This is a genomic window from Serratia sp. 22278 (genome assembly GCF_052045405.1).
Taxonomy (GTDB): domain Bacteria; phylum Pseudomonadota; class Gammaproteobacteria; order Enterobacterales; family Enterobacteriaceae; genus Serratia; species Serratia marcescens.
In genome coordinates, this window is the sequence record NZ_JBQEOW010000004.1 from 165,091 (window position 1) to 279,072 (window position 113,982).

General features: G+C 60.3%; 100 protein-coding genes, 1 tRNA gene, 1 other RNA gene, 1 pseudogene and 1 other annotated feature (2 of these 104 cut by a window edge). Of the genes and pseudogenes, 47 read left to right on the plus strand and 56 right to left on the minus strand.

Annotated elements, in window-relative coordinates; genetic code table 11:
• The 6 genes from clpX to ACTJJ6_RS10645 form a co-directional block, all read left to right on the plus strand.
• Positions 1–1,209 carry the 3' portion of an ATP-dependent protease ATP-binding subunit ClpX gene (clpX, locus tag ACTJJ6_RS10620; RefSeq protein ID WP_004940354.1) on the plus strand. Its footprint begins 63 nt before the window's first position, so 1,209 of the gene's 1,272 nt are visible here — the last part of the coding sequence; its start codon lies beyond the left edge, outside the window; its stop codon occupies positions 1,207–1,209.
• A gap of 194 nt (positions 1,210–1,403) precedes the next feature.
• Complete coding sequence (gene lon, locus ACTJJ6_RS10625) at positions 1,404–3,758, plus strand: endopeptidase La (RefSeq protein WP_004940352.1); 2,355 nt, start codon at positions 1,404–1,406, stop codon at positions 3,756–3,758.
• A 216-nt stretch (positions 3,759–3,974) separates the two neighbouring features.
• Positions 3,975–4,247 carry a nucleoid-associated protein HU-beta gene (gene hupB, locus ACTJJ6_RS10630; protein WP_004940351.1) on the plus strand — a complete coding sequence of 91 codons (273 nt, stop codon included), beginning with the start codon at positions 3,975–3,977 and terminating at the stop codon, positions 4,245–4,247.
• A 178-nt stretch (positions 4,248–4,425) separates the two neighbouring features.
• Positions 4,426–6,309: a peptidylprolyl isomerase gene (gene ppiD / locus ACTJJ6_RS10635; RefSeq protein WP_097102654.1), complete on the plus strand. Its 1,884-nt coding sequence runs from the start codon at positions 4,426–4,428 to the stop codon at positions 6,307–6,309.
• A 138-nt stretch (positions 6,310–6,447) separates the two neighbouring features.
• Positions 6,448–6,822, plus strand: coding sequence for a ComEA family DNA-binding protein (locus ACTJJ6_RS10640; RefSeq protein WP_016928856.1), 375 nt, complete (start codon positions 6,448–6,450; stop codon positions 6,820–6,822).
• Between the two features lie 154 nt (positions 6,823–6,976).
• The gene (locus tag ACTJJ6_RS10645) at positions 6,977–7,390 is read left to right on the plus strand and encodes an acyl-CoA thioesterase (protein ID WP_004940344.1); all 414 of its coding nucleotides are present in this window, start codon (positions 6,977–6,979) and stop codon (positions 7,388–7,390) included.
• A gap of 36 nt (positions 7,391–7,426) precedes the next feature.
• Here the strand turns inward: ACTJJ6_RS10645 and queC are convergent, their stop codons facing one another.
• Together queC and ACTJJ6_RS10655 are read right to left on the minus strand one after the other, a co-directional pair.
• Positions 7,427–8,125: a 7-cyano-7-deazaguanine synthase QueC gene (gene queC / locus ACTJJ6_RS10650; RefSeq protein ID WP_016928855.1), complete on the minus strand. Its 699-nt coding sequence runs from the start codon at positions 8,123–8,125 to the stop codon at positions 7,427–7,429.
• A gap of 115 nt (positions 8,126–8,240) precedes the next feature.
• Positions 8,241–9,956 carry an SgrR family transcriptional regulator gene (locus tag ACTJJ6_RS10655; RefSeq protein WP_440801357.1) on the minus strand — a complete coding sequence of 572 codons (1,716 nt, stop codon included), beginning with the start codon at positions 9,954–9,956 and terminating at the stop codon, positions 8,241–8,243.
• A gap of 104 nt (positions 9,957–10,060) precedes the next feature.
• Here ACTJJ6_RS10655 and cof point away from each other — a divergent pair, with 104 nt between their 5' ends.
• Positions 10,061–10,885, plus strand: coding sequence for an HMP-PP phosphatase (cof, locus tag ACTJJ6_RS10660; protein WP_033641140.1), 825 nt, complete (start codon positions 10,061–10,063; stop codon positions 10,883–10,885).
• A 60-nt stretch (positions 10,886–10,945) separates the two neighbouring features.
• On the opposite strand, the gene ACTJJ6_RS10665 is transcribed toward cof, so the two are convergent.
• Complete coding sequence (locus tag ACTJJ6_RS10665) at positions 10,946–11,986, minus strand: PLP-dependent cysteine synthase family protein (protein ID WP_004940335.1); 1,041 nt, start codon at positions 11,984–11,986, stop codon at positions 10,946–10,948.
• A gap of 122 nt (positions 11,987–12,108) precedes the next feature.
• On the opposite strand from ACTJJ6_RS10665, the gene ACTJJ6_RS10670 reads away from it, so the two are divergent.
• The 5 genes from ACTJJ6_RS10670 (at position 12,109) to amtB (ending at position 18,148) form a co-directional block, all read left to right on the plus strand.
• Complete coding sequence (locus ACTJJ6_RS10670; protein WP_004940330.1) at positions 12,109–12,570, plus strand: Lrp/AsnC family transcriptional regulator; 462 nt, start codon at positions 12,109–12,111, stop codon at positions 12,568–12,570.
• Positions 12,571–12,662: 92 nt separating this feature from the next.
• On the plus strand, positions 12,663–14,438 hold the full coding sequence (gene smdA / locus ACTJJ6_RS10675) for a multidrug efflux ABC transporter permease/ATP-binding subunit SmdA (protein WP_440801360.1): 1,776 nt from the start codon (positions 12,663–12,665) through the stop codon (positions 14,436–14,438).
• Positions 14,431–16,209: a multidrug efflux ABC transporter permease/ATP-binding subunit SmdB gene (smdB, locus tag ACTJJ6_RS10680; protein WP_016928850.1), complete on the plus strand. Its 1,779-nt coding sequence runs from the start codon at positions 14,431–14,433 to the stop codon at positions 16,207–16,209. The genes smdA and smdB overlap by 8 nt, the downstream gene beginning before the upstream one ends.
• A gap of 278 nt (positions 16,210–16,487) precedes the next feature.
• Complete coding sequence (gene glnK / locus ACTJJ6_RS10685; RefSeq protein WP_004940327.1) at positions 16,488–16,826, plus strand: P-II family nitrogen regulator; 339 nt, start codon at positions 16,488–16,490, stop codon at positions 16,824–16,826.
• Between the two features lie 35 nt (positions 16,827–16,861).
• Entirely contained in the window at positions 16,862–18,148 is a 1,287-nt protein-coding gene (gene amtB / locus ACTJJ6_RS10690) for an ammonium transporter AmtB (RefSeq protein WP_004940322.1), read from the plus strand.
• A 90-nt stretch (positions 18,149–18,238) separates the two neighbouring features.
• Here the strand turns inward: amtB and tesB are convergent, their stop codons facing one another.
• Complete coding sequence (gene tesB / locus ACTJJ6_RS10695) at positions 18,239–19,102, minus strand: acyl-CoA thioesterase II (protein ID WP_016928847.1); 864 nt, start codon at positions 19,100–19,102, stop codon at positions 18,239–18,241.
• 230 nt (positions 19,103–19,332) lie between these two features.
• On the opposite strand from tesB, the gene ACTJJ6_RS10700 reads away from it, so the two are divergent.
• Positions 19,333–19,824 carry a YbaY family lipoprotein gene (locus ACTJJ6_RS10700; RefSeq protein ID WP_016928846.1) on the plus strand — a complete coding sequence of 164 codons (492 nt, stop codon included), beginning with the start codon at positions 19,333–19,335 and terminating at the stop codon, positions 19,822–19,824.
• A gap of 64 nt (positions 19,825–19,888) precedes the next feature.
• Here the strand turns inward: ACTJJ6_RS10700 and ACTJJ6_RS10705 are convergent, their stop codons facing one another.
• Positions 19,889–20,203 carry an MGMT family protein gene (locus tag ACTJJ6_RS10705; RefSeq protein ID WP_004940317.1) on the minus strand — a complete coding sequence of 105 codons (315 nt, stop codon included), beginning with the start codon at positions 20,201–20,203 and terminating at the stop codon, positions 19,889–19,891.
• A gap of 156 nt (positions 20,204–20,359) precedes the next feature.
• On the opposite strand from ACTJJ6_RS10705, the gene ffs reads away from it, so the two are divergent.
• Positions 20,360–20,456: signal recognition particle sRNA small type (gene ffs / locus ACTJJ6_RS10710), an RNA gene on the plus strand.
• 330 nt (positions 20,457–20,786) lie between these two features.
• Here the strand turns inward: ffs and ACTJJ6_RS10715 are convergent.
• The 3 genes from ACTJJ6_RS10715 to ACTJJ6_RS10725 all read right to left on the minus strand — a co-directional run bounded on the left by ACTJJ6_RS10715 (position 20,787) and on the right by ACTJJ6_RS10725 (position 21,920).
• Positions 20,787–20,990 (minus strand): HHA domain-containing protein, encoded by a 204-nt coding sequence (locus ACTJJ6_RS10715; RefSeq protein WP_004940313.1) that lies wholly within the window; start codon positions 20,988–20,990, stop codon positions 20,787–20,789.
• A 49-nt stretch (positions 20,991–21,039) separates the two neighbouring features.
• The gene (gene tomB, locus ACTJJ6_RS10720) at positions 21,040–21,408 is read right to left on the minus strand and encodes an Hha toxicity modulator TomB (protein ID WP_004940312.1); all 369 of its coding nucleotides are present in this window, start codon (positions 21,406–21,408) and stop codon (positions 21,040–21,042) included.
• A gap of 158 nt (positions 21,409–21,566) precedes the next feature.
• A complete protein-coding gene (locus tag ACTJJ6_RS10725) occupies positions 21,567–21,920 on the minus strand; it encodes a hypothetical protein (RefSeq protein ID WP_016928845.1) in 354 nt (117 codons plus the stop codon).
• A 404-nt stretch (positions 21,921–22,324) separates the two neighbouring features.
• On the opposite strand from ACTJJ6_RS10725, the gene ACTJJ6_RS10730 reads away from it, so the two are divergent.
• Genes ACTJJ6_RS10730 through ACTJJ6_RS10740 form a run of 3 tightly spaced genes read left to right on the plus strand, consistent with a single transcriptional unit; the run spans position 22,325 to position 24,796 of the window.
• Positions 22,325–23,038: a metal ABC transporter ATP-binding protein gene (locus ACTJJ6_RS10730; RefSeq protein ID WP_197783530.1), complete on the plus strand. Its 714-nt coding sequence runs from the start codon at positions 22,325–22,327 to the stop codon at positions 23,036–23,038.
• Positions 23,035–23,892, plus strand: coding sequence for a metal ABC transporter permease (locus ACTJJ6_RS10735; protein ID WP_004940309.1), 858 nt, complete (start codon positions 23,035–23,037; stop codon positions 23,890–23,892). The genes ACTJJ6_RS10730 and ACTJJ6_RS10735 overlap by 4 nt, the downstream gene beginning before the upstream one ends.
• 25 nt (positions 23,893–23,917) lie before the next feature.
• On the plus strand, positions 23,918–24,796 hold the full coding sequence (locus ACTJJ6_RS10740) for a metal ABC transporter substrate-binding protein (protein WP_274985245.1): 879 nt from the start codon (positions 23,918–23,920) through the stop codon (positions 24,794–24,796).
• A gap of 107 nt (positions 24,797–24,903) precedes the next feature.
• On the opposite strand, the gene ykgO is transcribed toward ACTJJ6_RS10740, so the two are convergent.
• From ykgO to sdeX, 4 genes are all read right to left on the minus strand, one after another.
• On the minus strand, positions 24,904–25,044 hold the full coding sequence (gene ykgO, locus ACTJJ6_RS10745) for a type B 50S ribosomal protein L36 (protein ID WP_004940304.1): 141 nt from the start codon (positions 25,042–25,044) through the stop codon (positions 24,904–24,906).
• A 12-nt stretch (positions 25,045–25,056) separates the two neighbouring features.
• On the minus strand, positions 25,057–25,311 hold the full coding sequence (locus ACTJJ6_RS10750) for a type B 50S ribosomal protein L31 (RefSeq protein WP_004940303.1): 255 nt from the start codon (positions 25,309–25,311) through the stop codon (positions 25,057–25,059).
• Between the two features lie 186 nt (positions 25,312–25,497).
• Entirely contained in the window at positions 25,498–28,644 is a 3,147-nt protein-coding gene (sdeY, locus tag ACTJJ6_RS10755; RefSeq protein WP_016928842.1) for a multidrug efflux RND transporter permease subunit SdeY, read from the minus strand.
• Between the two features lie 17 nt (positions 28,645–28,661).
• Positions 28,662–29,849: a multidrug efflux RND transporter periplasmic adaptor subunit SdeX gene (sdeX, locus tag ACTJJ6_RS10760; protein WP_004940290.1), complete on the minus strand. Its 1,188-nt coding sequence runs from the start codon at positions 29,847–29,849 to the stop codon at positions 28,662–28,664.
• Between the two features lie 142 nt (positions 29,850–29,991).
• Between sdeX and acrR the strand changes: the two genes are divergently transcribed.
• The 3 genes from acrR (at position 29,992) to mscK (ending at position 34,533) form a co-directional block, all read left to right on the plus strand.
• Positions 29,992–30,675 (plus strand): multidrug efflux transporter transcriptional repressor AcrR, encoded by a 684-nt coding sequence (acrR, locus tag ACTJJ6_RS10765; protein ID WP_042705619.1) that lies wholly within the window; start codon positions 29,992–29,994, stop codon positions 30,673–30,675.
• An 11-nt stretch (positions 30,676–30,686) separates the two neighbouring features.
• Positions 30,687–31,040: a DsrE/DsrF/TusD sulfur relay family protein gene (locus ACTJJ6_RS10770; RefSeq protein WP_016928839.1), complete on the plus strand. Its 354-nt coding sequence runs from the start codon at positions 30,687–30,689 to the stop codon at positions 31,038–31,040.
• Positions 31,041–31,140: 100 nt separating this feature from the next.
• Positions 31,141–34,533: a mechanosensitive channel MscK gene (gene mscK / locus ACTJJ6_RS10775; RefSeq protein ID WP_049299672.1), complete on the plus strand. Its 3,393-nt coding sequence runs from the start codon at positions 31,141–31,143 to the stop codon at positions 34,531–34,533.
• Positions 34,534–34,564: 31 nt separating this feature from the next.
• Here mscK and rsmS read toward each other — a convergent pair whose 3' ends face one another.
• A complete protein-coding gene (rsmS, locus tag ACTJJ6_RS10780) occupies positions 34,565–34,744 on the minus strand; it encodes a pleiotropic regulatory protein RsmS (protein WP_016928837.1) in 180 nt (59 codons plus the stop codon).
• A 106-nt stretch (positions 34,745–34,850) separates the two neighbouring features.
• Positions 34,851–35,387, minus strand: a complete 537-nt coding sequence (priC, locus tag ACTJJ6_RS10785) for a primosomal replication protein PriC (protein WP_440801370.1) — start codon at positions 35,385–35,387, stop codon at positions 34,851–34,853.
• 134 nt (positions 35,388–35,521) lie between these two features.
• Between priC and ACTJJ6_RS10790 the strand changes: the two genes are divergently transcribed.
• From ACTJJ6_RS10790 to ACTJJ6_RS10845, 12 genes are all read left to right on the plus strand, one after another.
• A complete protein-coding gene (locus ACTJJ6_RS10790) occupies positions 35,522–35,902 on the plus strand; it encodes a DUF454 family protein (protein ID WP_016928835.1) in 381 nt (126 codons plus the stop codon).
• 153 nt (positions 35,903–36,055) lie between these two features.
• Positions 36,056–36,607 carry an adenine phosphoribosyltransferase gene (gene apt, locus ACTJJ6_RS10795; RefSeq protein WP_015376864.1) on the plus strand — a complete coding sequence of 184 codons (552 nt, stop codon included), beginning with the start codon at positions 36,056–36,058 and terminating at the stop codon, positions 36,605–36,607.
• A gap of 92 nt (positions 36,608–36,699) precedes the next feature.
• Positions 36,700–38,658 (plus strand): DNA polymerase III subunit gamma/tau, encoded by a 1,959-nt coding sequence (gene dnaX, locus ACTJJ6_RS10800; protein ID WP_016928834.1) that lies wholly within the window; start codon positions 36,700–36,702, stop codon positions 38,656–38,658.
• Positions 37,991–38,055: a sequence feature (DnaX frameshifting element), on the plus strand. (Overlaps the previous gene by 65 nt.)
• Before the next feature lie 41 nt (positions 38,659–38,699).
• Entirely contained in the window at positions 38,700–39,029 is a 330-nt protein-coding gene (locus ACTJJ6_RS10805; protein ID WP_004940264.1) for a YbaB/EbfC family nucleoid-associated protein, read from the plus strand.
• Complete coding sequence (gene recR / locus ACTJJ6_RS10810) at positions 39,029–39,634, plus strand: recombination mediator RecR (RefSeq protein ID WP_004940263.1); 606 nt, start codon at positions 39,029–39,031, stop codon at positions 39,632–39,634. Before ACTJJ6_RS10805 ends, recR begins: the two co-directional genes overlap by 1 nt.
• A 143-nt stretch (positions 39,635–39,777) precedes the next feature.
• The gene (gene htpG, locus ACTJJ6_RS10815) at positions 39,778–41,643 is read left to right on the plus strand and encodes a molecular chaperone HtpG (protein ID WP_440801375.1); all 1,866 of its coding nucleotides are present in this window, start codon (positions 39,778–39,780) and stop codon (positions 41,641–41,643) included.
• Positions 41,644–41,845: 202 nt separating this feature from the next.
• On the plus strand, positions 41,846–42,490 hold the full coding sequence (gene adk, locus ACTJJ6_RS10820) for an adenylate kinase (protein ID WP_004940261.1): 645 nt from the start codon (positions 41,846–41,848) through the stop codon (positions 42,488–42,490).
• 165 nt (positions 42,491–42,655) lie between these two features.
• Positions 42,656–43,789, plus strand: a complete 1,134-nt coding sequence (locus ACTJJ6_RS10825; RefSeq protein ID WP_016928832.1) for a sugar diacid recognition domain-containing protein — start codon at positions 42,656–42,658, stop codon at positions 43,787–43,789.
• A 119-nt stretch (positions 43,790–43,908) separates the two neighbouring features.
• Complete coding sequence (locus ACTJJ6_RS10830) at positions 43,909–45,174, plus strand: GntP family permease (protein ID WP_033641131.1); 1,266 nt, start codon at positions 43,909–43,911, stop codon at positions 45,172–45,174.
• Positions 45,175–45,183: 9 nt separating this feature from the next.
• A complete protein-coding gene (locus ACTJJ6_RS10835; protein ID WP_079449600.1) occupies positions 45,184–46,347 on the plus strand; it encodes a glycerate kinase in 1,164 nt (387 codons plus the stop codon).
• Between the two features lie 119 nt (positions 46,348–46,466).
• Positions 46,467–47,429 carry a ferrochelatase gene (gene hemH, locus ACTJJ6_RS10840; RefSeq protein WP_004940253.1) on the plus strand — a complete coding sequence of 321 codons (963 nt, stop codon included), beginning with the start codon at positions 46,467–46,469 and terminating at the stop codon, positions 47,427–47,429.
• A gap of 90 nt (positions 47,430–47,519) precedes the next feature.
• Positions 47,520–48,824: an inosine/guanosine kinase gene (locus ACTJJ6_RS10845; RefSeq protein WP_004940249.1), complete on the plus strand. Its 1,305-nt coding sequence runs from the start codon at positions 47,520–47,522 to the stop codon at positions 48,822–48,824.
• A gap of 54 nt (positions 48,825–48,878) precedes the next feature.
• On the opposite strand, the gene ybaL is transcribed toward ACTJJ6_RS10845, so the two are convergent.
• Entirely contained in the window at positions 48,879–50,570 is a 1,692-nt protein-coding gene (ybaL, locus tag ACTJJ6_RS10850) for a YbaL family putative K(+) efflux transporter (protein ID WP_004940247.1), read from the minus strand.
• A gap of 245 nt (positions 50,571–50,815) precedes the next feature.
• On the minus strand, positions 50,816–52,036 hold the full coding sequence (locus ACTJJ6_RS10855; RefSeq protein ID WP_440801380.1) for an MFS transporter: 1,221 nt from the start codon (positions 52,034–52,036) through the stop codon (positions 50,816–50,818).
• A gap of 178 nt (positions 52,037–52,214) precedes the next feature.
• On the opposite strand from ACTJJ6_RS10855, the gene ushA reads away from it, so the two are divergent.
• The gene (gene ushA / locus ACTJJ6_RS10860; RefSeq protein ID WP_033641128.1) at positions 52,215–53,867 is read left to right on the plus strand and encodes a bifunctional UDP-sugar hydrolase/5'-nucleotidase UshA; all 1,653 of its coding nucleotides are present in this window, start codon (positions 52,215–52,217) and stop codon (positions 53,865–53,867) included.
• Positions 53,868–54,015: 148 nt separating this feature from the next.
• Positions 54,016–55,482, plus strand: a complete 1,467-nt coding sequence (gene dacB, locus ACTJJ6_RS10865) for a D-alanyl-D-alanine carboxypeptidase/D-alanyl-D-alanine endopeptidase (RefSeq protein WP_440801383.1) — start codon at positions 54,016–54,018, stop codon at positions 55,480–55,482.
• 10 nt (positions 55,483–55,492) lie between these two features.
• Here the strand turns inward: dacB and ybaK are convergent, their stop codons facing one another.
• The 17 genes from ybaK to ACTJJ6_RS10950 all read right to left on the minus strand — a co-directional run bounded on the left by ybaK (position 55,493) and on the right by ACTJJ6_RS10950 (position 81,021).
• On the minus strand, positions 55,493–55,972 hold the full coding sequence (ybaK, locus tag ACTJJ6_RS10870; RefSeq protein WP_019454152.1) for a Cys-tRNA(Pro)/Cys-tRNA(Cys) deacylase YbaK: 480 nt from the start codon (positions 55,970–55,972) through the stop codon (positions 55,493–55,495).
• Positions 55,973–56,200: 228 nt separating this feature from the next.
• A complete protein-coding gene (locus tag ACTJJ6_RS10875) occupies positions 56,201–57,007 on the minus strand; it encodes a TraB/GumN family protein (RefSeq protein ID WP_016928824.1) in 807 nt (268 codons plus the stop codon).
• A gap of 133 nt (positions 57,008–57,140) precedes the next feature.
• Entirely contained in the window at positions 57,141–59,852 is a 2,712-nt protein-coding gene (copA, locus tag ACTJJ6_RS10880; protein ID WP_440801386.1) for a copper-exporting P-type ATPase CopA, read from the minus strand.
• A 206-nt stretch (positions 59,853–60,058) separates the two neighbouring features.
• Positions 60,059–60,787 (minus strand): DUF1295 domain-containing protein, encoded by a 729-nt coding sequence (locus ACTJJ6_RS10885; RefSeq protein ID WP_016928822.1) that lies wholly within the window; start codon positions 60,785–60,787, stop codon positions 60,059–60,061.
• A gap of 18 nt (positions 60,788–60,805) precedes the next feature.
• Complete coding sequence (locus ACTJJ6_RS10890) at positions 60,806–61,864, minus strand: hypothetical protein (RefSeq protein WP_016928821.1); 1,059 nt, start codon at positions 61,862–61,864, stop codon at positions 60,806–60,808.
• The gene (locus ACTJJ6_RS10895; RefSeq protein WP_049299663.1) at positions 61,861–62,508 is read right to left on the minus strand and encodes a 4'-phosphopantetheinyl transferase family protein; all 648 of its coding nucleotides are present in this window, start codon (positions 62,506–62,508) and stop codon (positions 61,861–61,863) included. The genes ACTJJ6_RS10890 and ACTJJ6_RS10895 overlap by 4 nt, the downstream gene beginning before the upstream one ends.
• Positions 62,492–62,806 carry a RedY-like protein gene (locus tag ACTJJ6_RS10900; protein ID WP_004940233.1) on the minus strand — a complete coding sequence of 105 codons (315 nt, stop codon included), beginning with the start codon at positions 62,804–62,806 and terminating at the stop codon, positions 62,492–62,494. Before ACTJJ6_RS10900 ends, ACTJJ6_RS10895 begins: the two co-directional genes overlap by 17 nt.
• A gap of 13 nt (positions 62,807–62,819) precedes the next feature.
• Positions 62,820–65,108, minus strand: a complete 2,289-nt coding sequence (locus ACTJJ6_RS10905) for a polyketide synthase (protein ID WP_143778563.1) — start codon at positions 65,106–65,108, stop codon at positions 62,820–62,822.
• Positions 65,105–66,580, minus strand: a complete 1,476-nt coding sequence (pigI, locus tag ACTJJ6_RS10910; protein ID WP_028128229.1) for an L-proline--[L-prolyl-carrier protein] ligase PigI — start codon at positions 66,578–66,580, stop codon at positions 65,105–65,107. Before pigI ends, ACTJJ6_RS10905 begins: the two co-directional genes overlap by 4 nt.
• A 4-nt stretch (positions 66,581–66,584) precedes the next feature.
• The gene (locus ACTJJ6_RS10915; RefSeq protein WP_143778562.1) at positions 66,585–68,531 is read right to left on the minus strand and encodes an aminotransferase class I/II-fold pyridoxal phosphate-dependent enzyme; all 1,947 of its coding nucleotides are present in this window, start codon (positions 68,529–68,531) and stop codon (positions 66,585–66,587) included.
• Positions 68,528–68,791, minus strand: coding sequence for an acyl carrier protein (locus ACTJJ6_RS10920; protein ID WP_004940224.1), 264 nt, complete (start codon positions 68,789–68,791; stop codon positions 68,528–68,530). Before ACTJJ6_RS10920 ends, ACTJJ6_RS10915 begins: the two co-directional genes overlap by 4 nt.
• Positions 68,792–68,814: 23 nt before the next feature.
• Positions 68,815–69,831 (minus strand): methyltransferase, encoded by a 1,017-nt coding sequence (locus tag ACTJJ6_RS10925; RefSeq protein WP_440801392.1) that lies wholly within the window; start codon positions 69,829–69,831, stop codon positions 68,815–68,817.
• 10 nt (positions 69,832–69,841) lie between these two features.
• Positions 69,842–72,403 (minus strand): aminotransferase class III-fold pyridoxal phosphate-dependent enzyme, encoded by a 2,562-nt coding sequence (locus tag ACTJJ6_RS10930; protein WP_440801393.1) that lies wholly within the window; start codon positions 72,401–72,403, stop codon positions 69,842–69,844.
• On the minus strand, positions 72,400–75,003 hold the full coding sequence (locus ACTJJ6_RS10935) for a hypothetical protein (RefSeq protein WP_049299658.1): 2,604 nt from the start codon (positions 75,001–75,003) through the stop codon (positions 72,400–72,402). Before ACTJJ6_RS10935 ends, ACTJJ6_RS10930 begins: the two co-directional genes overlap by 4 nt.
• A gap of 170 nt (positions 75,004–75,173) precedes the next feature.
• Complete coding sequence (locus tag ACTJJ6_RS10940) at positions 75,174–77,840, minus strand: PEP/pyruvate-binding domain-containing protein (RefSeq protein WP_440801397.1); 2,667 nt, start codon at positions 77,838–77,840, stop codon at positions 75,174–75,176.
• The gene (locus tag ACTJJ6_RS10945) at positions 77,837–79,852 is read right to left on the minus strand and encodes a DUF6041 domain-containing protein (protein ID WP_440801400.1); all 2,016 of its coding nucleotides are present in this window, start codon (positions 79,850–79,852) and stop codon (positions 77,837–77,839) included. Before ACTJJ6_RS10945 ends, ACTJJ6_RS10940 begins: the two co-directional genes overlap by 4 nt.
• The gene (locus ACTJJ6_RS10950) at positions 79,849–81,021 is read right to left on the minus strand and encodes an acyl-CoA dehydrogenase family protein (RefSeq protein WP_228009804.1); all 1,173 of its coding nucleotides are present in this window, start codon (positions 81,019–81,021) and stop codon (positions 79,849–79,851) included. The genes ACTJJ6_RS10945 and ACTJJ6_RS10950 overlap by 4 nt, the downstream gene beginning before the upstream one ends.
• A gap of 391 nt (positions 81,022–81,412) precedes the next feature.
• Here ACTJJ6_RS10950 and cueR point away from each other — a divergent pair, with 391 nt between their 5' ends.
• Entirely contained in the window at positions 81,413–81,814 is a 402-nt protein-coding gene (gene cueR / locus ACTJJ6_RS10955; protein ID WP_015376888.1) for a Cu(I)-responsive transcriptional regulator, read from the plus strand.
• On the opposite strand, the gene ACTJJ6_RS10960 is transcribed toward cueR, so the two are convergent.
• Positions 81,811–82,272: an NfeD family protein gene (locus tag ACTJJ6_RS10960; protein ID WP_016928811.1), complete on the minus strand. Its 462-nt coding sequence runs from the start codon at positions 82,270–82,272 to the stop codon at positions 81,811–81,813. The genes cueR and ACTJJ6_RS10960 overlap by 4 nt on opposite strands.
• 2 nt (positions 82,273–82,274) lie before the next feature.
• A complete protein-coding gene (locus ACTJJ6_RS10965) occupies positions 82,275–83,180 on the minus strand; it encodes an SPFH domain-containing protein (RefSeq protein ID WP_004940203.1) in 906 nt (301 codons plus the stop codon).
• Between the two features lie 325 nt (positions 83,181–83,505).
• On the opposite strand from ACTJJ6_RS10965, the gene cfa reads away from it, so the two are divergent.
• Entirely contained in the window at positions 83,506–84,657 is a 1,152-nt protein-coding gene (gene cfa / locus ACTJJ6_RS10970) for a cyclopropane fatty acyl phospholipid synthase (protein ID WP_048795093.1), read from the plus strand.
• 114 nt (positions 84,658–84,771) lie between these two features.
• On the opposite strand, the gene ACTJJ6_RS10975 is transcribed toward cfa, so the two are convergent.
• The 3 genes from ACTJJ6_RS10975 to tesA form a co-directional block, all read right to left on the minus strand.
• Positions 84,772–85,626, minus strand: a complete 855-nt coding sequence (locus ACTJJ6_RS10975; protein ID WP_025160052.1) for a co-chaperone YbbN — start codon at positions 85,624–85,626, stop codon at positions 84,772–84,774.
• A 77-nt stretch (positions 85,627–85,703) separates the two neighbouring features.
• Complete coding sequence (locus ACTJJ6_RS10980; RefSeq protein WP_016928808.1) at positions 85,704–86,480, minus strand: SDR family oxidoreductase; 777 nt, start codon at positions 86,478–86,480, stop codon at positions 85,704–85,706.
• A 26-nt stretch (positions 86,481–86,506) separates the two neighbouring features.
• Entirely contained in the window at positions 86,507–87,145 is a 639-nt protein-coding gene (tesA, locus tag ACTJJ6_RS10985; protein ID WP_161545168.1) for a multifunctional acyl-CoA thioesterase I/protease I/lysophospholipase L1, read from the minus strand.
• On the opposite strand from tesA, the gene ybbA reads away from it, so the two are divergent.
• Positions 87,116–87,802: a putative ABC transporter ATP-binding protein YbbA gene (ybbA, locus tag ACTJJ6_RS10990; protein ID WP_004940192.1), complete on the plus strand. Its 687-nt coding sequence runs from the start codon at positions 87,116–87,118 to the stop codon at positions 87,800–87,802. The genes tesA and ybbA overlap by 30 nt on opposite strands.
• Positions 87,799–90,231, plus strand: coding sequence for a putative ABC transporter permease subunit YbbP (ybbP, locus tag ACTJJ6_RS10995; protein WP_440801406.1), 2,433 nt, complete (start codon positions 87,799–87,801; stop codon positions 90,229–90,231). The genes ybbA and ybbP overlap by 4 nt, the downstream gene beginning before the upstream one ends.
• Positions 90,232–90,325: 94 nt before the next feature.
• Here the strand turns inward: ybbP and ACTJJ6_RS11000 are convergent, their stop codons facing one another.
• The 5 genes from ACTJJ6_RS11000 to ppiB all read right to left on the minus strand — a co-directional run bounded on the left by ACTJJ6_RS11000 (position 90,326) and on the right by ppiB (position 95,114).
• Positions 90,326–91,720, minus strand: coding sequence for a hypothetical protein (locus tag ACTJJ6_RS11000; RefSeq protein ID WP_085058557.1), 1,395 nt, complete (start codon positions 91,718–91,720; stop codon positions 90,326–90,328).
• A 428-nt stretch (positions 91,721–92,148) separates the two neighbouring features.
• Positions 92,149–93,216, minus strand: coding sequence for a 5-(carboxyamino)imidazole ribonucleotide synthase (gene purK, locus ACTJJ6_RS11005; RefSeq protein WP_440801408.1), 1,068 nt, complete (start codon positions 93,214–93,216; stop codon positions 92,149–92,151).
• Complete coding sequence (gene purE / locus ACTJJ6_RS11010) at positions 93,213–93,737, minus strand: 5-(carboxyamino)imidazole ribonucleotide mutase (RefSeq protein ID WP_016928802.1); 525 nt, start codon at positions 93,735–93,737, stop codon at positions 93,213–93,215. The genes purK and purE overlap by 4 nt, the downstream gene beginning before the upstream one ends.
• A 149-nt stretch (positions 93,738–93,886) precedes the next feature.
• Positions 93,887–94,609, minus strand: a complete 723-nt coding sequence (locus tag ACTJJ6_RS11015) for a UDP-2,3-diacylglucosamine diphosphatase (protein WP_440801411.1) — start codon at positions 94,607–94,609, stop codon at positions 93,887–93,889.
• A 10-nt stretch (positions 94,610–94,619) separates the two neighbouring features.
• Positions 94,620–95,114, minus strand: a complete 495-nt coding sequence (gene ppiB / locus ACTJJ6_RS11020) for a peptidylprolyl isomerase B (RefSeq protein ID WP_016928800.1) — start codon at positions 95,112–95,114, stop codon at positions 94,620–94,622.
• A 309-nt stretch (positions 95,115–95,423) separates the two neighbouring features.
• Here ppiB and cysS point away from each other — a divergent pair, with 309 nt between their 5' ends.
• Positions 95,424–96,809 (plus strand): cysteine--tRNA ligase, encoded by a 1,386-nt coding sequence (cysS, locus tag ACTJJ6_RS11025; RefSeq protein WP_016928799.1) that lies wholly within the window; start codon positions 95,424–95,426, stop codon positions 96,807–96,809.
• Positions 96,810–96,869: 60 nt separating this feature from the next.
• On the opposite strand, the gene ybcJ is transcribed toward cysS, so the two are convergent.
• Positions 96,870–97,082, minus strand: coding sequence for a ribosome-associated protein YbcJ (gene ybcJ / locus ACTJJ6_RS11030; protein WP_015376914.1), 213 nt, complete (start codon positions 97,080–97,082; stop codon positions 96,870–96,872).
• A 10-nt stretch (positions 97,083–97,092) separates the two neighbouring features.
• Positions 97,093–97,959, minus strand: coding sequence for a bifunctional methylenetetrahydrofolate dehydrogenase/methenyltetrahydrofolate cyclohydrolase FolD (gene folD / locus ACTJJ6_RS11035; protein ID WP_016928798.1), 867 nt, complete (start codon positions 97,957–97,959; stop codon positions 97,093–97,095).
• Between the two features lie 205 nt (positions 97,960–98,164).
• On the opposite strand from folD, the gene ACTJJ6_RS11040 reads away from it, so the two are divergent.
• Positions 98,165–98,374, plus strand: a complete 210-nt coding sequence (locus ACTJJ6_RS11040; protein WP_028128232.1) for a hypothetical protein — start codon at positions 98,165–98,167, stop codon at positions 98,372–98,374.
• A 412-nt stretch (positions 98,375–98,786) separates the two neighbouring features.
• Positions 98,787–98,863: transfer RNA gene (locus ACTJJ6_RS11045), tRNA-Arg, on the plus strand.
• A 24-nt stretch (positions 98,864–98,887) separates the two neighbouring features.
• Here ACTJJ6_RS11045 and ACTJJ6_RS11050 read toward each other — a convergent pair.
• Positions 98,888–99,120, minus strand: a pseudogene (locus ACTJJ6_RS11050) (tyrosine-type recombinase/integrase); the annotation flags it as partial.
• A 188-nt stretch (positions 99,121–99,308) separates the two neighbouring features.
• Positions 99,309–99,620, minus strand: coding sequence for a MoaF-related domain-containing protein (locus tag ACTJJ6_RS11055; RefSeq protein WP_115435688.1), 312 nt, complete (start codon positions 99,618–99,620; stop codon positions 99,309–99,311).
• Positions 99,621–99,976: 356 nt separating this feature from the next.
• Between ACTJJ6_RS11055 and ACTJJ6_RS11060 the strand changes: the two genes are divergently transcribed.
• The 4 genes from ACTJJ6_RS11060 to ACTJJ6_RS11075 all read left to right on the plus strand — a co-directional run bounded on the left by ACTJJ6_RS11060 (position 99,977) and on the right by ACTJJ6_RS11075 (position 104,733).
• Positions 99,977–100,120: a hypothetical protein gene (locus tag ACTJJ6_RS11060; protein WP_185976506.1), complete on the plus strand. Its 144-nt coding sequence runs from the start codon at positions 99,977–99,979 to the stop codon at positions 100,118–100,120.
• A gap of 125 nt (positions 100,121–100,245) precedes the next feature.
• On the plus strand, positions 100,246–101,778 hold the full coding sequence (locus tag ACTJJ6_RS11065; protein ID WP_016928794.1) for a glycosyltransferase family 39 protein: 1,533 nt from the start codon (positions 100,246–100,248) through the stop codon (positions 101,776–101,778).
• A gap of 324 nt (positions 101,779–102,102) precedes the next feature.
• Complete coding sequence (locus ACTJJ6_RS11070; RefSeq protein WP_004940045.1) at positions 102,103–102,654, plus strand: flavodoxin family protein; 552 nt, start codon at positions 102,103–102,105, stop codon at positions 102,652–102,654.
• A gap of 630 nt (positions 102,655–103,284) precedes the next feature.
• On the plus strand, positions 103,285–104,733 hold the full coding sequence (locus tag ACTJJ6_RS11075) for a sensor domain-containing diguanylate cyclase (RefSeq protein WP_033634293.1): 1,449 nt from the start codon (positions 103,285–103,287) through the stop codon (positions 104,731–104,733).
• A 24-nt stretch (positions 104,734–104,757) separates the two neighbouring features.
• Here ACTJJ6_RS11075 and ACTJJ6_RS11080 read toward each other — a convergent pair whose 3' ends face one another.
• Complete coding sequence (locus tag ACTJJ6_RS11080) at positions 104,758–105,237, minus strand: cold-shock protein (RefSeq protein ID WP_016928791.1); 480 nt, start codon at positions 105,235–105,237, stop codon at positions 104,758–104,760.
• A gap of 166 nt (positions 105,238–105,403) precedes the next feature.
• Between ACTJJ6_RS11080 and ACTJJ6_RS11085 the strand changes: the two genes are divergently transcribed.
• Positions 105,404–105,913, plus strand: a complete 510-nt coding sequence (locus tag ACTJJ6_RS11085) for a VOC family protein (RefSeq protein WP_016928790.1) — start codon at positions 105,404–105,406, stop codon at positions 105,911–105,913.
• Positions 105,914–105,949: 36 nt separating this feature from the next.
• On the opposite strand, the gene ACTJJ6_RS11090 is transcribed toward ACTJJ6_RS11085, so the two are convergent.
• The 6 genes from ACTJJ6_RS11090 to ACTJJ6_RS11115 form a co-directional block, all read right to left on the minus strand.
• Positions 105,950–106,777, minus strand: a complete 828-nt coding sequence (locus ACTJJ6_RS11090; RefSeq protein ID WP_015376924.1) for an amino acid ABC transporter ATP-binding protein — start codon at positions 106,775–106,777, stop codon at positions 105,950–105,952.
• Positions 106,778–106,786: 9 nt separating this feature from the next.
• Positions 106,787–107,674 carry an amino acid ABC transporter permease gene (locus tag ACTJJ6_RS11095; protein WP_004940038.1) on the minus strand — a complete coding sequence of 296 codons (888 nt, stop codon included), beginning with the start codon at positions 107,672–107,674 and terminating at the stop codon, positions 106,787–106,789.
• Positions 107,675–107,705: 31 nt separating this feature from the next.
• The gene (locus ACTJJ6_RS11100; protein ID WP_016928789.1) at positions 107,706–108,233 is read right to left on the minus strand and encodes a GNAT family N-acetyltransferase; all 528 of its coding nucleotides are present in this window, start codon (positions 108,231–108,233) and stop codon (positions 107,706–107,708) included.
• Between the two features lie 9 nt (positions 108,234–108,242).
• Positions 108,243–109,163, minus strand: coding sequence for an ABC transporter substrate-binding protein (locus ACTJJ6_RS11105; RefSeq protein WP_004940036.1), 921 nt, complete (start codon positions 109,161–109,163; stop codon positions 108,243–108,245).
• Positions 109,164–109,189: 26 nt separating this feature from the next.
• Positions 109,190–110,515, minus strand: coding sequence for an LLM class flavin-dependent oxidoreductase (locus ACTJJ6_RS11110; RefSeq protein ID WP_440801420.1), 1,326 nt, complete (start codon positions 110,513–110,515; stop codon positions 109,190–109,192).
• A gap of 189 nt (positions 110,516–110,704) precedes the next feature.
• Positions 110,705–111,868 (minus strand): M20 peptidase aminoacylase family protein, encoded by a 1,164-nt coding sequence (locus tag ACTJJ6_RS11115; protein ID WP_033641098.1) that lies wholly within the window; start codon positions 111,866–111,868, stop codon positions 110,705–110,707.
• Positions 111,869–112,214: 346 nt separating this feature from the next.
• Here ACTJJ6_RS11115 and cspE point away from each other — a divergent pair, with 346 nt between their 5' ends.
• Positions 112,215–112,424: a transcription antiterminator/RNA stability regulator CspE gene (cspE, locus tag ACTJJ6_RS11120; RefSeq protein ID WP_004940030.1), complete on the plus strand. Its 210-nt coding sequence runs from the start codon at positions 112,215–112,217 to the stop codon at positions 112,422–112,424.
• A gap of 57 nt (positions 112,425–112,481) precedes the next feature.
• On the opposite strand, the gene ACTJJ6_RS11125 is transcribed toward cspE, so the two are convergent.
• The gene (locus ACTJJ6_RS11125) at positions 112,482–113,672 is read right to left on the minus strand and encodes a multidrug effflux MFS transporter (RefSeq protein ID WP_033641097.1); all 1,191 of its coding nucleotides are present in this window, start codon (positions 113,670–113,672) and stop codon (positions 112,482–112,484) included.
• Positions 113,673–113,678: 6 nt separating this feature from the next.
• Positions 113,679–113,982, minus strand: partial view of a TetR/AcrR family transcriptional regulator gene (locus ACTJJ6_RS11130; protein WP_016928784.1) — the 3' portion only. Its footprint extends 293 nt past the window's final position; 304 of the gene's 597 nt are visible here — the last part of the coding sequence; the start codon falls outside the window, past its right edge; its stop codon occupies positions 113,679–113,681.

A 113,982-nucleotide genomic window follows, 5' to 3' on the forward strand; every position in this document is an offset into this window, starting at 1 on the left:
CAGCATGAAGTGCGTAAGCTGATTGCCGGGCCGTCAGTGTATATCTGCGATGAATGTGTCGATCTGTGTAACGACATTATTCGCGAAGAGATTAAAGAAGTTGCCCCGCATCGTGAGCGCAGTGCGCTGCCGACGCCGCACGAGATCCGCCACCACCTGGATGACTACGTCATCGGCCAGGAGCAGGCGAAGAAAGTGCTGGCGGTTGCGGTGTACAACCACTACAAACGCCTGCGCAACGGCGATACCAGCAACGGTATCGAGTTGGGCAAGAGCAACATCTTGCTGATCGGCCCGACCGGCAGCGGCAAAACTCTGCTGGCGGAAACGCTGGCGCGCTTCCTGGACGTGCCGTTCACCATGGCCGACGCCACCACGCTGACCGAAGCCGGTTATGTGGGCGAGGACGTGGAAAATATTATCCAGAAGCTGTTGCAAAAATGCGACTATGACGTGCAGAAAGCGCAGCGCGGCATCGTTTATATCGATGAAATCGATAAGATTTCCCGTAAGTCCGACAACCCGTCGATCACGCGTGACGTCTCGGGTGAAGGCGTGCAGCAGGCGCTGCTGAAGCTGATTGAAGGCACCATCGCCGCGGTTCCGCCGCAGGGCGGGCGCAAGCATCCGCAACAGGAATTCCTGCAGGTCGATACTTCCAAGATCCTGTTTATCTGCGGCGGCGCATTCGCCGGCCTGGATAAGGTGATCGGTCAACGCGTCAACACCGGCTCCGGCATCGGCTTCGGCGCGACCGTCAAGGGCGAGTCCGAGAAGGCCACCGAAGGCGAACTGCTGCTGCAGGCCGAACCGGAAGATTTGATCAAGTTTGGTCTGATCCCTGAGTTCATCGGCCGTCTGCCGGTGGTGGCGACCCTGAGCGAGCTGAGCGAAGACGCGCTGATTCAGATCCTGAAAGAGCCGAAGAACGCCCTGACCAAGCAGTATCAGGCGCTGTTCAATCTGGAAGGCGTGGAGCTGGAGTTCCGCGACGAAGCGCTGAACGCCATCGCCAAGAAAGCCATGGCGCGCAAAACCGGCGCACGCGGCCTGCGTTCCATCGTGGAAGGCGCGCTGCTCGACACCATGTACGATCTGCCGTCGATGGACAGCGTAGACAAAGTGGTGATCGACGAGTCGGTGATCGCCGGCCAATCCAAACCGCTGCTGATTTACGGCAAGCCTGAAGCCCAGGCGTCTGGCGAATAATTAGCCAGTTAAACCAGCGCGTTATCAGCAAAATGGGGGATTTCATCCCCCATTTCTTTTTCCTGCATTCTTGCCGTTGAATGTAAGAGATTCATCCCCATATACTCATTAACCAGATTTTATGAAACGTTAGATGCTTGCGTCTCATGAGATTCCCCCTCAACCTGGCGGAAATTAAACTAAGAGAGAGCTCTATGAACCCTGAGCGTTCCGAACGCATTGAAATCCCCGTTTTGCCATTGCGCGACGTGGTGGTTTATCCGCACATGGTGATCCCGTTATTTGTTGGCCGGGAAAAATCGATTCGGTGCCTCGAAGCCGCAATGGATCACGATAAGAAGATCATGCTGGTGGCACAGAAAGAGGCCTCAACGGATGAACCTGGCATTAACGACTTGTTCTCGGTCGGCACCGTAGCGTCGATCCTGCAGATGCTGAAGCTGCCGGACGGCACGGTAAAAGTGCTGGTCGAGGGGCTGCAGCGCGCACGCATCACTACGCTGTCCGACAGCGGTGAGCATTTCGCCGCGCAGGCGGAATACCTTGAGTCGCCGGCTATCGACGAGCGCGAGCAGGAAGTGCTGGTGCGCACCGCGATCAATCAGTTTGAAGGCTATATCAAACTGAACAAAAAAATCCCGCCGGAGGTGCTGACTTCACTCAACAGCATCGACGACGCCGCGCGCCTGGCGGACACCATCGCCGCCCATATGCCGCTGAAACTCAGCGATAAGCAGTCGGTGCTCGAGATGTCCGACATCACCGAGCGTCTGGAATACCTGATGGCGATGATGGAATCGGAGATCGACCTGCTGCAGGTTGAGAAACGCATCCGTAACCGCGTCAAGAAGCAGATGGAGAAGAGCCAGCGCGAGTACTATCTGAATGAGCAGATGAAGGCGATTCAGAAAGAACTGGGCGAGATGGACGACGCGCCGGACGAGCACGAAGCGCTGAAGCGCAAGATCGATGCGGCGAAAATGCCGAAAGAGGCGCGCGAAAAAACCGAAGCGGAACTGCAAAAGCTGAAGATGATGTCGCCGATGTCGGCGGAAGCGACCGTGGTGCGCGGCTACATCGACTGGATGCTGCAGGTGCCGTGGAATGCGCGCAGCAAGGTGAAAAAAGACCTGAACAAGGCGCAGGAAGTGCTCGATACCGATCACTACGGCCTGGAGCGCGTCAAGGATCGCATCCTCGAGTACCTCGCGGTGCAGAGTCGCGTCAGCAAAATCAAGGGGCCGATCCTGTGTCTGGTGGGGCCGCCGGGCGTGGGTAAAACCTCGCTGGGGCAGTCGATCGCCAAAGCGACCGGTCGCCAGTACGTGCGCATGGCGCTGGGCGGCGTGCGTGACGAAGCGGAAATCCGCGGTCACCGTCGTACCTACATCGGTTCGATGCCGGGCAAACTGATCCAGAAGATGGCCAAGGTTGGGGTGAAGAACCCGCTGTTCCTGCTGGATGAGATCGACAAGATGTCTTCCGACATGCGCGGCGATCCGGCTTCCGCTCTGCTGGAGGTGCTGGATCCGGAACAGAACGTGGCGTTCAACGACCACTATCTGGAAGTGGATTACGATCTGTCCGACGTGATGTTCGTCGCCACCTCGAACTCGATGAACATTCCTGCGCCGCTGCTGGACCGTATGGAAGTGATCCGCCTGTCGGGTTATACCGAGGACGAGAAGCTCAACATCGCCAAACAGCACCTGCTGCCGAAGCAGCTTGAGCGCAATGCGCTGAAAAAAGGCGAACTGACGGTCGACGACAGCGCCATCATCGGCATCATTCGCTTCTACACCCGCGAAGCCGGGGTGCGTAGCCTGGAGCGTGAAATCTCCAAGCTGTGCCGTAAAGCGGTGAAAACGTTGCTGATGGACAAGAAGCGCAAGCATATCGAGATCAACGGCGACAACCTGAAGGATTACCTGGGCGTGCAGCGCGTCGATTACGGCCGTGCGGATACCGAAAACCGCGTGGGCGAAGTCACCGGGCTGGCGTGGACGGAAGTGGGCGGCGATCTGCTGACCATCGAAACCGCCTGCGTGCCGGGCAAAGGCAAGCTGACCTACACCGGTTCTCTGGGTGAAGTGATGCAGGAATCGATTCAGGCGGCGCTGACCGTGGTGCGCGCGCGCGCGGAGAAATTGGGCATCAACGCCGATTTCTACGAGAAACGCGACATCCACGTGCACGTGCCGGAAGGGGCGACGCCGAAAGACGGCCCGAGCGCCGGTATCGCGATGTGCACCGCGCTGGTCTCCTGCCTGACCGGCAACCCGGTACGCGCCGATGTGGCGATGACCGGCGAGATCACGCTGCGTGGTCAGGTGTTGCCGATCGGCGGCCTGAAAGAGAAACTGTTGGCGGCGCATCGTGGCGGCATCAAAACCGTGCTGATCCCTTACGAGAACAAGCGCGATCTGGAAGAGATTCCGGACAATGTTATCGCCGATCTGGAGATTCATCCGGTGCAGCGAATCGATGAAGTTTTGAACATTGCGTTGCAAAACCCGGCCTTCGGCGCACTGCCGGTAGCGGCAAAATAGTGACGAATCGCAAAAACCATTGATAAAACTTATACTGGCAAGCCATTTCGGACTTGCCAGTATTTTTTTGTACCGCTAAGTTAGATCTCTGTCGGCCCGCGTTTTGTCACCCAGTCGGTGGCTTGCCAAGGTTCGATGGGATTGATATAACAGCTGCGCTGTCGCAACCGTAGGGATTTTTCGGTGCGACGATAGAATTCTAGAGGGGATGATAGAGTGAATAAGTCACAACTGATCGACAAGATTGCCGCAGGTGCTGATATTTCCAAAGCGGCAGCGGGACGTGCTTTAGACGCAGTAATCGCTTCCGTTACCGACTCCCTGAAAGCAGGGGATGACGTGGCTCTGGTAGGTTTCGGTTCCTTTACCGTGCGTGAACGTTCGGCCCGTACCGGCCGCAACCCGCAGACCGGTAAAGAGATCAAGATCGCGGCAGCCAAAGTACCTGCCTTCCGTGCAGGGAAAGCGCTGAAAGACGCTGTAAACTGATTTAGCGTCTAACCGTTTAGCGTAACAGGGTTTTGTAATAAACAATCACCTGACGCAGCGGTGCTGGTAAGGTAAGATACAAGGCGCATCGGACTGATGCGCTTTTTTTATTTTTGTCGCAGGGAACGCGCCTGCGCAAGGGTTGTTAATCCACATCACAGCGGAGTGTTGTCACACTATGATGGACAATTTACGCGCGGCTGCCAATCACGTCGTGCTCAAAATCATCCTGGCCCTGATCATCCTGTCATTCGTTCTGACCGGGGTGGGTAACTACCTGATCGGCGGCTCCGGCGATTATGCTGCGAAAGTAAATGGTCAGACGATCGAACGCGCTCAGCTGGAACAGGCTTTCCAAAGCGAGCGCAGCCGCATGCAGCAGCAGCTGGGTGACCAGTTCTCTGCGCTGGCCGGCAACGAAGGCTACATGCAGCAGATGCGCCGTCAGGTGTTGTCCCAGTTGATCGACAACATGCTGCTCGACCAGTATGCCAAAAAGCTGGGCCTGGCGGTCAGCGACGATCAGATCAAGGACGCCATCCGCAAGGCGCCTTACTTCCAGACCAACGGCCAGTTCGATAACGCCAAATATCTCGATCTGATCGGCCGCATGGGTTACACCGCCGACAACTTCGCGCAGTCGATGCGTCAGCAGTTGGTCAATCAGCAGGTGATCCAGGCCTTCGGCGAGTCCGGTTTCGTGCTGCCGTCTGAATCGCAAGCCATGGCGGCGCTGGTGCTGCAGGAGCGCGACGTGCGCCTGGCGACCATCGATTTGAAAGCGCTGCAGGCGAAACAAAGCGCCGGCGACGACGAACTGAAGGCGTATTACGATCAGAACAAGAACAGCTTCATCGCCCCGGAGCAGGTGAAGGTGAGCTATATCCCGCTGGACGCCGCGTCCATGCAGGACAAGGTGAAAGTGAGCGAAGAGGACATCAGCGCTTACTACGACCAGCACAAGAGCAGCTACGGCCAGCCTGAGCGTAAAAACTACAGCGTGATCCAGTTGAAAACCGAGGCGGAAGCCAACGCGGCGCTGGACGAGCTGAAGAAGGGCGCCGATTTCGCCACGCTGGCGAAAGAGAAATCCACCGACATCATCTCGCGCCGCACCGGCGGCGAACTGGGGTGGCTGGAGCCGGAAACCACCGCCGATGAGCTGAAGCAGGCTAACCTGACCGAGAAAGGGCAGCTGTCCGGCGTGGTGAAATCCTCTGTCGGCTTCCTGATCGTGCGTTTGAACGACATCGAACCTGAGAAACTGAAACCGCTGAGCGACGTGCATGACGCTATCGCCAAGCAGGTGCAGCAGGAGAAAGCGGTAGACGCGTATTACGCGCTGCAGCAGAAGGTGAGCGAAGCGGCGACCAGCGACAACGAATCTCTGGCCTCGGCTGAAGAAGCGGCCGGCGTGAAAGCGGCGCAAAGCGACTGGTTCACCCGTGACAACATTCCTGCCGCGCTGAACTTCAAGCCGGTGGTGCAGGCGATCTTCGACGGCTCGCTGATCGGCGAGAACGGCGCGCCGGGCAGCAACTCCGACGTGATCACCGTAGACGGCGACCGCGCCTTCGTGGTGCGCGTGAGCGGCCACAAGCCGGAAGGCATCGAACCGTTAGACCAGGTAAAAGACCGCGTGGCGGAACTGGTGAAACGCAACAAGGCGCTGCAGGCAGCGAAGCTGCAGGGCGAGAAGCTGTTGGTTGAGCTGAAGCAGGGCAAGGGCGACGAAGCGATGAAAGCCGCCGGCCTGAGCTTTGGCGCCGTGCAGAAGATGGCGCGCGCGCCGGAAGACAGCCAGCTGGTGGAGAGCGTGTTCGCGCTGCCGCACCCGCAGGACGGCAAACCGGTGTACGGCATGTCGCAGGATCGCCAGGACAACGTGGTGCTGATTGCGCTTGATGCGGTGAAGCCGGGCACGCTGCCGGAAGACGAAATGAAAACCTTCGTCGGCAAGATGGAAGAGGGCGCGACCGGCGTCTCCTTCGATTCGCTGCTGGCGAGCCTGCGTAAAGAAGCCAAGATCAAAATGGGCGCCGCTGAGCAACAGCCTCAGTAATCGCCGCATTTTTCTGCAACGCAGTGCAACAAACAAAGGCCGCTTTCGCGGCCTTTTCCATATCTGACATCCGTCGATTGCTGAATATCCGCCGCCGCGGCAAGGTAGCCGTGCTGTCACACACAAGGAGGATACAGCATGCAATATTCAGAGAAAAAAGCGTTTTTCGGTTACCGTCGTCACGTTAACGCCGCGCTGACCGCGCTGTTGTTATGCCTGGCCGGGCCGGCCGCCGCGGTGGAAAAAAACGAGGCGCCCATGCTCTCAACACCAGTGGGCAATGGCGGGCAATCGGTGATGACCAAGGCAACCGAAGAGGCGGCGGTCAGCATCAATCAGGCCACCGCCGAACAGCTGGCCGCCGCCTTGAGCGGCGTCGGTCTGAAGAAGGCGGAAGGCATCGTGCGCTATCGCGAACAGAACGGGCCGTTCACCCAGGTTGAGCAGTTGCAGGAGGTGCCGGGCATCGGGCCGGCGCTGTTTGAGAAGAACCGCACCCGGCTGAAAATGTGATCCCGGTCGCGGCTGCGTGGCAAAATGCCGCTGAGGCCGTGACTCCTCTGCTACATTTTACAGGTCTTACCAGTTTGGCGCGTTGACCAAACGGGCGAGGGAGCCAGCGTGGCTCCCTCTTTCTGTAATCACCAGGCAGGAGCGATCGTTCCCTATGCAAACCTTTATCAAAGTTCGCGGTTATCACCTTGATGTTTACCAGCACGTTAACAACGCCCGCTATCTGGAGTTTCTGGAAGAGGCGCGTTGGGAGTGGTTGGAGAACGAAGCCGGGTTCCGCTGGATGACGGAAAACAACATCGCTTTCATCGTGGTGAACATCAATATCAATTACCGCAGCCCGGCGGTATTGGGGGATAAGCTGCGTATCGACAGCCAGATGGTGCAGCTCAACGGCAAGAGCGGGGTGCTGAGCCAAAAGGTGACGCAGGATCCGGCGGGGACGCCGGTGGCAGACGCGCTGCTGACTTTCGTGTGCGTCGATCTGAAAACGCAGCGGGCGCTGCCGATCGAAGGCGAATTGCGCGAGCACCTGGAGGCGCTCACGCTGAAGGATAATCCGCAGTAAGCTCACGGGCGGCAGAGGCTGCCGCCGTCACTGCCCTCAGGCCAGGCCGGCTTTCTGTTTCAACGCCGCCATCACTTCTGCCTGGTTGGCCCGGTACTGCGTCAGGCCATTGGCGCGCAGGTTGCAGGCGGCGCACTCGCCGCAGCCGTCACCCTTGATGCCGTTGTAGCAGGTCAGCGTATCCTGGCGTACGCGATCCAGCTGGTGGTAATAATCCGCCAGCGCCCAGGTCTCGGCCTTGTTCAGCCACATCAGCGGCGTTTCGAAGCGGATATCGCGGGCGATACCCAGCGTCACCGCCTTGTTCAGCGCTTTAACGAACTCGTCGCGGCAATCCGGGTAGCCGGAGAAATCGGTTTCACACACGCCGGTGATCACCGCTTCCGCTTCGACCTGGTAGGCGTAGATCGCCGCCAGCGTCAGGAACAGGATGTTGCGGCCCGGCACGAAGGTGCTCGGCAGCGCATTTTTCTGGTTGGGATCGTAGGCGGGAACCGGAATATTGTCGCGCGTCAGGCTGCTGACGGCCAGCTCATTGAGCAGCGTCACGTCCAGCACCTTGTGCGCCTTGGCGCCGAGGGCTACCGACAGCGCTTGAGCCACTTCAATCTCGGCACGATGGCGCTGGCCGTAATCGAACGTGACGCAGTGAACTTCGTCATACTGTTGCAATGCCTGGATCAAGCAGGTCGTGGAGTCTTGTCCACCGCTGAAAACGACAACCGCGCGCTTCATAAAATCACCTTTTTGGGCTTTGGCCTCTCCCGATACACATTCGGGCGGCAGGATAAAAATTGCGTTGCGGCGACAATAGTAGCAGAAAGGGCCGCCAGGCGCAGGGCGGTTCGGCTCAGGCCGGTGCGTCATCCACCGGCGGCGGCAGCCACGCCTGGCAAAAATCGAACCAGCCGTGCGCGGTCAGCGTCACGCCATGCATGCGCGGCGGTGCGCTGATCTGATACTGGTAGTGAAACAGCGGCGTGATGATGGCGGCGGCCATCAGCTGTTGATAATAGGCCTGCAGTTGTTCGAAGCGCGGTTGCTGCGCCTGCAGCTGCTGGATCTGCCGCAGCATATCCTGTTGCTGCTGCCAGCGGTTTTCCGTGAGGATGCCGCGCCACAGCGTATCCTGACGCAGCCAGCTCTCCAGCGTCGCCTCCGGCGCCTCGCCGATCAAGTTGTCCGCCAGCAGCAGGTCGGCCTGGGCGATCTGTTCCTCGCTTTGCCAGCGCTTGCCGGCGTAGTAGCGCACTTCCAGCTCGCAGCCGTGCTGCGCGAGCAACCGCTGTAGCGCGGCCGTCACCGTTTCCAGCTCGACCGGCGGCCGATACAGCAGCGTCAGCCGGGCGGGCAGGGCGACGTCCTCTTCGACCTGTTGGTGCGGGATGCGCCAGCCGGGCAGCATTTCATGGCTGGGGGTGATCACGCTGTTGGGGATCGGCAGATGGTTCAGCAGGCCGGACTGCTGGATCAGCATCAGCAGCTTTTGCCCCTGGGCTTCGCTCAGCACGCCGTGGCGCAGGTTCAGCGCCAAATAACACCAGCCCAGGCTCATGCTGCGCTGCACCGGCCGGGCCTGCGCTAAATCGTCTTGCTGGCCTATGGTGATGCGCACCGGATGCTGGCAACTGGCGTCGGCGCCGGCGGTAGGTAAATCGGGGGTGATCCAGTATTCGATGGTATCCAGATACGGATGCTGCAGATGATAACCGGCGTGCTGTTCCAGCCGTACCAGTTGCGGCTCATTCAGTGTCAGCTTAAACGGGCCGGCGCCGATGGCCGGCAGCTCCGGGTGCGTCATCAGGCAAGGCAGCTCCGCCAGCCGGTGGGCCAGCCAGTAGTCCGGCAGGTGCAGATCGAACTGAATGCACAGCGAATGCGGCAGGCTGATGCGCGCGACGTTAGCCAGGCTCGGTTGGCTGCGCGGATGGCGCTGCAGTTTTTCCAGCGTTTGCAGCAGCTGGTGGCCGGTCAACGGTTCGCCGTTGTGCCAGCGCAGCTGGCTGCGTAGAAAGAAGCGCCAGCGCAGGCCGCGATCGCTAATCTGCCAATGGTGCGCCAGATCGGGTTGCGGTTCCGGGTTACCGGTCATCAGGCGCGTCAGTCCGGCGTGCAGGGTCGACACCAGATGTTGCTCGGCGCGGCCGGTCAGCGTGAGCGGGTCGAGCGCTTCCAGCGTGCGGTAATAGGGAATGCGCAGCGTCGGGCTGCCGGCCTGCCATTGCCCGCCGAGGTGCGGGCTGAGCAGATCCTGCAGGTGCTGCGGATCGAGCTGCGCCATCTCCAGCGCCCCCTGATGATTGCCCTGTTGCAACAGCTGCTGCAACAGCTGCGCGCGCAGCTCATCCGGGGTTTTCAGGCAGTGCAGGCTGGCGCGTTTGCCGCGGCCGGGCTGCGAATGCCAGCTCAGCCAGCCCTGATCCTGCAACTGCTGCACCAGTGTGCGGGCATGGCGTTCGCTGCAGTAGAACATCGCCGCCAGCTCGCCGATGGTCACGGCGACCGGCGCGCTGCCGAGCTGATGGTACAGGCGTTGATATTGGCTGAGACGGTGAACCAGGCGCATGGGCAGAAATCCGGAACAGTTTTTTCAAATTGTTCACTATTACTTCCGCAAATGCCATCCCATACTGCAGTGATTGTAATCGCGTTCACATTCAAGAGGTCTTTATGTATCGCCTGGCGGCTTTCGATATGGACGGCACGCTGTTGATGCCGGATCACCGGGTTGGTCCGGAAACGCTGGCGGTGCTGAACCAGCTGGTGGAGCGGGAGATGGTGGTGACGTTCGCCACCGGGCGGCACTACCTCGATGCGCAACCGATCATGGCGCAACTGGGGCTGCAGGGTTACCTGATCACCGGCAACGGCACGCGGGTATATGACAACCGCGGCCAACAGCTGCACGCCACCGACCTGCCGGCGGAGATTGCCGAAGAGGTGCTGCATCATCATTGGCGCACCCGTGCCAGCATGCATGTATTCCGCGACGAAGGTTGGCTGACCGAGTTTCCCGTGCCGGAAGAGATGCTGCGGGCGCACCACCTGAGCGGCTTTCGTTTTCAACTGGCCGATGTGCGCCGTCTGCCGGCGTTCGGCAACAGCAAGGTGTGCTTTGTCGCGCCGCATGAAGAGTTGCTGGCGTTGCAGGTGCAGCTGCGGGCGCAGTTGGGCGACGAGGCAGACCTGTGCTTTTCCGCCTACGACTGTCTGGAGGTGCTGCCGCTCGGTTGCAACAAAGGCACGGCGCTGGAGCGGTTGAGCCGTCATCTGGGGCTGACGATGGCCGACTGCATGGCGTTCGGCGACGCGATGAACGACAAAGAGATGCTGGGAGCGGTGGGGCACGGCGTGGTGATGGGCAACGCCCTGCCGCAGCTGAAATCCCTGCTGCCGCAGCTACCGGTTATCGGCCATTGCCAACAACAGGCGGTGGCCCACTATTTACAACATTGGCTGCGTTCACCTTGCCTCACCTATTCCCCCGAAGAATGAGGTTCTCCTTACAGCCGGCCGGGTATGACTACCCGGCTTTTTTTTACCCGAAGCCTGGCGTTACAAATCCGCCAGCTGCGCGAGATACGGCTGCAGATCGCCGATGTTGTTGCTGACCCATTCCGGGTTGTAATAGGTATCCAGATAACGCTCGCCGCTGTCGCACAGCAGGGTGACGATCGCCCCTTGCTCGCCGTTTTCCCGCATCTGCTTCGCCAACTGCAGCGCACCCCAAACGTTGGTGCCGGTAGAGGCGCCAACCTTGCGGCCCAGCACGCCTTCCAGCCAGTGAATGGTGGCGACGCTGGCGGCATCCGGCACGCGCAGCATGTTGTCGACCACCGACGGGATGAACGACGGCTCGGCGCGCGGGCGGCCGATGCCTTCGATACGGCTGCCGCAGCTGCCGATCAGGGTGCGATCGCCGTGGTGGAAGCAGTCATAGAACACCGAGTTTTCCGGATCGACCACCGTCAATTGGGTGTCGTGCCCCTGATAGCGGATATAGCGCCCCAGCGTGGCGGAGGTGCCGCCGGTGCCGGCGCTCATCACGATGTGTTTCGGCACCGGGAAGGGTTCGCGCGCCATCTGGCGGAAGATGCTGTCGGCGATGTTGTTATTGCCGCGCCAGTCGGTGGCGCGCTCGGCGTAGGTGAACTGATCCATATAGTGGCCGTTCAGCTCTTTCGCCAGCTGTTCGGAGGCGGCGTAGATCTGGGCGGCGTGATCGACGAAGTGACAGCGGCCGCCATAGAAGGCGATCTGCTCCACCTTGCGGCGCGCGGTGCAGGACGGCATCACCGCGATGAACGGCAGGCCGATCAGACGGGCGAAGTAGGCTTCGGACACCGCGGTGCTGCCCGAAGAGGCCTCGATGATGGTGGTGTTCTCGGTGATCCAGCCGTTGCACAGGCCATAAAGGAACAGCGAGCGCGCCAGGCGGTGTTTCAGGCTGCCGGTCGGGTGGGTGCTCTCATCTTTCAGGTACAGGCAGATGCCGGGAAACGCCGGCAGGTTCAGGCGAATCAGATGCGTATCGGCGGAGCGCTGAAAATCCGCTTCTATTTCACCGATAGCATATTTTACCCAAGAGTTTGTCATGATTTGGCCTCAGAATAGGGGGCTGGTTTATGGCGTAGCATAGCCTGTCGGCGGGAAAAAAGGATTGCCATTTTCCCTGTTTAATCGCCTAATGAGAGAAAATTTTTCTCCTGGTGGCCGCTATGTTAGATAAAACAGACCGTAAGCTGCTGTGCATGCTGCAGCAAGATTGCACCCAGTCGCTGCAGGCGCTGGCCGATGCGGTCAATTTGACCTCGACGCCGTGCTGGAAACGGCTGAAGCGCCTGGAGGACGAGGGCTATATTCGCGGCCGAGTGGCCTTGCTGGATAATGAAAAGCTCGGCCTGGGGTTGACGGCGTTCGTGCTGATCAAGACCCAGCAGCACAGCAGCGAGTGGTATCAGGCGTTTGTGCAGTTGACCAGCCAAATGCCCGAGGTGCTGGCGTTCTACCGGATGGCGGGGGAGTACGACTACCTGATGCAGGTCGAAGTGGCGGACATGAAAAGCTACGACGGCTTTTATAAGCGCCTGGTGAACGGCGTACCGGGCCTTATTGACGTCACCTCGAGCTTTGCCATGGAAAAAATCAAATACACCACCGCGCTGCCGGTGCCGGAGTGAAAAGTTCACCGGACGGGCGGCTCAACGATGGTATCCTGCTCTGCTGAAGCAGAAAAAGAGACAAATCCCATAAAATCCTGGAATCAAACTGCGTGAGATTATTTGCACAAATCGGCTGGTACTTCCGCCGGGAGTGGCGCCGCTACCTCGGGGCGGTGGTGCTGCTGATCGTCATCGCCATCCTGCAACTGTTGCCGCCTAAGCTGGTCGGCATCATCGTGGACGGCGTCACCGAAAAACAGATGTCCACCGGCGTGCTGATGGCCTGGCTCGGGCTGATGATCGGCACCGCGATCGTCGTTTACCTGCTGCGCTATGTGTGGCGGGTATTGCTGTTCGGCGCCTCCTACCAGCTGGCGGTCGAACTGCGCGAAAACTTTTACCGCCAGCTCAGCCGACAAAACCCGGCGTTCTACCTGCGCCACCGCACCGGCGACCTGATGGCGCGCGCCACCAACGATGTGGATCGCGTGGTGTTCGCCGCCGGTGAAGGCGTGCTGACGTTGGTGGATTCGCTCGTGATGGGGGTGGTGGTGCTGGTGGTGATGAGCACCCAAATCAGCTGGCAGCTGACGGTGTTGGCGTTAATCCCGATGCCGCTGATGGCGATCGCCATCAAATATTATGGCGACCAGCTGCACCAGCGCTTTAAATCGGCGCAGGCGGCGTTTTCCAGCCTGAACGATCAGGCGCAGGAAAGCATGACCAGCATACGCATGATCAAGGCCTTTGGGCTGGAAGATCACCAATCGAACCGCTTCGCCGATGTCGCGGCGCAGACCGGGGCCAAGAACATGCACGTGGCGCGGGTGGATGCGCGCTTCGATCCGACCATTTATATCGCCATCGGCGCGTCTAACCTGTTGGCCATCGGCGGCGGCAGCTGGATGGTGGTGAACGGTTCACTGACGCTCGGGCAACTGACCAGCTTTGTGATGTACCTCGGCCTGATGATCTGGCCGATGCTGGCGCTGGCCTGGATGTTCAATATCGTCGAGCGCGGCAGCGCGGCCTACAGCCGCATCCGCAGCCTGCTCGATGAGGCGCCGGCGGTGCAGGATGGCCCGCAGGCGTTGCCGGCCGGGCGCGGCGTGCTGGACGTGGATATCCGCGCGTTCCACTACCCGGACAACCCACATCCGGCGCTGCACAATGTGGCGCTGACGTTGAAGCCGGGGCAGATGCTGGGGCTGTGCGGGCCGACCGGGGCCGGTAAGTCGACATTACTGTCGCTGATCCAGCGCCAGTTCGACGTCGACCAAGGGCAGATCCGCTATCACGGCCTGCCGTTGCCGCAGGTCAAACTTGACGACTGGCGTTCGCGATTGTCGGTGGTGAGCCAAACGCCGTTCCTGTTCTCCGATACCGTGGCGAACAACATCGCGCTGGGCCATCCGGGGGCGACGCAGGCGCAGATCGAACAGGCGGCGCGGTTGGCCAGCGTCCATGAGGACATTCTGCGGCTGCCGCAGGGCTATGACACCGAGGTGGGCGAACGCGGCGTGATGCTGTCGGGCGGGCAGAAACAGCGCATCTCTATTGCACGAGCGCTGCTGCTGGATGCGGAAATCCTGATCCTCGACGATGCGCTGTCGGCGGTGGATGGCCGTACCGAACACCAGATCCTGCACAACCTGCGCAGCTGGGGGCAAGATCGCACGGTGATCATCAGCGCGCACCGGCTGTCGGCATTGACCGAAGCCAGCGAGATCCTGGTGATGCAGCACGGCGGCGTGGCGCAGCGCGGCGATCCGGCGGCGTTGGCGGCGCAGCCGGGCTGGTATCGCGATATGTACCGTTATCAGCAGTTGGAAGCGGCGCTGGACGAAGCGCCGGAAAACGGCGAGGAGGCGTTGGCCGATGAATAAAGTGCAAAAGCTGTGGCCGACGCTGAAGCGGCTGCTGGCCTACGGCTCGCCGTACCGCAAACCGCTGGGGCTGGCGGTGCTGATGCTGTGGATCGCGGCGGCGGCGGAAGTCGCCGGGCCGATCCTGGTGAGCTATTTTATCGATAATTACGTCGCCAAAGGGCAACTACCGCTGATGATCGTCGGCGGGCTGGCGGCGGCCTACATTCTGCTGGAGCTGCTGGCGGCGGCGCTGCACTACTTCCAGGCGCTGCTGTTCAACCAGGCGGCGGTGGGGGTGGTGCAGCGGCTGCGCACCGACGTGATGGACGCCGCGCTGCGCCAGCCGCTCAGCGCCTTCGACACGCAACCGGTCGGGCAATTGATCTCGCGCGTTACCAACGACACCGAAGTGATCAAGGATCTGTACGTGATGGTGGTCTCCACGGTGCTGAAAAGCGCCGCGCTGATCGGCGCCATGCTGGTGGCGATGTTCAGCCTCGACTGGCGCATGGCGCTGGTGGCCATCTGCATCTTCCCGGCTGTGTTCGTGGTGATGGGCATTTATCAATATTACAGCACGCCGATCGTGCGCCGGGTGCGCAGTTATCTGGCGGACATCAACGACGGTTTCAACGAAGTGATCAACGGCATGGGCGTGATCCAGCAATTCCGCCAGCAGGTGCGCTTCGGCGAGCGCATGAGCGCCGCCAGCCAGTCGCACTATCTCGCGCGCATGCAGACCCTGCGGCTCGACGGTTTCCTGCTGCGGCCGCTGCTCAGCCTGTTTTCGGCGCTGGTGCTGTGCGGTTTGCTGATGTTGTTCGGCTTCAGCGGCGAAGGCGTGATTGGCGTCGGCGTGCTCTATGCCTTCATCAACTACCTGGGGCGTTTGAACGAACCGCTGATCGAGCTGACGTCACAACAGTCGATCCTGCAGCAGGCGGTGGTGGCCGGCGAACGTATTTTCGAACTGATGGATCGCAGCCAGCAGAGCTACGGCGCCGACGATAGTCCGTTGGCCGGCGGCCGCATCGACATCACCGATCTGAGCTTCGCTTACCGCGCGGACAAAAAGGTGCTGCAGCATATTTCGCTGTCGGTGCCGTCGCGCGGCTTCGTGGCGCTGGTCGGGCACACCGGCAGCGGCAAGAGCACCTTGGCTAACCTGCTGATGGGTTATTACCCGGTCAGCGAGGGGGAAGTGCGTCTCGATGGCCGCCCGATCTCCAGCTTGTCACACCGCACGCTGCGCCAGGGCGTGGCGATGGTGCAGCAGGATCCGGTGGTGATCGCCGATTCGGTGCTGGCCAACGTCACGTTGGGGCGCAATATCGAGGAAGACGCCGTTTGGCGGGCGCTGGAAACGGTGCAGCTGGCGGATCTGGTGCGCGGCTTCCCGCAGGGTATCCACACCCGCCTGGGGGAGCAGGGCAATAACCTGTCGGTCGGGCAGAAACAGCTGCTGGCGATGGCGCGGGTCTTGGTGCAGGCGCCGCAAATCCTGATCCTCGACGAGGCGACCGCCAATATCGACTCGGGCACCGAACAGGCTATCCAGCGCGCGCTGCGTGCGATCCGCGAGCACACCACGCTGGTGGTGATCGCCCACCGGCTGTCGACCATCGTCGATGCCGATTCCATTTTGGTGCTGCATCGCGGCCAGGCGGTGGAGCAGGGCAACCATCAGCAGCTGCTGGCGCAGCAGGGGCGTTACTACCAGATGTACCAGCTGCAGTTGGCGGGCGAACAACTGGCGGAAGCGGTGCGCGAGGAGAGCCAACCCGCCTGAACATGGGCCGCGCTCGCGGCCCTTCTTTCTTTCCAACGCACCATAAGCAGGCAAACCATCTGGGCCACGCCCCCTTTCTGCACTTTTTCGACGCGATGCGCACCAAATCGGTGCGCATTATTTAACCTATCCAAGGTATTGGTGCCGTGCTGCCTCGCGGCTGCGCCCGCGTGCCCGCTAATCCGCTGAATCGCCCTGCAAAATTAAATTTGGCACAGCCCTTGCTACATATGACGCGTACCAGGGGTGAGTTTGGGCTTAATTCGTGGAGGGGCAATATGAAGCTGGTGACCGTGGTAATCAAACCGTTCAAGCTGGAGGACGTGCGCGAGGCCTTGTCCTCCGTGGGTATTCAGGGGTTGACCGTAACCGAAGTGAAGGGCTTTGGCCGCCAGAAGGGGCACGCCGAGCTGTATCGCGGCGCCGAATATAACGTCAACTTCCTGCCCAAGGTCAAAATCGATATCGCCATCGCCGACGATCAGTTGGATGAAGTGGTTGATGTGATTAGCAAAGCCGCCTACACCGGCAAAATCGGCGACGGCAAAATTTTCGTTGCCGAATTGCAACGCGTGATCCGCATTCGCACCGGCGAAACCGACGAATCGGCACTGTAACCGCGAACTCAGTTAAGTGATGGGGATGATTGATAATGAAAAGACTGTTATCCATGTTGGGCCTGAGTTCGGTAACCCTGGTTCCTTCTTTGGCCCTGGCCGCCCCGGCGGTCGCCGATAAGGCCGACAACGCCTTTATGATGATCTGCACCGCGTTGGTGCTGTTCATGACGCTGCCGGGCATCGCGCTGTTTTACGGCGGTCTGCTGCGCGGTAAAAATGTGCTGTCGATGCTGACGCAGGTCACCGTCACCTTCGCGTTGGTCTGCGTGCTGTGGGTGCTGTATGGCTACAGCCTGGCGTTCAGCGAAGGCAATGCGGTGTTCGGCGGATTCGAGACGGCGATGCTGAAAGGCATCGGCATCGACAGCGTCACCGGCAGCATCAGCCAGATGATCCACGTCGCTTTCCAGGCCTCCTTCGCCTGTATCACCGTGGCGTTGGTGGTGGGTGGCTTCGCCGAACGCATTCGTTTCTCGGCGGTGCTGATCTTCGCGATCCTGTGGTTCACGCTGTCTTATCTGCCGATCGCGCACATGGTGTGGGGCGGAGGCTACCTGGCCGCCGACGGCGCATTGGACTTCGCCGGCGGCACCGTGGTGCACATCAACGCCGCCAGCGCCGGGTTGATCGGCGCCTACCTGATTGGCAAACGCGCCGGCTTCGGTAAAGAGGCCTTCAAACCGCACAACCTGCCGATGGTGTTTACCGGGGCGTCCATCCTGTATATCGGCTGGTTCGGCTTCAATGCCGGTTCCGCCAGTGCGGCCAACGGCATTGCGGCCTTGGCATTCCTCAATACCGTGGTTGCCACTGCGGGCGCCATTCTCTCCTGGACCTTCGCCGAGTGGGTGCTGCGCGGCAAGCCTTCATTGCTGGGCGCCTGCTCCGGCATGATCGCCGGGCTGGTTGCAGTGACGCCGGCGGCGGGCACCGTGGGGGTGGGCGGGGCGTTGATCATCGGCCTGGTGGGCGGCGTCGCCGGCCTGTGGGGCGTCGTGACGCTGAAAAAATGGCTGAAAGTGGACGACACCTGTGACGTGTTCGGTGTGCACGGGGTGTGCGGCATCGTCGGCTGCCTGTTGACCGGGGTGTTCACCGCCTCTTCACTGGGCGGCACCGGTTACGCCGAAGGGGTGACGATGGGCCATCAGGTCTGGATCCAACTGGTGAGCGTGCTGATCACGCTGGTGTGGTCGAGCGTCGCCGCCTTTATCGCCTTCAAGATCGCGGGCGCCATGGTTGGATTGAGAGTGCCGGAGGAGCAGGAACGCGAGGGGCTGGACGTCAACAGCCACGGCGAGAGCGCCTACAACCAGTAAGGCTCAAAGCAGGGCAGTGCGCTAAAGACTAAAATAATGATGAAGCCAAAAGGGGCGATGGAAACATCGCCCCTTTCTTTATGCTGCGGATCAGGCGTCGCGTTGGCGAATCACCCCTTCCTGCACGGTGGTGGCGACCAGTACGCCGTCGCGGGTATAAATCTGGCCGCGCACAAAGCCCCGTGCGCCGGAGGCGGAGGAGCTCTCCACCGCGTACAGCAGCCAGTCATCCATGCGGAACGGGCGGTGGAACCACATTGAGTGGTCAATGGTGGCCACCTGCATGCCCGGCTCGAGGAAACCGACGCCGTGCGGCTGCAGCGCCGTCGGCAGGAAATTAAAGTCCGACGCGTAGCCCAGCAGATATTGGTGGATGCGCTGATCGTCCGGCATGCTGCCGTTGGCGCGGAACCACACATAGCGATGCGGTTCTTCCACGCTGCCTTTCAGCGGGTTATGGAATTTCACCGGGCGCATTTCGATCGGCTTCTGGCCGATAAATTTTTCGCGCACTTTTTCCGGCAGCATATGCGCCAGCTTCTGGGCGATCTCTGATTCAGACAGCAGCCCTTCCGGCGGCGGCACGTCCGGCATCAGGTTCTGATGCTCGAAGCCCGTTTCCGGACTTTGGAAGGAGGCGGTCATATAGAAGATAGGTTTGCCGTGCTGGATGGCGCTGACGCGGCGCGCGCTGAAGCTGTTGCCGTCGCGCAGGGTTTCCACGTCGTAAACGATAGGTTTGCTGCTGTCGCCCGGGCGCAGGAAGTAGCTGTGGAACGAATGCACGCTGCGCTCGTCCGGCACCGTTTGTTTGGCGGCGTACAACGCCTGGCCGACCACCTGCCCGCCGAACACCTGGCGCAGCCCCAGATCTTCACTCTGACCGCGGAACAATCCTTCTTCGATTTTCTCCAGATCCAGCAGATCGAGGAGGTTTTGCAATGCCTGGCTCATAAAGTTGTTACCTTTCTAATAATCATTTTGCGCAGTGTGCGGAATATCACGGCGCGGCGTCAACATTTTGCGTTAAGGGCCGATGAGAATGCTCTTAATCATGGACGCCTTGGGCTGTTTAAGTGATTAATAGACGGGGTAAAGTGGATTTATCAGTGTTTTGTGCTAGGTTTAATAGGTGAGGTGGTGAAAGCCACCAACATGTTGATAATAAAAAAGGAGACCGATCCATGAAACTCTGGCAAATCGTAGGCGGTGCCGCGGCACTGACGATCACGCTGGCAGGATGCGCGCAAAAGAGTGCCGATGTGCCTACACAGGCGGCCGGTAACCCGGCGGCTGCGCAAACGCAGATTCAGGGCCCGGCGGTGACAGGTTCGGTTAATATACGTCAGCGCATTGCGCTGCCGCCGGACGCCGTACTGACGGTCACCCTCTCTGACGCTTCGCTGGCAGATGCGCCGTCCAAAGTGATTGCACAGCGCGCGGTACGTACTGAAGGGCAGCAGGCGCCATTCAGCTTTACGCTGCCGTACAACCCGTCCGACATCCAACCGAATGCGCGCATCATTCTGAGCGCGGCGGTGACGGTCAACGGGCGCCTGATGTTCATTACCGACACCATCCAGGAAGTGGTTAACCGCAACGGCACCCGCGCCGATCTGCTGCTGGTTCCGGTTCAGGGTGTGCCGATTCAGGCTGCGCCAACCGCCATGCAGTAAACTTACTGCGGTACAGGAAGATGAAATCAACAGCCTTTGCGCTTCGGCCAAAGGCTGTTTTGTTTTACCAGCGCCAGCCGTAGCGTTCGAAATCGACCGTGCTGTGCGGGCCGAAAATTATCCCCTCCGCCAGCAGTGCCTGCCGTTGCCGTTGAAAATCCTCCCCCTGCTGCGAGATCTGTCCGTGCCGGTTGATCACCCGGTGCCAGGGCAGCGTGCTGCCTTCGGGCAAACGCCGCAGCACGCCGCCAACCTGACGCGCGGCGCGCGGCGAGCCGGCCAGCCGGGCGACTTCACCGTAAGTGGTGACTTTGCCGAACGGGATGGCGGCCACGATATGGAAAACCCGCTGGCTGAAAGAGGCGTCTTCTGGTTGCATATTGCTGTTCCTGCACGAGTCAAAACCCAGGCGAAGAGTGTGCCACAGCGCAGGTGGGTAAGAAAACAGCGGTTGGCCCCGGTTGGCTTGCTATTTGGTGGGGCATCGCCGATAATGCCCACCGCTTCAGAGTACAGAAGCCGTCAATGGGGGCCCTGTTGGTTCTCCCGCAACACTAACTTGTGAACTCGGTCAGGTCCGGAAGGAAGCAGCCGCAGCAGGTGACGTGTGTGCCGGGATGTAGCTGGCAGGGTCCCCACCCATTTGGGCTTCGCCAATCCGCGCTTTTGTCACCTCTCTTCCACGTATCTATTATCCATTTCTGTCATCAGGCAGAGCGACACGCATTTCTTTTCTTCCCGCCCTCAATTCTTTTGGATAATGAATTAGCTGTGCTGGGGGCAGGCATAGTAAGGCGGGCGATGAGGTAACCTGTCTCGATTAAAAAAGAAAATTGTTTCCGGACAATATTATTATCGAAAGAGGGAACGTAAATGAAGTTTTACTGTCAATAGGAAAAGTACGTATTTAACTTGAACATTGAGGCCGATAAAAGCATCGGCTCAACGCGTTGGGGGGCTGATTATCTGACATATTTCCAAACGGAGGTGGGGATTTTGTCATACAGTTTGTTCATGGTGAGCTCTGCCAGACGGTGATCGGCCGCTGAGTAAAACAGCTCCAGTTCATCATCGGAAAGCTCGTACTTATTTTTCTCAATAACACGTTCGAGAGTATCAATCGTGGTGCATTTACGTAAACGCATCAGATAGTCGGTTTTAGTCATGGTGGCCTTTAGTTTAATAACCGTAAAATAGCTTGGGAATAATTATCCCCTAAGTTTTCATTGTCGTACAGATGTCCTCTCCTGAGAACATTCTGAATAATCTCGCCTTGGTTTTTTGCCAGCGGCGCAGGTCGGAATCATTGATACCATAGCTGCTGAACAGCGTATAGGTATCGTCGAGATATTCTTCGACTAACTCCGACAGGTCAGATTCGTCCATGTATTTAATTTTATAACTCATCACAAACGAAGCGATATGTTCGATCAACTCATTAAGCTGCAGGTTGACGGAGGACGTCGGATCGTTGACCCACCCATGATGACTGTCTCCCAGGGTAGCGATACCTTCATCATACAAATTTTCGCACAAGAATTTGAGCTGAGCAATGTCGTGCCGCTTAGGCGAATACTCATCCATATCATCCCCTCCGTAAGTCTTAATTGCGGTGTGATAACACTATGTGAGTAAGCTGATTTACATCATGAACGGAGGCAGCTTAACGGTGGTTAAATAAACTTCCCGTAAAATGAATATAAATCATTTTTTCGCGTTTGGCCTGTAGTTATTACGTAAACTTACAATTCATCCGCAGTTGATGGGCGTGAGTTATCAATGATGTCGAAGATTAAACCCCGTGACGTCACTTGAAACCGGACGCTGTCGTTGATGATATCTTCGCTGTTGATATCCAGGCAGGCATTAAAAATGCCCCACTTATAACGATAACTCATTGAATAATCGCCGCCACCTTGCTGCACTATATCAAGTATTTCTAATGAATCTTCGGCATAGCGTGCGCTTTCAGAATAAAAGCTGAGTCCGCTGGTCAGCGCCGGCACTAACTCCGCGCTATTGTCATTAATCACTTTCTTTAATTTTTTAACAGAAAGTGCGTTGACTTCCAGGTTACAGGCAAGGGTAACAAGCATTAATCTCGGCCAACAACAATGTTATCTGCTTATCTTACTCCTTTTCCGCCCTCGTCGGTAAATTTTTCGATTTACCGCTGTTCTTTACCTTACGCCAACATTCCAACCGAATGGAAATAGCCCTGAGTTTTGTAAGGGGGACGGGGGAAGATCCGCTGTGCGAGGGATTGTTACGTTCCGTTGCATTATTGTCGCGCCATAGCTTGAGATACGGTAGTTGTTGTGATGTTATATTATAACCATTAACCCGTCATTTTGGTCACCACATTGATTCCCACTTCGCAACATGGCGCCGCGTCGTCACTGAATTCGTTGTTCACCACCTCCGCTGCCGCGCGTTGTGCGGGTGCCGCTGTGCTGCTGGCTCTGCTGTGGCTCGGCATCTTTTGGGCGGTATCGCTGCCATGATCACCCTGCGCCAGTTGGTGCTGGGCTATGGCACCACGCCGCTTTTTCCGCCGCTGAGCGGGCAGTTTACCGCCGGCTCGTTGACCGCGGTGGTGGGCGTCAATGGGGCCGGAAAATCGACATTGCTGAAAACGCTCGCCGGTTTGCTGCCGCCGATGAGCGGCAGCCTGAATTTTAGCGGCGGAAAGCCGCCGCGCAGAGCTTATTTGCCGCAGCAGGCGGAATTGGATCGGCAATTCCCGATCGCGGTGAGCGATCTGGTGGCGATGGGCTGTTGGCCGCAAAGCGGCATGTTCGGAGGCATGAACAAGCGTGCGGCGAGCCAGGTCAATGAGGCGTTGGCGAGCGTTGGCATGAGCGCGCTGGTGCGCAACCCGGTGGGCGAGCTGTCCGGCGGTCAGCTGCAGCGGGTGTTGTTTGCGCGCCTGCTGGTCCAACAAGCGCCGCTGATTTTGCTGGATGAACCTTTCACCGGTATCGACAGCGCCACCACGCAGATCCTGCTGCAGGCGATCGCGCAACTGCACCGGCAGGGGAAAACGGTGATCGCCGTGCTGCACGATATGTCGATGGTCGCCGAGCATTTTCCGCAGGCGCTGTTGCTGACGCCGCAGGCTTGCCACTGGGGCGCGGCCGAGCAAGTGCTGGAGCAGGTGCCGAGGCATCACGCCGCCGAACGGCAGCCGGATCTGCGGGCGGTGGCGCCATGATGCTGTTGCATGGGCTTATCGATCCTTTTCTCTCTTTCGGTTTTATGCGTCGCGCGCTGATGGCTTGCCTGGCGTTGTCGCTCAGCGCCGCCCCGCTGGGCGTGTTTCTGCTGCTGCGCCGCATGAGTCTGGTCGGGGATGCCTTGTCCCACGCGGTGTTGCCGGGCGCGGCGATCGGCTATCTGATCTCCGGCATGTCGCTGGTGGCGATGGGCGTAGGCGGCTTTATCGCCGGGCTGGCGGTGGCGATGTTGTCCGGCCTGGTGAGCCGCCGCACGCCGCTGAAAGAGGACGCCAGCTTCGCCGGATTCTATCTGGGTTCACTGGCGCTGGGGGTCACGCTGGTCTCGCTGCGCGGTTCCAGCGTGGATCTGCTGCACGTGTTGTTCGGTTCGATCCTGGCGGTGGATGCGCAGGCGATGCTGATGGTCGGTGCGATCGCCTCGGTTTCGCTGCTGGCGCTGGCGGCGCTGTACCGCGCGCTGGTGATCGAATCCTTCGACGTCACTTTCCTGCGCGTTAACGCGCCGCGCCGGTTGGCGCTGATCCACGGCCTGTTTTTGGCGCTGGTGGTGGTCAATCTGGTGGCGGGATTCCAGATCCTCGGCACCCTGATGTCGGTTGGGTTAATGATGTTGCCCGCCGCCAGCGCGCGCTTCTGGGCGCGCAATCTGCCGCAGACGCTGGCGACGGCGATGGGCATCGGCGCGCTTTCCAGTCTGATTGGGCTGGTGTGGTCCTATCACGCTTCGCTGCCCGCCGGCCCGGCGATCGTGCTCAGCGCCAGTATCCTCTTTTTTGTCTCAATCCTGTTTGGAACGCGCGGAGGCATTTACGCCTTTGCGCGCCGTTGAGAAGTGCCATTTGCAAGGAGAAAGTATGAAACGTTTACCTATATCGCTGGCGGTTGCTGCTCTGCTGGCCAGCCCATTGGCGATGGCGAAGACCGTCGACGCCGTCGCCAGCTTTTCCATTCTGGGAGATATCGTCAAGCAGGTGGGCGGCGCTCACGTCAAGGTCAGCACGCTGGTGGGGCCGGATGGCGATCCGCACAGTTTCGAGCCTTCGCCGCAGGACGGCAAGAAGCTGGCTCAGGCTGATGTGGTCTTCGTCAGCGGCCTGGGGCTGGAAGGGTGGATCGATCGCCTGGTCAGCGCTTCGGGTTATAAAGGGCAGGTGATCACCGCTTCACAGGGCATCAACACCCGCCAGATGGAAGAGGATGGCAAACAGATTACCGATCCTCACGCCTGGAACAGCATGAAAAACGGCGTGCAGTACGCCACCAACGTGATGAACGCCCTGATCGCCGCCGATCCTGAGGATGCCAACTATTTTCGCCAGCGCGGCACCGACTACATTCAGCAGCTGCAAAAGTTGGATCTGTGGGCCAAAACCCAGTTCGCCGCAGTGCCGCCGCAGAAACGTAAGGTGCTGACCAGCCATGATGCTTTTGGCTACTTTGGGCAAGAGTATGGCGTCACCTTCCTTGCCCCGGTCGGATTTTCCACCGAAGCGGAAGCCAGCGCCAGCGACGTGGCGAACCTGATTAAGCAGATTAAACAGGAGAAGGTTAACGCTTACTTTATCGAAAACCAGACCGATCCGCGGCTGGTGAAACAGATTGCCGCCGCCACCGGCGCCAAGGCGGGCGGCGAGCTGTACCCTGAAGCGCTCTCCCGCGCCGGCGGCCCGGCGGCCACCTATGAGCAGGCGTTCAAACACAATGTCGACACGCTGCTGAGCAGCATGAAGTAATCTCTGCCCCCCGCCCGCGGGTGGGGGACAGCTTGCAGGCACTTTCTCGCCATAAAAAAAGCCCCGTTGAGCAGCAACGGGGCTTTGCGACAGATGACACTTGGGAGTTAACGCTTTTTCTTACGTCCCTGTACCGCTTTGAATCGCGGATTGCTTTTACAGATCACATAGATGCGGCCACGACGACGCACGACTTTGCAATCCGGGTGGCGGTTTTTCGCCGAACGCAATGAACTCAATACCTGCATGGGGTTTCCTTGTTACTTATTGCCGATAAAGCGGCCAAAGCGCTGCTGGAAGCGCGCCGTGCTGCCTTCTTTGGAATAGTCTTTCTGCTTGCCGGTGTAATACGGATGCGAAGCGGAAGAGACGTCGAGGGTGACATACGGCCAGCTTTCGCCGTCCAGTTCGATAGTGCGATCGGTTTTGATGGTCGATCCCACTTTGAAGTAGGCATTGGCGCTGACGTCGTGGAACACCACGGTGCGGTAATCGGGGTGGATGCCGGGTTTCATAATGGCCCTCTCATGTAATGTTATACTATAACAATAATTATGCGCCGACCTGGCATCGCGATCAAGCGCAAATTGCACACAAAAGTGAATTAATGAGAATGGTTTGCATTAAGTAACTGAAACAAAATAAAAAGGCCGCATGCGCGGCCTTTTCGATTATCAGGTGGAGCTCACATCACTGAGCGATCAGTGGTGCTCTACCGGATGGCTGTGTTCCAGGTCTTCGTTCTTCTTGCTGAAGCGGCGGCGAACCACCACGAAGAACACCGGTACGAAGAAGATCGCCAAGACGGTAGCGGTGATCATCCCGCCCATTACGCCGGTACCAACCGCGTTCTGTGCGCCGGAGCCCGCACCGCTGCTGATAACCAGCGGCAGAACCCCGAGGATGAAGGCCAGGGACGTCATCAGGATTGGACGCAGACGCATACGCACCGCTTCCAATGTCGCTTCGATCAGGCCTTTGCCTTCTTTTTCCATCAGGTCTTTGGCGAATTCCACGATCAGGATGGCGTTCTTCGCCGATAGACCGATGGTGGTCAGCAGCCCCACCTGGAAGTACACGTCGTTGTTCATGCCGCGCATCGTCGCGGCCAACAACGCACCGATAACCCCCAGCGGCAATACCAGCATGACCGAGAACGGCACGGACCAGCTTTCATACAGCGCCGCCAGACACAGGAACACCACCAGAATCGAGATGGCGTACAGCGCCGGCGCCTGGTTGCCCGACAGACGTTCCTGATAGGACATGCCGGTCCAGTCGTAACCGATGCCGCTTGGCAGTTTGGACGCCAGTTGCTCCATCAGGTTCATCGCTTCACCGGTACTCTTGCCCGGTGCGGCCTGGCCCAGAATTTCCATCGACGGCAAGCCGTTATAGCGTTCCAGACGCGGTGAGCCGTATTCCCACTTAGCCGAAGAGAAGGCGGAGAATGGCACCATCTGGCCGCTGGTACCGCGCACGTACCACTTGTTGATGTCTTCCGGCAGCATGCGGAACGGCGCTTCGGCCTGTACGTACACCTTCTTCACACGACCGCGGTCGATGAAGTCGTTGACGTACGAACCACCCAGTGCAGTGCTCAGCGTGCTGTTGATGGTGGTGATGCTCACGCCCAGCGCCTTGGCTTTCTCCTGATCGACGATCAGTTTGAACTGCGGCGTATCTTCCAGGCCGTTCGGGCGCACGCCCACCAGCACGTCCGGATGCTGAGCAACCATGCCCAACAGCTGGTTACGCGCTTCGGTCAGTTTTTCGTGCCCCAGGCCGCCCTGGTCAATCAGCTCGAAGTCGAAGCCGGTTGCGGTACCGAGTTCGATGATCGCCGGCAGGTTGAACGGGAACACCAGGCCTTCTTTAATCTGCGAGAAGGCGCCCATGGCGCGACCCGCGATCGCTTCGACCTTGTTCCCGGCCCCCGGACGCTCGCCCCAGTCTTTCAGGCTGACGAATGCCAGGCCGTTGTTCTGGCCGTTACCGTTGAAGCCGAAGCCCGCGACGGTAAACACCGAAACCACGTTGTCCTTTTCCTTGTTCAGGAAGTAGTCGGAGACTTCTTCCAGCACTTTGTTGGTGCGGGACTCGGTGGCACCGGCAGGCAACTGCACCATGGTCAACAGGATGCCCTGATCTTCGTCCGGCAGGAACGAGGAAGGCAGGCGCAGGAACAGCAGGCCCATGCCAACCACGATCAGCAGGTAGATGATCAGATAGCGGCCGGTGCTGCGCAGGATGTTGCCCACGCTGTCGGTATAGTGATGCGTGCTCTTCTCGAACATGCGGTTAAACCAGCCGAAGAAGCCTGTTTTAACCCCGTGATCGCCTTTCGGGATCGGTTTGAGCATGGTGGCGCACAGCGCCGGCGTCAGGATCAAGGCCACCAGCACCGACAGCGCCATCGCGGACACGATGGTGATCGAGAACTGGCGATAGATGGCGCCGGTTGAGCCGCCAAAGAACGCCATCGGCACGAATACCGCCGACAGCACCATGGCGATGCCCACCAGCGCGCCCTGGATCTGGCCCATCGATTTACGGGTGGCTTCTTTCGGCGGCAGCCCTTCTTCGGACATGACGCGCTCGACGTTTTCCACCACTACGATGGCGTCATCCACCAGCAGGCCGATCGCCAACACCATGCCGAACATCGTCAGGGTGTTTATCGAGAAGCCGAATGCCGCGAGTATCGCAAAGGTCCCCAGCAGTACTACCGGCACCGCGATGGTTGGGATCAGCGTCGCGCGGAAATTCTGCAGGAACAGATACATCACCAGGAACACCAGGATGATGGCTTCGATCAGCGTTTTCACCACTTCGTTGATGGAGATTTTAACGAACGGGGTGGTGTCGTACGGATAAACCACTTTCATCCCTTGCGGGAAGAATGGCGCCATCTTGGCCAGCTCGTCTTTCACACCTTTGGCGGTGTTCAAGGCGTTGGCGCCGGTTGCCAGTTTGATACCCAGGCCGGCGGCAGGCTTGCCGTTATAACGCGCGGTAACGGCATAGCTTTCCGCGCCGCGCTCGATGTGAGCGACGTCGCGCAGGCGCACCTGGGAACCGTCGGTATTCACCTTCAGCAGGATCTTGCCGAACTCTTCCGGCGAAGTCAGACGGGTCTGCGCGATGATCGAGGCGTTCAACTGTTGCCCCGGCACCGGCGGCAGGCCGCCCAGCTGGCCTGCGGCGATCTGGTTGTTCTGCTCGGTGATGGCGGAGGTCACGTCCGTAGTCGTCAGCTGGTAGTTGTTCAGCTTGTTCGGATCCAGCCAGATACGCATCGCGTACTGGGCACCGAACAGCTGCACCTCGCCCACGCCGGACGAACGGCTGATCGGATCCTTGATGTTGGACGCCACGTAGTCCGCAATATCGTCCTGCGTCATGTTCGGATCGTCGGAAACGAAGCCGGCCACCATCAGGAAGCTGCTGCTGGATTTTTCTACTTTCAGGCCCTGTTGCTGAACTTCTTGCGGCAGCAATGGGGTGGCCAACGACAGTTTGTTCTGAACCTGAACCTGCGCGATGTCAGGATCGGTGCCGGAATCAAACGTCAGGGTAATGGTGACGCTACCAGAGGAATCACTGGTGGAGGACATGTACATCAGGTTATCGATACCGTTCATGTTCTGTTCGATAATCTGCGTGACGGTATCCTGCACCGTTTTGGCATCTGCGCCCGGGTAGGTGGCGGAAATACTCACCGCCGGCGGTGCAATAGTGGGATACTGCGCGATCGGCAGTTTCATTATTGCAAGCACCCCCGCCAACATGACGATGATGGCGATTACCCAGGCGAAAATTGGGCGGTCTATAAAGAACTTAGCCATGTATTACAGGCTCCTTTTTATGACTTCTGCGCTTCAGACTGCGGCTGTTTTTGCGCCTGAGTGTCAACTTCCTGCACCTTTACCTGCGCGCCTGGATGCACTTTCATCAGGCCGGAGACGATCACGCGATCGCCGGCTTTCAGGCCATCGGTAACCAGCCATTTGTCGCCAATCGCCTGATCCGCCTTCAGCGTGCGCAGCTCAACTTTATCGTCTGCACCGACCACTAACGCCGTCGCTTCACCACGCGGGTTGCGGGTGACGCCTTGCTGCGGCACCAGCAGCGCATCGCTGCGCACGCCTTCGTCCAGACGGGCGCGCACGAACATGCCAGGCAACAGCGTATCGTTCGGGTTAGGGAACAGGGCGCGAATGGTAATGGAACCGGTGGTCTCATCGACGGTGACGTCAGAGAATTCCAGCGTGCCTTCCTGCGCATATTCGGTGCCGTTTTCCAGCATCAGTTTCACCTTGGCCTTGCCGTTTTCCTGCTTCAGCGCGCCGCTGGCCAGTTCTTGCTTCAGGCGCAGGAAGTCGGTGCTCGACTGGGTGACGTCGACATACATCGGATCCAACTGCTGCACGGTGGACAGGGCGGTCGCCTGGCCGTTGCTGACCAGCGCGCCTTCGGTCACGGCGGATTTGCCGATGCGGCCGGAGATCGGGGAGGTCACTTTGGTGTACGCCAGATTAATGCGCGCGGTTTCGACGGCGGCCTTGGCGGCCACGACGGCGGCATCCGCTTGCTGCAGCGTGGAGACGGCGTTGTCGTAGTCCTGCTTACTGATATAGCTGGTACCCAGCAATGGCTTGTAGCGGTTTACCGTCACGCGTGCGATGGAAGCGCTGGCCTGTGCTTTGGCCAAATCGCCTTTCGCGCTGTCGTAGCTGGCTTGATAGGTTGCGGGATCGATTTGGTACAGAGACGTCCCGGCCTTGATATCGCTGCCTTCGACGAAGTTGCGCTTCAGGATGATGCCGCTGACCTGAGGGCGAACTTCGGCGATACGATACGCAGCGGTGCGGCCAGGAAGATCGGTAGTGATGTTGAGAGGCTCGGCCTTCAAGGTGACTACGCCCACTTCAGGTGCCTGTTGTTGGGCACCTTGCTGTTGGGTTTCTTTATCGTTACATCCTGTTAGCACTAAGCTGCCTGAAAGCATCAGAACGGCCGCCAGAGGCGTTAACCCTCTGTTTTTGTTCATAGAAAAACCTCAAGTGTCCGATTTCAAAATGATCAATGGATCACAAGCTTTAAAACCCATTGCTGCGTTAATTATATGTGCGTGCTATGGTACATACATTCGCGAATGTATGTAAATCACACTCCCCCTAAATAACAATGCCATGGCACGAAAAACCAAACAGCAGGCGCAAGAAACCCGACAGCAAATCCTCGATGCTGCGGTGAGAGAGTTCTCTGAACGTGGCGTTGCTGCAACGTCACTGACAGATATTGCCACCGCTGCTGGGGTTACGCGTGGAGCCATTTACTGGCACTTCAAGAATAAGGTAGACCTGTTTAATGAAGTTTGGGAATCTACCGAGCCGAAAATTGACCAGCTCGAAACAGAGTATCAGGCAAAGTTTCCCGATAATCCACTGCGGGTTATCCGAGAAATTCTGATTTACATTCTGACGTCTACGGTTGAAGACGGCCGCAGGCGGGCGTTGATGGAAATTATATTCCACAAATGCGAGTTTGTCGGTGAAATGATGCCGCTGCTGGATTCGCGCAAGGTGCTGTACCTCGCCGGTTACGAACGCATCGAGGCGGTGCTGTGCAACTGCATTCACCACGGGCAATTGCCGGCCGATCTGCACACTCGTCGCGCGGCGATCATCCTGCGCGGTTATATCACCGGCCTGCTGGAAAACTGGCTGTTTATGCCGGAAAGTTTCGATTTGCGGGCTGAAGCCGAAGCGCTGGTGGATGCGTTTTTGGAGATGCTGCAGTTTTGCCCCACCTTGCGCCTCAAATCCGATATGCCGACGGCAGCACCGTCCAACGCCGGCTCCCTGCCTTTATAAGGAGAGATTTCATGTCATCAGTCGTTCTCATCGCCAATGGCGCCGCCTATGGCCACGAATCCTTGTTCAATGCGCTGCGGTTGGCCATCGCCATGAAAGAGCAGCAGAGCGATCTCGATCTGCGGCTGTTTCTGATGTCCGATGCGGTGGTGGCCGGGTTGGCCGGGCAGCAGCCGCACGAGGGGTACCACCTGCAGCAGATGCTGGAAATCCTCACCGCGCAGCAGGTGCCGGTCAAGCTGTGCAAGACCTGCGCCGACGCGCGCGGCGTCAGCCGCTTGCCGCTGGCGGACGGCGTGGCGATCGGCACCTTGGTCGAGCTGGCGCAGTGGACGCTGGCGGCGGAGAAAGTGCTGACTTTCTGATTTCGCGACAATGGGACATCACCGGCAACGCTTTTGTTGTTCGTTGCCTGCCGGCGATCGTGATAATCTTCAGGCTTCTTAACCGATCCGAAGCTAAATCATGCATCGCTGGTTGACTCTGCCTTCTCTGGCGCCGCTCATGTTTGTCGGCGCATGCCGGCGGCGCATCGCCGCCGCGACTCTCCTTTTCCTTATTTACGCGTTCAGCTCGCCGGCGCAGGCGGCGCTGAGCGGCGATCTGCCGCAGCGCAGCGAAGTGCAAAGCCAGCTGGAAATGCTGAACAAGCAAAAAGCCCTGACGCCGGTCGAAAAGCTCTCCCAGCAGGATTTGACCCGCACGCTGGAGCTGCTGGATGCCCTTGAGCGCAACCGGCAAGACGCCGCGCAGCTTAAACAGCAGGTGCAGCAGGCGCCGGCGAAACTCAGTCAGGTCACCGCCGAATTGGATGCGCTGAAGCAGCCGGTAGACAATGCGGCGGCGCGCGCTGCGCTGTTGCCGCTGTCGCTGCGTCAGTTGGAAAGCCGGCTGTATCAAACGCTCGACGAGCTGCAAAGCGCGCAGGAGAGCCTCTCCACCTACAACAGCCAACTGGTGTCGCTGCAAACCCAGCCCGAGCGGGTACAAAGCACCATGTACGCCGCCTCGCAGCGCCTGCAGGAGATCCGCAGCCAGCTCAGCGGCCAGACGCCGGGGCAAGATTCGCTGCGCAACAGTCAGCAGGTGATGCTGAGCACCGAGCAGGCGCTGCTCAATGCGCAGCTGGAGTTGCAGCGTAAAAGCCTGGAAGCCAATACCACGCTGCAGGATCTGCTGCAAAAGCAGCGCGATTACACCACCGCGCATATCGATGCGCTCGATCGGTCGGTGCAACTGCTGCAGGAGATCGTCAACAGCAAGCGGTTGACGCTGTCCGAAAAGACCGCCAAAGAGGCGCAGAACCCGGAAGACGCCACCGATATTCAGCACGATCAGCTGGTCAGCAAGCAGCTGGACGTCAACCGCCAACTGAGCCAGCGGCTGATCGCCGCCACCGAAGAGAGCAACACCCTGTTCCAGCAGAACATTCGGGTCAAGAACTGGCTCGACCGCGGGCTGCAGGCGGAGCGTAACCTGAAAGAGCAGATCCAGGTGCTGAAAGGCAGCCTGGTGCTGTCGCGCATTCTGTATCAGCAGCAGCAAAGCCTGCCGCAGGGCACGCTGCTGGCGGATATGGATACGCGCATCGCCGATCTGCGGCTGGAGCAGTTCGATATCAATCAGCAACGCGACGATCTGTTCAAGGGCGAAGATTACATCAACCAGCTGGTGACCGAGAGCAAGGAAAAGGCCGGCCCGGAAGTGATCGACGCGTTGAACGAGATCGTCGACATGCGCCGCGAACTGCTGGATCAGTTGAACAAGCAGCTCAGCAACCAGCTGTCGCTGTCGATCAACCTGCAGATTAACCAACAGCAGCTCACCAGCGTCTACGGATCGCTGCAGGATACGCTGACCCAGCAGATTTTCTGGGTCAACAGCAACAAGCCGGTCGATCTGGCGTGGCTGAAGGCGATGCCGGAGGCGGTGCGCGATCAGATTGCCGGGCTCGATCTCAAATTCGACGGCGGCAAGCTATTGCAGGGCGGGGTGAATGCGCTGGTGTTCCTGATCCCGCTGCTGTTGGCGATCGGGGTATTGCGTTGGCGCTACCGGCTGATCGACGGCCATTTACAAAAGCTGGCCAACGATGTGGGGCAACTGAAGCGCGACGGCCAACTGCATACGCCGAAGGCCATCGCGCTGACCTTGCTGAAGGTGTTGCCTGGCGCCGCGTTGCTCCTTGGCGTCGGTTTCTGGATGTATCGCGCAGATTTTGGCATCAGCGACTTTATCTGGGCATTGTCGCAGCAGCTGGCGCTGTCATGGCTGGTATTCGCTTTCAGTTACCGCATGCTGAAACCGGGCGGCATCGCCGAGCGGCATTTCAACTTCGGCGCCAACCTGTGCGCGCATTACCGCCGCCAGACGCTGCGGCTGGGGCTGGCGCTGCAGCCGCTGATCTTCTGGTCGGTATTGGGCGAAAAAGCGCCGCTGCGCCTGGTGGAAGACGTTATCGGCCAGATCGTGGTGATGTTGACGCTGGCGCTGCTCACGGTGCTGGTGTTCCCGCTGTGTCGCGACAGCTGGCGTGAAAAGGGCTCGCACGCCGTGCGGCTGGTGATGGTCACTGCGCTGGCCGCCACGCCGCTGATCCTGCTGGGGCTGATGTTCGCCGGCTACTTTTATACCACGCTGCGGCTGGCCAGCCGCTGGATAGACAGCCTGTATCTGTTTTTCCTGTGGAATATTGTGTACCTGACTGCCCTGCGCGGCCTGAGCGTGGCGGCGCGGCGTCTGGCCTACCGGCGCGCGTTGGCGCGGCGGCAAAACGTGGCGAAAGAGGGGGCCGAAGGCGGTGAACCGGTGGTGGAAGAGCCGCCGCTGGCGCTCGATCAGATCAACCAACAGTCGCTGCGCCTGACCACCCTGGTGCTGTTCGCCATCTTCGCCAGCGCCTTCTACGCCATTTGGTCGGATCTGGTAACGGTCATCGCTTACCTGGACAGCATCACGCTGTGGCATTACACCAGCACCGTGGCGGGCAGCAGCGTGGCGCAGGCGGTGACGCTGGGCAACATGATGGTGGCGATCGCCGCGGTGATCGTCGCCTACGTGCTCACCCGCAACCTGCCCGGTTTGTTGGAGGTGGTGGTGCTGTCGCGGCTGCAGCTGCGGCAGGGGGCATCCTATGCCATCACCACCGTGCTCACTTACCTGATTACCGCCGTGGGCGCCGTGGTTGCGCTGGGATCGCTCGGCGTATCCTGGGACAAACTGCAATGGCTGGCCGCCGGTCTGACGGTCGGGCTGGGCTTCGGCCTGCAGGAGATCTTCGCCAATTTCGTCTCCGGTCTGATCATTCTGTTCGAACGCCCGATCCGCATCGGCGATACCATCACCATCGGCACCTTCTCCGGTTCGGTCAGCAAGATCCGCATTCGCGCCACCACCATTACCGACTTCGACCGCAAAGAGGTGATCATTCCGAACAAGGCGTTCGTCACCGAGCGGCTGATCAACTGGTCGTTGTCCGATACCATCACCCGCGTGCTGATCAAGGTCGGCGTGGCCTACGGCTCCGATCTCGACAAGGTGAAAAAGGTGCTGCTGCAGGCGGCGCACGACAACCCGCGGGTGATGACCGATCCCGAACCGCAGGTGTTCTTCCTCAACTTCGGCGCCAGCACGCTGGATCACGAACTGCGGCTCTATGTGCGCGAACTGCGCGATCGCAGCTACACGGTGGATGAACTGAATCGCTCAATCGACCGCTTGTGCCGGGAAAACGACATCGACATCGCTTTCAACCAGCTGGAGGTGTATCTGCATAACCAGCAGGGCAACGAAGTGCAGGAAGTGAAAAGAACGCTGTCGCCGGACGACGGCGGCCAGACGGCGGCGGATAAGCAATGAGAGGCGAAAGGGACAGCGGCGCTGTCCCCGGTTACTGTCCGGCGGGCAGATAGGGCGAGGTGACGCCGGCGCGCTGCAGCTTTTCCTGATAATCCCGTTTGACGATATCCAGCGCCGCCAGCGCGGTAGCCGGATCGATCTCGTTGCATTCCAGCAGGTAAATCAAGTCTACCGCCAGCTGCAGTTCGGGTGAGGCGTTTTCCAGAGACATAGCACCTGCGCTTATTAATTAATGGGATGAAAAACTCGTGTCTCGGCAGAGTATAGTGAACCCGGCGCGCAACCGGGAATAATCATTAAAATATTGTGATAAATCTTCAAAAACCGTTTTCTTTGCGCTCGATATTGCGCTCGATGCGCGCCAGCGCCTGACGGCAGCGCATCAGTCTCCCCTCCAGCGCCGCCAGCTCGTGCTGCAGCTTTTGCTGCGCCGCCAGCGTGGTCTGGCACCCCAGCAGGCTTTCCCGATCCTGAATCATGGCGATCAGCCGGCGTTCGTAGTCCTGATGTTCGGTCAGTTTGTGGTACAGATCGGCCTCGGGGGCTTCTTTCGGCTGGTTCTTGCGCCGCAGCGCCTGGGTTGCCAGCTCGCGCTGCAGGGCAGAGATTTGAGCCACCAGTTTTTCGGCCAGAAAGGCCACCTGGCTGGTGCGGTTGTCGTTGGCGGCGCTTTGCAATTGGCCGAAATTTTTCTCCACTTCGGCCAGGTAGTCGCGCAGCCGCGTGCCGCGATTGGCGAACAGGGCGGCGTCGAAGCGCGCCTGCGGGATCGGAACGTCGCCGCGCGGGGTCACTTCGGCCGCCAGCGCCGCGATCTGCTGTGCCAACACCTGTAATAGACGCTGAGTGCTCACATAAGCTCCCTCTTGATTTCAACAGGCGTAAGCTTGCCCGCGATCCTGCCGTGAAACAAGCGCCGTACGCATATTCCGCCGGCGCGGCGCCGATGCTACAGTAGGCGGCAACCGATTGAGGAGCGAAGAGCCGCATGACGCGTGGGTTATTGATCATTTTGGGTTGGCTGGCGGTGGTGCTGGCGACGTTGGGCGTGGTGCTGCCATTGCTGCCGACCACGCCGTTCCTGCTGTTGGCCGCCTGGTGTTTCGCCCGCTCTTCGCCGCGCTTTCATCACTGGCTGCTGTACCGCTCCTGGTTCGGACCTTATCTGCGCCACTGGCAGCAGCATCGCGCGCTGCCGCCGGGGGCGAAGTGGAAGGCGGTGCTGGTTATTGTACTTACCTTCGCCTGTTCGCTGTGGCTGGTGAAAATCTGGTGGGTGCGCGGGCTGTTGCTGCTGATGCTGGCTATTTTGCTGACCTTTATGCTGCGCCTGCCGGTTATTGACCTGCCGCAACAAAAACAGCGCTGATTGTGCGCCGCTGGTTGCATTTGTCCGCCAGTTTGCATAGATTTGGGCGTTTTCGTGCGCGGATCGCCTGCCATTTCTTCTCCGGTGTGTTTCACCCGGGGGCGGCGGGTGAGCGGCGCGCCGGTTTTCAGGCAGTTTTATCAGGCAACAATTATGACCGCTACTGCGCAGCAGCTTCAGTTTATTAAAGACAGTATCAAAACCATCCCGGATTATCCGAAGCCGGGCATCCTGTTCCGCGACGTGACCAGCCTGCTGGAAAACCCGTTGGCCTACGCCGCCAGCATCGAGCTGCTGGTTGAGCGCTATCGCGAAGCGGGCGTGACCAAGGTGGTGGGTACCGAAGCGCGCGGTTTCCTGTTCGGCGCGCCCGTCGCGCTGGCGCTGGGCGTCGGTTTCGTGCCGGTGCGCAAACCGGGCAAACTGCCGCGCGCCACGCTCAGCGAAAGCTATGAGCTGGAGTACGGCACCGACAAGCTGGAGATCCACACCGACGCCATCACTGCGGGTGACAAAGTGCTGGTGGTGGACGATCTGCTGGCGACCGGCGGCACCATCGAAGCGACCACCAAACTGATCCGCCGTCTGGGCGGTGAAGTGAACGACGCCGCGTTCATCATCAACCTGCCAGATCTGGGCGGGGAAGCGCGTCTGAACAAGCTGGGCATCGATTGCTACTGCCTGGTGGACTTCGCCGGCCATTGATGCGGCATTGCCCCTTGGGCACAACGGCCTCGCGGATCGCCGCGGGGCTGTGTTAGCATGACCCTCCAGATTCCTCGACTTCTCCGGTATTAATGAGCTATCAGGTTCTCGCCCGTAAGTGGCGCCCTCAAACGTTCGCAGACGTGGTCGGCCAGGAACATGTCCTGACCGCGCTGGCCAACGGCCTCTCACTGGGGCGGATCCATCACGCCTATCTGTTCTCGGGCACGCGCGGCGTGGGGAAAACCACCATCGCCCGCTTGCTGGCCAAAGGCCTGAACTGTGAAACCGGCATCACCGCCACGCCGTGCGGCCAATGCGACAACTGCCGCGAGATCGAGCAGGGGCGCTTCGTCGATCTGATCGAGATCGACGCCGCTTCCCGAACCAAGGTGGAAGATACCCGCGATCTGCTGGACAACGTCCAGTACGCGCCGGCGCGCGGCCGCTTCAAGGTCTACCTGATCGACGAAGTGCACATGCTCTCGCGCCACAGCTTCAACGCGTTGCTGAAGACGTTGGAAGAGCCGCCGCCGCACGTCAAATTCCTGTTGGCCACCACCGATCCGCAAAAGCTGCCGGTGACCATTCTCTCGCGCTGTCTGCAGTTCCACCTCAAAGCGCTGGACGTCGATCAGATCCGTCAGCAGCTGGAAACGGTGCTGACGGCGGAGCAGATCACCAGCGACGCGCGTGCGCTGCAGCTTCTGGCGCGCGCCGCCGACGGCAGCATGCGCGACGCGCTGAGCCTGACCGATCAGGCGATAGCCATGGGGCAGGGGCAGGTGACCGCCGCCACCGTCAGCCAGATGCTCGGCACGCTCGATGACGAGCAACCGCTGGCGATCCTCGAAGCGCTGGTCAGCGCCGACGGCGAAAAGGTGATGGCGCAGGTCGCGCAGGCCGCTTCGCGCGGCGTGGACTGGGAAAATCTGCTGGTGGAGACGTTGGCGCTGCTGCATCGCATTGCGATGGTGCAGCTGTTGCCTTCGATGCTCGACAACCAGTACGCCGCCGTGGAGCAACGGCTGCGCGAGCTGGCGCGAACCCTGCCGCCGGCCGATGTGCAACTTTACTACCAGACGCTGTTGGTGGGCCGCAAAGAGCTGGCCTATGCGCCGGATCGCCGCATGGGGGTTGAGATGACCCTGCTGCGTGCGCTGGCGTTTCACCCGAAAGCGGTGATCCCGGAGCCGGTGGCGTTGGTGCAGACCGCGCCGGCGCCGATGGCGCAGCCGCAGGCCGCCGCTTCACAACAGCCGCCGCAGTTTCAGGACGCGCCGCCGCCGCTAGGGCAGCCGGCCGCGCCACAGCGACAATCATCGGCCCCTTTACCGGATGCCACCGCCCAGCTGTTGAAAGCGCGGTCCCAGCTGCAACGGCAGCAGGGAGCATCCACACCAAAAAAGAATGAGCCGGCGGCGCCAGGAATAGCGCGGCCGGCAAACTCGGCGCTGGGGCGTTTGGCTTCCGTGACCGAGCGCAGCCAGCAGCGCCTGGCGGAGAAGAAGGTGCCGGAAAAACCGGCGAAACCGGAAGCCTATCGCTGGCGCGCGCAGACCGAGCCGGAAGCGGCGCCGGAACCGCTGGCGACGCCGAAAGCGCTGCGTACGGCGTTGGAGCACGAGAAAACGCCGGAGCTGGCCGCCAAGCTGGTGGTGGAGTCGCTGGAGCGCGACGCCTGGGCGGCGGAAATCGATAAGCTGAAGATCCCAAAATTGGTGCAGCAGCTGGCGTTGAACGCCTTCAAGCAGCAGCCGGAGCCGGGCAAAATTAACCTCCATCTGCGGTCTTCGCAGCGCCATCTGAATTCGCCTTCGGCGCAGAAGACGCTGGCCGACGCGCTCGGTGAGCTGTACGGCGGCCCGATTGAGCTGACCGTGGTGGAGGACGATAATCCGGCGGGGCGGACCCCGCTGGAATGGCGACAAGCCATCTATGAAGAAAAGCTGGCGCAGGCGCGCCAGTCCATCGAAGCGGATACCAACATTCAGACGCTGCGCCGATTCTTCGACGCGGATCTGGATGAAGAGAGTATTCGTCCCCTTTAAACGCCGCGCGAGGTGCGCGGCCCTAGCGACGAGAGACGACTATGTTTGGTAAAGGCGGTCTGGGCAACCTGATGAAGCAAGCCCAGCAAATGCAAGAAAAAATGCAGCAGATGCAGGAAGAAGTCGCCAAATTGGAAGTGACCGGCGAATCCGGCGCGGGCCTGGTGAAAGTCACCATCAACGGCGCGCACAACTGCCGCCGCGTGGAGATCGATCCTAGCCTGATGGAAGACGACAAAGAGATGCTGGAAGATCTGATCGCCGCTGCGTTTAACGACGCCGCGCGCCGCATCGAAGAGACTCAGAAAGAGAAAATGGCTTCCGTCTCCAGCGGCATGCAGTTGCCGCCTGGCTTCAAGATGCCGTTCTGATGCAAACCAGCCCGCTCCTTGAATCCCTGATGGAGGCGTTGCGCTGCCTGCCGGGCGTCGGCCCGAAATCGGCGCAGCGCATGGCGTTTCAGCTGCTGCAGCGCGATCGCAGCGGCGGGATGCGCCTGGCGCAGGCGTTGACGCGCGCGATGTCGGAGATCGGCCACTGCGCCGACTGCCGCACCTTCACCGAACAGGACGTCTGCACTATTTGCGCCAATCCGCGCCGTCAGCAAAACGGCCAGATTTGCGTGGTGGAAAGCCCGGCGGATATCCACGCCATCGAGCAGACCGGCCAGTTCGCCGGGCGCTACTTTGTGCTGATGGGGCATCTGTCGCCGCTGGACGGCATCGGGCCGGGCGATATCGGTCTGGATCGCCTGGAGCAACGGCTGGAAAAGGAAAGCATCACCGAAGTGATCCTCGCCACCAACCCGACGGTGGAAGGGGAAGCGACCGCCAACTACATCGCCGAGATGTGCGGCCAGTATGGCGTGCTCGCCAGCCGCATCGCCCACGGCGTGCCGGTGGGCGGCGAGCTGGAGATGGTCGACGGCACCACGCTGTCGCATTCGCTGGCCGGGCGCCACGCCATCAAGTTCTGATGTTTTCCCGGATGGGGCCGCCCGGCCCCACCGTTTTTTGCCAAAAAATTCCCGCTGTCCGCTTGAAAAACAACACCCTGACCCTCATCTGATCCTCATTGTTCGATTTTGGTAGCCATTGTCTTTTGAGGTAATCAATGAGTATGAAAGGTCAAGAAACCCGCGGGTTCCAGTCTGAAGTAAAACAGCTGCTTCATTTGATGATCCATTCGCTGTACTCCAACAAAGAAATTTTCCTGCGCGAGCTGATTTCCAACGCCTCTGACGCCGCCGACAAGCTGCGCTTCCGCGCCCTGTCCGCGCCAGAGCTGTACGCCGGCGACGGCGAACTGCGCGTACGTTTGTCCTTCGATAAAGAGCAGCGCACCCTGACCATCGCCGACAACGGCATCGGCATGCGCCGCGAAGAAGTGATTGAAAACCTCGGCACCATCGCCAAGTCAGGCACCAAAGCGTTCCTGGAGTCCATCGGTTCCGATCAGGCGAAAGACAGCCAACTGATCGGTCAGTTCGGCGTCGGTTTCTATTCGGCGTTCATCGTGGCGGACAAAGTGACCGTGCGCACCCGCGCCGCCGGCGCCGCCGATGACGAAGGCGTGTTCTGGGAGTCCGCCGGCGAAGGCGACTACACCATCGCCGACATCACCAAAGAGACCCGCGGCACCGAAATCACCCTGCATCTGCGCGAAGGCGAAGATGAGTACCTCGACGCCTGGCGCCTGCGTTCGGTGATCGGCAAATATTCCGATCACATCGCCTTGCCGGTGGAGATCGAAAGCAAAAACGAAGAAGACGACACCGTCACCTGGGAGAAGATCAACAAGGCGCAGGCCCTGTGGACCCGCAGCAAGGCTGACGTGACCGACGAAGAGTACAAAGAGTTCTACAAACACATCGCCCACGACTTCACCGATCCGCTGAGCTGGAGCCACAACCGGGTGGAGGGCAAGCAGGAATACACCAGCCTGCTGTACATCCCGGCGCAGGCGCCGTGGGACATGTGGAACCGCGATCACAAGCACGGCCTGAAGCTGTATGTGCAGCGCGTGTTCATCATGGACGACGCCGAGCAGTTCATGCCCAACTACCTGCGCTTCGTGCGCGGCCTGATCGATTCCAACGATCTGCCGCTGAACGTGTCGCGCGAGATCCTGCAAGACAGCCGCGTGACGCAAAACCTGCGCGGCGCGCTGACCAAGCGTGTGCTGCAGATGCTGGACAAGCTGGCCAAAGACGACGCCGAAGGCTACCAGAAATTCTGGCAGCAGTTCGGTCTGGTGCTGAAAGAGGGCCCGGCGGAAGACAACGGCAACCAGGAAGCGATCGCCAAATTGCTGCGCTTCGCGACCACCCACGGCGACAGCTCGGCGCAGACCGTATCGCTGGAAGAGTACGTCGGCCGCATGGCGGAAGGCCAGGAGAAGATTTACTACATCACCGCCGACAGCTACGCCGCGGCCAAGAGCAGCCCGCACCTGGAGCTGTTCCGCAAGAAAGGCATCGAAGTGCTGCTGCTGTCCGATCGCATCGACGAGTGGATGATGAGCTACCTGACCGAGTTCGACGGCAAGCCGTTCCAGTCGGTCAGCAAGGCGGATGAAGCGCTGGATAAACTGGCGGATGAAACCGAAGAGCAGAAGGCCGCCGAGAAGCAACTGGAACCATTCATCGAACGCGTGAAAACCCTGCTGGGCGATCGCGTGAAGGATGTGCGCCTGACGCACCGCCTGACCGATACGCCGGCGATCGTCGTGACCGACGCCGACGAAATGAGCACCCAGATGGCCAAGCTGTTCGCCGCCGCCGGCCAGCAGGCGCCGGAAGTGAAGTACATTTTCGAGCTTAATCCGGAACATGCTCTGGTCAAACGCGCATCCGACGTGGGCGAAAACGAACATTTTGCCGAATGGATCGACCTGCTATTGGATCAGGCGCTGTTGGCTGAACGCGGCACGTTGGAGGATCCGAACCTGTTCATCCGCCGCATGAATAAGTTGCTGTCCGCCTAAAGTTGAAGATATGCGCCCTTAACGGCACCGTTAGGGGCGCATTTTCGGTTTTTCCCCACCTTTTCTCGCCTTTTGTTCGTCGGTTTTTTTGCACATTCCGCAATCGATTTCCTTCGCGCGCCTTGAGCCTGCCCCCCCTGAAATGGTATCGTTGAGCGTTTTCGCAATTTTATAAAAACTACATAGCAAGGGGATTTACGCAATGCGTATCATTCTGCTGGGCGCTCCGGGCGCTGGTAAAGGTACTCAGGCTCAATTCATCATGGAGAAATACGGCATTCCGCAAATCTCCACCGGTGATATGTTGCGCGCAGCCGTGAAGGCCGGCAGTGAACTGGGCAAGCAGGCGAAAGAGATCATGGACGCCGGCAAGCTGGTGACCGATGAACTGGTGATCGCGCTGGTCAAAGAGCGCATCGCTCAGGAAGATTGCCGCAAGGGCTTCCTGCTGGACGGTTTCCCACGCACCATTCCGCAGGCTGACGCGATGAAAGAAGCCGGCATCAACGTGGACTTCGTGCTGGAGTTCGACGTGCCGGACGAGCTGATCGTTGACCGCATCGTTGGCCGCCGCGTGCACGCGCCGTCTGGCCGCGTATACCACGTGAAGTTCAATCCGCCGCAGGTGGAAGGCAAAGACGACGTGACCGGCGAAGAGCTGACCACGCGCAAGGACGATCAGGAAGAGACCGTACGCAAGCGTCTGGTGGAATACCATCAGATGACCGCGCCGCTGATCTCTTACTACAGCAAAGAAGCGGCAGCGGGCAACACCCAATACCGCAAAATCGACGGCACCCGCAAGGTGGCCGAAGTGAGCGCAGAGCTGGCGACCATCCTCGGTTGATCGCAAGCGCATTGTGCATGACGCCGGGCCCGTGGCCCGGCGTTTTTTTTGCCGTTTTGCCGCCAAATTGTGATCGCGGCGGCTTGTTGCAACCGTGCCCGTTAATCGCCCACGCCAAATGGCGTATAACAAGCCTGCGTTTTCACCCTCAGCAGGGAGCCGGGCATGCTCAGACAAACCAATCTTCTGGCGGAAGCCACCGCGCGCCAGATCGTCCAGCGGGCGATGGGCATCATCAGCCATTCCGTCAACGTGATGGACAGCAACGGCGTGATCATCGCCTCCGGCAACCCGCAGCGCCTGTTCCAGCGCCATGAAGGCGCGGTGCTGGCGCTGGCGGAGAATCGGGTGGTGGAAATCGACCGCGCCACCGCCGAGCACCTGAAGGGCGTGCGGCCCGGCATCAACCTGCCGTTCAGCTTTCGTAACCAGCGGGTGGGGGTGATTGGCATTTCCGGCGAACCGGCCGAGGTGCGCGCCTACGCCGAGTTGGTCAAGATGGCGGCGGAGATGATGGTAGAGCAGGCGGCGCTGCTGGATCAGCACCAGTGGGAAAAGCGCTACCGGGAAGAGCTGGCGAACCAGCTGTTGCAGCCGCAGCCGAACACGGCGTCGCTGGAAGCGATGGCGGCGTATCTGGGATTGGATCTGCGCCAGACGCGCATCGTGTGGATCGTCGAGCTGCAAGAGGCGCAGCCGCACCTGTTGCGCGAGCTGTTGGCGGAGTTGGAGGCCACCCAGCGCGACGCGTTGATCGCCATTACCGGCTTCAATGAAATGACCCTGTTGCGCCCGGCCTGCATGGCTCAGGGCGAATGGAGTTTGAAGCTGGAGCGCCAGCAGGCGCAGCGTTTGCAAAATCAGCTTAAACACCGCTTTCGGGTGCGGCTGATCGTCGGCGGTTTTTATGACGATCCGCAAAGCGCCTACCGTTCCAGCCTGACGGCGCGCGCCACCCAGGCAATGGCGCAGCGCCTGAAACTGCGTCACGCCACGCTGTTCTACCACGACTATCCGTTGCCGTCGCTGCTGTGCGATCTGGGAGAGGACTGGCGCGCGCAAGAGCTGGGGCGCCCCTGGCGGACGCTGGGCGAACAGGATGAAAAAGGCGTGCTGCGCAGTACGCTGCGCCACTATTTTTCGCAGAATTGTGATCAGACGCAGACCGCCGCGCAGCTGCATATTCATGTCAATACCCTGCGTTATCGCCTGCAGCGCATTGAAGCGATAACCGGCATGAAAATCAATCAATTAACTGACTCTCTGCGGTTGTTTATCGGCATGCTGATGCACGACTGAGTTGTGCCAACCCACAAATTCCGCGCCGTTCCCCCGGCGCTTTTTTGTTGTTTCCCCTCAGGCCAACGTCGGGCGCGCGCGATATGTTGGCCTGCACATCAACCACGGAGAAAACAACAATGACAACCGTATCCACTCTGGGGGCGCTGGTGGCGTTAGCCGTCGCCATCGTCCTGATTCTACGCAAGGTGCCGCCGGCTTACGGCATGATCGCCGGCGCGCTGGCGGGCGGGCTGTGCGGCGGCGCCGACCTGGTGCAGACCGTGACGCTGATGATCGGCGGGGCGCAGGGCATCACCAACGCCGTGATGCGAATTTTGGCGGCGGGGGTATTGGCCGGGGTGCTGATCGAATCCGGCGCGGCGCACACCATCGCCGAAACCATCGTGCGCAAGGTGGGCGAAACCCGCGCGTTGCTGGCGCTGGCGGTGGCTACACTTATCCTGACGGCGGTGGGGGTGTTTATCGATGTGGCGGTGATCACCGTCGCGCCGATCGCGCTGTCGATCGCCCAGAAGGCCGGCATTTCACGCGCGGCGATCCTGCTGGCGATGATCGGCGGCGGCAAGGCCGGCAACGTGATGTCGCCTAACCCGAACACCATTGCGGCGGCGGACAACTTCCATGTGCCGCTCACTTCGGTGATGATGGCCGGCATCGTGCCGGGGCTGTGCGGCCTGGTGGTGGCCTATCTGCTGGCGCGTCGCCTGAGCGATAAAGGCAGCAGGGTGATGGCCGAAGAGCTGACTCAGCATGCCGAAGGAGCGCGGCCGGGTTTTGCTGCGGCGATCAGCGCGCCGCTGGTGGCGATCCTGCTGCTGTCGCTGCGGCCGATCGCCGGGATCGCCGTCGATCCGCTGATCGCGCTGCCGGTCGGCGGGTTGGCGGGTGCGCTGCTGATGGGGCGCATTCGTCAGTGCAATCAGTTTATGGTTTCCGGCCTGTCGCGCATGGCGCCGGTGGCGATCATGCTGCTCGGCACCGGCACATTGGCGGGCATCATCGCCAATTCGGCGCTGAAGGATGTCTTGATTAACGGCTTAACGCACACCGGGCTGCCGGCCTGGCTGCTGGCGCCGCTGTCCGGTGCGCTGATGTCGATGGCGACCGCCTCGACCACCGCCGGCACCGCCGTCGCCTCCGGGGTGTTCAGCTCCACGCTGCTGGAACTGGGGGTGAGCGGGTTGGCCGGCGCGGCGATGATCCACGCGGGCGCCACGGTGCTGGATCACCTGCCGCATGGCAGTTTCTTCCACGCCACCGGCGGCAGCGTCAATATGGCGGTGCACGAGCGGCTCAAGCTGCTGCCGTATGAAACGTTGGTGGGGTTCACCATCGCGGCAATCTCGGCGCTGATGTTTGGCGTATTTAACCTGGCGGGATAAGGAACAGTGATGAAAGCGCTGAAAAAAGTGGTTATTGCTCCGGATTCTTTCAAAGAGAGCCTGAGCGCGCTCGGCGTCGCCGACGCCATCGAACGGGGATTCCGTCAGATTTATCCGCAGGCGCACTACGTGAAGCTGCCGATGGCGGACGGCGGCGAAGGCACGGTGGAGTCGATGGTGGCGGCCACCGGCGGCGAGATCGTCCAGGTAACGGTCACCGGGCCGCTGGGGGAGCCGGTACAGGGATTCTATGGTCTGCTGGGCGACGGCGAAACCGCGGTGATTGAAATGGCCGCCGCCTCCGGACTGCATTTGGCGCCGCCCAACCGGCGCGATCCGCGCATCACCACCAGTTACGGCACCGGCGAACTGATGCTGGCGGCGCTGGAACGCGGCGTGAAGGCGATCATTCTCGGCATCGGCGGCAGCGCCACCAACGACGGCGGCGCTGGGATGATGCAGGCGCTGGGCGTTAAATTGCTGGATAAGGATGGTCGCCCGCTGCCGGTGGGCGGCGCGGCGCTGGCGCAGCTGGCGCACCTCGATCTCGCCGGGCTGGATGCGCGTTGGCAACGGGTGAGCGTGACCGCCGCCTGCGACGTCGATAACCCGCTGTGCGGCGAAAAGGGCGCGTCGGCGGTATTCGGGCCGCAGAAGGGGGCGACGCCGGAGATGGTGGCGCAGCTCGATGCGGCGCTGCATCACTATGGCGAACTGCTGGAACGGGAAACCGGCCGCGCCGTGCTGACCCAGCCAGGGGCGGGTGCGGCGGGCGGCATGGGGGCGGCGCTGCTCGGCATGCTCGACGCGCGTTTGCGGCCGGGCATCGAGATCGTCACTGAAACCCTGCGCCTGGATGAGGCGGTGCGCGATGCCGATCTGGTGATCACCGGCGAAGGGCGGCTGGACAGCCAGTCGATTCACGGCAAAACGCCGATCGGCGTGGCGCGGGTGGCCAAGCGTTACGGCGTGCCGGTGATCGCCATCGCCGGCAGCCTGACGCCGGATTATTCGGTGGTGCATCAGCACGGCATCGATGCAGCGTTTTCGGTGCTCGATCGCATTGTGACGCTGGAAGAAGCGCTGGCGGGCGCCGATCGCAATCTGCAGGTGACGGCGCGCAACGTGGCGGCGGTATGGCAGCTGGCGCAAGGAAGAAGCCCACAGGCATAGCCTGTTGCTGTTATCGGTTTCGATGCAGGACTTTTCCGTTACAATAGCCGGCATTAATGGCTGCTGACATCCCGACCCAGAACGGAATGCCGGCCGGAAAGGAAATGAGGGGAACTGAGATGAAGCAAGAGAAACACGGCGTATTGCTGGTGAACCTGGGCACGCCAGATGCGCCGACCTCGTCGGCGGTCAAACGCTATCTGAAGGAATTCCTCAGTGACGATCGCGTGGTCGACACGGCGCCGCTGATCTGGTGGCCGATCCTCAACGGCGCGATCTTGCCGATCCGTTCGCCGCGCGTGGCGAAACTCTATCAGTCGGTGTGGATGGAAGAAGGCTCGCCGCTGCTGGTGTACAGCCGCCGCCAACAGCGGGCGCTGGCGGCGCGCATGCCGAATACGCCGGTGGAGCTGGGCATGAGCTACGGTTCGCCGAGCCTGGCGGAAGCCATCGACAAGCTGCTGGCGCAGGGCGTGACCAACCTGGTGGTGCTGCCGCTCTATCCGCAATATTCCTGTTCCACCAGCGCGGCGGTATGGGATGGCGTGGCGCGGGTGCTGAAAGGTTATCGCCGCTTGCCTTCTGTGGCCTTCATTCGCGATTACGCCGAACACCCGGCCTATATCGCCGCGCTGCAACAAAGCGTGGAGCGCTCGTTCGCCGAGCACGGCCAGCCGGACCGGCTGGTGCTGTCTTTCCACGGCATCCCCAAACGTTATGCGCGGCTGGGCGACGACTACCCGCAACGCTGCGAGGATACGCTGCGTGCGCTGAGCGCCACGCTGCCGCTGGCGCCGGAGCGAGTGATGATGACGTACCAATCGCGCTTCGGCCGCGAGCCTTGGCTGACGCCGTACACCGATGAAACCCTGAAGGGGTTGCCGGCGCAGGGCGTGAAGCACATTCAACTGATTTGCCCCGGCTTCTCGGCAGACTGCCTGGAAACGCTGGAAGAGATCAAAGAGCAGAACCGCGAGATATTCCTCAAGGCGGGCGGCGAGAAATTTGAATACATCTCTGCGTTGAACGACGAGCCGGCGCATATTGACATGATGCAGCAACTGGTGGCGCAGCGTCTGTAATCATCCATAATCTGTCTATTAGATGCATCGTGATCGGGCGGGGATGTGTTAACATTCTCCGCTTGTTAAACCGCCACCACCACCAATCACATGAAATTTCCTGGTAAACGCAAGTCCAAACACTATTTCCCGGTGAGCGCCCGCGATCCGCTTCTGCAGCAGGCCCAGCCCGAAAGTGAAATCAGCACCTCGTATATTGTCGGCATCGACCAGACGCTGGTGGATATCGAGGCAAAAGTGGACGATGCTTTTGTCCAGCGTTACGGCCTGAGCCTGGGCCACTCTCTGGTGATCGAAGACGACGTCGCCGAGGCGCTGTATCAGGAACTGAATGAAAACAACCTGGTCACCCATCAGTTCGCCGGCGGCACCATCGGCAATACCATGCACAACTATTCGGTGCTGGCGGACGATCGTTCGGTACTGCTCGGCGTGATGTGCAGCAACGTGAAAATCGGCAGCTACGCCTACCGTTATCTGTGCAATACCTCCAGCCGCACCGATCTTAACTATTTGCAGGGTGTTGATGGCGCCATCGGCCGCTGTTTCACGCTGATCGGCGAAAGCGGCGAGCGCACCTTCGCCATCAACCCTGGCCAGATGAACCAGCTGCGCCCGGAAAGCATTCCTGAAGAGGTGATCGCCGGCGCGTCGGCGCTGGTGCTGAGCTCTTATCTGGTGCGCTGCAAGGAAGGGGAGCCGATAAAGGACGCGACCCTGCAGGCGATCGAGTACGCCAAAAAACACGATGTGCCGGTGGTGCTGACGCTGGGCACCAAGTACGTGATCGCCGACAACCCGCAGTGGTGGCGCGACTTCCTGAAGGAAAATGTGACGATTCTGGCGATGAACGAAGACGAAGCGCTGGAGCTGACCGGGCTGAGCGATCCGCTGACCGCGTCGGACATGGCGCTGGAGTGGGTGGATCTGGTGCTGTGCACCGCCGGGCCGAATGGCCTGTATATGGCGGGCTACACCGAAGAAGCCAATAAGCGCCAGACCCAGCACCCGCTGTTGCCGGGGCATATCGCCGAGTTCAACCGCTACGAGTTCAGCCGCGCCATGCGCCGCGAGCACTGTGAAAATCCGCTGCGCGTTTATTCGCACATCGCGCCGTATATGGGCGGGCCGGAGAAGATCATGAACACCAACGGCGCCGGCGACGGCGCGCTGTCGGCGTTGCTGCACGATATCGCCGCCAACGGTTATCACCGCCATAACGTGCCGAACTCCAGCAAGCACGTGCGCAGTTACCTGACATACTCTTCGTTGGCGCAGGTGTGCAAATACGCCAACCGCGTCAGCTACCAGGTGTTGAACCAGCATTCGCCGCGTCTCACTCGCGGCCTGCCGGAGCGCGAAGACAGCCTGGAAGAGTCCTATTGGGAGCGTTAACCCGCTGAAAAAGAAAAGGTCCGGCATGCCGGACCTTTTTTTATGCACGGTGCCTCAGATCGGGCAGCCCCCCATTTTTTCTTCTTCGCTCAGGGTGTCCAGCTGCAGGATGTTCAGCATGCTGTTAGCGATCTCCCGTTCGCCCATCACCACCTGATTGGCGCCGCGATCGGTGATGTAGGCCACCTCGTCGTCGTAGTGGGCGCGGGCGATGATCTCGATGTTCGGCCGCTTGGCGCGCGCCGAGGCGACGATCTCGCCGGCCTCATAGCCGTTGGGGATGGTCAGCAGCAGCCAGCGCGCGCAGTCGAGCCGCGCCAGATCCATCACTTCCGGATTGGCGGCGTTGCCCAGCACCGTCTTGATACCCTGTTCGCGCAGCGCTTCCACCCGCGGGCGGGAATTCTCGATCACCACCAGCGGAATGCCCGCCTCGGCCAGTTTGCCGCCCAGCAGGCTGCCGACGCGGCCGTAGCCGACCACCAGCGCGTGATTGCACATATCCACCGGGATCTGTTTCTCTTCTTCCACCGCCTCTTCGAGGATTTGCTCTTCGATGGTTTCGGTTTTGGCCAGATAGCGTTCCAGCAGGGTGAACAACAGCGGGTTGAGCATGATGGACAGGATGGCGCCGGCCAGCACCAGATTGCGGCCGTGCTCCGACATCATGCCGAGCGCGATGCCGAGGCCCGCCAGAATAAAGGCGAACTCGCCGATCTGCGCCAGGCTGGCGGAAATGGTCAGCGCGGTGCGCTTGGAGTGACCGAACATTTTCACCAGCAGGAACGCGGCGGCGGATTTGCCGAACACGATGATCGCCAGCGTCGCCAGCACCGCCAGCGGTTCGTTAATCACGATCATCGGATCGAACAGCATGCCGACCGAGACGAAGAACAGCACCGCGAACGCATCGCGCAGCGGCAGGGTGTCGTGCGCCGCGCGATGGCTCAGTTCGGACTCGTTCAGCACCATGCCGGCAAAGAAGGCGCCCAGCGCGAAGGAGACGTCGAACAGCTTCACCGCGCCGTAGGCGATGCCGAGCGCCAGCGCCAATACCGCCAGGGTGAACAGTTCGCGCGAGCCGGTGCTGGCGGTTTTCGACAGGATCCATGGCACCAGGCGGCGGCCGACCACGATCATCAGCGCGATGAAGGCGATGACTTTACCGATGGTCAGCGCCAGCTCCATCAGCAGCTGGCTGCTGCTGGCGTTGTCGTTGCCCAGCATATTGCCGAAGGCCGGCAGCAATACCAGCGTCAGCACCATCGCCAAATCTTCGACGATCAGCCAGCCGATGGCGATTTGCCCGCGCTGGCTGTCGATCAGTTGCCGTTCCTCCAGGGCGCGCAGCAGCACCACGGTGCTGGCGGTGGAGAGGCAGAGGCCGAACACCAGACCGGAGATCAGATCCCAGCCGAGCAGCTTGGACAGCCCCATGCCGAGCAGGGTAGCGACGGCTATCTGCGCCACGGCGCCGGGAATGGCGATAGATTTTACTGCGAGGAGGTCTTTCAAAGAGAAGTGCAGGCCAACACCGAACATCAACAGGATAACGCCGATTTCCGCCAGTTCCGGCGCCAGTGAGGTGTCGGCGACGAAACCGGGGGTGAACGGGCCGGCGAGCACCCCTGCGGCCAGATACCCCACTAGAGGGGAAATGCGCAGGCGGTTCGCCAGCATGCCGAGGAGGAAGGCGAGTACTAACCCTCCGACGATGGTGGTGATGAGCGGTGTTGAATTATGCATCCATACTCCTTCTGGCTATGCATCGCGGCACGGGAGAATCGCAACAAAGTTACGAAAAGATACATTTAGTTTATTGCATTTGTTCGCGGCTTGCTTGGCTAATTTGGCCTTTTCTGTAAAAAAACAGAGGATCTCACTTAAGGCGCGGCAATGAGGGGGTTTTGGACCAGATAAACCAAATAATATTGATTTATCCGTAGGATAACCCGGATGAATAAATAATTTCATCCGGGCGGTTCGCGGGGTTATTGCGGTTTATGCTCCATATTGGGCAGTAATGCGGTGATAATGCCGATCAGCGGTAGGAAAGCACAGATTTGGTAGACCAGTTCGATACTGGTCAAATCGGCGACATAACCAAGAACTGCCGCACCTAACCCGCCCATACCGAAAGCAAAACCGAAGAATAAGCCGGAAACCATGCCCACTTTACCGGGGATCAGCTCCTGAGCGTAGACCAGAATGGCGGAGAACGCCGAGGCGAGAATAACCCCGATGATCACCGTTAAAATGCCGGTCCAATAGAGGGATGCATAGGGTAAAACAAGGGTAAACGGTGCAGCGCCGAGAATAGAGCCCAAAATCACGTATTTACGTCCTATCTTGTCGCCAAGAGGCCCGCCGATAATGGTGCCAGCCGCTACCGCGAACAGGAAAGCGAACAGGTGAATTTGGGCATTCTGCACCGAAACGCCGAACTTATGTATCAGATAAAAGGTGTAATAGCTGCTTATGCTGGCCAGATAGAAGTATTTGGAGAAAATCAGCACCAGCAGGATGCCCAGCGAGTAGGCGACGGTACGTTTTGGCAGCGGTTTCAGCAGCGACGGGCTTTTCGGCTGCCCTTTAGTTGCCCGATGCTGATGTTGATACCACTTGCTGACCTGCAGCAACACCACGATCGCCAGCAGCGCCGCCAGCGAGAACCAGGCGACGTTGCCCTTGCCATAAGGCGCGATGATCAGCGCCGCCAGCAGCGGGCCGAGCGAGCTGCCGAAGTTGCCGCCGACCTGGAACAGCGACTGCGCCAGGCCGTGCCGCCCGCCGGAGGCCATGCGCGCCACGCGCGAGGATTCCGGGTGGAAGACCGATGAGCCGGTGCCCACCAGCGCCGCCGCCAGCAGCACCAGCGGGAAGGTGCTCGCCACCGACAGCAGCAGCAGGCCGGACAGGGTAAAGCCCATGCCGATCGGCAGCGAGTAAGGCTGCGGGTGTTTATCGGTGTAATACCCGATCAATGGTTGCAGCAGCGAGGCCGTTAGCTGATAGGTCAGGGTAATCATGCCGATCTGCACGAAGCTGAGGTGGAAATCGGCTTGCAGGATCGGGTAAATCGCCAGGATCAGCGACTGGATCATATCGTTGAGCAGGTGAGACACGCTGATGGCGCCAAGGATGGAGAAGGCGGTTCCCTTCACCGCACTGCCCTTGGCGGGCGGCATCGCGCTTTGGCTACTGTCGGTCATATTATTATTAGCCTGATAAGTTGTTGAGCACAGAGATGACATCTTAGGCAGGACGTTCAATTTTTACCATATCTGAAATAATCAGACTCACATCGCAAAAATTTGAAATCAGCTGTCATTAATTCGCGCTACAATTTCGGCCTCATCATAAAAGCCATTTAATACACGGAGATCCGCCATGCGTTTTTCGCTGAAAACCACCGCATGCGCGTTGGCCGTTTCCCTGACGTTGCTGTCGGGGGCCGCCAGTGCCTGGGAAAAGGATAAGACCTACGCCATTACCATTCTGCACACCAACGATCATCACGGTCACTTCTGGCAGAACGATCACGGTGAATATGGCCTGGGCGCGCAGAAAACGCTGGTGGACGGCATTCGTCAGGAAGTGGCGGCGCAGGGCGGCAGCTTGCTGTTGTTGTCCGGCGGCGATATCAACACCGGCGTGCCGGAATCGGATCTGCAGGACGCCGAGCCGGACTTCCGCGGCATGAACCTGGTGGGTTACGACGCGATGGCGATCGGCAACCACGAATTCGACAACCCGCTGAGCGTGCTGCGCCAGCAGGAGAAGTGGGCGACCTTCCCGCTGCTGTCCGCCAATATCTATCAGAAAAGCACCGGCCAGCGCCTGTTCAAGCCTTACGCCTTGTTCGACAAGCAGGGCATCAAGATTGCCGTGATCGGCCTGACGACCGACGACACCGCCAAGATCGGCAACCCGGAGTACTTCACCGACATGGAATTCCGCGTGCCGGCGCAGGAAGCGAAGCAGGTGGTGGAGCAACTGCGTAAGGACGAGAAGCCGGACGTGATTATCGCCGCCACCCACATGGGGCACTATGACAACGGCGAACACGGCTCGAACGCGCCGGGCGACGTGGAGATGGCGCGCAGCCTGCCGGCCGGATATCTCGACATGATCGTCGGCGGCCACTCGCAGGATCCGGTGTGCATGGCCGGCGACAACCGCAAGCAGGCGGATTATGTGCCGGGCACGCCGTGCTCGCCGGATCGCCAGAACGGCACCTGGATCGTGCAGGCGCACGAGTGGGGCAAATACGTCGGGCGCGCCGATTTCGAATTCCGCAACGGCGAGCTGAAGCTGGTGCATTATCAGCTGATTCCGGTGAACCTGAAGAAGAAAGTGGAGAAAGCGGACGGCACCAGCGAGCGGGTGTACTACACCCAGCAGATTGCGGAAGATCCGACCATGATGAAGTTGCTGACGCCATTCCAGGATAAGGGCAAGGCGCAGTTGGAAGTGAAGATCGGCAGCGTCAACGGCAAGCTTGAAGGCGACCGCAGCAAGGTGCGCTTCGTGCAGACCAACCTGGCGCGGGTGATGCTGGCCGCGCAGAGGGAGCGCGCCGACGCCGACTTCGCCGTGATGAGCGGCGGCGGGGTGCGCGATTCAATTGAAAGCGGCGATATCACCTACAAGAATGTGCTCAAGGTGCAGCCGTTCGGCAACACCCTGGTGCATGTCGATATGAAAGGCCGCGAGGTTGAGCAGTACCTGGCGGTGGTGGCCAACATGAAGCCGGATTCCGGCGCCTACGCCCAGTTCGCCAACGTCAGCCTGGTGGCGGACGGCAAGGGCGTCAGCGAGGTGAAGATCAATGGCCAGCCGCTGCAGGCGGATAAAACTTACCGCATGGCGACGCTGAACTTCAACGCGCTGGGCGGCGACGGCTATCCGAAGCTGGACGGGCTGCCGAGCTATGTCAACACCGGCTTTATCGACGCCGAGGTGCTGAAGCAATACATCGAGAAACACTCGCCGCTGGATGCGGCGGCTTACGAACCGAAGGGCGAAATCGTTTATCGCTAATCGCCACCGCCGCGGCCTGCCCCATGGGCGGGCCGCCTGTTTTCCCGCCGAAAACCCCGCCTCAAACGCACGCAAAAGTCGCCGCCGCCGTCTTCCAATGATAGCCTGAGCGACAATTTGGTTTTGATAACGCAAACAGGAAGATGACATGTTGAAAACCGCAGGCTGGCTGCTGCCCGCCATCGTGGCGCTGGCGGGGTGTTCGTCATCCGGCCCACGTCACGAACAAACCCTCAGCCAGGCGCTGGCGGCCATCGGCCAGGACAAGGCGTTGGCCGGGGCGTCGAGCGGCGTGATGGTGCGCGACGCCAACAGCGGCAAGGTGCTGTATCAGGCGCACGCGGATCAGCGTTTGGCGCCGGCTTCCAACATGAAGATGTTCACCTCTCTGGCGGCGTTCGGCGTGCTGGGGGCCGATTACCGCTTTGAAACCCGGCTGCTGACCGCCGGTAAACAGCGCGGCGACACCTTGCAAGGGGATCTCTATCTGCAGGGCAGCGGCGATCCGACGCTGCATCCGGACGATCTCGACACCTTCGCCGCGGCGCTGGCGCAGCGCGGCGTCCGTCATATACAGGGGCGGTTGTTGCTGGATGCCGGCGCCTTCGATCAGACGCCATTCGGCGCCGGTTGGAGCTGGGACGATGAACCTTTCGCCTTCGCTGCGCCGATCTCGGCGCTGAACTACGCCTTTACTCCCGGCGGCGATATCAACGTGGTGCAGGTGGCGGTGCGGCCGGGCGCCCGCGCCGGCGCGCCGGGACGGGCGAGCTTCTATCCCGCCAATGACGCGGTGACGCTGGTCAACCGCACCACCACCGGCAGTGACACCGCGCTGACGTACGAGCGCCGGCCGGGCAGCAACCGGATCGTGGTCAGCGGCACCATCGCCGCGCAGGCGGAGGCCAGCTCGCGATTGATTACCGTCGATCAACCGTCCCTCGTCGTCGGCGCCTTATTGCAACATGCCCTGCGCGCGCACGGCATCACCCTGCGCGGCAAGGTTGACGAGGGCGTGACGCCGGCCGGCGCACAGCTGCTGGCGGAAAAAACCTCGCCGCCGCTCTCCCGCCTGGCCGTCACCTTCCTGAAAGTCTCCAATAACGGCTACGGCGAGATATTGACCAAGGCGATGGGCCGCAAGACGCAGGGTAAAGGGGATTGGGCCGCCGGCCTTCGGGCGATAAACGGATTTGTGCAAAGCCAGGGCGTCGCGGCCGACGCGTATCGCCAGGTGGACGGCTCAGGGCTGTCGCGCATGAACCAGATCACGCCGCAACAGCTGACGACGCTGCTGCTGGCGGCCAGAAAACAGCCGTGGTTCGCCGACTGGTATCACGCCTTGCCCGTCGCGGGCGAGCCGGGGTTGCTGGTGGGCGGCACGCTGCAAAGCCGCATGGTGAACAGCGCGGCGGCGGGGCGCGCCCACGCCAAGAGCGGTTCCATGACCGGCGTATCGTCGCTCAGCGGCTATGTCGATTCGGCGACCGGGCGGCCGCTGGCATTCGCCATCATCAGCAATAACTATCTGGTGCCGGGCGCGCAGGTGAAGGCGCTGGAGGACCGCCTGGTGGAAACGCTGGCGGCCTGTGACGACACGGTGGTGTGCCGCTGAGTACGCGGCGTCAGTCGCGTTTGGCGATGTCGGCGAAGCTGCCGGCCAGCAGGCGGCACAGATCGGCGGCGGCCAGCTCAATATCCAGCCCGCGTTTGCCGCCGGAAACGTAAATGGTGGCGAACGCTTGCGCCGGGCTGTCGATCACCGTCGGCAGCCGTTTTTTCTGCCCCAGCGGGCTGATGCCGCCCACCAGATACCCGGTGACGCGCTGCGCCAGCTGCGGATCGGCCATCTCGGCCTTTTTGGCGCCGAGGGCGCGGGCAACCTTTTTCAGATCCAACTGGGTTGCGACCGGCGTGACCGCCACTGCCAGGTGTTTGGCGTCGCCGTTCAGCGCCACCAGCAAGGTTTTGTAAACCCGATCGGCATCCAGCCCCAGCTTTTTCACCGCTTCGTCACCGAAGTTGGTTTCGTCACTGTCGTGGTGATAAGGATGAAGGGTGAAGGCGACCTTTTGTTTCTCAAGCAGAACGACTGCGGGCGTCATGATGTGTTGTCCAAAATGTCCCCAGCGGGGAAAGGGTGATAACCAGCCTTAAAAATACAAAAATCCAACCTGCCCGGCAACCTGAGCGGCTGTTACATAAAGCGGGTTGCCAAGATATTCACCGGGTTGCTACCCTGTTTACTGTAACCGTTAACACGGTTGCTATGCGTATAACTAGAATACAAGAAATTCCTCTTTGACTGGCCAATAGCGATATTGGCCACTTTTTTACCCCTGCGGCTGCAGCATCGCCGGCAGGTTATCCTCGCCGTACAGGTGCAATGCGCCAACCGCCACCACATAGTCACCGGCCGGCAGCGCCTCCAACTGACGCCGCCAGTCGCGATTGCGCTGATGCATTAGCACGTCGTACAGCCCGGCGCTGAAGGTGGCCGGCAGCGTGTCCAGCGTGCCGCGCGGTTTGGCGTCCAGCCACCAGCTCACCATGGTTTGCAGCAGCCGCGCGTTGGTATGCCAGTGTTCCAGCGTATCGCGCAGCAGCGCGATGCCGCCTTCCGGCAATTGTTCCAGCATCGCCAGCTGCTGCTGCGCGCCTTCCAGTTCGATCACCGGTTTGTCCTGCGCCCGGGCGGCCTGCAGCAGCTGATAGTCCACGCCATATTCCGCGCGCAGCCCCAGACGCTGAGCCTGGCGCGCCTGCATCATCAGCGCCACCTGCCAGCCGGGCAGGGTGGCGAAGGTGTGCGGGTCGGCGCCTAACTCATGGCACAGCGCCAACAACCGTTGATAATCTTCGGCGGACAGGCGCTGTTCCAGCGCCGGCTGTAGTTCGGCGTGGTCGAAAGGGGAGGCGGAGTCGGTGATATCGGCTTCGACGATCAGCGCGTCGGCCTGCTGCAGCCGGGCGGCCAGCCGGGGCGGCAACGGCGACATATCGACGGTGCCCATATGGATGCTGCCCACCAGATGCAGCCGACGATCGCCTGGCAGAGTGATGTCCAGCGCCGGATAAGCGTAACGTTTGGGGGAAATCAGGCCGAGAAAGGCGGCGAGGCGGCGTAACAGTTGACCCATACGGCGTGGCTCCTGAATAACGGGTGCGCGTTTCAGCATGAAAGGCGAGGGGAAATCGTCATTCATGCTAAACGCTATCCGCCGCGCAGGAAAGCCCGGAAAACGGCGGGGCGCCTTGACGGCGCCCCGGAGCTTACTTCCTGGGTTTAAAACGCAGCAGCCGGTTGGCGTTGCTGACCACGGTAATGGACGACAGCGCCATCGCCGCGCCCGCCACCACCGGGCTGAGCAGCGTGCCGGTCAGCGGGTAGAGCACGCCGGCGGCGATCGGAATGCCCAGCGTATTGTAGATAAAGGCGCCGAACAGGTTCTGCTTCATGTTGCGCAGCGTGGCCTTCGACAGTTCCACCGCATCCGCCACGCCGTGCAGGCTGTGGCGCATCAGGGTGATGGCGGCGGTCTCGATGGCGATGTCGCTGCCGCCGCCCATCGCGATGCCCACGTCGGCCTGCGCCAGCGCCGGGGCGTCGTTGATGCCGTCGCCGACCATCGCCACGCGCTGGCCCTGCGCCTGCAGCTGCTTGATCGCCGCCGCTTTGCCGTCCGGCAGCACGCCGGCAATCACCCGATCGATACCGGCCTCTTTGGCGATGGCGTTGGCGGTTACCGGGTTGTCGCCGGTCAGCATCACCAACTGATACCCCTGTTGGTGCAGGCGCTGCAGCGCCGCGATGCTGTCCTCGCGCAGCGGATCGCGAATGGCGAACAGCGCGGCCGGTTTACCGTCCACGGCCAGCAGCACCGGCGTCACGCCGCGTTCGGCCTGGGCGCGCATCGGCGCTTCCAGTTCGGCGGTCGCGACCTGATGCTGCTCCAGCAGCGCGGCGTTGCCCAACAGCACCTGCACGCCGTCGATCTCCCCGCTGACGCCGGCGCCGCGCAGGGTGCGGAACTGCGCTACCTGCGGCAGCGTTTGCCCGGCGGCGCGTTCCATGATGGCGCGCGCCAGCGGGTGGTTGGAGCCTTGTTCCAGCGCGGCGGCCCAGCCGATCGCCTGCTGTTCGCTGACCTGATTGAAGGTGAGGATCTCCACCACCTGCGGTTTCCCTTCGGTCAGGGTGCCGGTTTTGTCGAACACCAGGGTGTCCAGCTGGCTGGCCTGCTGCAGGGCGTCGGCGTCGCGCACCAGCACGCCGAACTCTGCCGCGCGGCCGACGCCGGAGATGATCGACATCGGCGTTGCCAGGCCCAATGCGCACGGGCAGGCGATGATCAGCACCGTGGTGGCGATCACCAGCGTATAGACCAGCTGCGGCTGCGGGCCGAAGAAGTACCACATCGCCGCGCTGAACAGCGCGATCGCCACCACCGCCGGCACGAACACCGCCGAGACGCGGTCGGCCAGTTGGCCGATCGCCGGTTTACTGCTCTGCGCCTGACGCACCAGTTTGATGATGCGCGCCAGCGTGGTTTGGCTGCCGATGGCGGCGGCGCGGAACAGCACGCTGCCGTCGTCGACCACCGTCCCGGCATGCACCGTATCGCCGGGGCCTTTCTGCTGCGGCACCGCTTCGCCGGTCAGCATCGCTTCATCGAGCCAGACTTCGCCCTGCTCGATTTCACCGTCGACCGGCACGCGATCGCCGGTGGTCAGCCGCAGCGTCATGCCGAGCTGCACCTCCGCCAGCGGGATATCGCGCTCGCCGTCGTCGGTCACCAGGCGCGCGGTGGGCGGCGTCAGGTCCAGCAGCCGCTCCAGCGCCTGTGAAGAACGCTGACGGGCGCGCTGCTCCAGCGCATGGCCGAGGTTGATCAAACCGATGATCATCGCGCTGGCCTCGTAATAGAGGTGGCGCGCCGCCATCGGGAAGAAATCGGGCCAAATGTTGACGGCGATCGAGTAAAGCCAGGCGGCGCCGGTGCCGAGTGCCACCAGGGTGTCCATGGTGGCGCTGCCGTTCATCAGCGCGCGCCAGGCGTTGCGGTAGAAGTGCCCGCCGGCGAACACCATCACCGCCAGGGTGATGACGCCGACCAGCAGCCAGGGGCGCTGGGTTTCCGGCGTCAGCGTCATGCTGCCGCCGAACAGCCCCCAGGCCATCAGCGGGATACCCAACGCCAGACCGAGCGCCGCCTGCCAGCTAAAGCGCTTCATGTTGGCGCGTGCGGTCTGCTGCTGGCGCTCGCGGCGTTCGGTCTCGTCCTGAATCATCTCGGCGCCGTAGCCGGCTTTTTCCACCGCCGCCACCAGCGCTTGCGCATCGGCGGCGCCGGTCACCAGCGCGCTGCGTTCCGCCAGGTTGACGCGCGCGTGTTCTACGCCGGGTACGCTTTGCAGCGCCTGCTGCACTTTATTGACGCAGCTGGCGCAGGTCATGCCGCTGAGCAGCAGCTGTACGCTGTCGTCCGCGCTGTCGGTTGCCGGAAGGGAAGGTTGCGCCGCTGGCTGAACGTCCGGCAACGAAGGTGTTGCGTCAGCCAACGGCTCAGTTTTTGGGGCGGCGGCGCCCGCTACGCTGGCGTGATAACCGGCATCTTCCACCGCAGCGATCAGCGCCTGCGAATCGGCATCGCCGTACACTTTCGCGCTGTCGATCTCGACCTCGGCGGCGAACACGCCCGGCACCGCTTCCAGCGCCTTGCGGGTGGTGCCGACGCAGTGCATGCAGCTCAGGCCGCTCAGCTGCAGTTCGGTATCGGCGTGCGGCGCGACTTCGGCCTGATAACCGGCGGCGATCACGCTGTCGATCAGCGCGCTGTCCGGTGCGTCGCCGGTCACTTTGGCGTAATGCACGTTAACGTCCGCCTGTTCGACATCGCTGCGGCTTTCCAGGGCTTTTTTCACCCGCTGCGCGCAGTTCATGCAGGACAGCCCCTGCAATGCCAGCATAGTGGTGTGTGACATGATTGGACTCCTTGCTTAGAAGGCGGTGTTTAAAGGTTGACCGCCTGACCTGTTTTCACTAAGAAGGGAGCTTAAACCTTCCAGCAAGGGTAAGGTCAAGGCGGTTTTTACTTGCGCGGGCGTGACGGTCGTTTTGTGTTGTATGACAAGGCGTTTTATCGGCGGCAGCGCGGTCGGCTTACCCGAACCGCGCTGCCGCGTTGGGGTTACAGCACGAAAGGAATAAAACACTTAACCTGACGTTTATAGTTGCGCCAGACCTCGCCGTAGCGCTTCTCGGCCATTTTCTCGCTTTTGGGAATGGCGTCGGCGAAATACTGCACCAGGTTAGTCAGCGGTGCGATCAGGCCAAACAGGTTGCCGGCAAGCAGCCCGAAGCTGACGAAAATAAGAAAGTCGCCGAAATAATTCGGATGGCGCGCCAATCCCCAAAAGCCACTGTTCAGCAACCGGCCTTTATTGTTCGGATCCTGTTTGAAGCGCCGTTTTTGATAATCGCTGCCGAAGTGGAACAGCGTGCCTATCAGGTAGACCCCAATGGCCAGCCATTGCAGCGCGCCCCACGTCCCCTGCAGTTGGCTGGCCCAGTAAAAGGGCAGGCAGTACAGGCCGCCGAAGATCATGACCATCATCACCGCCAGCCAGGGCACCTGCTGCGTGGGCATCACGTCCTTGAGTTTGGCCGCGGCGGTGTTGCCGTACCAACGTGTCAGCACGATGTTCATGCGCAGCAGGTACAGGCCGACCATGAGAAGGATCAGGGCTTTGTGGCTCAGATCGCCCTCGCCGAAATAGCAATAGACCAGGGTAACCGGCCCCATGGCGTTGAACCCCCACAGGAACATCGGGCGAGTGTCCTGGGCGCCGCGGCTGGTAATAAACGCCAGCAGGGCAAGGATCAACAAAACAACGGCCAAAGCAATCCATACATTCATTGTGTTCTCCTCAGCGGATTAGGGGGAATCGTTCCCCGGGTGCGCGCATTCGCCGGATGGCGGCGCGGTCAAAATGCTTTGCCAACTGCGTCTGGGCGCTGCGCTGCCCCATTGTTGCAGGTGGCCGAAGCGGGCAAAAAACACCGGGGGAGCGCTGAGCGCCAGGGTTGCTGCGAGCTCGCGACGCGCCTCGGCGTGTTGCACCAGAACGCTGATCGGATGCAATCCCCAACCCCAGTGTTGCAGCGTGAGCCACAGACGCCCAAGCCGCATGCCGGTGGCGAACAGGTGCTCGGCACTTTCGTCGTTCAGACACAGCGCCAGGTATTGCGGGCCTTCCGCGACGCGTTGCGCCAGCCCTTGCGCCATATAAGCCGGCAGGCGCAGCCCGGTCGCCAGCCGGCTTAAGCGAGGATGAAACGCCACTTGAAAGAAGCGCTTGAATGCTGGGGATACCGGGCCAAACAGGTGGTGCAGGTGAAAACCGTCGTCGGTAGGCTGCCGTTCGTTGAAGCGGATGTATTGATAGGTTTCCCGCCAGGCTTGGCGATCCGAGAAATCGAGCGCGGCGTGACGAGCGGTGAGCTGCGCGACCCGACGGCGAGCGCGTTCGTCACCTGCGATACTGAGTGAACTTGCCGTTCCGTCGAACAAGGTCTGCAGCTGCATCCGCTGCGCTTCATTGATTGGCGTAGGCTGATAGGCCGCCCGTGCGGTATGCCGCTCGCCGATCAGCTGCGCCAATTGGCGATGGGCGGCGCGATCGGGCGCGGCAGGCGCGGCGGGCGCAAAGCTCAGTAAATGCGTGGGGCCATTCTCCCAACGCCAGGCGAGAGGCGAGCCTGCACAGTTGAGCAGCGCGCTGAGGTACTCGAAGAAAATCCCGCAGCTCATCAGCATCTCGCGTTCCAGCGAAGGCAGGCTCTGCAAGGCGCGACGGCGGTCGATAGCCAACCGGCCACATCGGGCGTCGGCGTCATAGTGGAGAGACCAGGGTTGACAGTTGTGTGAAGAGGGCGCCTGCCGCGCGATGTCCACGGCCTGTTGCAGCGCCGCGGCGAAAAGGTCTTGGGTCATGATAAGGCTCCGAAAGCGGAAGGGGCGGGCAGGGAAAATACGGTAACGTTCGCTCTGAACAACATGCTCTCCTCCGCCGGAAAGCAGAGTGCGCATGCCCAGTCCAGGCTGCGCCACAGCCAGAAGCGTCTGCTCGCCAAACTGCCGTCGGCGCTTGAGACCAACCCGGTGCGCCAGTCGATGCCGATCGTCCGCAATTCGTAGGGCAGACCGCGGCCGTGGCTTTTTAAAAATGCTTCGCGAATGGCCCAGACGGCGCAGGCCTGTATGCGTCCCAATCGCTGCTCCGCCTCGCTAAAGGCCCAGCGCAGCGCCGCGCCGGAGAAGGGGCGATAATGCTGCAGATCGATGCCGAGCGGGATATCGCCGGTGGCGCTGGCGTACCAGGCATGCGAATGGCTGAGGGAAACGTGGCGGCGTCCCAGCAGGAGGTGTTCGCCGAACGGTTGTCCACTCGTCTCATGGCGCAGCGTAAAGCCGGTCGCGTGCCCCTGGCACCATGTCCGGTTCAGCAGCGCGACGGCCTGCGCCCGCGCGAGGTTTTTCACCGCCGACAGATGCCGCAATCCCCGAACGGCGGCGCAGCGGTGGGTGCCGCCCAGGGCGATGACGATACGCGGCGCCACGCTAAGCTCGATAACCATCGGCGATGCGTTCTCCGCTGATTTCGTCAACGACTTCCGCCAACTGATTAAAGCGTTCAACCAGGCTTTGAAACAGCGGGGTTTGCATCTCGCGCTCGAACATTTTCAGCGAGTTCAGCTGAATGATTTCGATAAAGTGAAACGGCGCCTCCGCCGAAGGGCTGACTTCGATGACATCGAAGGCGCGTACCGCATCGAGGTGGCGGCAAGCCTGGTAATCGGTCGTCTCCACCCAGTCGCGAAACGCGGCGCGGTGGGCGATGTCTTTTAGCCGAATCTTATGGACGATAATGTGCATCTGGGCGGCCTTTTTAAACGGGTTGATGGATAAGCAAATGGTAATTGATGCCACCGGTGCCAAAGCCGTTGATCGCCGCCCGACGTCCGCCTTCACCGTGTGGCCAGTCGAGCGCGACTTGCGGGATTTCGGCCGGGATCGCCGCCAGCGGCAGTTCGGCATTCAATGTCGCCACCGGCGTGGGCGGGATTTGACCGTGTTCGAAAGCGCTCAGCACTTTGCACAGGCTGAGCGCGCCGGCGCCGGCGAAACAGTGGCCGAAGTTGTACTTCACCGAACCGATGTACAAAGGGGCGTGCGCGGCGCGGCGATACCCCTGATGCAATGACGCGACTTCTGCCCGATCGCCCAGTTCGGTGCCGGTGCCGTGCGCTTCGAGATACTGTATCTGGCGCGCTTCGACGGCGCTCAGGCTCTGGGTTTTTTCGATTGCCAACGCCTGACCCTCGGGATCGGGCGCGGTCATGGAATAGCTGTCGCAAGATCCCGATATCGCTTCGATGGTGGCGATGGCCCGCGATGTCGCCTGGCCGGTCAGAATGAAGAAGCCGCCACCGTCGCCGGGAGTAAAACCGTCGGCTTGTCGGGCGAAAGGTCGCATACGCGAAGCGGAAAGCATCATCTGCGCGCTGCACAGCACCATATCGCGTTCGAGCGTCGCCGTTTCTATGCCGCCGACGAGCACCGCATCGTAGCGGCCGGCCTGTAACGCCCTGACCGCATTGTGCAAGGCGGCCAGCGAACTGGCGCAGGCCGCCTCGACCGCGTAGCAGTCCGCCTCGACGCCGAGCTGTTGCGCCAACAGCTGCGCGGTGCCGAGGCCGCAGGCGCCATGCCAGCTCCAGCGGTTGATCGCGGGTTGGGGCGGTGGCGAAAGGGCGACGCCGGCGGGAGGCAACGTCGGCCACAGGGCGCGCATGGCCTGTTGTCGATCGGCGCTCAAAGACAGGTTGCTGGCGACGATAATGGCGATGCGTTCAAAGCGTCGCAGGCTGTCGGGCCACGCCGCGCAGCCGTTGAGGGCGTGCAGTTGTGTGACGTCGAGGCGCTGTTTTTTGGCCGGCATCATAGGCCGCGTCAGCTCAAGCCGCACCGGATCGTGCGTTGGGAAGCACATGGCGTGAGCGGTGTAGGTGCTGAGCTTTTGCGGCGTGGGTCGCACGAAGGCGCCGGGGTGCAGCTGCTCGGGGCTGTGATCGCGCAGGGCGTCCTCCCCGTTGCGCAAGGCCTGCCAGAAACGCGCTTTATCCAGCCCCTGCGCGGTGATGGGCTGATAGTCGATGATGCTGATGCGTGGCGAAGCCGTCGGTTTTAATGAGGGGGGAGACGCCGCGTCGATCCGCCAGCGGTAGCCGGTGAACGAGTGCCCGGCGCACGCCTGTTGCCGTTGCAACAGCATGTCGAGGAGATGGCAGAAAACCTGATTGGCGCCGGCAAAATAGCCGGCGCTCGGCGCGGCATCCTGCCGTTCGGCGATCAGGGTCGACAAATGTGCGATCGCTGGCCATCCCTGTTCCTGAGCGACGTCCAGCGGGCAAACGACCAGGCTGATCGCGCCCTCCAGCCAACAGGCCGAAGAGGAAACGCCCTGCGCCAACAGCATGTCCGCCTGAGGTTGATGGTGGAAGCATTGTACGGCGGTCAGCACCGCCATGCGGCTGTCGGCATGGCGAAAACAGTCTTGCGCCAGCTGCAGCAAGCGCAGGCCGCCCAGATCGGCGCCGTCGAGGGTTTGGCATTTACCGCGCGTGCGGGCGAAATGGGCGATGCGCGCGGGAATGCTGGAGGCCATTTCCCCCACGCGATCGTGGGATGAACTGCCGAACGCCTGGGCCAGCGGCTGTTTGTAATCGTCAATCCGGCGCATGACCGCCGCCGGTGAGAGACCCTGAACGTCAAGCCGTTCGGCCAGCCTGCGCAGCGCGCCGATTTTGGTGGCGTTGCGATAGGCCGCATCACTGCCCAAATGGGTGGCGCAAAATTGATCGCAGCGGTCGCGCAACGCGTCGGATAACGTCAGATGCTGCATGGCGGCGGAGGCGGCCTGCAGCGCCAGGCGGGTCTCGCGGCTGACCGCCAGTCGAAACAGCGGCGGGATGGCGAATTTTTTGAAATCAAACGCGGCGTCGTCGATCTGGCGGCCGCGGATCGGCGCGGCCGCATCGCTCCACGGCATCGGCGGCGGGGCGTCGAACAGCGCCGACCAGGCGGCGCCGTTGGACAGATCGATACGATCGATGCCGGGCAGTGCGCAGCCGATGCCGACCAGCGCCAGCGGCGCGGCATGAATTTCCTGGTTCATCGCGCATTCACCTCGGACAAACGTCCTCTGTCCACCTTGCCGTTCGCGTTGGTGGGCAGGCTGTCGGCGACCACCAGTTGGCTGGGGAGCATATAGGCGGGCAGCCTGGGCTGCAGGAACTGCTTGAGCTCCAGCAGGTTGGGGCGGAGCGCGCCGGGATGGAGGGTGATCACGGCGATCAGTTTTTGCTTCAGCTCGCCGAGCTCGACATACAGTGCGGCCTGGCAGACCGAGGGATGGTGATGAAGGATCGATTCTATCTCCCCCAATTCCACCCGGTAGCCGTTGATTTTCACCATGTCGTCCAGCCGGCCGCGGTAGACCAGCCCATTCGCCGTCGTCTCCACCCAGTCGCCGGTCGCGTGGCATTGGCGCGGATGCCATTGCGCTTGCCGCGATGAGGCGACGTTGCTGTAGCCGGGGGTGACGCACCGCCCGCCGATCAGCAATTCTCCGCGTCGGCCCGGCGTACCGTCAATCGGCTGCAGACGCCCCTGCTCATCGACCAACTGCGCCGTCAAGCCGGGCAGCGGATGGCCGATGGGGATCTGCTCCAGCGTCGCCAACTGCGTTCGATCCAGCGCGTAGGCGGTGCAGACATTGGTTTCCGTCGGGCCATACCAGTTGCTGACGCGGCAGCGAGCCGGCAGATGCGCAACCAGGCGCCTCAGCGCGGCGGCCGGATAAGGCTCTCCGGCGAACGTGACCTGGCGCAGCGTTTTCACCGTCGACGGCGCCAGCAACGCGCTCTTTTCCAGCATGGCTAAAATCGAAGGCACGCTATACCACAGGGTGACGCCGTGCGTTTGCAATCCGCGAACGAGAGCCTGGCAATCTTTCTGTTCATCTTCGCGCACGATCCAGGTCGCGGCGCCGGCACAAACGCCGGCGAACAGATCGAAGGTGCTCAGATCAAAGGCGAAACTGGCATGGTTGGCCAGCACGTCGCGCGCCGTCAGTTGTGTATCGCTGACGGCCCAGCCGATGAAAAACGTCAGCATGTCATGGGTGATTTGCACCCCTTTCGGGGTGCCTGTGGAGCCTGAAGTATAGAGAATGGCGGCGAGGGGAGAGCCGAGCGCGGCGATCGCTTCCGGCCAGGCGCCATCGAGATCGGTGCGGTCATCGAGCGCGCTCAACCAGCCCTCATCGACGATCAGCGCGGGTGAGGCGGCGGCGATAATGCGTTCGATGCGCGCCGTCGGTTGGCTGAAATCGATAGGGACATAGTGGTTGCCGCTCAGCCAACACGCGTACATGGCGGCGACGGCGTCGGGCCCTTTCTGCAGGTTGAGCAGCACGGCCTGCTGCTTCAACCCGGCATGTCGCAGCGCCGCCGCCATCATGCAGGCGCGATCGGCCAGGCGACGATAGCTCCAGCGCCGATCGCCGCACAGCAGAGCGGTGCTTTCCGGCGCTTGGCGGGCGTGCCGGAACAGGGCCTCCAGTATCGGTGAAATGAAGGTTGCCATGATGTCAGACCTCGGCGGCGCGTGCGCGCTCTTCCCGTCGGACATCGCCGTTGACCGGCACGCCGGTCTCCAGCGCCGCCGCCACCAAAATGGCGTAGGCTTCATCCAGATCTTCACGCGTGTGTTCACTGGTCACGCTGATGCGTAAGCGGGCGTCACCCACGCTGACGCCCGGGAAGACCACGGTCTGGCAGAATAGCCCGCGCGCCCGGACGGCGCGGCCGAACAGCAGCGTTTTGGCGTCGTCGCCCACCACCACCGGAATGATGGCCGAGTCGGAATGCTCAAGGTCAAAACCGGCGTTAAGCAGCAACGTGCGGAAGTAGTAGATGTTGTCCCACAGCTTGGTCAGTCGCTCGGGTTCACGCAGCATCACGTCGATGGAGGCGATCACGCCGGCGGCGACTGCGGCGGGGATGGTGGCGGCGAAAACATAGGAGTTGGAGTAGAAACGCAGGTATTCGACCACTTCGCCATCGGCGCAAACGAAGCCGCCTAACCCCGACAGCGCCTTGCTCATGGTGCCCAGTTCGAGATCCACCTGGCCTTTCATATTGAAGTGTTCCGCCGTGCCCGAGCCGGTTTTGCCCAAGACGCCCGTCGCGTGCGCGTCGTCGACCAATACGCGTGCGCCGTAGCGTTCGGCCAGCTTCATCAGGCGCGGCAGATCGACGATATCGCCGTGCATGCTGAAAACGCCATCGGTGACGATCAGCTTGCCGCCGGGGTGATCGGCGTATTTGGCCAGCGATTTCTCAAGGCTGGTCAAAGAGTGGTCATAAATTTTCCGCTGCGCGCCCGCCAACTTGCAGCCGTCCTGGATGCTCATGTGGTTGATGGCGTCGGTGAACACCAGGTCGTGTCGGCTGGTCAGAGCCGAGATGCATCCCAGGTTGGCCGAGTAGCCGGACGGATAGACGATGCAGTCTTCGCGCCCTTTGAGCTTGGCCAGTTTGCGCTCCAATTCCAGATGCAGCACGTTGCTGCCGGCGATGATGCGGCACCCGGTGTTGGTGGCGCCGTACAGGCCAGCGGCGTCCTGGATGGCGTGGATCACTTCCGGATGGTTCGACAATCCCAGATAGCTGTTGGAGCCGAACATCAGAAATTCGCGGCTTTTGCCGGTGACCTCGTCGAACATGACCGCGCGGTTTTTGCACGGCGTTTCAAGCGGCATGCCGTACCAGTAAAGCTGACGCTGTTTTTTATCGCGATAAAAAGCGCCGAATTCACGCGTTTTATGGAACAAATCCGGGTGCTCGATGCCGACGAAGTCCCGCATGGTGCGCGGATCGCCGAGCTCATCGCGCGCGTCCGGCGATGCGGGCGCCTTGGTGGGCTGCGGCGCGGCGGACGCGGCGGTGTGCTGGCCAAAGCGGCTGAACCACGCTTCGCCCTGTTCCTGAACCAGCCGCGCCGCCAGGTTGTGCTCCAGCTCAGCCAGCGTGCGGCACTCCGCCAGCGCTGCGTTATCGTCCAGGCCCAGCGTTTTGAGCAACTCGTTGCGCGCCATCACCACCGCTACGGAGTCGATGCCCAGGTCGCCTTCGATGGCGGCGTCGGGGGACAGATCACGCACTTCATATCCGCTGTGGGTGGCGAACACCTGGCGCACGAGAGCGCTCAACCAGGCCTGAGGCGTCTCGGGGGCAGGTTGCGCGGCGGCGTTCGGCGTCGGCAGCGTGAAACCGCGCTGCAAAATACCGTCGAGCGCATCCTGAATGGTTTTGATCTCCTGGATCGCCAGCGGCGTATTTAATTGGAACTGACGGTTCAGCACCATGGCAATTTCCGCCAGCGCGATGGAGTCGACGCCCAAATCGTTTTCCAGATGGCTGGTCAGGGCCAGTGCCGACGGTTCGTACTCGGTCAGCCGGGCGAAGGTGTGCAGCACCGACTGCCGGACGGCTTCATGCGCGTTTGCGGCGCTATCGACGGCGTGAACGCTCATGCGACACCCCCTGCGGCGACTTGCGCTTGCAACCGTTGCACCAGCGCGACCATCGCCTGCACCGAGGCGAAGTTCGCCGGATGGATCTCATGCATGCCGATGGCGACATGAGACTCCTGACGCAGAAAATCCACCAGATCGAAAATGGAGGCGGAATCGACGACGTTCAGTTCAAACAGCGGGGTTTGAGCATTCAGGCCGTCGTGATCGCCATCCAGATACTGGGTGGCGATATGCTGGATCAATTTGCTTTCTAACATTGCGAGCTCCCGTTGCTAACTGGTTATTTTTCGCCGACGATCAGGGTGCGTGGGCCGGCTATTTTCATGATGCGCGCGTTGCTGAATCCCGCCAGACGGAATCTGTCCAGGTATTCCTGCGCGCTGCTCTCTATGCCGCCGTCGGTGGAGACCAGCATGTTCAGCGACAGCAGGGCGGTAAATTCCGGCCCTGATTTGTCTTCGTTCAGCGGCGTTTCGGAAGCGATGAAGCGGCCGCCGGCCGGCATCGCCCGATAGATGTTGCGCAGGATGGTCAGTTGGGTTTCCGGGGCGTAGTCGTGCAGCATCCATCCCAGGTGGATCAGGTCATAGCCGCCGATCGGCAGATCGCCGCTGATGACATCGCCCTCCACGACGTCAATGCGTTCGCCATAGCCTTGCAGCGTCAGCTTGTCGCGCAAGAACGCCGAGGCCTGCGGCAGTTCGCAGATCGCGAGTGCGATCCCCGGATAAGCGTCGGCGATCGCCATCGGCAGGCTGCCGATCCCGCTGCCGATGTCCAAAAACGCACGGTGTTGCGAGAAGTCGTAATCGCGAACAAAGCCGGCGATAAAGGGCGCGGCGAATTTACCGAGAAATTCCTGGAAGTCCGCCACGTCGTCCGGATTTTGGTACAGGATGTCGAACCAACTGCGGTCATCGCCGAAGACCGTGCGGCGCTGGTGGGCATCGTTTCGCACCGCCGTTTTCAGCTCGCCCCACAGCGGATACAGGAAGGTATCGATGTGGCGGCCCAGCCATCCCAGCCACTGGGGTTCGTCGCTCAACAGAAAAGCCCGGTGGGCGGCGGGCAAATGATAAAGGCCGTCTCGTTGGTCGAGATACCCCATGGCCCGCAGCGCGATGAGCAACTGCTCGGTGGAACGCGCCGGGCAGTCAAGCCGCGCGGCGATGTGCGCCGCGTCGGCGTCCCGATCACGCAGATGATCGAACAGCTTCAGCGCCAGCGCGGCGGTCAGCGCCTTGGCCTGGAAAAAGCCCATCATCTGATTGACGGCATCTTGCTTGGTTAAAGGCATTGCTGGCTCCCTAGTCTAAAAAGGTGGAGAGTTCCTCGCACACCGTGGCAAAGGCGCCGACGAAACGGTCGATCTCGGCTTTGCTGATGATGAGCGGGGGTTGAATACGGATCACCGTCGAGCTGTTGGCGGTAATGAAGGTCAGGATCTTGTGGTCCTGGCACAGCTTGGTGACGAATTTCATGCAGAACATTTCGCCGAGCGCCTGTTCCATGCGATCCATCGCCGCCCGCAAATGGGCTTGCACCGGATCGGGCAAGAATTTCCAGGTGGTGTGCCAATCGCCCGGCAGCCGGGTGGCGAATTCGCGGGCGGAGGCGTTGACCGCGCCGGTGAACGCCTGATCGAACTGGATCCCCAGCATCAGGCCGCGGCCGCGCACTTCGCTGACGAACGGATAGCGGGCGGCGATCTCGCTCAGTGCCTGCTTAAAGTAGGCGCCCATCCGTTCGGCATGGCCGACCAAATCCTGCGCCAGGATCTCGCGCAGCGCGCTGAGGGCGACGACCGAGGCGAGGTTGCCGCCGCCGTAGGTGGAGCTGTGCACCAGGAAGCGGTCCGCCGTGCCATAGGCTTTTTGCCAAAGATCGGTTCGGCACAGCGTGGCGCCGATGGGGATCAGGCCGCCGGACAGGGATTTCGACAGCATCAGCACGTCCGGCTCGATACCGTCCCATTCGCAGGCGAAAAGTTTGCCGGTGCGCCCAAGCCCGGTTTGCACTTCGTCCACCATCAGCAGCACGCCGGTCTCGCGGCAGAGCTGCTGCACCGCCTGCAGGTAACCGGCGGGCGGGATATGCACGCCGCCTTCGCCCTGGATCGGTTCGATCATCAGCGCGCCGACGTCTTCACGGTTCAGCGCTGCCCGCAGCGCGGCGAGATCGCCGAACGGCACTTCCACCATCGCGTCCAGCAGCGGTGTGAAATAGCGGCGGTGTTTGTCTCGTCCGGTGATGGACAACGCGCCCAGCGTTTTACCGTGGTAACTGTTGCGCAGATAGGCGATGCCCGGCTTGCCCGTCGAGGCCTTGGCGATCTTCATCGCGGCCTCGACGGCTTCGGTGCCGGAGTTGCTGAAGAACACCCGGCCCATGTTGCCCGGCGCCAGACGACAGAGCACTTCGGCCAGCTTGGCAGTCTGTTCGGGAATGGAAATGTATTGAATGAAGTTGGGGCCTTGAGCGTCGAGGTAGTTTTTCAGCGCGTTGACCACTGGCTGCGGGTTGTGGCCCAGGTTTAGGCACCCGTAGCCCGCCAGCATGTCCAGGAAAGCCTCGCCCGCATCGTCATACAACTGGGTGCCGGCGGCGCTGCGGAAAACGTTGTCGCAGCGCTGCAACTTGAGGAAGTCCACCATCATGGGGTTGATGTATTGATGATAGCGGTCGAGGGTGTCTTCCCTGGCCGGCGTTTGGGCGATGACCGCATCGATAAACGCCAGGCGCGATGCGGGCAGCGCCGCATCAGCCGGTTCCCCGGCATAGATGTCATGGTGGTAGTAGCGCTTGAGATTGGTCACGCTCTGCCGATCGATGCGCTCGCCGTACGAGGCCAGCGGATAGGCGAAGAACCCGTGGCGCTCGGCGATTTCACCGATCTCCAGCACTTTTTCCGGCGCCAGATAGCGACCCAGCGAAAAGTTTTCCCGCCGGTTTTCCAGCGCCAGCACAATGGTTTCCGCCATGCAGCCGTTCAATTGTTGCTTGATGGTGACGTTGAGCGATTCTCCACCCAACTTGACCGCATCGGTGGCGGTGACGCAGCCGCCGTCGATGATCAGAATGTCATCCCGCGCCGGGCGCGTTTCCGAAGCGATATCGCGCGGCAGCGCCACGTCGATGAAGATCGAACCGGGTTGCAGTCTGGCGGGGTCGATCACGCCGCCGGCGGAGGTCGCGGCGGCAAACAGTTTGCAGCGCGGGTAGAGATCTTCGGGATCGCTGGTCAGGGTGACGCGCGAGTGATACTCCTCGGGCAAATGGCTGAGCAGTTCGCTGCGATCATGGTTGCCGGCGCGGTGCAGCAAATGGAGAGAGAAACCGTGCGCCAGCAGCAGACGGCTTAGCGCCAGGCAGATCGACCCCGGATAGCCGACGATGGCGACGGGTTCCTCCTCCGGGCGAATTTCCAGCCAGGACTGGATCTGCATCAAGGCCTTGTAGCCGGCGTAGGTGGTCAGCGAGTTGCCGGAGGTGACCGGCACCGGCGACTTTTCCGCGGTGGCTTCGCCGCGTCGCCCAACGATAGAGGTAAAACCGCCGAGACCGACCAGTTCGGCGCCATCGCCGGCCAGCTCTTCGATGCCTTGGACCACCCTGGCGGCGATACCGCGTGCGTCGGCCAGCATCTCATCCGCCACCAGCGGCATGTATTTGATCACCCCTTCGCAAGTGGCGCCGGTCGCCGAGGTGATCCTGGCGAAGTTCATAAAGGGAACCAGGTTTTGTCGTTCCCACAGTTCACGCGTATAGCCGCTGTGCTGCTCGGTCGAGTTGCGTTGCAGCAGATCGAGCATTTTGACGTAACGTTTCAACCCCAGCGAGGTGGGATGAGCGATGAATCCGAATTTCATGAGGTGGCTTCCTGTGTAGGATCTTGGTCGAAGGCGGTGCTGGTCGATTCGGGCTGTTGGGCTGCCCAGGCTTTGCGCTCCTGCAGGGCGTCGTGGTCGCTCGGATCGCGCTGCCAGCCTTTGGCGGTGGCCAGCGAGATACCGTCGCCTTCATTGTTGTGTCCCAGCACCACGGAGAACAGATTGAGTCGGTGCGGGGTGGTCAGCGCCTGGCGAATGACGTCTTCGTCGAAATGCGTAAGCGTTTTGCTCTGGATATGGAAGTTATTGACCGTTTGTTCGACGTCCGGCTGTTCGACGTTCACCAACCGCATTTGCCGCGAGGTGCGATTGAACAGAATGCGTTCCTGATAGGTATTGATGACGGACAGACCGCCGTTGCATAAATAGAAGACGGTGATGCTTTTATTCAGCAACTGCGGATGGGTGAGAATGTTGTCGATAAAAGCCGGCAGGATGTCCGGTACGATCCCTTTAGCGCCGTCGCCGATAAACGCCATCACGTGGCTTGGGCTGGTGTAAGCCAGGTAGCCGGTGGCCAGCAGAGCGTCGCCCATCAGGGCGCGGCCATACCAGCCGGAAAAGCCGCGGCGCGTTTTGGCGACGTTGCGCGCGGCGGAGATGCCGCACCGGCCGACGTCATATACGCCGGTAAAATCGAAGCCCTCCGTTTCGATCAACTCTTCAATCACTCGGTTCAACTGGCAGAAGAAGTAGTTGGCCGACATGGGCAGACTGGGAAGCTGGCTGACCACGTCGGAAGGCGAATCGAGATAGGCGGCGATCAACGCGCGGCGTCTTTCCCGCAATGCCGGATCGACGTCGAGATGCGCTTTCACCGTGCGCAGGAACGCCAGACAGTTCATGTGCAGGTGCAGATCGGCATAGGGCGACAGATGGCGATCATCGTGCGTGAGCTGCACCAGATGAACCTTGCGCTCCAGCCTGCCGTCGGAGAAGGGGGTGGTGATCTGAGCGACGCGGCTTTTGATCATAAACAGGCTCTGCTCGCTCATGGCGTTGAGCTTGTCATTGGTGTGCAGGAAGTTGTAGACGCGCGGGCTATAGCCGTAAATCGCCAGGGTGCCCAGGTAGTGGGGATTGCGCCGGCCCTGATAATATTTCGGCGCCGAGCCAGGATGGGCCAACGAGTCCACCAGGGCGATGCCGGCGGCGTCGGCGATGTCATGGATCAGGGCGTATTCGTCGTCGCTGACCGGGCCCAACTGCCACACCAGCCGTTCCGGCCCGCGGTTGATCAGCGCTATCGCCTGTGCCAGGCTTTCGCTCATCGGCAGCGGATCGTCCGCCGACAGAACCGGGATCGGCGAGGGATCGCCGACGGCACCCTCCAGCGACAGGGTCGACTCCAGCACGTTTTGCGTCGCCAGAATCACCACCGGCCCCTGGCCTTGATGATAAAGGCGGAAGGCTTCCGTCAAACCGGCGCCGATCATTTCGACGTCATCGATATAAACGAACGGGATGCGGCGGGCGATAAGCACTTCGCGCATGTCCTCCGTCGGCGTCAGCGTTCCCTGGAAGCTGTACCATTGATTGCCGCGGTTTTCCGCCGCGACGATGATGCCCTGGGCGGCGGTTTCCTTGAGGTTGGCCAGCGTACCCTTGAATTCATCCATCATCCCGGAGGTCACTACGCCGAGGAACGGCATGCGATACAGCTGCCAGTTGGCCATGGCGCCGCAGGCGATGGCGTGTTCGTTAGGGCCGCGCAGGATCAGCGCGCCGCGCGCCTCCGCATGCCGATCCAGATAGCCGATCAGATTGGAGATGATCGACCCGGTGTAATAGGACACCAGCCAGCGTTCGGCGGCGGTACGCTCGAAAAATTGAATCAGCTGCTCACCCAGCGTGTTGTGCAGCGCCAGCGCGCCGATCGGCTTGACCCGGCGGTTGGTGTAGTTCATCTCGAAGAAGTCCATCCACAGGCACAACAGCTCGGTTTGGAAGATCGCCGGATCTTCGCTGCGCACGATTTCGCGGTATTGCTGCGGCAGGTAGCGGAAGGGCGATCGCAGCTGGCGAATGAACGCAACGGTGGAGAAGGTGGTGTAAAACGCGGGAATGCCGCTGCGCTGCAAGGCGCTGTAAAAGGCGTCCAGATCGCGATCGATCTGTTCGATGCTGTCATCGACGCCGGCCGGCGTGGTCTGATCGTAGAACAGCATGCCCAAATGAAATTCGGGACGCTGTTCCAGCGCATGCGTATAGATGATCTTGCCGGTGGCCTCGGCCAGGCTGGCGCATTGGATGATGCGAACGTTGATAGCCTTGTTTTGGCCTTTGAGAAAGTGCAGCGCCTTTTCGCGCGCGGCCAGATAAAGCGAGTCCGCCGCCAGATCCAACAGTTTCAGCGGCATCTCGGACTGGATATGCACGCGGTTGAAAACATAATCGCGGATATCGTTCAGTACGCTAAGCCCGGTTTGGAAAAACGCCGGGTTGCGCGTCACCACCACCACGCCGACCGTCAGGGTGTCGGGATCCGCGTCGGTGCGGCAGGCCTGGCGCTCCGCTTGCCACACTTGCTCGTAGGCGGCGGAGTTGGTGAGTCTTGCTTGTCCTGTCAGGGTCGTCATGATGAGTTCCTTGTGCAGCCAAAATGGAGTGACGGCTTCAGCCAGGCGGGCAAATTCGGCACGACAAAGCCCGCGACGGTCTCTGCAGGCGGCGGTTGCCGCGCGCATCACCTTCGTTGAATTGTGCTGTGTTCAGGCGGATGGTTTACCTTCGCCGGATGTGGTGCTGACTAGCCATCGGCACGTTCTCCGCGTTGAATAATGACCGTCCCGCTGTCGCCGTCGAGAATCAAGGTGTCGCCGCTGTTGATCAACTGGGTGGCGTTCTTGAGATTGACCGCCGCGGGGATGCCGAATTCGCGTGCGACGATGCAGCTGTGGGACAGCGCAGAGCCGATATCGGTGACGATGCCCGCCGCCAGCGCGAAGAGCGGGGTCCAGCTGGCGTCGGTAAAGCGCGCCACCAGGATTTCGTTGGGCTGCAGCTCGCCGGCCTGCGCCAGCAGGTCGGTGATGACGCGCGCTTTCGCCACCACTTTGCCGGGGCTGGCCGCCAGGCCGGACAGCATGCCGGCGGCGTTTTCCGCCGTGGGGGCTTTCATCCTGGGCTGATACCCCCCGACGATCGCCATCGGCGGCTCTTCCGCATGCAGGTTCAGCAGATGCTGGTGGCGATTGCGCTCGATCAGATCGGCGGCGAACGCTTCCTGCACCGACTGTTCCCCCGCCATAAACGCGCGGAAGCGCTCGAAGTCCACATAGGGCAGATCGGCCGGTTTGACCAGGCCTTGCGCCTCCAGGCGCCGCAGCACTTCCAGCATGATGCGGCGGTAGAACCAGGTTTCGGTGACGAAGGTTGGCCGGGTCGCTTCGCGGCGTTCGGCCATCACACCATACAGTTTGGTGATGAACTTCAGCTTCATCCGGCCAAACCAGGGCATCGCTTTAAGCAGCGTCGCGCTGTCTTCATGGCGCAGCCGCTCTGTTTCCCGCAGTTTCGTGTGCAGATCCACCGGATGTTGCAGATACATTTTCATCACTTGCAGCAGGTAGCTGGGATCGTCGTTCCAGCGCGGAAGACTCAATTCGAACTCCTGGCGGCCACGGGCGCCGAACTCGAACAGGAAGGCGCTGAAGTCGCTTTGCCAGAAGGCGCGCGATTCGGGAGCGGTGGGCAGGACGGTGACCAGTTCCTGTGCGCTGTGTCGCTCGAACAGGGCCTTCAACGCCGGTTGACGATTGACCGTCTCCACCAGGCTGAGAATGCCCAGCGTGACTTCGATGGTGCGCAGGTTGTTCATCGACGCCTTGATGCGATTTTGCAATCCGTTGCCGCGGCCTTTGAGATAACGTTCGCAGGTCAGCGCCAGCGCATCGTAGAGCGCGAACGACTGAAGGAAGAAGGGCATATAGGCGGCGCAGCTGTCGAGGAAGTAACCGTCGATGCGGCTGAGTTCTCGCTCCAGTTCCTGATGTGTCATGGTCGTCAGATCCAGCGCCAGAAAGCGGCGCGTCTCGCGCTGGCGCAGGGCGATCATGGCATCGACGGTCGCGCCGGCGCTGCGCAGGTTATGCCTCTGCTGTTTCAGCCAATGCCAGGCGCTCTTGAGATAAGCCCATCCCTGTACGCCGGGGCCATAGGGGTTTTTGTACCCGCTGAAATCGATATCGGCGGTGGCGTAGCGGGTCGTGAACTTCATTTCGTCGCGGGTGGGCGGGCATTGGCGGAGCATGTAGGCCGATCCGGAGATATTCAGATAGACGTAGCCTTGCAAATACCCCATATAAATCTGCCAATCGCCGATATCCGCCAGCCCCATGGTTTTGATCGCCGGGCCATGAATATGCTTTTGGTAGAACTGGCAAAACGACAGCCCCAGCGGCGTCATCAAGCCGGTGACGATCTCGCCGGTGTCCATTCGGGAGAAAAAGGCCCGTTCCTTGATCGTCGGATCGCTTTCCCACGGGTTGGCGTAAAGCATCTGAACCGGTTTGGCCTGCGTGGTGATCGGCCGCGCCTGCAGGAGCCACACGCGATCGTCTTTCACCGCCCATTCGATATCCAGTTCCGTGCCGTAAATCATCCGCGTTTGCCGGGCCAGCCTGGCAAGCTGTTGCAGCTGTTCCGGGGTTAAGCTGGGGGCGTCTCGCCTGGCTTCGGGCGTTTGCAGCAGCGTGACCCGTCCCTGCGGATCGCGTTGGCAATAGTGCGGTTTGTGACGAATTTGCCGCTCGCGGATCTCGCCGCTCGCCTTATCCAAAATGAAGCTGTCGGTGGTGACTTGTCCGGATACCACGCCTTCCCCCAGCCCCCAGCAGCTGTCGATGACGATGTGGTTGGCATCGCCTGTCAGCGGATCTTGGGTAAACATGACGCCGGCGGCGTCTGCATCCACCATGATTTGCAAGACGACGGCGATATCGCTCTGCGCCGCCGATGTCCGGCTATACTGGGCGGCGCGTTCCGCCCACAGCGACGCCCAGCAGGATTGCACTTTGCGCACCACCTCGTCATCCCCGCGCACGTGCAGGTAAGTGTCGTATTGCCCGGCGAAAGAGTGGGTCAGGCCGTCTTCTTCCAGCGCCGAAGAGCGCACGGCGAGCGAGGCGCCGTCGCCCAACTGTTTGCAGGCGTGACGGATCGCCAGATCGAGCGGGGCGGGGATAGCGGCGCTCAAAATCATATCGCGCACGTTGCCCGGTGCGCCCGTGTCGAGCAGCGCTCCCGGCACGGCGAATTCGATAAACTGTCGGTAAGCCTGCGCGGTGATGCAAAACGCCGGCGGCACCGGCAAGCCCGCCTGAATCAAATGATTCAACGAATGGGCTTTGCCGCCCAGGCGATGGGGTTCCAGCGTTTTATCGCCGGAAAGTTCAACCACCAGGGTAGGATTCATGACATCACCTCCGCAGGCGTAACGGGCATTGCGAGGCGTCCTCTCACCGCTTTGGCGGCGTTCAGTCCGGCTAGCACCGCGCTTTCGATATTACCGATGCCCACGCTGTCCTGATTGGCGAAGTGAATATTCTCAAACGGCCTGCTGGCCTGGTGAAACACGCCCTGGGCCTGTTGCCCGGCGACCGAGGTCACCAGACCCGCGGGCCAGAACCAGATTTGAATGTCTTCAATGATGTCGGCGTCAATGCCCATGTTGCCCAGCACTTTGGCGATTTCGACATAGGTCTGTTGCTGCAGCGCCGGGAACTCGTTTTGCGCGGTGCGACCTTGCCGCTCTGGGCGAGTGGTCGGTTTGAGCAGGGTTAATACCCCGGCTTCCGCGCTGAGGTGATTGTCCATCCAATTGGCGACCAGGCAGGTGCCGGCTTTGCTCCAATAGTAAGGTGTGCGGGTGTTTTCCGGCTCGATCAGATAGCCGCCGAACGAGCGTTCGAGGATCGGTTTTTTCAACAGCACGTTCGCCAGGTAGTAATCTTCATGGCGGATCTGGCGGATCGCCGCCAATTGCTCTTTGGGCAGGGTGGGCAACCAGGTGGGCACATGCGTTTTGGGGGCGGCCCAGATCACTTGTTTGGCTCTGATTTCGCTGGCCGCGCCATTGACGCTGAACCGGATCACCGTTTCGTCGCCGCCGGGCGTGATGCTTTGAAGCTGTACGCGGCTTTGCAGCCTGACGTTGTTTTGCTCCTCAAGATAGTCGAGCAGCCCGGCGCTGATGCTGCCGTTACCGCCCGGCAGCGTGACCAGATTGCCGCGTAAATACCCCACCAGGAAGTGCAATCCGACATAGGCGGAGACTTCGCGAATATCGAGACATTCCACGCGCAGCGTGGTGCTGACGGCATTCTCTACCAGCTTGCCGAATTTTCTCGGTGGCCGCAGATCCGTCGGGATCTGATCCAGTTTGTGCGGTTCGAACAGATACGTGTACAGCGGGATAGTGTCGAGCAGCGCCATATTCGTTTTGCTCCAGGCGCTCTGCGGCGTCCAGGGCAGGCTGGGGTACCGCTCGCCGCGCGGCGAGAAGGTATCCAGGAAGGCGTACAGATCGGCAAAGATCGGATCGCCCAGCTGTTTTGCCGCGATAACATAAGGTTTACCGATCAAGGCATGCAGGAATAGTTGTCCCGTCAGGCGCCAGACGGCGGGTTTAAGCAGGTAGCCCGGTTGTTTGATAAAACCGACGACGACTTCACCCAGGCAGCGGAGCAGCAAGACGGTGTCGAAAAATACCAGCGTGTCCTTTTCATTGGATTTATATACGCCGCTCAGACCGATTTTCTTCAGCAGTTGCGCCATGAAAGAATTCGGCAGCGGTTCCTGGAAGCAGACGCCGGCGATAGGAAATTTCAGGCGGTTCACCGTACTGTAGCGGGCGTTGCCGCCGAAGGAGGCGCTTTTTTCCAGCACCAAAACCCGGCGATCGGTCAGTTCGCTGGCCGCGGCCAAACCGGAGACGCCGCCGCCGATGATCACCACGTCATACTCGCCGTCCAGCGCGGGGGTTACCGGGCCGCCTGCCGCCGGCGTGGGCGTGGAAAAGTCGCGCGTGGGGAACGTGCGCGGCTTGGGTTTGCGGTGGTGCTGCTGACGCAGCATGTACAGCGCCGCCAGCGCGAAAATCGCATCGAGCAACATGACCTGCGGCTGGGCGCGGTGCAGGATCGTGACAAATCCCGCCATCATCAGCAGCTGGCAGTAGATGATCAATGGCGTCCAACGCGGGTTGAACATCAAGACCGCACCGGAGGCAAACAGCGCCACGCCGATCAGCGCGTTAACCACTGTACCCTGCGCCGCCAACCAAGCCGTCGCCCCGGCGTACCAGGTGCCCTGGTTCGCCACGGCCGCCTGCTGCAGAATATCGGCGACGTTTTCCAACTGAGGGAAGGCTTTCGCCAGGCCGGCCAACATATAGAGCACGGCAAAAACGCGTTGAACGATCATCATGCGCCTCCCCGCAGACCCAGCTTGCGGGCGACAATTTCTTTTTGTATCTCGTTGGTGCCGGAGAAGATCCGGCTGGGGATCACGTTCAGCAAGTGGCGCACCAGACCGAGTTCTTGATCCATGCCGGCTCCGCCGAAGATTTGAATCGCGTCCAGCGCGGACTGCACGGCATATTCGGAAATCAACAGTTTGCTCATGGCGATGTCGATCTCGGCATCCTGGCCCCGATCGTGTTTCCAACAGGCGCGGTAGAGCATTAGCCGACACTGTTCCAGACGCAGTTTCATATCGATGATGCGGTTGGAGACGGACTGAAATTGGCCGATCGCTTTGCCGAATTGTCGGCGTTGTTTGGCATAGTCCAGCGCGCTGTCGAACACGCGCTCCATTGCGCCGATAAACAGAGCCGACAGGCAGCCCTTTTCCCAGATCATTGAATCGTGGAAGATGGCGCCGCCGGCGCCCGGCATACCGATCCGTTGGGCCTCTGGAATGAAGACGTCGTTGAAGGTCAGTTCGCTCCACGGGCAGTTGGAGAGGCAATCTTTCGGGCTGACGGCGCCTACGTTTAAGCCTGGCATCCCTTTCTCGAGCACAAATGCGGACACGCCCATAAAGCCATGTTCGGGATGGGTTTTCGCATAGACGATGAAGATGTCGGCAATCGGCGCGTTGGTGATGAAAATTTTGTTTCCGTTGAGCCGGTAGCCGCCTTCACAGGGTTGAGCGGTTGATTTCATGGCATAAATATCGGAACCGGCGTCCGGCTCCGTCGCCGCATTCGCCGCGATCAGTTTTCCGGCCGCCAACGCTTCGAGATAGCGCGCTTTTAATGCCTCGGAACCGAAGCGGGAAAGCGGGATCACGCAGGCGCACAGATGGGCGCAGAGCGAGAAGGACATGCCGATGTCGCGGCTGCCTTTACCCAGCGCCTCAATCATCAGTGCAGTATCGAGCGCATTCATGCCCAATCCGCCGAACGCGGTCGTCACGGGGGCTCGGGTAAAACCATAGGCGGCGGCTTGTCGCCACAAATCCAGGCTTAATACCTGCTGTGAAAGCCGAGCATGCGCATCCTGATCCAGCACCTCGCGGGCAAAACGCTGAGCGGATTCGCTTAGAGCCTGCTGCTCACTTGATAAGTTAAAATCCATGACGAACTCCGCCATTGGGTTGAGAGATTAAATTAGCTAATATTTCTAGTTTGGAGGTGGCCAAAACTCAAACAGGCAAAGTAATGGTAAATGTAAACAAATGTTTATTTGTGTGGTCTATTATTACAATTTTGTTAATTGATGTTTTTATTTTGTTGTTTTAATTGTGTTTTATTTTGTGTTATTTATACACAAAAATTTACATATAATAAAAATCTTAATTTGATCAAATTTTAATAGGTTAGATTGTCTATTGTTTTCTGATGAATACTTTGCAGGTGAAGTATCTATCTTTTGGCTGTGGCTATCGGTTTCTCATCGATATCGACGGTAGGGCGTTGAGGCTTGGTGAGTGGCGGAAAGCGGCTTAAGATAGGAGATGAGCAGGAGCATTCCGGAGGAAAAAATGAATATTAGCGACGTCGCGAAAAAGACCGGGTTAACCAGCAAGACGATTCGTTTTTACGAGGAGAAAGCGCTGATTACCGCCCCGATCCGCAGCGATAACGGTTATCGCCATTATTCCGCCAGGCACGTTGAAGAGCTGACGCTGCTGCGCCAGGCGCGGCAGGTGGGCTTCAACCTGGACGAGTGCCGTGAGCTGGTGGCGTTATTCAACGATCCGGCCCGCCACAGCGCCGACGTGAAGGCGCGCACGCTGCAGAAGGTGGCGGAGATCGAAAGGCACATCAGCGAACTGGGAGAAATGCGCCAACGCCTGTTGACGCTGGCGGAACAATGTCCGGGCGACGAGGGGGCGGAGTGCCCCATCATCAATAATCTGGCGGGATGCTGTCGTTCGAATTAACGGCTGATGGCGCGGATCACCAGCGTGACCCCTTCCACCGCCACCACTTCCACTTCAGTGCCGGCAGGCAGATCTTCCGCCGCCTGCGCGCGCCAGCTGCTGTCGCCGATATTGATGCGGCCCATGCCGTTGTGCATCGGTTCCGTCAGCGTGGCGCGGGTGCCGATCAGCTGGCGGTTGCGCTGGTTGAGCACCGGCGACCCGCCGGATGCGGCCGCCGGGCGCCGGCGCAGCCAGTACCACCACAGGTAAGCGACGACGACGGTCAGGACGGCGAAGATCGCGCCTTGCCACGCCCAGGAAAGTTGCGGAAGCAGCCAGATCAGGACGCCGACCAACAGCGCCGCCACGCCGCTCCACAGCAGGTAGCCGCCGGCGCCGAGCATTTCCGCCGCCAGCAACACGCCCCCGAGGGAGAGCCAAAACCACAGCGGATTCGCCGCGATCAGTTCGAGCATGATTATTTGCCTTTGCTTTCTTTCAGCAGTTCGGTAATGCCGCCGATCGAGCCGAGCAGGCTGCTGGCGTCCAGCGGCATCATCACCACTTTGCTGTTGTTGGAGGAACCGATCTTCTGCAGCGCGTCGGTGTATTTCTGCGCCACGAAGTAGTTCACCGCCTGAATGTTGCCGCTGGCGATGGCGTCGGACACCAGTTGGGTGGCGCGCGCCTCGGCCTCGGCGGCGCGCTCACGCGCTTCCGCCTGCAGGAACGCCGACTGACGTTCGCCCTCAGCCTTCAGGATCTGCGATTGTTTCTCACCCTCGGCGCGCAGAATGGCCGCCTGGCGCACCCCTTCCGCCTCCAGGATGTCGGCGCGCTTGGTGCGCTCAGCCTTCATCTGGGCGTTCATCGAGGCGATCAGCTCCGCCGGCGGCCGCACGTCGCGGATCTCGATACGGGTGATCTTCACCCCCCAAGGGTTGGTCGCTTCATCGACGATGTGCAACAAGCGGCTGTTGATGCTGTCGCGCTGCGACAGCATTTCGTCCAGCTCCATCGAGCCGAGCACGGTGCGGAAGTTGGTCATGGTCAGGTTGACGATCGCCTGTTCGAGGTTGCTGACCTCGTAGGCGGCGCGCGCCGGGTCGACCACCTGGATAAAGCACACCGCGTCGATGGCGACGTTGGCGTTATCGCGGGAAATCACTTCCTGCGAGGGGATATCCAGCACCTGCTCCATCATGTTGATTTTGCGGCCGATGCGGTCCATGAACGGCACCACCAGGTTCAGGCCCGGCATCAGCGTCTTGGTATAGCGGCCGAAGCGTTCTACCGTCCATTGGAACCCCTGCGGCACAATTTTGACGCCGGCGAACACCACAATCAGCGCGACGACGATCACGATGGGAATAAAAGTAAGCATGCAAACCTCCTGTCAGACATATGTAAACAGATATTACGTCAGCGCCGGAAAAATGCCTACCGATACCGCGACTTAATCCAGGACATTGGCGACTCCGCCATAAGCGGAACCGCTGTTCCGAACAGGGAGAAAAACGTTATTGAAATAAGTCTGGCACAGTTGGCGGATAAGTATGCCTAAATGGCATGATTTCAATAATTTTTATTCATTTCATGATGTTGCTCGCCTTGGCTAGAGTAAAAACACCCCCGTGTTTACCGTCAAAAATTTGTCATTTTTATTTGCGACTATGCTTTTTGAAATGACATTTCGGCCAAGGATTGTTATGGATTCGCTCAGTGTTGATGAACTCGCCCAGAAGAAAGACCGCTGGTATCGCATTGTAGAGGAGATGCTGGCCGAAGCCGGCGTCGCCATCAACGGCCCGCGCGCCTGGGATATTCGGGTGCACAACCCGGCCCTGTTCAAACGCATTTTGCAGGAAGGCTCGCTCGGCTTCGGCGAGAGCTATATGGACGGCTGGTGGGAATGCGAACGGCTGGACATGCTGTTTACCCGCATTCTGCAGGCCGGCGTCGATGAGCGCCTGCCGAAAAGCCTGAGCGACATCGCGCGCATCGCCTATGCCCGGCTGTTCAACCGCCAATCGCGCAAGCGCGCCTGGCAGGTGGGCAAAGAGCATTACGACATCGGCAACGACCTGTTCCGGGCGATGCTCGATCCTTACATGCAATACTCCTGCGGCTACTGGAAAGAGGCGCAGACGCTGGAGCAGGCGCAGCAGGCCAAGCTGCGGATGATCTGCGAGAAGCTGCAGCTGAAACCGGGCATGACGCTGCTGGATATCGGCTGCGGCTGGGGCGGGCTGGCGCAGTTTGCGGCGCAAAACTACGGCGTCGCGGTGCACGGCGTGACCATTTCGGCCGAGCAGCAGAAGCTGGCGCAGGCACGCTGCGCCGGGCTGGACGTCGAGATCTTGCTGCAGGATTACCGCGATCTGGATCGTCAGTTCGATCGCATCGTGTCGGTCGGCATGTTTGAGCACGTCGGGCCGAAAAACTACGAGACCTATTTCAGCGTCGCGGCGCGCAACCTGAAGCCGGACGGCCTGTTTTTGCTGCACACCATCGGTTCCAATCAAACCGACCTTAACGTCGATGCCTGGATAGACAAATACATCTTCCCCAACGGCTGCCTGCCTTCGGTGCGGCATATCGCCGAGGCCAGCGAAGGGCGTTTCGTGATGGAGGATTGGCACAACTTCGGCGCCGATTACGATCGCACGCTGATGGCCTGGCTGGAGAATTTCAAACGGGCGTGGCCGGAATTGGCGGGCGGTTATTCCGAACGCTTCGAGCGCATGTTCACTTATTACCTGAACGCCTGCGCCGGCGCGTTCCGTTCGCGCAACATTCAGCTGTGGCAGGTGTTGTTCAGCCCGGCGGGCGTGGAGGGCGGGGTGCGGGTCTATCGCTGATATCCCCGCCATATTTCAAGCTGACTGCACGTTCGAGCCCTGGTCGCTTAGTTATCTAAGCTCCCAGGGCTTCTCACCTTTGCCGCCTGGATGCAGCTTCAAGCATGACGAGTATCAGTACAGCAGTGAGTACAGCTGGCGGCGATATTTAGCGGCCAGCGCGTCGCCGGTGCCGAGTGCGGCCAGAATGTCCATCAGCGTCTTGCGCGCGTTGCCGTTGGCGGCGGCCAGATCCTTCTTCAGATGCCCCATCAGCAGTTCCAGCGCTTCTTCGTTACGCCCGACCTGATGCAGCTGCAGCGCCAGCTGCACCGCCAGCTCGACGTTGTCCGGCTGCTGCTGCACCTGCTGTTGCAGCTGTTGGATTTCCGGCGTGTCCGCCGCCTGTTTCAACAGTTCAATCTGCGCCACCAGGCCTTGATAGCGCGTATCGCGATCCTGCAACGGGATGGTCGCCAGCACCGCTTCGGCATCTTCGCTGCGGCTGAGGGCGATCTGCGTTTCGGCCAGCGTCAGGCCGATGTCGCTGCGCTGTTGGCTGCTCTGCCAGGCGTCTTTCAGCAGCGGCAGCGCTTCGGCGGCGTTGCCGGCGGCCAGCAATTCTTGCGCCTGCGCCAGTTTCAGATCTTCTTCCTTCGGCAGGAAACGCTGCAGCAAGTCGCGGATCGCTTCTTCCGGCTGCGGGCCCTGGAAGCCGTCGACCGGTTGGCCGTCTTTAAACAGGTAGACCGTCGGAATGGAACGCAGCCCGAATTGGGAGGCGATCATCTGTTCGGCGTCGCAGTCCACCTTGGCCAGAATGAACTGACCGGCGTATTCCGCCGCCAGCTTGTCCAGCACCGGCGTGAGCTGCAGGCAGTGTTGGCTGCGCTCGGACCAGAAGTAGAACAGCACCGGAATGGACATCGACTGTTCCAGCGTCTGGTGCAGGTTAGTTTCGTTAATATCAACAACAGCTTGAGCTAGCATCTTTTTTCTCTCTGATCGTGCGGAGCCATGGGGTGTAAATGGGGGCGCGCCGCCATTCTTCAACCCCGTCGGGCGAATTAAGCGTTGCTGCGCAGCAGCCAATCCAGACAGCGGCCCGGCAAAATGCGGCGCAGCACGCTCATCGCGTGCGCCAGCAGGGTGACCGGATAGCGCAGTTTGGCGCGCGGGCTTTCCAGCGCGTGGCGCAGTTTGGGCAGGATGGCCTCCGGCGGCAGCGTCAGGCGCTTGGCGATGCCGGGATTGTGCACCGGCTTGTCGCTCTGCGCCTGGTTGACGTTCTGGCTAAAGTGGGTGGCGATCGGCCCCGGTTCGATCAGGCTGACCTGAATGCCGCTGCCGTGCAGCTCCATGCGCAGCGCGTCCGACCAGGCTTCCAGCGCGAACTTGCTGGCGGCGTAGGCGCCGCGCCCGGCGCTGGAGACCAGCCCCATCACCGAGCTGGTCTGAATGATGCGCCCTTCGCCGTGCGGCAACATCGCCGGCAACAGCAGCTGGGTCAGTTGGTGGGTGCCGAACAGGTTGGTGGCGAACTGCCGCTCCAGCTGGCTGCGCGAAATGCGGCTAAGCGGGCCGTAAACGCCGAATCCCCCGTTATTGAACAGGCCGTACAGGCGGCCGTCGGTCAGCGCGATCACCTCGGCGGCGGCGCGCTCGACGCTGGCGCTGTCGTCCAGATCCAGCTCAATGCCTTCCAGCCCCAGCTGGCGCATGTTTTCCACGTCCTGCGGCTTACGGCAGGCGGCCAGCACCCGGTAGCCGCGGTTGCGCAGATCCTGCGCCGCAATCAATCCAATCCCGCTGGAACAGCCGGTTATCAATACCGCTTTTTGCATAACTTTACCTAGTGTACGACCCTAATTTAGTGAGACTCATGCTTTACTAGCGGTTCCAGGCGCTCCGCCATCCAGGTGGCGATAAACGGCTGAGCGTCCCCATTGGGGTGCAATCCGTCATCCTGCATCCATTCCGGCTTCACCACCACCTGTTCCATATAGAACGGCAGCAGCGGAATGTTGAACTGCTTGGCCAGCGCCGGGTAGACGGCGCTGAACGCCTCGGTGTAGCGGCGGCCGTAGTTCGGCGGGATGCGGATCTGCATCAGCAGCGGCTGCGCGCCGGCCTGCTGCACCCGCGTGATGATTTGGCCGAGATCGCGCTGTACGTCCTGCGCCGGGAAGCCGCGCAGGCCGTCGTTGGCGCCCAGCTCGATCAGCACCCAGCGCGGCTGATGCTGTTTCAGCAGCGCGGGCAGACGCGCCAGCCCCTGCGCGGCGGTGTCGCCGCTGATGCTGGCGTTGACCAGCTGCGGCGCGCCCGGTTTTTTCTGCCACTGTTCGGCCAACAGCGTCGGCCAGGCCCGCTCGATCGGCAGGCGATAGCCGGCGCTTAAACTGTCGCCCAAAATCAATAAGGTATCGGCGGCGGCAGCGCGTAAACTGAATAATCCCAACAGCAAAAGGAAGGGAAGATGCCAGCGGAAAACGTTCTTGAAGTTCATCATCTTAGTAAACACGTTGGTCAGGGTGAGCATCAGCTCACCATCCTTACCGGAGTCGAGCTGCTTGTCAAACCCGCGCAGACGATCGCCCTGATCGGCGAATCCGGATCGGGGAAATCGACCTTGCTGGGCATTTTGGCCGGGCTGGACGACGGCAGCGAGGGCGAGGTGCGTTTGCTCGGCGAGTCGCTGACCGCGTTGGACGAAGAAGGCCGCGCCGCGCTGCGCGCCAGGAACGTCGGTTTCGTGTTTCAGTCGTTCATGTTGGTGCCGACGCTGAACGCGCTGGAGAACGTGCAACTGCCGGCGCTGCTGCGCGGCGAGAGCGACAGGCAGAGTCGCGAGCAGGCGGTGCAGTTACTGGAACAGCTGGGACTGGGCAAACGTCTCGATCACCTGCCGGCGCAGCTGTCCGGCGGCGAGCAGCAGCGCGTGGCGCTGGCGCGCGCCTTCAGCGGCCGGCCGCGGGTGCTGTTCGCCGATGAACCGACCGGCAACCTCGATCGTCAGACCGGCGATCGCATCGCCGACCTGCTGTTCTCTCTCAACCGCGATTTTGACACCACCCTGATCCTGGTGACCCATGACGAAACCCTGGCGGCGCGCTGCCAGCGGCGGTTGCGGCTGCGTGAAGGCAAGCTGTGGGAGGAAGCATGATCTGGCGCTGGTTCTGGCGCGAATGGCGCTCGCCGTCGCTGCTGATCGTGTGGCTGGCGCTGACGCTCTCTGTCGCCTGCGTGCTGGCGCTGGGCAGCATCAGCGATCGCATGGACAAAGGGCTCAGCCAGCAGAGCCGCGATTTTATCGCCGGCGATCGGGTGCTGCGCAGCGCGCATCCGGTGCCGGAAGGCTGGCTATTGGACGCGCAGCAGCAGGGGCTGAAGGTGAGCCGCCAACTGTCGTTCACCACCATGACCTATGCCGGCGAGCGGCCGCAGCTGGCGGACGTGAAAGCCACCGATCTGACCTATCCGCTGTACGGCAAGCTGGAAACGCGCCCGGCCAACATCAAGCCCGAACCGGGTAGCGTGCTGGTGGCGCCGCGTTTGCTGGCGCTGCTGAACGTGAAAGTGGGGGGGGCGCTGGAGGTGGGCGACACTACGCTGCGTATCGCCGGTGAAATCATTCAGGAGCCGGACGCCGGCTTCAATCCATTCCAGACCGCGCCGCGCATCATGATCAACCTGGCGGACGTCGAGAAGACCGGTGCGGTGCAGCCGGGCAGCCGCCTGACCTACCGCTACATGTTCGCCGGCGCCGAGCCGGATATTCAGCGTTATGAGGAGCGGCTGGCGCCGCAGTTGACGCCGGATCAGCGCTGGTTCGGGCTGCAGGAATCCGGCAGCGCGCTCGGCAAGTCGCTGCAGCGATCCCAACAGTTCCTGCTGCTGTCGGCTCTGCTGACGCTGCTGTTGTCGATCGCCGCCGTGGCGGTGGCGATGAGCCACTATTGCCGCAGCCGTTACGATCTGATCGCGGTGCTGAAAACCCTCGGCGCCGGGCGTGGCGCGCTGCGTAAATTGATCGTCGGCCAGTGGCTGGCGGTGATGGCGCTGGCGGCGGCGTGCGGCGGGGCGATCGGGCTGGCGTTTGAAGCGTTGCTGATCCGCCTGCTGAAGCCGGTATTACCGGCTGCGTTGCCTGCCGCCGGCGCCTGGCCGTGGCTGTGGGCGCTCGGCGCGCTGGTGCTGATCTCGCTGCTGGTCGGGCTGCGGCCGTATCGCCAGCTGCTGGCCACCCAGCCGCTGCGGGTGCTGCGCCGCGACGTGACGGCCAACGTCTGGCCGCTGCGCTACTTCCTGCCGGTGACGGCGGCGATCGTGGTGGCGCTGTTGGTGGCGCTGATGGGGGCCAGCACGCTGCTGTGGGCGATCCTGGCTGGCATGGCGGTGCTGGCGCTGCTGCTGGGCGGCATCGGCTGGGGCAGCTTGCTGTTGCTGCGCCGCATCACGCTCAAGAGCCTGGCGCTGCGGCTGGCGGTCAACCGCCTGCTGCACCAGCCCTGGGTGACCATCAGCCAACTGGCGGCGTTTTCGCTGTCGTTCATGCTGCTGGCGCTGCTGTTGGTGTTGCGCGGCGATCTGCTCGAACGCTGGCAGCAACAGCTGCCGCCGGACAGCCCGAACTATTTCCTGCTCAACATGACCGAGGCGCAGGTGCCGCAGGTGAAAACTTTCCTGCAGCAGCACCAGATCAAACCGGAAACCTATTACCCGATCGTCCGGGTGCGCCTGACCGAGATAAACCAGCAGGTGGCGACCGAACGGGTGCATGAAGACGATCCGGGCGGCGAGGCGGTGAACCGTGAGCTGAACCTGACCTGGCTGACCGAACTGCCGGATCACAATCCGTTGGTGGCGGGCAATTGGCCGCCGAAAACCGGTGAGGTTTCGATGGATGAAGGCATCGCCGGGCGGCTGAAGATCACGCTGGGCGATACGCTGACCTTCAGCGGCGATACCCAGGCCTTCAGCGCCAAAGTCACCAGCCTGCGCCAGGTGGATTGGGAAAGCCTGAAGCCGAACTTTTACTTTATCTTCCCGCCGGGCGCGCTGGACGGCCAGCCGCAGACCTGGCTCACCAGCTTCCGCTACGACGGCGACGGCCGGATGTTGACCCAGCTCAACCGCCAGTTCCCAACGCTCAGCCTGCTGGACATCGGCGCGATCCTGAAACAGGTCGGCGGCGTGCTGCAACAGGTCAGCCGCGCGCTGGAGGTGATGGTGGTGCTGGTGGTGTTGTGCGGCGGCCTGCTGCTGCTGGCGCAGGTGCAGGTCGGCATGCGTCAGCGGCGGCAGGAGCTGGTGGTCTATCGCACGCTGGGCGCCGGCAAACGGCTGCTGCGCCGCACGCTGTGGTGCGAGTTTGCTTTGCTGGGGCTGGTGGCGGGCATCGCGGCGGCGGTGGGCGCCGAGGCGGCGCTGTGGCTACTGCAGAGCCGGGTGTTTGACTTCCCATGGACGCCGACGCCGGTGCTGTGGTGGGCGCTGCCGCTGGCCAGCGCGCTGCTGCTGTCGCTGTGCGGCGGCTGGCTGGGCGTGCGCCTGCTGCGCGGCAAGGCGCTGTTCCGCAGTTATGAGGGCTAGTTGATATCGAGGCAGGTAGCGGCCGAAAAGGGTGAGTCTCTTTGATCCGGGCAGGGGACTCAGTAAGCGGCGGGCATTTTCCCCGCCGCTTACCTTAATAGAGTTTTGAATGCTTATTAACTGTGAAATCTTCATTTATTAAGTAGTAGTAGTTAAAACAATCTTCGAATGAAAACCCTCCTGTTTTTTGACAGTATTTCGTTATTCTACCTTTTTTATTGCTGAGGGATTGGCTTGTCATTGTCATTAGTAATGTTATTACATTCCGGTTGAATATATCGTTGTGGTTAGAGATAAAAGAATCAGGTACTGAAATGAAATCTATAGGATCGTTGTCGAAACAAGGGAGTCTATCATGGTGATATTGTTCTTTCTGGTGCAGGGTACGGGTACAATAAGAATTAAATTTCCATGGTCCGATAATGCCGGAATTGATAGCTTCCGGTATCAATTGCTCAATGTCTAACAGGTCTTCTTTTTTTGATATTTGCGCGGGAATATGGTACTGAGATGTCCTGGTGTCGCTCACGGTATGTTCTTTATTATACATGTAACCCGTGGTAAACATTTTAAAGTTGCCTACCGTTATATCGTCAAGATCCTGCTCTTTTATTTTATATTTTACCCCGAAGTAATCTCTTTCTATCTCTACCTGTGACCATCTTATGTTTTTGCCAAAAAACTGACCTACCGGGAATGCCACGTTGGTAGGGATATCAGCGCGAGAACTGATGACATACATCAGTGACGGCATGGGTTTTCCTTGAGCGCCCAGTCTCATGCTGCTCTCTTTTAAAAGGAGGGCTTGGTTTGCTTCTACCGCAGGGTTTAAAAGAATCAAGCCGTCGCCAAAGGGTTTCAATGTACTATTATTTTCAGCTGTTCTCATTCTCTCCAGCAGGTTATCGTTCAAAGCGGAAAGTAAAATATCGGCACCAAAGCTGTGTCCCACTGTGAGCATAAAATTATTGTTATTTTTACCAACGATTGACTCCAGCTTGATGAGAAAATCTTTTACTCCGTTGCGGCCCACCTCCTCTGCCACGGATTTACGATCCCAAAAAGTGAGGTTTTCAAGCTCTGCGCCATGAAAGCTCATTCCGCGCCAGCCAATGTAGATCCCCAATAGTTTTCTTTTTCCTATTATCCTTGGGGCAGCAACGTAGGAGAGCGTTTTTTGGAAGTTTTTTACATTTTTATCAAGTACGGATGCATTATGCTTCCAGCCATGGATAAACACGATGACACCAACGTCTTCTTTCTCTTCCATACGCGCTATATTTGATAAAAGCTGCGCTGTTTGCTGTGGAGCAAAATCATGGCCGCGCTCACTAAATTCGATAAACCCCAAATCATAGCCGGTGTGTGTCTCATAGTTACTGCCACACCCTCTCCAGTGGTCGCAGTTTTTCCCATCGGAAGTACGAAATGGTGCATTGGCCACACATCCGCTTAGCATTAAAATGAGGGTGAGAAATATAAGCTTCATTTTGTCACTCCGGAAGATATCAGTGCTTCAGTTGTAGCTCAGACCTTTTGGATGGTTGTTTTTAGAATGAATAGGTCAGTATCTATTTTAATGCATATAGTAATGACAATTTTTTATAATTTCATGTCATTAATTATTTTAGGTTTACAGACCCCTCATACTTTTATTTAATTATCATGTGTAGTGTAAATTTAGCTCTTGATTTTATTTTTTCAAATTAGAATGATGCAGATTGATAGTGCAATGATTAAATGTTGGTGTTCGTCTTATTTTTGATGTTTTATTCAATATCTCATGCCGATATTGCTCATTGTTTATATATATTATGCTGTTGATAAATGGCGTTGTCGGGCGGTTTTTTGATTGTGCCAGGCCTAAAAAAGGGGTTAGCTTAAGGCTAACCCCTTTTACTTTCGACGGCGTGAGCCTTAGGCCAGCTTCTGCTGCGCCCAGGCCAGCCCGCTTTGGTATTCGCCCGGCAGCAGCGGCGCCAGCGCCTGCAGCGCCTGGCGCAGATCGGCGGCACTCGGGTCGTTCAGATTGAGGTGGCCGACCTTGCGGCCCGGGCGCACCTCTTTCTCATACCAGTGCAGATGCACCAGCGGCAGCGACAGCCACTGGTCGTTGACGGCGGTGCCGATCAGGTTGACCATCACCGACGGCGTGCTCACCACCGGCTGCGGCAGCGGTAGGCCGAGGATGGCGCGCAGGTGCAGCTCGAACTGGCTGATGGAGGCGCCGTTTTGCGTCCAGTGGCCGCTGTTGTGCACGCGCGGCGCCAGTTCGTTGATCAGCAGCCGATCGCCGACGATAAAGCACTCCATCGCCATCACGCCGACATAGTTCAGCTCGTTCAGGATCGCCGCCAGCATCTGCTCGGCCTGTTGCTGCAGCGCTGGATTGGGCTGCGGCAGCGCCACGCTGGCGCGCAGGATGCCGTCTTCATGCAGGTTATGGGTCAGCGGGTAGAATACCGAACGGCCGTCGTGGCCGCGCGCGCCCACCAGCGACACTTCGCCGGAGAAATTGATGCCTTGCTCGACGATGCACTCGCCATAGGCGTCGGCCGGCAGTTCGGCTTCTTGGCTCGGACGCAAGCGCCACTGGCCGCGGCCGTCATAGCCGCCGACCCGGCGTTTGACGATCGCCAGTTCGCCCAGCGCAGCGAATACCTGCGGCCATTCGGCGGCGCTCGCCAGCAGCTGCCACGGCGCGGTCGCCAGGCCGAGCTGGTCGAGCAGCTGTTTTTGCGTCAGGCGATCCGCCAGACGCGGGAAGATGTCGCGGTTGACGAAGGCGCTGTGGGTCGCCAGCTCACGCGTCAGCGCGGTTTCCGGCCAGCGTTCTATCTCGGCGGTAATGACGCTGTTCTGATACGGCACCGCTTCAGGTTCGGCATCGATGCCGACAGGGTAGACGGCGATGCCCAGCGGTTCGCCGGCCTGGCGCAGCATGCGCCCCAGTTGGCCGTTGCCCAGTACGCAAACCGGCTTCATGCGTCCTCCCGCGGATCGGGGTGGTTCAAGACGTCTTCGGTCTGCGCCTGACGCCAGTCCGCCAAACGCTGCGCCAGCGCGGCGTCGTGCAGCGCCAGGATCTGCATCGCCAGCAACCCGGCGTTGGCGGCGCCGGCTTTGCCGATCGCCAGCGTGCCCACCGGAATGCCGCGCGGCATCTGCACGATGGAGTAGAGGCTGTCTACGCCGCTCAGCGCGGCGCTTTGCACCGGCACGCCCAACACCGGCACCAGGGTTTTCGCCGCCAGCATGCCCGGCAGATGCGCCGCACCGCCGGCGCCGGCGATGATCACGTCAAAGCCGTTGGCGGCAGCCTGCTCGGCGAAGCTGAACAGCTTGTCCGGCGTGCGGTGAGCGGAAACGACTTCGACATGGAAGGGGACGTCGAGCTGGGTCAGGACTTCGGCAGCGAACTGCATGGTGGCCCAGTCACTTTTCGATCCCATTACAATTGCGATTTTCGCCCCGGTATTGGCGGCTGAAGCGGCGTTGGCTCCCATGGGTGTAAGGCTCCTGTGATTTGTCTGGCGTCGGCTGAGGGCCGAATGAGGGCGTAGAGCATACCATGAGCGCACGGCGAGGAAAACGGTTGCGTCGCCGGTTTTCACCGTCGAAAGCGCGAATTTTCACTCTCGCGCCAGTGCGGAATTCAGAATGGGAATGAGATCAGCTCGACGGCGTCGGCGCTGACTTTGATCATCGATCCTTCGACGTGCCAGGCACCCAGCACCGCACGATGGGCTTCGCCATTGCTCAGCGCCAGTCGGTGCACCGCCGGGCGATGGGTATGGCCGTGGATCATCCAGTGCACGTCGTGGTGCAGCATCGTTTGCTCGACCGCCTGCGGGTTGACGTCCATGATGGCGTCCGACTTGCCTTGGTTGGATTGCTGGCTGCGGGCGCGCATGTTGGCGGCGATCTTCAGTCGCCAGCGCAGCGGCAGCGCGAGGAACAGTTTTTGAATCAGCGGGTTGTGCACTTTACGGCGGAATTGCTGATAGGCTTGATCGTCGGTGCACAGGGTGTCGCCGTGCAGGATCAGGATCCTGCGGCCGTACAGCTCCAGCACTTTTTCTTCCGGCAGCAGCTGCATGCCGCTGGCGCGGGCGAAGCGCTTGCCGAGCAGAAAATCGCGGTTGCCGTGGATGAAATAGCAGGGCACGCCGGCCTGTTGCAGCGCTTTCAGCGCCGCGGCGATCTCCGCGTGCAGCGGCTCGGGATCGTCGTCGCCGATCCAGGCCTCAAACAGGTCGCCGAGGATGTACAGCGCGTCGGCGTGCATCGCTTCGCGCCGTAAAAAACGCAGAAAACCGGCAGTGATTGCCGGTTCCTGTGCGCACAAGTGCAGATCTGCGATGAACAGCGTACTCATGCAGCCGCGATTACTCGCTGACGGTCACGCTGTTGATGACGACGTCTTCTACCGGTACGTCCTGGTGCATGCCGCTGCGGCCAGTTTTCACGCCTTTGATCTTGTTGACCACGTCCATGCCTTCAACCACTTCAGCGAACACGCAGTAGCCCCAGCCCTGCACGTTTTCGCCGCGGAAGTTCAGGAAGTCGTTGTCAGCCACGTTGATGAAGAACTGTGCGGTGGCGGAGTGCGGATCGTTGGTACGCGCCATTGCCAGGGTGCCGATGGTGTTTTTCAGACCGTTGTTGGCTTCGTTCTTGATAGCCGCATTGGTCGCTTTCTGGTTCATGCCCGGCTCGAAACCGCCGCCCTGGATCATGAAGCCGTTGATCACACGGTGGAAGATGGTGTTGTCGTAGAAACCGGCGCGGCAGTAGTTCAGGAAGTTTTCAACGGTAACCGGCGCTTTGTCAGCAAAGGTCTTGATGACGATATCGCCGTGATTGGTGTGGAAAGTAACCATAGTTTTAATCCTAACAAGATGAAGTGAGACGCCACGTAAAGCGAGTGAACATTCAGACCGCCCTTATAACATATCCGCCCCGGCGAGTCAGCAGCGGGTCAACCGCGCACTGTCTGTGGTAATTGCTTTATTGTTATATTATAACAATTATGCCGGCGGCCGGATTTTACGCGTTTTCTTCGCGTGAAATCAGCAAAGCTTGGCCTTAACCTTGCAATAGATCAGGCTTCAGGTTTCAATACGCTACCGGGCGTAAAACCTGAAGCCCGGTTATCTTTTTTGTTATCACGCACACCACGGAATCTCCCGATGCTAAAGATTTTTAATACCCTGAGTCGTCAAAAAGAGGAATTCAAACCCATTCATGCCGGGAAAGTGGGCATGTACGTGTGCGGGGTAACCATCTATGACCTGTGTCACATCGGCCACGGTCGTACCTTTGTCGCTTTCGACGTGGTGGCGCGTTATCTGCGCTATCTCGGCTATTCGCTGAACTACGTGCGCAACGTCACCGACGTAGACGACAAAATCATTCGCCGCGCGGCGGAAAATCATGAGACTTGCGACCAACTGACCGAACGCATGCTGGCGGAAATGCACGCCGACTTCGACGCGCTGCTGATCGATCGTCCGGATCAAGAGCCGCGCGCGACCCAGCACATCGCCGAGATCATCGAGATCACGCAGCGTCTTATCGATCGCGATCACGCTTACGTGGCCAGCAACGGCGACGTGATGTTCTCCATCGACAGCGATCCGCAATACGGCCTGCTGTCGCGTCAGGATCTGGATCAGCTGCAGGCCGGCGCGCGCGTGGAGATCGACGACGTGAAGCGCAACCCGATGGACTTCGTGCTGTGGAAAATGTCCAAGCCGGGCGAGCCGAGCTGGCAGTCGCCGTGGGGGCCGGGCCGTCCGGGCTGGCACATCGAATGCTCCGCCATGAACTGCAAACAGCTGGGCACCCACTTCGACATCCACGGCGGCGGTTCCGATCTGATGTTCCCGCACCACGAGAACGAGATCGCGCAGTCGAGCTGCGCCCACGATGGCCCGTACGTCAATTACTGGATGCACTCCGGCATGGTGATGATCGACAAAGAGAAGATGTCCAAATCGCTCGATAACTTCTTCACCATCCGCGACGTGCTCGGCCATTACGATGCGGAGACGGTGCGTTACTTCCTGATGTCCGGCCACTATCGCAGCCAGTTGAACTACAGCGAAGAGAACCTCAAGCAGGCGCGCACCGCGCTGGAGCGCCTCTATACCGCGCTGCGTGGCACCGACGCCGATGCCGTGCCGGCCGGCGGCGAAGCGTTCGAAGCCCGCTTCCGCGAAGCGATGGACGACGACTTCAACACTCCGGAAGCCTACTCGGCGCTGTTCGATCTGGCCCGTGAGGTTAACCGCCTGAAGAGCGAAGACATGGCGGCGGCCAACGGCATGGCGGCGGAACTGCGCAAGCTGGCGAAAGTGCTCGGCCTGCTGCAGCAGGAGCCGGAGCAGTTCCTGCAAGGGGGCGCACAGGTTGACGACGGCGAAGTGGCGGAGATTGAAGCGCTGATCAAACAGCGTAACGAAGCGCGCGCCGCCAAGGACTGGGCGCTGGCGGACGCCGCGCGTGATCGGTTGAACGAGATGAACATCGTGCTGGAAGACGGCCCGCAGGGCACCACCTGGCGCCGTAAGTAAGCCGGCCGAAGTGAAAACAAAAAAGGCGCTGAATTCAGCGCCTTTTTCTATGGCTGCGGGTTAGGGTTTAACCATGACCTTGCCGCCGTTGAACTCCACCACCTGATCGGCGACGATCTTGCAGCGCTTGCGGGTTTCGACCTTGCCGTCGACTTTCACCAGCCCTTCGGCGATGACTTCTTTGGCGGCGCCGCCGCTTTCACACCAGCCCTGGAACTTCAGCAGATCGCACAGTTCGACATGGGGATGATTGTCCAGATTGAAAATTTCCATACTGCCTTACTTATTTAGGTTGAACGTCGTGATATTCCTCGCAGGCCTGCAAGGTATTTTGGATCAGTGTAGCCACGGTCATCGGGCCAACGCCACCCGGCACCGGGGTGATGTAGGCGGCGCGCTCGCTGGCGGCGTCGAAGTCGACATCGCCCACCACTTTACCGCTTTCCAGGCGGTTGATGCCGACGTCCACCACGATGGCGCCCGGTTTAATCCAGTCGCCCGGAATGAAGCCCGGCTTGCCGACCGCCACCACCAGCAGATCGGCGTTCTCGACGTGGTGACGCAGATTTTTGGTGAAGCGGTGGGTGACGGTAGTGGTGCAGCCGGCCAGCAGCAGTTCCATGCTCATCGGGCGGCCGACGATGTTGGACGCGCCGACCACCACGGCATTCAGGCCGTAGGTATCGATGTTATAACGCTCCAGCAGGGTAACGATGCCGCGCGGGGTGCACGGGCGCAGCTTAGGCGCGCGCTGGCACAGGCGGCCGACGTTGTACGGATGGAAGCCGTCGACGTCTTTGTCCGGATGGATGCGTTCCAGCACCTTGACGTTATCGATGCCGGCCGGCAGCGGCAGCTGCACCAGAATGCCGTCGATTTCCGCGTCGGCGTTCAGCTGGTCGATCAACGCCAACAGCTCGGCTTCACTGGTGGCAGCGGGCAGGTCGTAGGAGCGGGAGAGGAAGCCGACTTCATCGCAGGCGCGGCGCTTGCTGGCGACGTAAATTTGCGAGGCCGGGTTCTCGCCGACCAGCACAACCGCCAGGCCTGGGGCGCGTTTGCCGGCCGCCAGACGTTGTTTCACTTGCTCAGCCACTTCGTTTCTAACCTGCTGCGCAATCGTTTTACCATCAATAATCTTTGCTGACATCAGTGTGGAAATCCATCAATTAAGAAAAGCGGGGATGCCGCTATTCTGTCAGAAGCTGAGCGCGCTGTCAGGCGCAGAATCACCCTCGCCGCCGTTGCCGAGGCCGATTTACGCTTTTTTTATGCCGGCTTCAGGAACCTCTACGCCATTTTTACCGGCATTTGCATACGCTGGGGCCATACACAGGGCGAAAGAGGGCAGGAGCATGAGAGCGATAACCCGGCTTTATCCGTTGCATCATCAGCCTGATCAGCAACCGGCGCAGCCTAAGCACGTTGGCGAGACGGTGTTCGATTCTTCGCTGCACCCGGCGGACGGCGCGCAGCTGACGGCGTTGCATCAGCTCGGCCGGCGCGAAGCGGCGCCGTCGTGGCGGGTACGCCTGAGCGCGCTGTGGCGGAAGCTGTGCGCATGAACGGCTGCGCATGGGTAGGCTGCACGCTATGGCTGCTTTGGGCGCCATGGAGCCAGGCTTCTTTAAACAGCGCGCGCCCTGACGCCGCATGGGTTGAAAGCGTGACGGCGACTTGCAACACACGGGTGATTGAGCATGCCGATTGGGGGGACATTGCCGCAGTGGTGCAGTCTACGCGCCTTTGTCTGCGGCGGGGCGGTGGACGGCAAGAGGCTGAGCGCACGCCGATTTACGTAGGCGTTGGCCTGGTTCAGCATAACGGCGCCGGTTGACGAGAACCCTCGCCGCGCGGGCGCTGGCGGAAAAAACGCCATAAAGCACGGCCGCCGTCGTAACGTCATGAAAAGGCATTGACTCGCTAACCTCTGACCGTATAATCCCAACCCGCAGCCGCAGGTTGCCGCATCTCAATGCGCCCTTAGCTCAGTTGGATAGAGCAACGGCCTTCTAAGCCGTAGGTCATAGGTTCGAATCCTATAGGGCGTGCCATTAAGTATCAATGAGTTATGCCTTTTAACCAGTCTTCCCAATTTCATCATGGGACAAATTTGGGACTAAACCTCCGAAAATCGCATCAATTTGCCTCGCATGCTCAGTGAGATGGTTAGGTGCAAGGTGTGCGTATCGCTGTACCATTTCAATGCTCTCCCAGCCTCCCATTTCCTGAAGTGCCGAAAGTGGGGCGCTGCCTGAACCAACCAGCTTGCCCACGTATGCCGCAGATCGTGAAAGCGGAAATCAGTTATCTACATGTTGAAGAAATGCCCCAACTCTGGGGATTATCCTGACGGCTTGATTTAAAAAACGGCTGCGGCCGTTTTTTGCGTCATGTGGGAGCGATATGAGAAAGTCATAAAAATGGCCACGCTAAAGGATAGGCTATTTGATAGAGCGGCAATTAATATGCGTAAAGGATTAAAGGCGCTGAAGTAAATTAAAGCATTTTCCCTTCCATCACGTAAAAATCTCCACTCATCGTTGTGTAGTAAGCATAAGAAATGTTTTTTTCGAAATTATCGCAGTGAACAACGGTATTTTTATCGGACTCTTGCCAGGAAATCATGAAATAGCCGTCAGCCAATGAACGCCACTGGAAAGGCACATTCATAATGGTTCCGCGAAGCTCTCCGTTTAGAAACTCAACGGTAATGGTGTTTTCACTGGCATGGTAGGCGTTTTTAACTTCGAGACCATTGTCCATCTTGATGGTAAAAGATTGACCGGCATAAGGAAATTTTACAGCCATTGTCGCAACTCCTTTAATGTGTCGTAAAAGCGGCGGTGAAGCACGCTGCTATCCCGAATCACTCGTGCCTAAGACGGGAGTGAGGTCAGCCAACTGAGCGTTAAGCGGCTGGATAGGGCCAATAAATAGTAGAGAGGGCGCATCGGTGGAAAAAGGGACCGGCGGGCAATTCACTTTTCTCTTTTTGTTCATAAAGAGGACGGGCGGCTGGTTACTGTTCACTGCGGGGACAGTGGGGTTTAAGTGACGGGTCTTTGCCAGGCACCGAACGCGGTCACAGGAAACGGCAAGCGGCATTGAACCTTCGTTTAGTTTGTCACGCTACAATAGGTGAAAATTTCCCCATGGAGCCTATCGTGCGCAAATCCAGATTCCTGCTCGTGACCTTGCTGTGCCTGTGCGCCGCCGCCATGCTGTACGTTATGGCATATCGGGCACTGGGGCATTACCTCAGCGACGGCGAGAAGGCCTACCCGGATATCAGCGTTGAAATTCGCTGAGGGCCGTGCGCCCTGAAGGGGACTGCGCCGAATTTTTCGCACTGATTTACCCGCCATTTACCCGCCGTCGGCAATGATGACGCTGCGTCTCCACATTGTGTGGTTCTTTTGGGCGGAATGCGGTTATGTCACTGCAGCAGGCATCGAATGTTTCTTTGAGCAACAACGGCTTAAAGGGCATCGGTTACAAACATTATGCGTTGGCGATCGTGGCGTTTTCGGCGCTCGTACGGTCTATTTCCTTAACGGACAGGTATTTTTGGTGCGATGAAGCCTCCAGCGTGCTGACCAGCCGTTACGATGTGGGCGCTTTGCTCTATCACGCTTCCTTCGATGTTCACCCGCCGTTTTATTACCTGCTGCTGCATGGCTGGATGGCGCTGTTTGGCGACGGCATTCTGGCGGCCCGCTCGCTGAGTCTGGTGTTCGGCGTGATGACGGTGGCGCTGGCGATGCGCTTTACCCGTTGGCTGGCCAATGAGCGGGCGGCGCTGATCGCGGGATGGCTGATGGCGATCATGCCGATGGCGGTGCGCTACAGCCAGGAGGCGCGCATGTATGCGCTGATGGGGCTGCTGGCGATCGCCGCCGCCATGGCGTTGGCGAAGTGGCTGAAAACGCCGGATAACCGCCGTTATCTGGCGCTGTATGCGTTAGTGATGACGCTAAGCTTTTATACCCATTACTTCACGATTTTCACGCTGATCGCTCACTGGATGGTGCTGCTGGCGCTGTCGTGCCGCCGCGAAGGCGAACGTTACATCAAACGGCCGGCGTGGTGGTTGGCCAATGCGGCGATCGGGATGGCCTACATTCCCTGGCTGCTGGCGCTGTTCAATCTGCTGGCGCATATCGCCGAACTGCGGGTCGGCGGCGACGTCGGTTGGATCCCTCGGGTTTCCTGGGGCGATCTGCCGGCGATGTATTGGCGTTTTCTCACTGGGCATGATGGCAGCAACTATCCCATGGCCATTCTCTGGCTGTTGCCGGCGATGTTTGTCGCGTTGTGTTCATTGCTGCTGTGGCGGCGGGAGACGCCGAGAACATTCTCTCTGTTGTTGCTTGGCGGGATTCTGATCCCGGTGACGCTGGTCTTCGCCATTTCCTGGCGCTCGCCGCTGTTTGTCGATCGCTACCTCTATTCGGCCGCGCTCGGCATCCCGTTGGTGTTGGGTGTGCTGATCGCCAGAACGAAAAGCCGAGTGCGCGGGATCTCTTTGCTGCTGTTCTTCAGTTTGTTGTTCGGTTGCGGTGTGCGTAACGATTACCCGGTCGAGAAAGATGAGTTCAAGGTGATGGTGCACTACATCAACAGCCACTATCAGCTCAACGATGCGGTGGTGGTCAGCAACATGTTCAACTACCTGAGTTATGTGTATTACAACAAGAAGGGTTATCGCGCCTTGCTGTACACGCCGGCCAGGCCCAACGGCATCTCGGGTAAGCCCAATGCCTATGGTTTCGGTACCTTTTTCCACGATCGGGCGGCGCAGACCTACGTCGATAAGCTCAGCGCCTTATCGAAAGGCCATCGCCGGATTTGGCTGGTCAGCGGCGGCGATTTCAACCAGGACTTCGGCCGTTCGCCGCCGGGTTGGGTCAACACCGCTACCTTCAAGAGCGGCGGTTTTGAGTCGCGCCTGTTCGTGGTGCGTTGAGTAAAATGTCATATTTCCCATTCGGCGTTACATCTGGCTGAGCAAACTTACGCGGGGATGACAGTTCTATACATTGAGATTGGTACTGTAGCTCTACCCGATGATGTTGTGTGTTATCCATTCCCTGTAGTGTATTACCCCATCCCTGTTAAGTTTATCCCGCCTTGTGCGGGATTTTTTTTATCTGTGTATGCTTGGCGGGGTAACGCGATTTTTTTGAATAACACCGTCAGTTTTATTCGGTATTCAGTCGCTGCGCGCTTGATTAGATTGAACGCGAGAGGGGCGCCGTCGGCGCCTTTGTGCAATGAGTGGAGAATTTCTATGGCGAAGACAGTAGTGGTGTTTCATTCCGGCTACGGCCATACCGAGCGTTTGGCGAAAGTGGTGGCGGAAGGCGCCGGGGCGGAATTGATCGCCATCGATCAGAACGGCGATATCAGCGACGAAGCCTGGCAGACGCTGGATGAGGCGGACGCCATCATCTTTGGCTCGCCGACCTATATGGGCGGCCCATCCTGGCAGTTCAAGAAATTCGCCGACGCCAGCTCCAAAGCCTGGTTCGGCCGCAAGTGGCAAGACAAAGTGTTCGGCGGCTTTACCAACAGCGCCAGCCTGAACGGCGACAAGCAGGTGACGCTGATCGCGCTGCAGACGCTGGCTTCGCAACATGGCGGCCTGTGGGTCAGCCTGGGGCTGCTGCCGGCCAACACCAAATCGGCGCAGCGCACCGACGTCAATAACCTGGGCGGTTCGGTGGGGCTGCTGGTGCAGACCCCGGCGGATGCCGGCGTGGATGAGATGCTGTCGGGCGATCTGGCGACCGCCAAGCTCTATGGTCAGCGCGTAGCGGGCTTTGCCGCCAAACTGGCGTAATACCTATCGCGTAGATGGGACGGCGGTGCGGTTGAACGGATGCCGCGTTCATTTTCTCTGCACAATTGGCGTGTAATCTGCGAAATGTTATTAGCCTGCTTGGGCTAACACTGCATTTCGTACAAATATTCCCGGTTCCTAGGCCGGGTTTTTTGTTGCTAAGGTCTGCTTAAGCTTTCGCCGCTATACTGCGCGTCAGCATGGTCATGCAATGCATGGCCGTGTCGTAACTGTCGATTTGCTGTTGTTCAAGCAAGCCCGCTTCATGCGGGCTTTTTTTGGGTTGTTATTGCACAGGCGGCCCAGTTGCAGGAAAATAATCGCGCAGTGATTCAAACATCATTTAATGACCAATAACCATAAACTTATTAATGTAATTAACGCCGTCGGCGGCCTATTACGCCATGCGCTATGCTGACAGCAGAGTAGGTATTATTTGCTGACGCTATGCGGGGGGTTCCCGCCGCGGCCGCCTCAGGCTAAGAAAAGTCTGTTAATTAAATGTTAATGTTTTTTATTATTGATTTGTCTGGCTTTTTTGGTTGAAATTCGGATTGACTATCCCTCACTGGCCGGGCGAGCGAGTATGCACATTATTATTCTGGTTATTAGCAAAATATGGGCGAGGCGATGAACGCCAGAATAAACGCCAGGCATGGCCTGCCGCTAACGGTTCAGCTGATCAATCTTTTCATGCTGGCCTTTTTACTTTCCCTGGTGGGTATTCTTAGCCGGCCAATTGGCTCGCTTTCCTTATTTTGGCCGGTGAATGCGATTCTGCTCGGTCTGCTGCTGCGCAAACCCATTTACGCCACGCCGCTCGGCTGGCTTACCACCTATCTGGGCATGATAGTCGCCGATCTCATTACCGGCGAAGGCTGGTCCCTGGCGCTGTGGCTGAACGCCTGCAACATGTCGCTGATCGCCGTCGGTTACGGCATCATGCTGATGCTGCCCCAATCTCAACGGCGCATGGGCAAGCCCCAGGCGATACTCTATATGTTCAGCGCCAGTTTGGCCGGTGCGGCGGTGGCGTCGACGCTGTCGGTGCTGCGTAATGACAGCCTCTATAACAACACGGTGGTGATCGCCTGGCTGGCCTGGTTCAGTGAGCAGTTCTCGACGACCTTGCTGCTGTTGCCGGTGCTGATGGCGGCGCCGCGGCTGAAGCAACTGTTGCGCATGCAGGTGCGTTGGCGTTTGCAAGGTTGCCTGCCGCTGCTGGCGCTGCTGCTGTCGCTGGTGTTCAGCGTCTATATCGGCGGGCCGGGTGCTATCGCCTTCCCGATCCCGGCGCTGCTGTGGTGCGCGGTGCGCTACCAGCTGTTCCCCGTGACGTTGCTGACGCTATTGACCGGCATGACCGAGATCAGCAGCATTTCCGCCAACCTGATGCTGTATGAAACGCCGAACAACCACAACGCCTTCCTCGATACGCTGATGTCCGCCCGATTGGGCATCGCCATGCTGGTGATGGGGCCGCTGATCCTCGCCAGCTCTATCGCCGCCAACCGCAAGCTGATGCGGCGTCTGGAGCACAGCGCCAACCACGATTTTTTGACCGGCGTGCTGGCGCGCAGCGCGATGACGCGTAAAGCGGGCGAGCTGCTGGAGCATAAACATCGCTCCAAAGAGGCGGTGTCGCTGTTGCTGATCGACATTGATCATTTCAAGCAGATCAACGATACGCACGGCCACAGCGCCGGCGATCAGGTTTTGGCGTCGTTTGCGCACATCGTGCGGCGCGAGCTGCGGCACGATCAGCTGTTCGGCCGCCTGGGCGGGGAAGAGTTCGCCATCATGCTGCCGCGCGCGTTGGCGGCGCAGGGCGTGGCGTTGGGGGAACATTTGCGCCGGCTGGTGGAGCAGACGGCGCTGCAGGTGGAAGGCAAGCAGACGTTGAAAATCACCATCAGCGTCGGCGTCGCCAGCCTGGCGATGAACGAAGTGAAATCGCTGGAGCAACTGATGAACATGGCGGATATCGCGCTGTATCGCGCCAAATCGCAGGGGCGTAATCGGGTGGAGTCGTTCAACGTGGTGAACGGCAACAGCGTCGAGCATATCCTGTTCCGTTAGGGCTCGACGCCGGGCAACCGTTGCTTACAGGCTTTTCAGCGCCTTGATGGTTTCATCCATGTCGATCTCGTGCTCGGAGAAGGTATGGGTGGTGTTCTGGAAAGTGGTGATGGTCAGCATGCGCAGCGTTTGCATGGCCTGTGCCTGCTCTTCTGACTGCGGGCGAATGCGATTCATCAGCAGGCCGACCGACAGCACGGTGTTCTCTTTATCCACATCGGCTTTGACCGGCACTTCCTTGGTGAAGGTATTGAAAGACTTGATGCTGGTGATCTTGATTCTTTCATTGGCGATGATGATGTATTTGCTGGGCGCCAACACTTTGACCGCATAAGCCGACGGACCTTTGGTGTTATTGGTCGGTTCGAAGGTCACCGCCGCGTTTTTCTTAATCAGCTCCGGATTCTGCACTTTAATCACGTGAAAATAACGATTTTCTCCGTTCTCGTCGGTAATAAAGCCGAAGCCTTTGTCTTCAAAAAAAGTCGTTATCTTGCCGTTCATCGCTATTCTCACAAAAGGGATCAATACAGCGCTTATGATAGCGCGGAATGCCTTGCAGCGACAGATTGCGCGGGCGGCATTTAGTCATGCGATAACGGCATTTAGCGGCTTTCCCCCCACATGCTATGTTCATGCTGACTTCATTCAATGCGAAAAAGGAATATCGATGGGCATCAAACGTCTCAATCACGCCGTGCTGTATGTCAGCGATGTGCGGCAGAGCGCCGACTTTTATCATCAGGTTTTGGGCTTCAAGCTGAAGCCGTCCGACAGCCCCGACCGGGCGGTATTTACCCAGGCCGCCGATTCAGACAACGATCACGATTTGGCGCTGTTCAGCAAGAATCTGGGCCAGCAGCGCGCCGGGGTGTTTCGCGCCAACAACGAGCCGCCGGCAGAGCATGAGCCACCGGCCGGGCTGTACCATCTGGCCTGGGAAGTGGACAGTCTGGAAGAGCTGGAGCGCATTCGTCACCAGCTGGCCGAACGCGGCATTCTCGGGCTGGAAGAGGATCACGGCGTACACAAAAGCATTTATGGCCACGATCCGGACGGACTGCTGTTTGAGGTGACCTGGTTTATTCCGCCGGCGCTGCTGACCGAAGAGGATAAAAACCGGCAGGGAATTCGCCCGCTGGATTTCGCCGCCGAGAAGCGGCGTTTCGCCGGCCTGTAAGCGGATCAGGTGCGGGGCGCTGCGGCGCCCCGACGATCACAGCACTTTGTTGAGGAAGTTAACGGTGCGCGGGTGCTGCGGCTGAGCCAGCACCTGCCTGGCGTCGCCCTGTTCGACGATCTGCCCGTCGACCATAAACACCACCCGATCCGCCGCTTCGCGCGCAAAGCCGATTTCATGCGTGACTACCACCAGCGTGACGCCCAGATCTGCCAATCCCTTAATCACGTCCAGCACTTCGCCGACCAGCTCGGGATCGAGCGCGGAGGTCGGCTCATCGAACAGGATCACCTTCGGGTTCAGCGCCAGCGCGCGCGCGATGGCGATGCGCTGCTGCTGGCCACCGGAGAGGTGGCGCGGGTAGGCATCCGCCTTGTGGCGCAGCCCGACGGTATCCAGAAGTTCATAGGCCACCGCCTTCGCCCGTTCGCGGGAGTGAATTTTGTGCACCACCGGCGCTTCGATGATGTTTTCCAGCACCGTCAGGTGCGGGAACAGGTTGAAGTTTTGGAACACGTAGCCGACGTTGATGCGCTGCCGGAGAATGGCCTTTTCCTTCAGCTCGTACAGCCGGTTGCCCTTGCGGCGGTAACCGACGTAGTCGCCGTCGATGCGGATAAAGCCTTCGTCCACGCGCTCCAGATGGTTGATCGCCCGCAGCAGCGTCGATTTGCCGGAGCCGGAAGGCCCGAGGATCACGGTTACGGTGCCCGGCTGCAGCGTCAGGCTGACGTCGTCCAGCGCCTTGTGTTTGCCGAAAAACTTGCTGACGTTGCTGATTTCGATCAGGCCGCGCGCCGGCACCGGGGTGAGATTGCGCGCCGGCTGTTCGGGCAAGGCGTAATAATCAATGGCTTCAGACATGCGGGTCTCCTAACGTTTTAGCCAGCCGGCCAGTTTCTGCCAGGGCGTCGGCGGCAGTTCGCGCACCGCGCCCCGAGCAAAATAGCGCTCGATGTAGTATTGGATCACCGACAGCGCGGTGGTGATGAACAGATACCAGACGGTGGCGACCATCAGCAGCGGTATCACCTGCTGAGTGCGGTTATAGATCACCTGGATGGTGTAAAACAGCTCCGGCAGCGCCAGCACGTAAACGATCGAGGTGCCTTTCGCCAGGCTGATGATCTCGTTGAAGCCGGTCGGAATAATGGAGCGCAGCGCCTGCGGCAGAATAATGCGGAAGGTGCGGCGATAGCCCGGCAGGCCCAGCGCCGCCGCCGCCTCGTGCTGGCCGTAATCCACGCCCAGAATGCCGCCGCGGATGATCTCGGCGGTGTAGGCGGACTGCACCAGCGTCAGGCCCAGCACCGCCACGGCGAACTGGCCGAGGATGTCGATGGTCGGGTAACTGGCGAACACCACCGAGGTAAAGGGAATGCCCAGCGAGATGGCGTCGTACAGATAGGAAAAGTTATACAGGATGATCAGCACCAGGATCAGCGGCAGCGAGCGAAACAGCCAGATATACCCCCAGGCCAGCGACGCCAACAGGTAAGAGCGCGACAGCCGCGCCAGCGCCAGCAGGGTGCCGAACAGGATGCTGAACAACGTGCCGAGCAGCGTCAGCAGCAGGGTCTGTCCCAGCCCCGCCAGCACCGCCGGGGCGAAGAACCACTCGGCGAACACGCCCCATTCCCAGCGCGCGTTGCCCGCCACCGATTGCACGATGGCGGCCAGAATAAACAGCGAGAACAGGGCGCCGATCAGCCGCAGCGGATAGCGGGCGGGCACCACTTTCAAGACTTCTTGTTTGGACATGTCATGTCTCCTGACTACAGATAAAGGGGGTTTAGGCGATTTTCCTTTCTGACGCGCAACAACACGCGTCCTCTGCAATCAGGCTTTTGCGGAACGGCAGGCGGCCATCGTAGGGCGGGCGGCTGTAAACCTCGCTGTCAACGGTGGGATCGAACTGCGGCTGGTAACCGTTGCTCAGGTACAGGCCCACCGCTTCGGGCTGGCGAAAGCCGGTGGTCAGGTAGAGCCGGCGATACCCCTGCGCCAGCGCCAGCGTTTCCAACTGCTGCAACACCCGCTGCGCCAGGCCCTGGCGGCGCAGATCGCCCCGGGTCCAGATGCGCTTCAGCTCGGCGGTTTGCCCGTCATAGCGTTTGAAAGCGCCCATGGCGATCGGCGCACCGGCGCGCAGCAGCACGATGAAGGCCCCTTGCGGCGGTGCATACAGGTCCAGCGGTTCCGGTTCCTGGTCACCAAAATAGTCGCCGTAGCGCTGACGATATTCGCCGAATAGCCCCTCGATCACCGGGGCGATCAGCGGATCGGTCGGCAGCGTCTGAATGAAAGTGTCTTGCGTCATCGCACGCTCCTAATCGCCCAGGCCGGGCGGGTTGATTTCCGACTGCGCAAGGCGTTCGACGCTCTCGCCCCAGCGGTTGAGCACCTGATCGTACTGTCCGCCGCGGATCGCGCCGTTCAGCGCTTCATTCACCGCCTGCACCAGGCCATTGCCTTTACGGGTGGTGACGGCGATGTGCGCCGCCTTGGGCCAGCCGCCTTCCACCGTGCCCGCCAGCCGGGTGCGGCCGTTCAACGCCGCCTTATAGGCGCCCAGCACGTTCGGCCCGAAGTAGGCATCGGCCCGGCCGGACTGGATCGCCAGCGTGGCGGCCGCATCGTCGGTCACGTAGATCGGCTGGAAGGGTTTGAGCCCCTGTTGCCGATTCTGTTTGTCCCACGCCAGCAAAATTGCTTCCTGATTGGTGCCGGAACCGACGATGATCTTTAATCCGGCGATATCGGCAGGCTGTTTGATCGTTGCGATCTTGCCGCCGGTTTTGACGTAAAAGCCGAGCGAGTCGATGCGGTAGGTGGCGAAGTCGAAGCGGGTTTTGCGTTCTTTGGTCACGGTGACGTTGGTGATGGCCGCGTCATACTTGCCGGAAACTACCCCCAGCGGCCAGTCTTCCCACGAGGTTTGCACTACGTTCAGCTCCAGGCCCAGGCTGTCGGCCACCAGTTGCGCGATATCCACTTCGCTGCCGATAAGCCGCCGGTTGTCGGCGGCGAACAGCGCCAGCGGCGGCGTGTTGAGCGCGGCGATTGCAACGGTGAATTGGCCCGGCTTCACGAAGTGGAAATCGGCCGGCAATTTGGCGATCGCCTGCGGGTTTTTCGGCGCATGGATCGGGGTTTCATTGGCCTGTAAATCGATGCCGGTGCCCGCCTGCGCGGCGCCGGTCAGGCTCAGCAAGGCCGCCACGAGGGCGGCGGTAACGGTTTTTTGCATAGCGGGTATCCCTGACAGCGTTCTTATTATTGGGTGAATCTGTTCAACGGGCGCGTCAGGCCCAGGTGCTCGCGCAGCGTGTCGCCATGGTACGCCCGGCGGAACAGGCCACGTTGTTGCAGGATGGGCACCACCCGATCGACGAAGTGGCCGAAGGCGTTGGGCGTGCCGCCGCTGATGATGAAGCCGTCGGCGGCTTCGCCGTCGAACCAGCGTTGCAGGCCGTCCGCCACCGCTTCCGGCGTGCCGCTGAACGCCGGGCGCGGCGAAGCGGCTTCCAGCGCCACCTGGCGCAGCGTGAGGTTCCGCTCGCGGGCATTGCGCTTGATGGCGTCGGTGGTGCTGCGGAAGCTGTTTTGCCCCAGATCGCCGATGTCCGGGAAGGGGGCGTCCAATGGGTGGCGGGAAAAGTCGTAATGTTCGAAGTAGCGGCCAAGATAGTTGAGGGCGTTCTCGATGCTGACCAGGCGGGCGGTCTCCTGGTATTGGCGCTCGACGTCCGCGTTGTCGTCGCCGACGATCACGCTGACGCCCTGGAAGATGCGCAGGTCGTCCGGCTCGCGCCCCTGTTCCACCAGTTGCCGCTTCACGTCCTGATAAAAATCCTGCGCCTGCTCCAGCGTGTCGTGATGGGTGAAGATCGCATCGGCGTGTTGGGCCGCCAGCCGTTTGCCGTCTTCAGAGGCGCCGGCCTGGAACAGGATCGGGCGACCCTGCGGCGTGCGACCGATGTTCAACGGCCCCTGCACCGAGAAGAACTCCCCCTGGTGATTGAGGGTGTGCAGCTTCCCGGCCCTGAAAAATTCGCCGCTGGCTTTATTGCGCACGAAGGCATCGTCTTCCCAGGAGTCCCACAGCCCTTTGGCGACGTCGAGAAACTCACCGGCAATGCGGTAACGCAGGCTGTGTTCTGGGTGTTCTTTGCGCGAGAAGTTTTTGGCTGAGCCTTCCAGCGGCGACGTCACCACGTTCCAGCCGGCTCGGCCGTTGCTCAGGTGGTCGAGGCTGGCGAACTGACGGGCGACGGTGAACGGATCGCTGTAAGAGGTGGAAAGGGTGCCCACCAGGCCGATTTTATCGGTGGCGGCGGACAGCGCGGCCAGCAGGGTGAGCGGTTCGAAACGATTAAGAAAATGGGGAATGGACTTTTCGTTGATATATAACCCATCGGCGACAAACACGAAATCGAATTTCCCCTGTTCGGCTTTTTTCGCCGAGGCGATATTAAATTCGAGGTTGATGCTGGCGTCGGCGGTGGCATCCGGGTGGCGCCAGGCGGACATATTTCCCGATGCGCCGTGCAGAATGGCGCCCAGCCGTAATTGCCGTTGATTATTCGCGTTGTCGCTCATCGTGATTATCCTGTCATGCGCCGCAAAGGCGCGCGGTGTCTGATGTGTCCACTATTGATGAGCGGCAACGGGATGTAAAACAACAAAACAGCATATTCAAATGTTGAAAACTGCAAATATCACGGCGAGCGAAAATAATAATCCCCGGCGCGGCATCTGCGGCGTCGGGGAAATACTCTTTCACGTTATTCAGGCGTTGCTGAGGGCTTTTTCTGGCGCGGTAGTGAGCTGTTGCAGCGTGCGTTCCGCCAGCAGTGTGAAATATTGTGCGGCGGGGAACAGGGCGCGTTCATCGGGGTTGAAACGCGGATGATGCAGGCCGAATTCGCTGGCGGAGCCGATGCTGACGAATACGCCCGGCACATGATGCAGATACAGCGCGAAATCTTCACCCCCCATTTGCAGCTCCGCCTCTTCGACCCGGTAGCCGGCCTCGGCGGCGACGGTTTTGCTGAACGCCGCCCAATGGGCGTCGTTGATCACCGCCGGCGGCCCCGGCTGCCAGTGGAGTTCTGCCTGCGCGCCCAGCGCGGCGGCAACGCCGTCGATCACCTGGCGAATTTTGTCCGGCACCTGGCGGCGCACCGCGTCGCTGTGGGTGCGCACCGTGCCTTCAAGCTCGACGGTTTGCGGCAGCACGTTCCAGGTATTGCCGCCTTCGATGCGCGTCACGCTCACCACCAGCGATTCCAGCGAGCTGAAGCTGCGGCTGGGCAGCGTCTGCAGCGCGCCGACGATCTGGCTGGCGGTGACGATGGTATCGACGCCCTGTTCCGGTTTGGCGGCGTGGGCGCCTTTGCCGGTGATGCTGATCTGGAAGCGATCGACGTTGGCATAGAACGGCCCGGCGCGGGTGGCGAAGGTGCCGGTGGGCAGCTCCGGCGCGTTATGCAGGCCAAATACCGCCGCGACGTTATCCAGCGCGCCGGCGTCGATCAGGTGCCGGGCGCCGTTGAAGGTCTCTTCCGCCGGTTGGAAGAAGATGCGCACCGTACCGGGCAGCTCGGCCTCACGCGCTTTGAGCAGGTGCGCGGCGCCGAGCATCACCGAGGTGTGAAAGTCGTGGCCGCAGGCGTGCATCACGCCGCTGTTTTGCGAGCTGAAGGGCACGTCGGCGATTTCGTCGATCGGCAGGGCGTCAATGTCGCCGCGCAGGGCGATGATCGGCCCTTTGCCGCTGCCGATCTCCGCCACGACGCCGGTTTTCAGCGCCAACGGAAGAATACGAATGCCCGCCTCTTGCAGCCAGCGGGTCAGCCGGGCGGTGGTGGCGAATTCGTGATTGGAAAGCTCCGGGTTTTGGTGCAGCTCACGCCGATAGGCGATGATCTTTTCTGCCAACTGGCTGGTCATAGGCTTGGCTCACAGTGGGAAATAAACCCTAACCCTAGTGCAGGGGGCGCAGAAGCAAAAAGACCATCTGGTTATATTTCATAGCGATTGCGTCTGCATGGGGGCGTCAACGCTGGGGGCAGCGGGCGGGTTTGGGCGTTCGCGCGTTGTTCGCCGGCGCAGGGAGAGGATTGGCCTGGAACGGTAACGTATCGCAACCGGTGCAATGCATTTACACCGGGCAACACGGATTTTTTCACTCTTTATCGGATTTCTGTGATCGCGGTGGTGGACAAAATCCTGCCTGCTTGCTGTACTGTAATCGACACAGGTTTTGTGTCTTTCATTCACGTTAAAGGTAAGTTTGATGTCTAAGATTAAAGGTAGCGTTAAGTGGTTTAATGAATCCAAAGGCTTCGGTTTCATTACTCCGGAAGATGGTAGCAAGGACGTTTTCGTTCACTTTTCTGCCATCGTTAGCAATGGTTTCAAAACGCTTGCTGAAGGCCAGCGTGTAGAGTTTGAAATCACGAACGGTGCCAAAGGCCCATCTGCCGCTAACGTTACTGCTATCTAAGCTGCGTAGCTGAATTTCTTAAAACCCGCTCATTGAGCGGGTTTTTTATTGGGCGCGTTATGCGTCGCTGCGGCGGGCCAACAGGCTGAACAGCAGGATGGCGATGGCGTAACAGCCGACGATGGTCAGCGCCATCGACAGGCCCGAAGTGCCGCCCAGCCCGGTGAGCGGCACGGCGCAGGCGCCAAGGGCGAACATGCACACGCCGATCAAGGCCGAGGCGCTGCCCGCTTTGTCCCCCTGGCTTTGCATCGCCAGTGAAGAGGCGGTCGGGCCGACGATGCCGATCACCGCCACCGAGAAGAACAGCGGCACCAGCAACACGGCCAGCGGCGCATGCAGCGCGGCGGCCAACAGCAGCAACAACGACGCGACGGCCGCCAGCGTTAACCCGCCCCTCAATACCCGGCGTTCCCCCCAACGTGAACTGAGACGGCTGGCCAGTTGCGCCGCAATGATCAGCCCGACGCCGTTAATGGCGAAGCACAGGCTGAACATCTGCGGGCTGAGGCCGTAGATCTGCTGCAAGACGAAAGGCGAAGCGCCGATATAGGCGAACATGCCGGCCATCACGAAGCCCTGTGTCAGGCACAGGCCCATGAAATAGCGCTGGGTCAGCAACCCGCCGAGCGACATCAGCATCGCCAGGATACCGCCCTGGCTGCGGCGCTCGACCGGCAGGGATTCGCGCAGCTTCAACGCCGACAGGCTGAACAGCAGTACGGCGATGGCCGCCAGCACGCCGAAGATACCGCGCCAGTTCATCACCTGCAGCATGACGCCGCCCAGCACCGGCGCGACGATCGGCGCCAGGCCGTTGACCAGCATCAGCAGGGCGAAGAAGCGGGTCAGTTCATGGCCGGCGTACAGATCGCGGGCAATGGCGCGGGAAATCACCGCGCCGCCGGCGCCGGCGATGCCCTGCAGCAGGCGGGCGATCAGCAGCTGGTCGATGGTGGGCGCCAGCGCGCACCACAGCGAAGCGCCGAGCAGCAGGATCAGCGACAGCAACAGCGGGCGCATACGGCCCAGCTTGTCGCTGTAAGGGCCAAAAATCAGCTGGCCGACGCCCAGGCCGAGCAGCCCGGCGGTCAGACTGAGCTGCGCGGCGGCGGTAGAGGTATTCAGCTCGCCCGCCATTTCCGGCAGGGCGGGCAGATAGAGATCGGTGCACAGCGGCCCCAGCGCGGCCAGCAGGCCAAGCACGACGGCGTACACCAGACGTTGTCTGGCTAAGTGTTTGGTCATGGGAGATTAAGATTTCCTGAACAGGTGAGAAATGGCCTGCTGATACAAATCGCGCAGCAGGGACGCATCGGCTTTTTGCGTGGTAAGGATACGGTAACCGGTGCCTTCGCTCATGACGGCGATAAACTCCACCCGCGCGGCGATCTCCTCCGCGCTGAAATGGGGATACAGCCGCTGCAGATTGTGGCACACGTGGCGAAACAGCCGCGCTTCCGCATCGCTAAGCATTTTGGCCACCACCGGGTTGCGCGTGGCCTCGGCGGTCACTTCCAGCATCAGCATGTGATCGGTTTCGCTCTCGCCCGGCTGC

Coding starts and splice junctions, on each gene's coding strand:
- ACTJJ6_RS10725 (WP_016928845.1), bottom strand. CDS start 21,920: ATGCTTGTTACCCTTGCCTGTAACCTGGAAGTCAACGCACTTTCTGTT.
- tesA (WP_161545168.1), bottom strand. CDS start 87,145: ATGAACTTCAAGAACGTTTTCCGCTGGCATCTTCCCTTCCTTTTGCTG.
- ACTJJ6_RS11080 (WP_016928791.1), bottom strand. CDS start 105,237: ATGAACGGCAAGATAACGACTTTTTTTGAAGACAAAGGCTTCGGCTTT.
- ACTJJ6_RS11125 (WP_033641097.1), bottom strand. CDS start 113,672: ATGACCAAACACTTAGCCAGACAACGTCTGGTGTACGCCGTCGTGCTT.
- ACTJJ6_RS11115 (WP_033641098.1), bottom strand. CDS start 111,868: ATGACCAGCCAGTTGGCAGAAAAGATCATCGCCTATCGGCGTGAGCTG.
- ppiB (WP_016928800.1), bottom strand. CDS start 95,114: ATGGTTACTTTCCACACCAATCACGGCGATATCGTCATCAAGACCTTT.
- ACTJJ6_RS10715 (WP_004940313.1), bottom strand. CDS start 20,990: ATGACTAAAACCGACTATCTGATGCGTTTACGTAAATGCACCACGATT.
- ACTJJ6_RS10935 (WP_049299658.1), bottom strand. CDS start 75,003: ATGACGACCCTGACAGGACAAGCAAGACTCACCAACTCCGCCGCCTAC.
- ACTJJ6_RS10700 (WP_016928846.1), top strand. CDS start 19,333: ATGAAACTCTGGCAAATCGTAGGCGGTGCCGCGGCACTGACGATCACG.
- mscK (WP_049299672.1), top strand. CDS start 31,141: ATGCATCGCTGGTTGACTCTGCCTTCTCTGGCGCCGCTCATGTTTGTC.
- sdeY (WP_016928842.1), bottom strand. CDS start 28,644: ATGGCTAAGTTCTTTATAGACCGCCCAATTTTCGCCTGGGTAATCGCC.
- hemH (WP_004940253.1), top strand. CDS start 46,467: ATGAAGCAAGAGAAACACGGCGTATTGCTGGTGAACCTGGGCACGCCA.
- ACTJJ6_RS10645 (WP_004940344.1), top strand. CDS start 6,977: ATGCAAACCTTTATCAAAGTTCGCGGTTATCACCTTGATGTTTACCAG.
- folD (WP_016928798.1), bottom strand. CDS start 97,959: ATGTCAGCAAAGATTATTGATGGTAAAACGATTGCGCAGCAGGTTAGA.
- ACTJJ6_RS10665 (WP_004940335.1), bottom strand. CDS start 11,986: ATGACAAACTCTTGGGTAAAATATGCTATCGGTGAAATAGAAGCGGAT.
- adk (WP_004940261.1), top strand. CDS start 41,846: ATGCGTATCATTCTGCTGGGCGCTCCGGGCGCTGGTAAAGGTACTCAG.
- ACTJJ6_RS10890 (WP_016928821.1), bottom strand. CDS start 61,864: ATGACCCAAGACCTTTTCGCCGCGGCGCTGCAACAGGCCGTGGACATC.
- ACTJJ6_RS10965 (WP_004940203.1), bottom strand. CDS start 83,180: ATGCTTACTTTTATTCCCATCGTGATCGTCGTCGCGCTGATTGTGGTG.
- ACTJJ6_RS10790 (WP_016928835.1), top strand. CDS start 35,522: ATGACGCGTGGGTTATTGATCATTTTGGGTTGGCTGGCGGTGGTGCTG.
- ybbA (WP_004940192.1), top strand. CDS start 87,116: ATGCCAGCGGAAAACGTTCTTGAAGTTCATCATCTTAGTAAACACGTT.
- ACTJJ6_RS10920 (WP_004940224.1), bottom strand. CDS start 68,791: ATGTTAGAAAGCAAATTGATCCAGCATATCGCCACCCAGTATCTGGAT.
- ACTJJ6_RS10845 (WP_004940249.1), top strand. CDS start 47,520: ATGAAATTTCCTGGTAAACGCAAGTCCAAACACTATTTCCCGGTGAGC.
- ACTJJ6_RS10835 (WP_079449600.1), top strand. CDS start 45,184: ATGAAAGCGCTGAAAAAAGTGGTTATTGCTCCGGATTCTTTCAAAGAG.
- ACTJJ6_RS11070 (WP_004940045.1), top strand. CDS start 102,103: ATGGCGAAGACAGTAGTGGTGTTTCATTCCGGCTACGGCCATACCGAG.
- ACTJJ6_RS10825 (WP_016928832.1), top strand. CDS start 42,656: ATGCTCAGACAAACCAATCTTCTGGCGGAAGCCACCGCGCGCCAGATC.
- tomB (WP_004940312.1), bottom strand. CDS start 21,408: ATGGATGAGTATTCGCCTAAGCGGCACGACATTGCTCAGCTCAAATTC.
- amtB (WP_004940322.1), top strand. CDS start 16,862: ATGAAAAGACTGTTATCCATGTTGGGCCTGAGTTCGGTAACCCTGGTT.
- ACTJJ6_RS10915 (WP_143778562.1), bottom strand. CDS start 68,531: ATGAGCGTTCACGCCGTCGATAGCGCCGCAAACGCGCATGAAGCCGTC.
- ACTJJ6_RS11065 (WP_016928794.1), top strand. CDS start 100,246: ATGTCACTGCAGCAGGCATCGAATGTTTCTTTGAGCAACAACGGCTTA.
- ACTJJ6_RS11000 (WP_085058557.1), bottom strand. CDS start 91,720: ATGAAGCTTATATTTCTCACCCTCATTTTAATGCTAAGCGGATGTGTG.
- htpG (WP_440801375.1), top strand. CDS start 39,778: ATGAAAGGTCAAGAAACCCGCGGGTTCCAGTCTGAAGTAAAACAGCTG.
- ACTJJ6_RS10670 (WP_004940330.1), top strand. CDS start 12,109: ATGTTAGATAAAACAGACCGTAAGCTGCTGTGCATGCTGCAGCAAGAT.
- recR (WP_004940263.1), top strand. CDS start 39,029: ATGCAAACCAGCCCGCTCCTTGAATCCCTGATGGAGGCGTTGCGCTGC.
- ACTJJ6_RS10740 (WP_274985245.1), top strand. CDS start 23,918: ATGAAACGTTTACCTATATCGCTGGCGGTTGCTGCTCTGCTGGCCAGC.
- cspE (WP_004940030.1), top strand. CDS start 112,215: ATGTCTAAGATTAAAGGTAGCGTTAAGTGGTTTAATGAATCCAAAGGC.
- purE (WP_016928802.1), bottom strand. CDS start 93,737: ATGGGAGCCAACGCCGCTTCAGCCGCCAATACCGGGGCGAAAATCGCA.
- sdeX (WP_004940290.1), bottom strand. CDS start 29,849: ATGAACAAAAACAGAGGGTTAACGCCTCTGGCGGCCGTTCTGATGCTT.
- ACTJJ6_RS10980 (WP_016928808.1), bottom strand. CDS start 86,480: ATGCAAAAAGCGGTATTGATAACCGGCTGTTCCAGCGGGATTGGATTG.
- smdB (WP_016928850.1), top strand. CDS start 14,431: ATGAATAAAGTGCAAAAGCTGTGGCCGACGCTGAAGCGGCTGCTGGCC.
- cfa (WP_048795093.1), top strand. CDS start 83,506: ATGGATTCGCTCAGTGTTGATGAACTCGCCCAGAAGAAAGACCGCTGG.
- ACTJJ6_RS10855 (WP_440801380.1), bottom strand. CDS start 52,036: ATGACCGACAGTAGCCAAAGCGCGATGCCGCCCGCCAAGGGCAGTGCG.
- ACTJJ6_RS10805 (WP_004940264.1), top strand. CDS start 38,700: ATGTTTGGTAAAGGCGGTCTGGGCAACCTGATGAAGCAAGCCCAGCAA.
- ACTJJ6_RS10750 (WP_004940303.1), bottom strand. CDS start 25,311: ATGAAACCCGGCATCCACCCCGATTACCGCACCGTGGTGTTCCACGAC.
- cysS (WP_016928799.1), top strand. CDS start 95,424: ATGCTAAAGATTTTTAATACCCTGAGTCGTCAAAAAGAGGAATTCAAA.
- ybbP (WP_440801406.1), top strand. CDS start 87,799: ATGATCTGGCGCTGGTTCTGGCGCGAATGGCGCTCGCCGTCGCTGCTG.
- dnaX (WP_016928834.1), top strand. CDS start 36,700: ATGAGCTATCAGGTTCTCGCCCGTAAGTGGCGCCCTCAAACGTTCGCA.
- ACTJJ6_RS11015 (WP_440801411.1), bottom strand. CDS start 94,609: ATGAGTACGCTGTTCATCGCAGATCTGCACTTGTGCGCACAGGAACCG.
- ACTJJ6_RS11055 (WP_115435688.1), bottom strand. CDS start 99,620: ATGGCTGTAAAATTTCCTTATGCCGGTCAATCTTTTACCATCAAGATG.
- ACTJJ6_RS10655 (WP_440801357.1), bottom strand. CDS start 9,956: ATGCGCCTGGTTCACCGTCTCAGCCAATATCAACGCCTGTACCATCAG.
- ACTJJ6_RS10640 (WP_016928856.1), top strand. CDS start 6,448: ATGCAATATTCAGAGAAAAAAGCGTTTTTCGGTTACCGTCGTCACGTT.
- ybcJ (WP_015376914.1), bottom strand. CDS start 97,082: ATGGAAATTTTCAATCTGGACAATCATCCCCATGTCGAACTGTGCGAT.
- ACTJJ6_RS11075 (WP_033634293.1), top strand. CDS start 103,285: ATGAACGCCAGAATAAACGCCAGGCATGGCCTGCCGCTAACGGTTCAG.
- lon (WP_004940352.1), top strand. CDS start 1,404: ATGAACCCTGAGCGTTCCGAACGCATTGAAATCCCCGTTTTGCCATTG.
- ACTJJ6_RS10895 (WP_049299663.1), bottom strand. CDS start 62,508: ATGGTTATCGAGCTTAGCGTGGCGCCGCGTATCGTCATCGCCCTGGGC.
- pigI (WP_028128229.1), bottom strand. CDS start 66,580: ATGGCAACCTTCATTTCACCGATACTGGAGGCCCTGTTCCGGCACGCC.
- ACTJJ6_RS11095 (WP_004940038.1), bottom strand. CDS start 107,674: ATGTCCAAACAAGAAGTCTTGAAAGTGGTGCCCGCCCGCTATCCGCTG.
- ACTJJ6_RS10900 (WP_004940233.1), bottom strand. CDS start 62,806: ATGCACATTATCGTCCATAAGATTCGGCTAAAAGACATCGCCCACCGC.
- cof (WP_033641140.1), top strand. CDS start 10,061: ATGTATCGCCTGGCGGCTTTCGATATGGACGGCACGCTGTTGATGCCG.
- ACTJJ6_RS10975 (WP_025160052.1), bottom strand. CDS start 85,626: ATGCTAGCTCAAGCTGTTGTTGATATTAACGAAACTAACCTGCACCAG.
- ykgO (WP_004940304.1), bottom strand. CDS start 25,044: ATGCAGGTATTGAGTTCATTGCGTTCGGCGAAAAACCGCCACCCGGAT.
- ppiD (WP_097102654.1), top strand. CDS start 4,426: ATGATGGACAATTTACGCGCGGCTGCCAATCACGTCGTGCTCAAAATC.
- ACTJJ6_RS11110 (WP_440801420.1), bottom strand. CDS start 110,515: ATGAGCGACAACGCGAATAATCAACGGCAATTACGGCTGGGCGCCATT.
- ACTJJ6_RS11090 (WP_015376924.1), bottom strand. CDS start 106,777: ATGTCTGAAGCCATTGATTATTACGCCTTGCCCGAACAGCCGGCGCGC.
- purK (WP_440801408.1), bottom strand. CDS start 93,216: ATGAAGCCGGTTTGCGTACTGGGCAACGGCCAACTGGGGCGCATGCTG.
- ACTJJ6_RS10705 (WP_004940317.1), bottom strand. CDS start 20,203: ATGCAACCAGAAGACGCCTCTTTCAGCCAGCGGGTTTTCCATATCGTG.
- tesB (WP_016928847.1), bottom strand. CDS start 19,102: ATGAGCCAGGCATTGCAAAACCTCCTCGATCTGCTGGATCTGGAGAAA.
- ACTJJ6_RS10830 (WP_033641131.1), top strand. CDS start 43,909: ATGACAACCGTATCCACTCTGGGGGCGCTGGTGGCGTTAGCCGTCGCC.
- ACTJJ6_RS10735 (WP_004940309.1), top strand. CDS start 23,035: ATGATGCTGTTGCATGGGCTTATCGATCCTTTTCTCTCTTTCGGTTTT.
- ACTJJ6_RS11085 (WP_016928790.1), top strand. CDS start 105,404: ATGGGCATCAAACGTCTCAATCACGCCGTGCTGTATGTCAGCGATGTG.
- apt (WP_015376864.1), top strand. CDS start 36,056: ATGACCGCTACTGCGCAGCAGCTTCAGTTTATTAAAGACAGTATCAAA.
- ybaL (WP_004940247.1), bottom strand. CDS start 50,570: ATGCATAATTCAACACCGCTCATCACCACCATCGTCGGAGGGTTAGTA.
- rsmS (WP_016928837.1), bottom strand. CDS start 34,744: ATGTCTCTGGAAAACGCCTCACCCGAACTGCAGCTGGCGGTAGACTTG.
- cueR (WP_015376888.1), top strand. CDS start 81,413: ATGAATATTAGCGACGTCGCGAAAAAGACCGGGTTAACCAGCAAGACG.
- ACTJJ6_RS11040 (WP_028128232.1), top strand. CDS start 98,165: ATGAGAGCGATAACCCGGCTTTATCCGTTGCATCATCAGCCTGATCAG.
- acrR (WP_042705619.1), top strand. CDS start 29,992: ATGGCACGAAAAACCAAACAGCAGGCGCAAGAAACCCGACAGCAAATC.
- ACTJJ6_RS10885 (WP_016928822.1), bottom strand. CDS start 60,787: ATGAATGTATGGATTGCTTTGGCCGTTGTTTTGTTGATCCTTGCCCTG.
- ACTJJ6_RS10875 (WP_016928824.1), bottom strand. CDS start 57,007: ATGGGTCAACTGTTACGCCGCCTCGCCGCCTTTCTCGGCCTGATTTCC.
- ACTJJ6_RS11105 (WP_004940036.1), bottom strand. CDS start 109,163: ATGCAAAAAACCGTTACCGCCGCCCTCGTGGCGGCCTTGCTGAGCCTG.
- dacB (WP_440801383.1), top strand. CDS start 54,016: ATGTTGAAAACCGCAGGCTGGCTGCTGCCCGCCATCGTGGCGCTGGCG.
- ACTJJ6_RS10925 (WP_440801392.1), bottom strand. CDS start 69,831: ATGCCTTTAACCAAGCAAGATGCCGTCAATCAGATGATGGGCTTTTTC.
- ACTJJ6_RS10770 (WP_016928839.1), top strand. CDS start 30,687: ATGTCATCAGTCGTTCTCATCGCCAATGGCGCCGCCTATGGCCACGAA.
- ACTJJ6_RS10940 (WP_440801397.1), bottom strand. CDS start 77,840: ATGAATCCTACCCTGGTGGTTGAACTTTCCGGCGATAAAACGCTGGAA.
- ACTJJ6_RS10950 (WP_228009804.1), bottom strand. CDS start 81,021: ATGGCGGAGTTCGTCATGGATTTTAACTTATCAAGTGAGCAGCAGGCT.
- ACTJJ6_RS10930 (WP_440801393.1), bottom strand. CDS start 72,403: ATGAAATTCGGATTCATCGCTCATCCCACCTCGCTGGGGTTGAAACGT.
- ACTJJ6_RS10730 (WP_197783530.1), top strand. CDS start 22,325: ATGATCACCCTGCGCCAGTTGGTGCTGGGCTATGGCACCACGCCGCTT.
- ACTJJ6_RS10945 (WP_440801400.1), bottom strand. CDS start 79,852: ATGATGATCGTTCAACGCGTTTTTGCCGTGCTCTATATGTTGGCCGGC.
- ushA (WP_033641128.1), top strand. CDS start 52,215: ATGCGTTTTTCGCTGAAAACCACCGCATGCGCGTTGGCCGTTTCCCTG.
- ACTJJ6_RS10905 (WP_143778563.1), bottom strand. CDS start 65,108: ATGAACCAGGAAATTCATGCCGCGCCGCTGGCGCTGGTCGGCATCGGC.
- ybaK (WP_019454152.1), bottom strand. CDS start 55,972: ATGACGCCCGCAGTCGTTCTGCTTGAGAAACAAAAGGTCGCCTTCACC.
- copA (WP_440801386.1), bottom strand. CDS start 59,852: ATGTCACACACCACTATGCTGGCATTGCAGGGGCTGTCCTGCATGAAC.
- ACTJJ6_RS11100 (WP_016928789.1), bottom strand. CDS start 108,233: ATGACGCAAGACACTTTCATTCAGACGCTGCCGACCGATCCGCTGATC.
- ACTJJ6_RS10960 (WP_016928811.1), bottom strand. CDS start 82,272: ATGCTCGAACTGATCGCGGCGAATCCGCTGTGGTTTTGGCTCTCCCTC.
- glnK (WP_004940327.1), top strand. CDS start 16,488: ATGAAGCTGGTGACCGTGGTAATCAAACCGTTCAAGCTGGAGGACGTG.
- queC (WP_016928855.1), bottom strand. CDS start 8,125: ATGAAGCGCGCGGTTGTCGTTTTCAGCGGTGGACAAGACTCCACGACC.